The following is a 115,343-nucleotide window of genomic DNA, read 5'->3' on the forward strand; positions in this document are numbered from 1 at the left end:
AAAAGCAACGAGCCATAGACAAATAAGCACAGGTGCAAAAAAAGCAGTACACAAAACCATCCATATCTGAAGTGCCAATCTCTTTCCCAACTCAACCATCCCGTAGTTGCTTCCACCCAACTCCAGATAGGTCTCGTTCATCGCCGAAAAATTACGCCGCGACACCTGTGCCTGTCCGGTGTACACCGGCAACGGCGCCAGGAACAAAGTTTCATTCAGGCCCCTGACCCGCAGCTCCCCGGCACGGGGCCGTTGGCTTTGAATATCAACGGCCGGCTCCGGGGCAGTGGCTGTGCTTTTGCGTTTGAACAGTTGGCTAATCATCGATCGCCGCCATTTCCTCTCGGGTGAACAACCAGTAAGGGGCCTTGCTCAAGCCGCTGGGCAAGGTGTCCACGGCGTCGAGGACAAACCGGCCCTGGGCCGGCAGCCGTACGCCCCGAACGGTGGCGATGTGCAGGTCGCGCAGGACAAAACAGGTGCGGTGAATCAAGTCGCGCTCGGCTTCCAGTTGGTAACCGATGTTGAGCGCCAGGGCGAAATCCGTGGTTTGCAGGGCTTCGCTGATGGGCAGGTGCAGGGTCAGCGCCTCTTCTGCCTGGCTGGCGACCACGGTGACCGCGGCCCAAGCCGCGCTGTTTTCCTGCCAGAGCAGGGGCGGCAAACGGGGATTGTAGGGGCCGGGTAGATAGCGGTTGCGGGTTCGATGATAGGCCAGCAGCTGCAGTTGTCGGCTGTCCATTTCCCGGGTGCGGACACCGGGCAGGCGCAGTTGCAGGTAGGTGCGCGGGCCTTCGCGGACCAGCTCACAGGTCGGTTGTTGCACCACCCCGGCCAGGGCGCTCCAGTCTTCGGGCAGGCTGCGTTGCCGATCGGCCTTGCCCCAGGCACTGGCTTGCAGCCATTTTTGAAACGCGTCCAGGTTGAAGTAGTTGTACAAACCTTCGCCCATCAGTTGCAGGGCCGTACCGATCAGCCCCACCAGATTGGTTTTGAGGCCGATGCTCAGCAACCTTGGGCTGGCTTCGGCCCAAGCCAGGGCTCGCAATTCGGCGGGTTTATTGAGAATCTGGTTGATGATCGAGAGGGTGTGTTTGGCACCCCAGATGTTGGTGCCTACCAGGATGCCGTCGCCAGCGATTTGCAGGGTCGTGGCCGCCAACCCCTGATGATTGCCTTCGGCGAGTGCTTTGCCCCATTGCCAGGAATGCTTGCCTGAATCAATTGCGGCGGCCAGAGCACCAAATCCAAAGGCACCAACCCCTGCAACACCCGCCCAACGTCCCAAACGGCTCATGGTGGTGAGCTTTCCGGCGGCACTGTCCATCTGTTCGATGTGCGCCTGCAATATGGTTACTGACAAGCCCTGAACCGCAGCAAAACCAGCAGCTGACATTAAGGTGAATGTCTCAACGAGAGTCGCTAAGTCTGATAACGAACGATCTGTCTTTTTACCAAGCGCACTCAACACCTCAACAAACTTCTGCCCCTGATAAACAAACAGCAACAACGCAATCCCGTCCCCTCCAGACTTCAAGGCGCTACTCAGGGGCTTGCCAAACGTCCCCGTTGCACGGAAGTCGCGCACTGTTCGCTGCATTTCTTCACGCAACACCGGGGCCATGCCATCGACCACCGTGCCGATCTGCCCCGGCCCGCCGCCGCCGACGGTCAAAGCACGGCTGAGGCTGTCTTCCAACGGAACCAGCGCAGCCCTGAGCTGATTGATCCGCTGGTTATAAACCTGCTCGCTGCCCGGTGTTGTCGAGCCGAAGGTCTGCTGCGTCATCTCGCGATGGCGCAGTTTGTAGGTGTCCTTGAGCTGGCGGCGCAGATCGAGAGCGGCATCGCGGGTCTGGTTGAACGCCTGGATTTCGTAGGCCGACGCCGCCCGCAGGGTCAAGCCGCTGCGGGAGAACTCGCGCAACAGCTGCAGGCGTGCGGGCGCGCCGAGATTCCGGAGGAAGCTGTTGGGGTCGATAGGTTGTTGTCGCTTGAAATCACTGTGTGCTCGATCCAGCTGGTCTGCAGCATGGAGCTGATGCGCTGGAACATATGCCCCATCCAGCAAACTCTGCAGCCCCCTGAACCGCGTATTCATATCGGCATAGTTGGGCAGCCGCTCGCTCATCAGGCTGTTGAATTGATTGGCCAGCACATTGACGCTGGCCAGGCTGTCCTGGGCCGTGGCGACATTGATCGAGAAGTTGCTCAGGTCCAGGAGCTTCTTGCGCACATCCAGCTGTTCGGCGAGGGTCAGGGTTTCCAGCCCCGGTACCACGGTGAGCGGGTTTTGCTCGAGAAAGGTGGCGAGCTTTTCAGTCGGGTCACGCTGGCCGCACAGGGCCGCCACGCAGACGAATTCGGTTTCCAGGCGATGCTGGATGAGCGCGCTTTGTTCGAAATCGTAGTACCAGGCAGCACGGTGGAAATGGCCGCCGACAATCATGTTCAAGCGGTCTTCGCGAATGGCCTGAAGACGCTTTTGCCAATGGCTGAGCAACGCTTGCTGCTGGCGGACGAACGCTTGCATGTCCGCCCGATTGACCAGGTGATCAATGCCACGCTGGCCGATGGCCTCGCCGTGCAACGCCTCCCAGGTTCGCACGTGGAGGCCGGCGATGGTGCTTTGATGTTTTTGCCAAAGCACTTCGCCCAGGCAATCGTGCAGGCTGACGAAGGCGCGCGCATAAGGATCGCGTGTCGCCGCCCTTCGCCAGTACTGCTCGTCGCCATAGATCGCCCCCCCGGCATGCTCGCGTCGGACTCGTAAGTAATCAAGCACAGCTGCCCGCTGTTGCGGGTCAAGCTCCTCGTTCAAGGCTTTGACATCGGGATCTGTGGTGGCCAGGTCATCCAGGCGCGCCGCACTCATCTCGTACAAGGACTGGATGAAGGCGCCGGTGAGGTATTTGCGCTGGGCGTCATCGTCGGCGCTCCAGTGCTCGATCCAGTCGGCCACCTGCAGTTGGGCGCTGGCCAGGTCGCGCATCACGCCAAAATCGTCGCGCAAGACCAGAAACAGATAATCGTTCTGGTAGAGGCCCAACACCTGACTGGTCAGCGCTTCAATCGCCGTGGCCTTGAACACCGGCGTGGCTTCCCAGCTATAGGGTTGGCGTTCTTGCGGATGGGCGCCCTCGGGCAATGACTCGAGCCCACGGACGCCGGATGCCAGGTTGTTCTGCGCGACCTCCGCCAGCCAGCGTTCGGCCTGCGGCGTGCTCAACAAGTGAGTCCCCCCGGCGGCCGGGCAAGCACTCGCCAGATCGATGCGTTGCATCAGACGTTCGCGCTCGGCCTTGACCTTGAGCACTTGTGCGCACTTGTACGCCGTCCACTGGATTTCCGAGTAGCTGGCATACAAGGTGTGCTGCCGGTTAAAGATCAAATGAGGTTCGCCCACCGCCGCGGTGCGTTTGTCGGCCGATACCTCCTGACTGTTCCAGAGCAGCTTGCTGATTTGCCCTTGTTCAATACTGTATTCGTGCAGATGCCCGGTCGTGTCGTCGATGATGTACAGGTAGCCATCGCGCAATAGTCGAATGCCCAGCGGCTGGCTGTTCAACGTCAGCGGCATGGGCAGTTCCGACGAGGGATCGAGGTGCTCGACCAGGCCGTAGCGCAGCGGCAACAGCTGCACTTGCCGGCCCATCAAGGGGCAGAGCCCTATCGGTGAACGGGCATCCTTGGCGCTCTTGGCCAGGGCGGCGATATTGGCGCTTGTTTTGGGTGCTGATTGTGTCGTCACAGCAGGCCTCCTTGGCGATGTGCAGCACGGTTTGCCGCCAGATCGGCAGCGCGTTCCACGCGCGCCAATGGGGCGCCCGCTGTCGCCTGCGCCAGCAGTTGAGCAATGTCAGGATGTTCAGTCACAGGCTGGCCGGCCAGATAAGCAAAAACGTTCGCGTAAAGGGTCAGTTCCTGCTCTGAGGAAAAGCCTTGCCGGTAGGCTTCGCTGGCCAGTTTTTGTGCGTATGGCCGACGCTCAGGCAGCGTAAATCTCGCCATGAAGGCAGGAAAATATGTTTGCAGGTGCTCACTCAAACTGCAGACGATGTTGCGAAACTCAACCTCTCCCAGCGCCGCAAGCTCCCGGTCGGTCAATCGATAAGTCTGCGGTTCAGCGCAGGGCTGTTCGGGGCGAATGTGCTGGCGCCAGACCCCTTCGACCCCATCAGGCAGACAGAAGTGTGCGCAAAGCCCGAACCAGCGTGCGCTGCCGTCTTGCTCTGCCAGACGCAACAGCTGATGCATGACGGCAGGATCAGCAATACGTGGCATAACCTCCACGCCATCCGCCTGTTCGACACTGAGCAGGTGGCGCCAATGCTCGAGCTGCGACTGCACATCAGCCTCACTGAACAGCAGGTAGCCCCATTCGAGGGCGGCGTGCTCGCAAAAATAAGTCAGAAGCGGATCAGCACTGCCTTCGAGCGCGATCAAGCAAGGCGAAATGTCTGCCAGCTCATGCCAGCGTGTATCCCGATACAAACAGTAGAGGGGTCTATTCCAGCGAGACAGGCGTTGCATCAGATCCGCTACGCTGACACCGTCCAATAGCAGGTAGGCGGGAGCCGCCCAGGGCAAATCATCCGGCAATGGCGGTAACTCAAGCATGGGATTGCCCCTCCTGTTGTGCAGCGGCTTCGCAGATGGCACAGATCGGTTTTCTGGCCAGCAAGGCGCTGCGCTGCGTCTGTGGTATCAAGGGCGCATGCAGAGCCGTCGGTTCAACAGGCCGAGCTTGCAAGGCGTTGACGCCGACTAAAGGCGCACCGCCGACTTGAATCTCTGTGCTGCTGAAAATGCCACCCGGCCCGATCACGATGTGCTGGCCGCCGGCTTTCAAGGTGATGCTGACCCCGGCATCGAGGATCAGGTTGGCCCCGGCCTTGAGGTGCACCTGCTGGCCGGCTTCGGCCACCAGCGTCTGGCCGACACGGGTGTGGCTGCTGTGGGCCACCTGCAAATAATCGTTGGCCTTGAGCTCGACCTTGCGGTCGGCAGTCACGGTGCGCTGCTCTTGCCCTTCCAGCACCGTGATGCTGTCGCCCTTGATGATTTCATGCCGCTGGTTACCCACCTCCAGCCGGCTGTCGTTGAGGACTTGCTGTTGTAGGTCACGCTGGGCGCGCAGGTAGATCAGCTCCTGGCCGGCGCGGTCTTCGATCGACAGCTCGTTGTAGCCACCATTGGCCGGTGAGCTGTGGCTGCGCAGCACGGTTCGGGTCTTGTGCTCCGGCAACGGATACGGCACGGCGGTGACGGTGTTTGGCACGCAGCCGGTGATCAAAGGCTGGTCGGGGTTGCCCTCCAGAAAGGTCACCAGCACTTCCATGCCGATGCGCGGGATAGTCACCGCGCCAAATTGTTCACCCGCCCACGCGGATGACACCCGCAGCCAGCAGCTGCTCTTGTCACTGTTGCGTTCGGCGCGGTCCCAATGAAACTCGACCTTGACCCGCCCATGTTCATCGCAAAAGATCTCCTCCCCCGCAGGACCGGTGACACGGGCGGTCTGGCTGACCAGCACCGATTGTCGCGTGACCAGCGGCGGACGATAAAACACGTCCCAGGGAATTGCGCCAAAGCTGTTGCGATAGCCCTGGGTAAAGCCGTCTTCAGGCTGGACGTCGCTGCTGACCGACTCTTCAAGCACCTGGGGTTGTTTGCCCCGGTGATGGACACTGAGCAGCAACCACAAGTCGTTGTAGGCTTGCCGCGGGTGCTCGCTCAGGCCAAAGAAATGACCGCTGCGCAGGCTCGGCTGGTCGCTTTGGCCTTCGGCCAGTTGGTAGTCGACACGGTGCCGCTCCAGCGCCTGACGGGCCAGTTGTCGGCCGAGTTTTTCATTCTCGATCAGCGCCGGGTAACGGTAGTCTTCGAGTGCCGGGGTAAACCCGGCGGTGATCTGGCTTTCCAGCAAGCGGCTGGGGCGCTTCAAGTCATAGCCGCGGCGCGTGGCCGTGCTGGTTCGGGTGCTCAAGCGCAGGGAGAATTGGCTGACCACCGGATGCTCGGCGACCAGGCCAGAACCTGGCTGACAAGGCGTTTCGCCGAGTTTGGGGAACCAGGTCTGATCGTCGCTGAAGACCAGGTGATGCCCTTCCGGGCTGTGTTGATGGTGCCAGGCAATCCCGTCTTCGCTGCACAGCCGCTGGATGAAGTCGAAGTCGCTTTCCCCGTATTGCGTGCAGTATTCACGCACGGGACTGGTGCTGACGTTGAAGGTCACGGCATCGCCGAGAATACCGTGCCCCTTGAGGACCTCGGCAATGATCTGCGGCACGCTCTGGTGCTGGAAAATCCGCTGGTTGTGGCTGAACTGCAAGTAGTGCAGCGCCGGCACCAGGGTCAAATGGTAGCGCGTCAGGCGCTTGCCGGACGCACCGACCGACACCTCTTCGATACGCCCATGAAGGCCTTCGCCGTTGTGACCGAACCGGAGAAAGGCCGGCTGGCTGAGCAGGCTCTCCAGGTCCAGATCCGGGTACTCGCTGACCAACTCCACCCGGATCGCATACAAGGTGCTGATGCTTTCGACACCGTCAAACGCCAGGACCTTGAAATCGTTGCGCACAGAAGGGATCAGCAGTTCGAAATGCGCGGTATTGGCCGGCGCGAACATAGGCTTGTCCTCAGGATCGGAGTAAAGAAACGCGCGTAAGAGCGGGCAAACGCATGGACAGTCCAAGACTGTCCATGCGGTCAGTCTTAGCTGGCGGCCGGCGTACGCCAGTCATCGAAACCTGTGGTGCCGCTCACCACATGGGTCCAGGTGATCTGGCGATAGGAGAAGTGCACGTCCTGCAAATGAGTGAAATGTGAGGTTGAGGGGTCCTGGCAGTTGTGCATGTAGTCCTTGATTTCGACGATGATCGCGTCTACCAGTTTGGTGGTGTAGTAGTGCTCCTGAGTACCGGCGGCTGAAGTGCGGTACCACTTGATTTCAATCTCCGTCAGTCGCTCACCGGAACTCAAGGCTTCCAGCAACAGGGGCGAAGCCTTGTCAAAAACCTTGGTGATGACCACGGGTTTATGCACGCGCTGGCCGGTTGGCTGACCAGATTGCGGGTCGCGCGGGATGATCATTTCGTGTTGGAATCCCTGAACCATGACCTGGTCTTCATGACCCTCCTGGTAGGTATTGCCCACCGAATCCGCGGTGAAGGCACCGGCGGTGATCAGACCTTGTTTGGTGCCCTTGATGGACATGTAGGCGGGTGTAGCCATTGATGCTCTCCTTGTTGAAAAATCAGGACTTGAAGGCCGAATTGCCAGCCAAGCCTGGAGGAGAGATCAACAAGGTTCGTGCCATTTAAAAAATATCTTTAAATAACAACATGTTAGATCAGCACATGTAACAGGATATGATTTTTTGCCTAAAAACCGCGTCCAAAGTGCGCAAGAAGTTGCGCAGTGCTGCGCAACTTCTTGCGCACTTGACTGCTGCCCTTTAACGACGGGGCCTGGAGCAGATCACGGGGGGCTTTTCAAGGAAATGAGTGCGCAACTTTTTGCGCACACTGGCTATAAGCCTTCACTTCCCTGAGGGGTAATCAGTTACCACAGGGACGGAACATCCACCGAACCTTTCAACTGATTACCGCTATCCGAGCAGCCTCGCTTCCACAGTGAAGATGAGGTGTTTTCAGAGCTGGATATCTTTCGCCGCCTGCACGTCAATCCGCGCCACGGAACCTGTCAGGTGCGCCAGATCCTTGTTGTGCTCGGCGATGATGTCTTCGGCTGTGAGATTGCCGTTGTCGACGGTGGAATGCGCGTCGGCGGCGAGCACCACGTCGTAGCCCAGTTTCAGCGCCTGACGCACGGTGGCATTGACGCAATAATCGGTTTGCAGGCCGCACATGATCAGGCGTTCGAAGTCCTGTGCCGGCAACAGCTTTTGCAGGTTGGTCTGGTAGAACGAATCCCCGGTGGTCTTGCGTACGCGATGATCCGTGGAGGCGGTTTGCAGCCCTTCGGCCAGCTGCCAGCCAGGGGCGTCATGGGCCAGAGGACTGCCCGTTTCCTCGTGTTGAATGAGCACCACCGCAACCCCGGCATCGCGGGCCCTGGCGCTGAGTGCGTTGATCGTATTGATGACCCGCCCGATCTCGAAGCATTCATATTCGCCTGAGCATAGCGCTTGCTGGACGTCGATGATTAACAATGCAGTGGTCATGATTCCTTCCTTGAAATGTCGATGGATCAGGGGACGAACATAGGCTCGCCCCCTTTGAAAAACAACCCTCAATAACCCAGCGACAAGCCCGTGTTACGCCGCGGATCGTTGGCCCCGTAGAAACGGTTGTTGCCCACCGGCTTGCCACCCAGAGATGGCGCACCCACGAGGATCGCGGCCAGGTGGTTGGCATCCTGGGGACCGGCGAACTTGTGACCCCAGCTTTCGAGGATTTTCACCGTGTCGGGGCTGGTGGTGAAGGCTTCCAGATTGGTCTCTTCCGGCAGCCACTGCTGGTGGAAACGCGGCGCGTCGACCGCTTCCTGAATGTTCATGCCGTAGTCGATCACGTTGAGCATGGTCAGCAAGGTTGCCGTAATGATGCGGCTACCGCCCGGCGTACCGACCACCATCACCACCTTGCCGTCCTTGGTGACGATGGTCGGGCTCATGGACGACAGCGGCGCCTTGCCGGGCGCGATGGCGTTGGCCTCGCCCTGCACCAGACCGTACATGTTCGGCACGCCGATTTTCGAGGTAAAGTCGTCCATTTCATCGTTGAGGATGACCCCGGTCTTGCTCGCCATGACACCGGCACCGAACCAGTCGTTAAGGGTGTAGGTCACCGACACCGCGTTACCCCATTTATCGACGATGGAGTAATGGGTGGTGTTGCTGCCTTCATGGGGCGCCACGCCCGGTTTCAACTCGCTGGAGACCGCTGCTTTTTGTGGGTTGATCGCTTCGCGCAGTTTGGTTGCGTAGTTCTTGTCCAGCAGGTGGGCAATCGGGTTTTTAACGAAATCCGGGTCGCCCAGGTAACTGTTGCGGTCTACATACGCGTGGCGCATCGCTTCGATCTGGTAATGCATGCCCTGAGCCGAGTGATAGCCCAGATCCTTCATCGGATAACCTTCGAGGATGTTCATGATCTGGCAGATCACCACACCACCGGAGCTCGGTGGCGGTGCCGAGACCACGTGGTAACCCCGGTAGTCGCACTCGATGGGGGCCAGTTCGCGGGTCTTGTACTTGTCGAGGTCGGCCTGGGTGATGATGCCCTTGTTGGCCTGGCTGGACGTGACAATGGCGTCGGCCACCCAACCTTTATAGAAACCGTCGCTACCCTTCTCGGATATTTCCCGCAGGGTTTTGCTCAGGTCCTTTTGCACCAGTTTCTGTCCGACCTTCATCGGTTCGCCGTTGCTGAGGAAAATCGCGCCGGAGTCCTTGATGTCTTTCTTGAACACGTCGGTGGCGTAGTCCAGCAGATCGACGTCGCCCTGTTCCAGGACGAAACCGTCTTCAGCGAGCTTGATGGCCGGGGCGATGATTTCCTTGCGCGGCTTGGTGCCGTACTTCGACAACGCCAGCTCCATACCGGATACCGTACCCGGTACGCCGACGGCCAGGTGCCCTCGCGTACTCAGGTCAGGAACGACGTTGCCATCCTTGTCGAGGTACATGTTGGCGGTCGCGGCCAGCGGGGCTTTTTCGCGGAAGTCGAGGAAGGTCTTGCGCCCGTCCGCCAACTGAATGGTCATGAAACCACCGCCGCCGAGGTTGCCCGCCGCCGGGTACACCACCGCCAGCGCATAGCCCACCGCGACGGCGGCATCGACGGCGTTGCCACCGTTCTTGAGCACATCCACACCGACATGGCTGGCCAGGTGCTGCGCGGTGACCACCATGCCGTTTTCCCCGGTAGCCGGGGCCACAGAGGCAGCGTGGGCAGTCAGGCAGCTGAGCGCTAACGAGGTCGCAATCAGCGTTTTGGCAAAAGGTTCGTACTTCATGAGTCAGTCTCTTCTTCTTATGTAAGTAGGAAAACTCGTCAAAAGCAGTAGCCAAGTATGGTCGGGAATACGTATTGCGCCTCCCCGTCGAGGCAGTATCCTTAACGCTTGTTCAGCAATTTCGCGCGGACCTCGGCATGACCTATACCTACATGACATTCGCCTCCCCGGTCGGCGAATTGAAGCTGGTCGCGAAAGGTTTACGACTGGCAGCCATCCTCTGGGAAAATGACAAACCCGGCCGGGTAAGGCTCGGGCCGATGAGTGAAGCGCCGGACAATCCGGTCTTGCTGAAAACCGCTCGGCAGTTACGCGAATATTTTTCCGGCAGCCGCAATCGCTTCGAGCTGGATCTGGATTTTGTCGGGACGGTGTTTCAGAAGAAGGTCTGGGCGGCGTTGCTGACCATTCCGTTCGGCGAGACCCGCAGCTACAGCCAGATCGCTGAACAAATCGGCAATCCGACGGCGGTCCGGGCAGTGGGCGCGGCGAATGGCAAGAACCCGATATCGATTGTCGCGCCTTGTCATCGAGTGATTGGCGCGTCGGGAAAATTGACCGGGTTTGCCGGCGGGCTGGAGGCGAAGGAGTTATTGCTGACGCTGGAAGGCGGACACTGGACCGGAACACCCCGCCTCCCCGGCTTTTAATCGTGTAGGAGCTGCCGCAGGCTGCGATCTTTTAACTCTTTTTTTGAATCACGATCAAAAGATCGCAGCCTTCGGCAGCTCCTACGGGTATGGCTTAAGCCAGCTGCGCCTTGTATTCCTTCTCGTACTGCCCTGCCAATGACTCTTTTTGTTTGTCGTCGAGCAACTTGCCGGCCATCTGGAAGAACTTCTGCTCTTCCTCCTTGAGGTGATGATGAACCTTCTCCGAGAGTTTCTTCGCCGTCGCCAGCCAGGCCGGGCTGGACATCTCGGTCTCATCCAGCTCCTCCATCATTTCGTCCATTTCATGATGTTCGGCAATCGCATGCCGGCTGAGGTCGACGCCGTTGTCGAATTCCATCAGCGGGATATAGAAATGCCGCTCTTCCGCGGTTTCATGGGCCTGGAGTTCAGCCTTGAGCTGCTTGTATGCCTCGACCCGCTCAGGGGTGTCGCCGCTGGTATGGATCAGCGCCTTGGCATAGGTCCGTTGGCGTTCGTGGCTTTCACGCAAGGCTTCGAAAATATTCACGGAGTGTCCTCATCGGCCGCGCTCTGGAATGACGCGTCTTAATCAATGACATCTGCGCGCTGGCGAGGGTTCCACCGTCGTCAGGGTGATGGAACATTGGTGGTGACCACGATAGGCTGAGGTTTCACCGCCATAAGGATATAGCCATGAACCTGCGAATCGAACGCAAGCAAAACCCCACCCCGGAGGAACGCGAGGCGATCCTCGTGCCGTTACGTGCCTACAACGGCTCGCAGTCGGCAAGCCCTCCACCGGAACATATCGCATTGCTGATACGCGACGACAACGACGACATCGTCGGTGGCGTTTACGCCCGATTGTTCTATCAATGGCTGTTTATTGATTTGCTGGCGGTGCCGGAACAGGCTCGGGGACAGGGCATGGGCACGAAGCTGATGCAGATGGCAGAAGACCTGGCGCGCGAAAAGGAATGCGTCGGCCTGTGGCTGGAAACCTTCGAGTTCCAGGCGCCGGAATTCTACAAGAAGTGCGGCTACAGCGAGATCGGCCACATCGCCGACTACCCGCCTGGGCACAAGCACTTCTTCTTCCAGAAGCGCCTGATTTACTGACGTCAACACTCCCTGTAGGAGCGAGCCTGCTCGCGATGGTCGTCAACGATAGCGCGCTGAATCTGATATCCCGCGACGTATTCGAATTCATCGCGAGCAGGCTCGCTCCTACAGGGGTATACGTCAACTTACAGGCAGGTCGCCAACGCCGCCAACCGGCGCTTGGCCACAAAGTCATCCTGCTGGGCGTAGTAGCTCAGCACGGTGCCCGAGGCATCGGTGGTCACATCGACAAACGACTGCGCCGAACGCGTGTAAACAGTGGTGCTGCCCTTCTCGCCAGGATCCAGGTACGCCGCCGCATCGACACCGAACACCGCTTCGTCCTGCCAGGAAAACTGCACACACTGGGCGACGTCTTTTGCCGGCTTGTTCGAGTTCAGGGTCTTGTACGGGGCCTTGGTGCGAGCATCGTTCATCGCCGAGCTCGCGCATCCCGCCAACAAGGTAGCGGCCAGCGCCACCATCAGAATTCGCATTGCATTCACTCATCAGGAAAAAGCGGACTGTATCACCGTGGCAGGGCGTTTCGTTCTGCTTTACTGCATTTATAACGCGACATCGCGCAACGATTCGCGCACCCTGTCGCGCCTTTATCGCTGTATCGCTCCCTGACTGGAAACCCCATGACACCCAATGCCGAATTTTACAAACCGACCACCGAATATGCCGACAAGCTGATCAGTCAGATCGGCCAGACGCCTTCCTGGATTGCCAAACGCATCGGCGTCACCGACAAGCGCATTCGCTACATCCTTGACGGCGAAAGAACCGTCAAGGGCGAAACCACGCCGATCCAGATGACCTACACCGAACAATTCGCCCTCGAATGCCTGGCGGCAGCAGCCAAGGCCAACAAGAAACAGTCTTCGTAATCCGATCTCAAGGAGCGACCATGGCGGCATCCGAACAGCAACATGAGCACGCACTGAAGAAGTTCCTCGACGAACGCCCCGAGTTGCGCCATCAACTCGATAATCTAAACCCGCTGCTGGCGCAGGCCAAGGGCGAGACCCAGGCGCAGTATCGAGAGGAGCGCTTGCATGAAGCCTTTGAGGAAGAAGCCGAGCGGCTGGGATTGTTCGCCTGGGAGCTGACCTTGCAACTGACGGCCGCCACGCCGCAGGACTACGAAGCTCAACGCCTTGAAGTGCATCGGGAAGTGGCGGAGATGGCCGGGATGGACTGGTTGGAGTATTGCGACTTGTATGGGATAACACCCTAACCACTGCTCAAGGACGCCATCGCCCATGCTGCCATCCGCCACCAAGACCCACGCCAGCCCCGGGCACCTGCACACGCAAAAATGGCGCGGTCGCATCGGCCTGAGCCTGGTGGCCATGCTCTCGGTATTGGCGGGCATGACCGATGCCATCGGCTTCATGGCCAGCGGCGACTTCGTTTCATTCATGAGCGGCAATACCACCCGCATGGCCGTTGCCATCAGCGCCGGTGACCTGGGCTTGACCCTGCGCCTGGTGATCCTCGTCGCCACCTTCATCCTCGGCAATGCGCTGGGCATTATCGTCAGTCGGCTCGGCGGGCGCCGGGCGCTGCCGTTGCTGTTGTGCATCTCCACTCTGCTGTGCGCCGCCGCAGCCTGGCCCTATGACGAGCAACTGCCGGCCCTGCTGGCGGCGATCATCGCAATGGGCATGCTCAACGCCGCGGTAGAGCAGGTGAATGGCCTGCCGGTCGGCCTGACGTACGTCACTGGCGCCCTGTCGCGATTCGGTCGCGGGCTGGGTCGCTGGATGCTCGGTGAGCGCCGTGATGGCTGGCGCGTGCAACTGATCCCATGGACCGGCATGTTTGCCGGCGCGGTAATCGGCGCTGTGCTGGAGCATCATTTGGGGCTCAAGGCACTGTTTGCCAGCGGCCTGCTGGCCGCTGCGCTCGGGGTGCTGTCGTTGAGGATCCCGCGACGCTGGCAATTGGGGTATATGCCACGCTAATGCATCGGTCTTTGTAGGAGCTGCCGAAGGCTGCGATCTTTTGATCTGGTTTCTAAATAAGCATTGTAAAAAGATCGCAGCCTTCGGCAGCTCCTACGATTGGATCGGAAAACGCCCTTCGCCGCCCCGACCAGAAAGCTTTATCATGGCCGCAGTTTTGCTGATCGAGTCCGCCATGAAGTTCGCCATCGCCGTGTTTTCCGCCGCCCATGCGCCCTCCTCGCGCCGCGCCCTGCTGTTCGCCCAGGCGGCGCTGGCCGGCGGGCATGAAATTGTCCGGCTGTTTTTCTATCAGGATGGCGTCAACAACGCGTCCGGCAGTGTGGTAACGCCCCAGGACGAGGTGGACGTGCCCAAGCAATGGCGTACCTTTGTCAGCGATCATCAACTCGATGGTGTGGTCTGCATCGCTGCAGCCCTGCGTCGCGGGGTGTTGAACAAGGAAGAGGCCAAACGCTATCAACGCGAGGCTGTTGCGGTTAGCGCGCCATGGGAACTGTCCGGCCTCGGTCAGTTACATGACGCGGTGCAGGATGCCGACCGTCTGATCTGTTTCGGAGGCGCTTAACATGGCCACATCGCTGCTGATAATCAGTCGCCAGGCGCCGTGGTCCGGGCCTGGCGCGCGAGAAACGCTGGACATCGTACTGGCCGGCGGCGCTTTCGATCTGCCGATTGGCTTGCTGTTTCTCGACGATGGCGTGTTCCAGCTCGCCGCAAACCAGAACGCCAAAGCCCTGCAACAGAAGGACCTGAGTGCCAACCTTCAAGCCTTGCCAATGTTTGGCGTCGAAGAACTGTTTGCCTGCGCCGACAGCGTAGCTCAACGCGGTCTGGACCCGAACGGCCTGTCACTGGAGGAGGCGCAAGTGTTGGCCGCCCACGAAATCACCGCCCTTATTGACCGCTACGACCAGGTGATCACCCTCTGATGTCGACTTTGCATGTGTTGTCTCATTCCCCGTTCGGCGACGAACGCCTGACCAGTTGCCTGCGCGTGATCGGCGCCAACGATGCGTTGCTGCTGTCCGGCGACGCCACCTATGCCTTGCAGCCAGGCACTGAACCTTTCAATACATTGGCCGCTCGCGGCTTGAAACTCTACGTCCTGGCCGAAGATGCCCAAGCCCGCGCCATCAGCGTGCCGGCTTGGGTCGAGGCTATCGATTACCCGGCCTTCGTCGAACTGTCGATTCACCACGACAAGGTCAACAGCTGGCTATGAATGCATTGACGGTCGGCGCCCGCGCCATCGAGCTGGACAAGGACGGTTTTCTGGTCGATCTGAGCGACTGGTCGGCCGACGTGGCCAGCGCCCTGGCCGCCGCCGAAGACATCGAGCTGACAGCGCAACACTGGGAAATCCTCGAACTGCTGCGCAGTTTCTACGCCGAGTTCCAGTTGTCGCCGGCCACTCGCCCGCTGATCAAATACACCGCATTGAAGCTCGGCCCGGAAAAAGGCAACAGCCTGCACCTGAACCGACTGTTCAAAGGCACCCCCGCCAAACTCGCCGCGAAACTGGCGGGCCTGCCCAAACCGACGAATTGCCTATGACCAACTATCCAGCACTGACCCTCGAAACGCCCGCCGAACATCCGTTCGCCCAATTCGTGCGCATTCTCGGCAAAGGCAAACGCGGCGCCCGCGACCTGACCCGGGTCGAGGCTCGCGAGGCCATGGGCATGGTGCTCGATGAAAAGGTCGAGGACACCCAGCTCGGCGCGTTCCTGATGTTGCTGCGGCACAAGGAAGAAAGCGCAGAGGAAATGGCCGGTTTCACCGAAGCCTTGCGCGAGCGTTTGAATCCGCCAGCGTTGGCGGTGGACCTGGACTGGCCGACCTATGCCGGCAAGAAGCGTCATCTGCCGTGGTATCTGTTGGCCGCCAAGTGCCTGGCGCAAAATGGCGTACGGATCTTCATGCATGGCGGCGGCGCGCACACGGCCGGTCGGCTGTACAGCGAACAACTGCTCGGCGAGCTGAATATCCCGCTGTGCCGCAACTGGCAACAGGTTGGCAATGCGCTGGACAACGGCGGCCTGGCCTTCATGCCGCTGATGGACTGGGCGCCACAGCTGCAACGGATGATCGACCTGCGCAACACCCTGGGCCTGCGTTCGCCGATTCACTCGCTGGCGCGAATTCTCAATCCGCTGGGCGCACGTTGCGGCCTGCAAAGCATTTTCCATCCCGGTTATCAGGCCGTGCATCGCGATGCCAGCGGCTTGCTGGGCGACACTGCCATCGTGGTCAAGGGAGATGGCGGCGAAATCGAGATCAACCCCGACGCCAATAGCCACCTCTATGGCACGACTGCTGGCGAGAGTTGGGACGAGGAATGGCCTCAGCTCTCCGCGCAGCGTCACGTCAAACCCGCCTCGCTCGACCCTGAGTATTTGAAAGCCGTGTGGCGTGGCGATGTGGTCGACAGTTATCCGCAAATGGCCCTGATTTCCACCATGGCCCTGGCTCTGCGCGGCCTCGGACAAACCCGCGAACAGGCGTTCGAAACCGCCGAGCAATACTGGGCTGCACGGGACAAATCGATTTAACCGATCATTCACGCCCGATCTTTGCGCTTTTTGTTCGAACCCATGGGCATAGACTCGACTCCAACGATCAATGGTTTCGGGAGTCTTGAACATGGGTTTACTAGTCGATGGCCGCTGGCAGGACAAATGGTACGAGAGCAGCAAGGACGGCGCGTTTAATCGCGAACAGGCGCAACGCCGCAACTGGGTTACCGTTGACGGCCAACCCGGCCCGAGCGGCGTCGGTGGCTTTGCGGCCGAGCCAGGTCGCTACCACCTCTATGTTTCCCTCGCCTGTCCGTGGGCGCATCGCACACTGATCTTGCGCAAGCTCAAGGGCCTCGAAAGCCTGATCGACGTCTCGATAGTCAGCTGGCTGATGCTGGAAAACGGTTGGACCTTCGACCAGACGCTGGGCTCGACCGGCGACAAACTCGATCACTTTGACTTCATGCACCAGCGCTACACCGCCGATACCGCGGACTACACTGGCCGCGTGACCGTGCCGGTACTGTGGGACAAAAAACTGCAGCGCATCGTCAATAATGAATCATCGGAAATCATCCGTATGTTCAACAGCGCCTTCGATGACCTGGCCGGCAATGACCTGGATTTCTATCCGGCGCCGCTGCGCAGTGAGATCGATGCCCTGAACGATCGGATCTACCCGACCGTGAACAACGGCGTGTACCGCGCAGGCTTTGCCACGTCGCAGCAGGCGTATGAAGAAGCCTTTGATGACGTGTTTGCCGAGCTGGATCATCTGGAACAGTTACTGAGCGCCAACCGCTATCTGGCGGGCGAATACCTGACCGAAGCGGACGTCCGACTGTTCACCACGCTGATTCGCTTCGATGCGGTGTACTACGGGCACTTCAAGTGCAACCTGCGGCGGATTGCGGACTATCCGAACCTGTCGAACTGGTTGCGGGAAATTTACCAGTGGCCAGGGGTTGCCGAGACGGTGGATTTTACCCACATCAAGAATCACTACTACGGTAGCCACAAGACCATCAACCCGACCGGGGTCGTGCCGAAAGGTCCTGCGCAGGATTTCACCGCCGCCCATGATCGGGAGCGGTTGAGTGGGAAAGGGGTTTGGAAGCGAGGTTAAAAGCTTCAGATCAAAAGATCGCAGCCTTCGGCAGCTACTACAGGATCTGACACCTGTAGGAGCTGCCGAAGGCTGCGATCTGTTTCAACAAACAACAAAGAACTCAGAGTTGCCCCTGAGCCCCTTCAAACCACGCCAGTTTCTCGCGCAGTTGCACCACTTCCCCGACGATCACCAGCGTTGGCGCATGCACTTCATGCTCCGCCACCAGTTGAGGCAGGTTGGCCAATGTACCGGTGAACACCCGTTGATTGACCGTGGTGCCTTGCTGGATCAACGCCGCCGGGGTATCGGCAGCGCGACCATGCTTGATCAACTGCTCGCAGATGCTCGGCAGGCCCACCAGCCCCATGTAGAACACCAGGGTTTGCGCGGGCGCGACCAGGTCGGCCCACGGCAAATCGGTGGAACCGTCCTTCAAGTGACCGGTGACAAAGCGAACCGACTGCGCGTAGTCGCGGTGGGTCAGCGGAATCCCGGCATACGCCGCGCAACCGCTGGCCGCGGTGATACCCGGCACCACCTGGAACGGGATGCCATGGGCCGCCAGCTCTTCGATTTCTTCACCGCCACGGCCGAAGATGAACGGATCACCGCCCTTCAACCGCACCACACGCTTGCCTTGCTTGGCCAGGTCAACCAATTGCTGGTTGATCTGATCCTGCGGCACCGCATGATCGGCGCGGCGCTTGCCGACGTAAACCCGCTCGGCATCGCGACGGCACAACTCCAGAATCGCCGGTGCCACCAGACGATCGTATAGCACCACGTCGGCTTGTTGCATCAGGCGCAAGGCACGGAACGTCAGCAGATCGGGATCGCCCGGACCGGCACCGACGAGGTAAACCTCACCGGTTGCCACTGGGGCTTCGCCTTCGATTTTCGCCTGGAGCAAACGCTCGGCCTCAGCGCCCTGACCGGCCAGTTGGCGGTCGGCAATCGGTCCCTGGAAAACATCTTCCCAGAACGCACGGCGCTGCTGCACATCCGGAAACAGCTTTTTCACCTGATTGCGGAAACCCGCCGCCAGACCGGCCAACTGGCCGTAAGTGGACGGAATCCAGGTTTCGATCTTGGCGCGAATCAAACGTGCCAGCACCGGCGCATCGCCGCCACTGGACACCGCAATGATCAGCGGCGAACGGTCGACGATGGCCGGGAAGATCACGCTGCACAGGGCTGGCGCGTCCACCACATTGACCGGCACGCAACGCCGATGGGCATCGACAGAGACTTGTGCGTTCAGGGCTTCGTCATCGGTGGCGGCAATGATCAGCCCGCAACCATCCAGGTCCGCTTCAGCGTAGCCACGCAACAGGCACTCGCCACCGCTGCCGGTAACCAGTTCACGCAGTTGTGGTTCGATTTCAGGTGCAACCACCCGCAGCAGCGCACCGGCATCGGCCAGCAGGCGGGATTTGCGCAAGGCAATTTCCCCCCCACCGACGACCAACACACGACTGCCGCGAAGGTTGTGAAACAGCGGCAGATAGTTCATTTAGCCGATGACCTCAAGGCCACCCATGTACGGCTTGAGGACCTCAGGCACACGGATCGAACCGTCGGCCTGCTGATAGTTCTCCAGCACCGCCACCAGGGTACGGCCAACGGCCAGGCCGGAACCGTTCAGGGTATGCACCAGCTCAGGCTTGCCGGTTTCCGGATTGCGGAAACGCGCCTGCATGCGGCGGGCCTGAAAGTCGCCGCAGTTGGAGCACGACGAGATTTCGCGGTACTTGTCCTGGCTCGGAATCCACACTTCCAGGTCGTAGGTCTTGACCGCGCTGAAGCCCATGTCGCCAGTGCACAGCGCCAGGGTGCGGTAAGGCAACTCCAGCAGTTGCAGGACTTTCTCGGCGTTGGCGGTCAGGCCTTCCAGCGCTTGCATCGACGTCGACGGCTCGACGATCTGCACCATTTCAACCTTGTCGAACTGGTGCTGGCGAATCATGCCGCGAGTGTCACGGCCCGACGCGCCGGCTTCACTGCGAAAGCACGGCGTGTGGGCAACAAATTTGATCGGCAGTTGCTTGGCGTCGACGATTTCGCCGGCAACGATGTTGGTCAATGACACTTCGGCCGTCGGGATCAGGTACAGATCGGCTTCGCCTTCGCGTGCAATCTTGAACAGGTCCTCTTCGAATTTCGGCAGTTGACCGGTGCCTTGCAGCGCCGGTGCCTGGACCAGATAAGGCGTGTACGCCTCTTCATAGCCGTGCTCGGTGACGTGCAGGTTGATCATGAATTGCGCCAGGGCGCGATGCAAGCGTGCAATCGGCCCGCGCAGCAAGGCGAAACGGGCGCCGGACAGCCTGGCGGCGGTTTCGAAATCCAGCCAGCCAAACTTCTCACCCAGGGCCACGTGGTCCTGAACCGGGAAGTCGAACGCCGTCGGCGTGCCCCAGCGGCGCACTTCGACGTTGCCGTCCTCGTCTGCTCCGACCGGTACGGATTCGTGCGGCAGGTTGGGGATACCCAGCAGGATCGCGTCCAGGTCGGTCTGAATCGCGTCCAGTTCGACTTTACCGGCGCTCAATTCGCCCGCCATGCGCTCGACGTCCGCCATCAGCGGCGCGATGTCTTCACCGCGCTGCTTGGCCTGACCGATGGATTTGGAGCGCGCATTACGTTCAGCCTGCAGTGCTTCGGTGCGGGTCTGGACGGTCTTGCGCTGTTCTTCCAGCGCTTCGATGCGCGCAACATCCAGGGTATAGCCACGGGATGCCAGGCGGTCCGCTACGTCCTGAAGGTTGCTACGTAACAGTTTGGAATCGAGCATGTCGGTCTCTCGTTATTAAAGTTTGGTCAAGGACAGGCCGGCCCAGGTGGCGAGCAGCCCGCCGAATACGCTGATGGCAGCATAGCCCAGGGCCAGCGGCACCTGCCCGCTTTCCAGCAGGCGCACCGTATCCAGTGAAAAGGATGAAAAAGTCGTCAGCCCTCCGAGGAAGCCGACGATCAGCCCGGCGCGCACCTCGATGGGCACCTCCGGGCGTATCAAAAACAGACCGTATAGAACGCCGATCAGCAAACAGCCCACGATATTAACGGCGAGCGTCGCCGTATAGAAGTGCCGCGGCCAATTAGCGTTGATCCAGTTACCCGTGGCAAAGCGCAACAATGTTCCGGCCACTCCGCCAATGGACACCGCGATGATCAAGGGGACCACTATTTTCTCCGCTGCCGTGGGCTTAATCGGTCGAGTTTCGCCAGGTGATTGAGCTTCTCGCCGATTTTCAATTCCAGGCCTCGCGGCACCGGCTGATAGAACGGGATCGGGTCCAGTTCCTCCGGAAAATAGTCTTCCCCGGCGGCGTAGGCATCCGGCTCGTCGTGGGCGTAACGGTATTCGTCGCCGTAACCCAATTGCTTCATCAGCTTGGTCGGGGCGTTGCGCAGGTGCAGCGGCACTTCCAGCGAACCGTGTTCGGCGGCGGCGCGCAGGGCGGTCTTGAAACCCATGTACACCGCGTTGCTTTTCGGCGCGCACGCCAGATACGTAATGGCCTGAGCCACCGCCAGCTCGCCTTCGGGACTGCCGAGGCGCTCCTGCACTTCCCACGCGGCCAGGCACAGGCTCAGCGCACGAGGGTCGGCATTGCCGATGTCTTCGCTGGCCATGCGCACTACGCGCCGGGCGAGGTACAGCGGATCGCAACCGCCGTCGATCATCCGCGCGAACCAGTACAACGCGCCATCGGGATTGGAGCCGCGCACCGATTTATGCAGCGCCGAAATCTGGTCATAAAACGCTTCGCCACCCTTGTCGAAACGCCGACGGGTATCACCCAGCAGGCTTTGCAGAAGGTCGACACCCATCTCGCTGTTGTCTTCGGCAAGATCCGAGGCGTTTTCCAGCAGGTTGAGCAAACGCCGGCCATCGCCATCGGCGGCCGACAACAACATCTGGAAGCCTTCATCGCTGAGGGTCAGGTTACGTTTACCCAGGCCGCGCTCTTCGGTCAGCGCACGCTGCACCAGCTTGCGCAGAGCCGCTTCGTCGAGGCTTTTGAGCACGTACACACGGGCTCGGGACAGCAAGGCGTTGTTGAGTTCGAACGAGGGGTTTTCGGTGGTTGCACCGATGAAAATCAGCGTGCCGTCTTCCACATAGGGCAGAAAGGCGTCCTGCTGCGACTTGTTGAAACGATGCACTTCATCAACGAACAGGATAGTTCGCTTGCCGTATTGCCCGGCCTGCTGCTTGGCGATTTCCACTGCCTGACGGATCTCCTTGACCCCGGCCAGTACCGCAGAAACGGTTTCGAAGTGTGCATCCGAGACTTCCGCGAGCAATCGCGCCAACGTGGTTTTGCCCACGCCCGGCGGCCCCCAGAAAATCATCGAGTGCAGGGCACCCTGCTCCAGCGCTTCGCGCAAAGGCTTGCCGCGAGCGAGCACGTGCTCCTGACCGACGTACTCGTCCAGGTTGGCAGCGCGCAGACGGGCGGCCAAGGGCTGGGCGATGGGGGCGCTGCGAAACAGGTCCATGACTATCTCTGAAACCTCAATTAAACACCGTCTCCACTGTAGGAGCGAGCTTGCTCGCGATGAACTCAAGGACAACGCTGAGTGTCAGGCTGCCAGCGTTATCGTTAACGTCCATCGCGAGCAGGCTCGCTCCTACAGGGATTTGCGTCTTACTCTTGGATCACGTCGGCACCCTTGGGGATGTCAAACTTGAATTTCGACGCCGGGATCGGCTCGTTGGCCTTGACCCCGGTGAACAAAATATTAGTACGCTGGCCGACGCTGTCGATCAGTTGCATGTCGTTGACCAGGCCGTTGCGGAACGACAAGCGCAGGCTGTCGAACAGGGTGTCCTTGGTTTTCGGCTTCAAAGTGAAGTCGATCACGCCGCCGGCTTCCTTGGCGCTGATGTCGAAGCTCTGGCTGATCTTGGACACGTCACCGGACAGCAGCAGAGCCGGGGTCTGGGTCAGGCGCTGATCGAGGTTCTTGATGGTCGCCTGCTCAAGATCCGGGTCCCACAGGGTGACCTTCTTGCCGTCGGAGACCATGGTCTGTTCCGCCGGCGCATTGGTGTGCCAATAGAACAGGCCTGGACGCTGCAACGACATCTCGCCAGCGGTTTCCTGCAACTGGGTGCCGGTGCCATCAAGGGTCAGTTGAGAGAAACGTGCCGTCAGGGTCTGGGATTTTTCCAGTAATTGAGTCAGGCGTGCCACATCCTTGTCATCAGCGTGGGCCGAGAGTGTGGTCAAAGCCAGTACCGGCAGCAACAGCATGCGGATCAGACGCATGGGAGTCCTCATAACATTCGTGGGAGTGCGGGCGGCGCCAGGGACGCCACCCCTTTCAAAACCGGATCAGTCGCGTACCGGGCCCGGGGCCAGGACTTCACGCGAACCATTGGTGTTCATGGACGTCACGACCCCGGCCATTTCCATGGCTTCGATCATGCGCGCGGCGCGGTTGTAACCGATTTTCAGCTTGCGCTGAACCGCGGAAATGGAGGCTCTACGGCTTTCCAGCACGAACTGCACGGCTTCGTCATATAGCGCGTCAGCCTCTGGATCATCGCCGTCGCCGCCACCGCTGCTGCCTTCAAAGCCGCTGCCCGCCTCTTCAACGCCGTTGAGGATGTCGTCGTTGTATTCCGGCGCGCCCCGCAGTTTCCAGGCTTCTACCACGCGGTGAACTTCATCGTCGGAAACGAAAGCACCGTGGACACGAATCGGCAGGCTGGTGCCCGGCGGCATGTACAACATGTCACCGTGACCCAGCAGTTGCTCGGCGCCACCCTGGTCGATGATGGTCCGCGAGTCGATCTTGCTCGACACCTGGAACGCCATGCGGGTCGGAATGTTGGCCTTGATCAGACCGGTGATCACGTCAACCGACGGACGCTGGGTCGCGAGGATCAAGTGGATACCGGCCGCACGGGCCTTCTGGGCGATACGGGCAATCAGTTCTTCAACCTTCTTGCCGACGATCATCATCATGTCGGCGAATTCGTCGACCACGACTACGATGGTCGGCAGCTTTTGCAACAAAGGCGCTTCGTCGTGGATGCTTTCGCGCTTGTACAGCGGATCGCTCAACGGCTCGCCGGCGTCCTGGGCTTCCTTGACCTTGGCGTTGAAGCCCGACAGGTTTCGCACCCCCATCTTGGCCATCAGCTTGTAGCGGCGTTCCATTTCGGCAACGCTCCAACGCAGGGCGTTGGCGGCGTCCTTCATGTCGGTGACCACCGGGCACAACAAGTGCGGAATGCCTTCGTAGATCGACAGCTCAAGCATTTTCGGGTCAATCATGATCAGCTTGGCGTCTTCCGGGCCGGACTTGAACAGAATCGACAGGATCATCGCGTTCACACCCACCGACTTACCGGAACCGGTGGTACCGGCCACCAGCAAGTGCGGCATTTTCGCAAGATCGGTGATGACTGGCTTGCCGCCGATGTCATGACCCAGGGCCAGGGTGACCGGGGATTTGAAGTTGTCGTACTCGGGGGTCGACAGAACTTCGGAGAAACGCACGATCTGCCGGTCTTCGTTGGGAATCTCGATACCGACCGTGGTCTTGCCCGGAATCACTTCCACTACACGCACGCTGGTGACGGCCAGGGAGCGCGCAAGGTCTTTGGCCAGGTTGGAAATACGGCTGACCTTGACCCCGGCCGCCGGCTGGATCTCGTAACGGGTGATCACCGGACCCGGGTGAATCGAATCCACGGTAACTTCGACACCGAATTCCTTGAGCTTGATTTCCAGCAGGTGACCGACCGCGGCCAGGGATTCAGGCGAATAGTTGAGTTGTTTCTTTTCCGCGGGATCGAGAATCGAGATCGGTGGCAAGGTGCCTTCCACGGCACTGTCGACGAACAATGGCGCCTGCTTCTCTTTTTCGACCCGCTTGCTCGGCGCTGCGGGCTTTGGCGGCGCTGGCGCAATGACCGGTGGCACCTGCTTCTCGCGCTCGGACATGTGCTTGCTCAGGGCCTGCTCGCGCTCGATCAGGCGTTCCTTGACCTTGGCCTGCTCGCGTTTGTCGGTGACGCTCGGGGCGACCACTTCATCCACGCGCTCGTCGACTTCACGCAATTGCGCGACCAGTTGCTTGCGTTCGGTACGGGCAGCCCACCAGCGATTGGCCGCGCTCTGGAACAGCTCGAACAGGTCAAGGGTGATCTTGCCGGTGACGTCCATCACCTTGAACCACGACAGATCGGTGAACACGGTCAGGCCGAACAGGAACAGAGCAATGAACAGCAAGGTGCTGCCCTGGATATTCAACGCATTCCTGGCCAGGTCGCCGAGGCTTTCACCCAGCGCACCGCCCGCACCGGCCGGCAGACCGGTGGCGGCATGGAAGTGGATATGGGCCAGAGCGGCACCAGACAGGACAAGGAAGACCAGCCCGATCAGACGCCACGAGAACAGCCAGCCGCTCCACTGCCACGGTTCGTGGCGCTGGCGGAAGATCTGATAGGCCTTGATCGCCAGCAACAGCGGGAAGATGTAAGCGAAGTAACCGAGCACCATGAACAGAATGTCGGCGCTGTAGGAGCCCGCGGGACCACCGAAGTTCTGAACATCGTCGATCTTGCTGTTATGGCTCCAGCCCGGATCGTCCTTGCCGTAGGTCAGCAAGGCCATCATCAGGAACAGGCACAGGGCGCCGATGGCGATCAGCGCACCTTCCTTGAGTCGGTAGTGCAAGTGCTGGCGCCAGAGCGGAACGACGGCTGGTTTAGGTGCTGCGGTGGATTTCTTCAAAACGCTTCTTTTCCTGCGCCAAGGGCGCGTCCATCTGTTGAATGACTATAAACGGCCAAAAAACTGCCCAATCCAGGCAGGTAAAAAAGTTAACGCGCGCAACCGGGACTACTTTTAACACTACGCTGCGGTTTTTATAAACACGGTACGCACTGAATATATCCAGCACGCTGGGCATTGTACGGGTTTGTACGCACGACGCCATGCTTGAGACCCTTGGGTGTAGCATAGTCAACAGCCTATGACATGCCCTTCAATTTGAGCATGCATTCTCTTTTGTGACAAAGGCTTATGAGGTGTTTTTATGATCGAAGCACAGCATCACCGCCTGATTATCCTGGGTTCCGGCCCCGCCGGTTACAGCGCAGCCGTATATGCCGCCCGCGCCAACCTCAAACCCGTTGTCATCACCGGGATACAGGCAGGTGGCCAGCTCACCACCACCGTCGAGGTCGACAACTGGCCAGGTGATGTCGAAGGACTCACCGGCCCGGCCCTGATGGAACGCATGCAAAAACACGCCGAGCGCTTTGCCACAGAGATCGTTTACGACCACATCCATACCGCCAAGTTGCAACAGCGGCCGTTCGAATTGATCGGCGATGGCGGTACTTACACCTGCGACGCCTTGATCATTGCTACCGGTGCTTCGGCGCAATACCTGGGCTTGCCGTCCGAAGAAGCATTTGCCGGCAAGGGCGTATCGGCCTGCGCAACCTGTGATGGCTTCTTTTATCGCAATCAGGTGGTCGCGGTGGTAGGCGGTGGCAACACGGCCGTAGAAGAAGCCCTGTACCTGTCGAACATCGCCAAGGAAGTGCATTTGATTCACCGCCGCGACAAGCTGCGTTCGGAGAAAATCCTCCAGGACAAACTCTTCGAAAAAGCCACCAACGGCAATGTCCGCCTGCACTGGAACCAGAATCTTGACGAAGTACTCGGCGATGCCAGTGGCGTCACCGGCGCGCGTCTGCGGGACAGCCACACAGGTGAAACCCAGGAACTGCCGCTGGCCGGGGTGTTTATCGCCATCGGCCATAAACCCAACACCGATCTGTTCACTGGGCAACTGGAAATGCGTGACGGCTATCTGCTGGTCAAGGGCGGCAGCGAAGGCGACGCCACCGCCACGGCCATCGCCGGGGTATTTGCCGCCGGCGATGTGGCTGACCATGTCTACCGCCAAGCCGTCACCTCGGCCGGGGCGGGTTGCATGGCGGCACTGGACGCTGAAAAATACCTCGACGACATTCCAACCGTTTGAAGGCAAACTTAATGGCGGGCCAACACCCGCCACTGCCCTCCCCTTCTGCAAGCCCGGACGCCATGCTGACTTGGTTACAACGCAACACCTTGCACTTCCCACCGCTGGAAAAAGCCATGCGCGACCCCAACGGGCTGCTGGCTGCCGGTGGCGATCTGTCTGCCGATCGGTTGATCTCGGCTTATCGCCACGGCTGCTTCCCTTGGTTTTCCGAAGGCCAGCCGATTCTCTGGTGGTCGCCGGATCCGCGCACCGTTCTATTTCCCGACGAATTGCACGTTTCGCGCAGCCTCAGCAAGCTATTGCGCCAACAACGTTATCAAGTGACCTTTGACGAAGATTTTGCTGCCGTCATTCGCGCTTGCGCTGCGCCCCGGGATTACGCGGATGGCACCTGGATCACTGAGGCCATGCAAGACGCCTACATCGAACTGCACCGGCGCGGGCACGCGCATTCGGTGGAAGTCTGGGATGGCGATGAACTCGTCGGCGGACTGTACGGGCTTGCGATGGGCCAATTGTTTTTCGGCGAGTCCATGTTCAGCCGCGCCGATAACGCCTCGAAATTCGGCTTTGCCACACTGGTCCGACATCTGAAAGACTCGGGTTTTGTGTTGATCGATTGCCAGATGCCGACCGATCATCTGCATAGCCTGGGCGCCCGGGCGATACCCCGCCGAGAGTTTGCCGATTTTCTGGCCAGGCACCTTGACCAACCCAACCATGCCAACTGGGTTTGCTGAGCGTCTTTTGCGCAGGTGGCTTACACTTATTCAAAAGCATTATCCCGAGGGTTGATCATGACCGAGTTGGCGCGTTTGAAGTTCTATGCCACTCAGCCGCACTCTTGCAGTTATCTGCCCGAGGAGCAGGCCACTACCTTGTTCCTCGACCCTAGCCAGCCCATGGATGTGCATGTCTATGCAGATCTGTCGGAGATGGGTTTCCGTCGCAGCGGCGATCACCTCTATCGGCCGCATTGCCAGAATTGCAACGCGTGCGTGCCGGCACGCATTCCCGTGGCGCAATTCACACCCAATCGGCAACAGAAACGCATCTTCAAGCGCAACGCCGATTTGCAGGTACGGCCGGCCAAGCCAGGATTCAGCGAAGAATACTTCGACCTCTACCAGCGCTACATCGAACAGCGTCACGCCGATGGCGACATGTACCCGCCAAGTCGCGACCAGTTTTCGACATTCCTGGTGCGCGACCTGCCGTTTTCCCGGTTCTACGAATTCCGCCTCGACGGCCGGTTGCTGGCCATCGCCGTCACCGATTTGCTGCCGAACGGAATGTCCGCGGTCTACACCTTCTACGAACCCGCGGAAGAACGCCGCAGCCTGGGACGCTACGCGATCCTCTGGCAAATCGCCGAGGCCCATCGACTGGGACTGGAAGCGGTTTATCTCGGTTACTGGATCAAAAACTGCAAAAAAATGAATTACAAGACGCAATATCGACCCATCGAACTGCTGATTAATCAGCGTTGGGTGGTTCTAAATTAGGGCAGCCCCTAAACCCCTTGGCTTAAACCCCATTTTTCGGGCACAATGCACGCCGCTTTTGCCTGGCGCAGTTGCACCGGGCCATTCATTGGACACCGAGGGCTTTACTGCATGTCGAAAGAAGACAGCTTCGAAATGGAAGGCACTGTCGTCGACACCCTGCCCAACACCATGTTTCGTGTGGAGTTGGAAAATGGGCACGTCGTAACCGCGCACATCTCCGGCAAGATGCGCAAGAACTACATCCGTATTCTTACCGGCGACAAAGTGCGCGTCGAGCTGACGCCCTATGACTTGAGCAAAGGGCGCATCACTTACCGCGCTCGCTAATCAAGTCAATACAAAACGCCCGGCTTATGCCGGGCGTTTTTGTTTGCAGATTGTTTACACGACAATCCTGTAGGCGCGAGCATGCTCGCGATGGTGGTTAACGATGACGCGGACTGCCTGGATGCCCGAGTTGTTCTGATGTTCTTCGCGAGCAAGCTCGCTCCTACAGGGGGAGCGGCAGACAACAAAAAGGCGCCTCTCGGCGCCTTTTGTTTTTCCTCTAAACGTCAGGCCATCTCGGCTGTCGTCTCGAACTCGAACGTCAGTTCGCCGTCCTTGATGTCGATGTGCACCACACCGCCATGTTCGGCGAGTTCGCCAAAGAGAATCTCTTCGGCCAGCGGACGCTTGATCTTGTCCTGGATCAGGCGAGCCATAGGTCGAGCCCCCATCGCCGAGTCGTAACCGCCAGCCGCCAGCCAGCCGCGAGCGGCATCGGTGACTTCCAGCAGCACACGCTTGTCTTCCAGTTGCGCCTGGAGCTCGGTAAGGAACTTGTCCACCACGCTCTTGATAACCTCATGACTGAGGCGACCAAACTGGATAATGGTGTCCAGACGGTTGCGGAATTCCGGCGTGAAGCTCTTCTTGATCACTTCCATAGCATCGGAGGAGTGATCCTGATAGGTGAAACCAATCGAAGCACGAGCTGCGGTCTCGGCACCGGCGTTGGTCGTCATGATGACGATCACGTTACGGAAATCCGCCTTGCGCCCGTTGTTGTCGGTCAGCGTACCGTGATCCATGACCTGCAACAGCAGGTTGAAGACTTCCGGATGCGCCTTCTCGATTTCATCGAGCAGCAGCACGCAATGAGGTTGCTTGGTGATGGCCTCGGTCAGTAGACCGCCCTGATCGAACCCGACATAGCCAGGAGGCGCGCCGATCAAACGCGAAACGGTGTGCCGCTCCATGTACTCGGACATGTCAAAACGAACCAGCTCGACACCCAACGCCTTGGCCAGTTGACGCGCCGCTTCGGTTTTACCGACACCGGTAGGCCCGGCGAACAGGAACGAACCGACGGGCTTGTCAGGTGACTTGAGACCGGCACGGGACAGCTTGATCGCGGTCGCCAAGGAGTCGATCGCGGCGTCCTGACCAAACACGGTCAACTTCAAGTCACGCTCAAGGTTACGCAACAGCTCTTTATCGGAGCTGGTGACGTGTTTTGGCGGAATTCGAGCGATCTTCGCAACGATATCCTCGACCTGAGGCACTTCAATGCGTTTAACGCGCTTTTCCACCGGCTGCAGACGCTGATAGGCACCCGCCTCATCGATGACATCAATGGCCTTGTCGGGCATATGACGATCATTGATGTAACGCGACGCCAGTTCGGCCGCTGCGCGCAGGGCTTCATCACTGTATTCGATGTTGTGATGACTCTCGAAACGCCCTTTCAGGCCTCGCAGAATGCCAATGGTGTCCTCCACCGAAGGCTCCGACACATCGACCTTCTGGAAGCGCCGGGCCAAGGCACGGTCCTTCTCGAAGATCCCGCGAAACTCCTGAAAGGTGGTAGAACCAATGCAGCGAATATCACCCGACGAGAGCAACGGCTTGAGCAGGTTCGAAGCGTCCATGACGCCGCCGGATGCAGCGCCCGCACCAATAATGGTGTGAATCTCGTCGATAAAGAGAATCGCCTGTGGGCGTTTTTTCAGCTCATTGAGCAATGCCTTGAAGCGCTTCTCGAAATCGCCACGATATTTGGTACCGGCCAGTAACGCCCCCAGATCGAGGGAATACACCACGCTGTTGGCCAGCAAATCCGGCACCTGGTTATCGACAATGCGTTTGGCCAGACCTTCGGCAATCGCGGTTTTACCCACGCCCGCCTCGCCCACCAGCAGCGGGTTGTTTTTGCGGCGACGCGCCAGGATCTGCGCGACGCGCTCGACTTCCAGCTCACGCCCCACCAGCGGATCAATACGACCCTGGCGCGCAAGTTCGTTCAAGTTGCTGGCATAAGCATCCAGAGGATTGCCTGAAGAAGAAGACTCACCGCCCTCGTCGTCCTGCATATCTTGTTCACCTTCAGAGTGATCGCCATGCCCCGGCACTTTGGAAATACCGTGGGCGATGTAGTTGACGACATCAATGCGCGCAACGCTCTGCTGTTTCAGCAGGAACACCGCCTGACTCTCTTGCTCACTGAAGATTGCGACCAGCACATTGGCGCCAGTCACTTCACGCTTGCCCGAGCTCTGTACGTGAAACACAGCACGTTGCAGTACACGCTGGAAGCCCAGGGTTGGCTGGGTTTCACGATCCTCGTCGTGTACGGGGATCAATGGCGTGGTGGAGTCGATGAACTCCTGCAGGTCATGCTTGAGTTTGTCGAGGTTTGCGCCGCACGCACGTAAAACGGTGGCGGCAGCCTCATTATCCAATAGGGCCAGCAGGAGGTGCTCGACGGTCATGAACTCATGACGCTTCGAACGGGCTTCCTTGAAGGCAAGATTGAGGGTGACTTCGAGCTCGCGGTTTAACATAGCTTCACCTCATACCCAAGTGGTCGGCGATTAACCGTCCTTCTCGATTTCACAGAGTAGCGGATGCTGGCTTTCCCTGGCGTACTGGTTGACCTGCATGGCCTTGGTCTCGGCGATGTCGCGGGTAAACACTCCACATACTGCCCGTCCTTCGGTATGGACGGCCAGCATGACCTTGGTCGCCAGCTCGCGATTCAGGTTAAAAAACACCTCGAGCACTTCGACGACGAAATCCATCGGTGTGTAGTCATCATTAAACAAAACCACCTTGTACATGGGCGGCGCCTGGAGTGCAGGCTTGGCCTCCTGAACAGCAATGCCTGCGGAATCGTCGTCGTGTTCCTCCGGGCGATCTTTCTGGAGAGTCGGGCGATCCTGATTGAATGTTAGTCGAATCTGGCTGATTGCATGCATGGAAAGAAAGGTTCGTCAGTTGTGCAAATACAGTGGTGGGGGCGGCCCTGGACGATTTCAACTCCGACTGCCTGGTCACCTTGACTATCGGCAAAACGGTGTTACAACCAATAGAGCCCACAGTGGGTAAAAAAGGTCCGCGGAGTCAACTTTTTTCTAAGAAGTGACTGCGGATAAACTGGATGATACTCCAGTGATGGAGTCTGTTGCAGAGGGAGTTGGGTATGTCAGGCGTCAAGGTCAGCGGCAAGGTCAAATGGTTCAACAACGCCAAGGGTTACGGTTTCATTAACGAGGACGGCAAGACAGAAGACCTGTTTGCCCACTATTCAGCCATTCAAATGGATGGTTATAGAACACTGAAAGCCGGCCAGGTTGTCACCTTCGAAATCATCCAGGGGCCAAAAGGCTTGCATGCCGTCAACATCGGCAACCCTGTAGAGGCTTCGACAATCACGACACCTGCCGAGCAACAGACCGTGACGGCCTAAGACCGCACCGTCATCCAGTCAAAAAAAACCGCCCGAATCCATCAACTGAATCGGGCGGTTTTTGTGCGCCTGTTGCTTGCTTACATGTGCGAGATCAACGCATCGCCGAAGCCGGAAGAGGAAACCAGCTTCGCGCCTTCCATCAGACGTTCGAAGTCATAGGTCACGGTCCTGGCGGAAATTGCGCCGTTGGTGCCCTTGATGATCAGGTCGGCTGCTTCGGTCCAGCCCATGTGACGCAGCATCATTTCAGCGGACAGGATCAGCGACCCCGGATTGACCTGGTCCTTGCCGGCGTACTTCGGCGCAGTACCGTGGGTGGCCTCGAACATCGCCACGGTGTCGGACAGGTTGGCCCCCGGCGCGATACCGATACCGCCCACTTCCGCCGCCAGGGCGTCAGAAAGGTAGTCGCCGTTCAGGTTCAGGGTCGCGATCACATCGTACTCGGCCGGGCGCAGCAGGATCTGCTGGAGCATGGCGTCGGCGATGGCATCCTTGACGATGACGTTCTTGCCGGTTTTCGGGTTCTTGAATTGCATCCACGGACCACCGTCGAGCAGGGTCGCACCGAACTCTTCAGCCGCCACTTCGTAGGCCCACTCCTTGAAGGCACCTTCGGTGAACTTCATGATGTTGCCTTTGTGCACGATAGTCAGCGAGTCGCGATCATTGTCGACCACATATTGCAGGGCCTTGCGCGCCAGACGCTTGGTGCCTTGCAGCGAAACCGGCTTGACGCCGATGCCGCAGTTTTCGTCGAAACGGATCTTGGTGACCCCCATTTCCTCTTTGAGGAACTTGATGACCTTGGTCGCTTCCGGCGAACCGGCTTTCCACTCGATACCGGCGTAGATATCTTCGGAGTTCTCGCGAAAGATCGTCATGTCGACGTCACCTGGCTTCTTCACCGGGCTTGGCACGCCTTCGAACCAGCGAACCGGGCGCAGGCAAACGTACAGGTCGAGTTGCTGGCGCAGGGCCACGTTAAGGGATCGAATACCGCCACCGACCGGGGTGGTCAGCGGGCCCTTGATGGAAACCACGTAATCCTTGACTGCGTCCAGGGTTTCCTGAGGCAGCCAGGTGTCCTGATCGTAAACCTGAGTCGCTTTCTCCCCGGCGTACACTTCCATCCAGGAAATCTTGCGCTCGCCACCGTAAGCCTTCTTAACAGCAGCATCGACAACCTTGATCATGACCGGGCTGATGTCGACACCAATGCCGTCGCCTTCGATGAAGGGGATGATCGGGTTATTAGGAACATTGAGAGAATGGTCTGCATTGACGGTGATTTTGTCGCCGACGGCTGGAACCTGAATCTTCTTGTAACCCATGCTGAACTCCATTGATTGGATTGAACATCTGGCTTGGTTCGAGCGTAACCCAGTTAAATCGGCGCGCAAACCCTATGTTCCGCCCATCTGCTGCCAACCCGCACAACTGGCGCGCTACAAGCCTGAAAGCAAAGGGAAAAATGCCAAAAGCGAGCACGACGAGTGACATTGCGCCTGGTTCGCCCCTGCGACCTTTAGACCAATGGACGATATTTGTCGTGTATGAACCATCGGCAGATTGCCAGCAACCTATGTATAATGCCGCCGCTGACTAAAGGGTCACGATGGACTGAACAGCTCTATGACGAGTGTTTCAGCCAGATGAGCCGGTCTGTTATCGCAGTCCGGCTACTTGACGCCCTACTGATGCACCCAACATCACAGCAACGAAATCTCGATATTCGGCTCATGGATGACTTTGAACGAACGCGCTTACCCGGCGCACCTCGAGTTTCTGCGCACGCTTTAGCAAAGAAGAGAGAGTTAATCCGAATATGCCCACCCGCTCGAAGATCATCTATACCTTCACCGACGAAGCTCCTGCCCTCGCCACCTATTCACTGTTGCCTATCGTAGAGGCTTTCACCGCCTCGGCTGATATCGCCGTGGAAACCCGCGATATCTCTCTTGCAGGGCGCATCCTGGCCAGCTTCCCCGAGCAACTGGGTGACAAAGCCGTAGCCGACCACCTCGCCGAACTGGGCGCTCTGGCCGTTACGCCTGAAGCCAACATCATCAAATTGCCAAACATCAGCGCCTCGGTTCCGCAACTGCAAGCCGCGATCAAAGAGCTGCAAGCTCAAGGCTTCGCACTGCCGGACTACCCTGAAACCGTCACCAGCGACGCCGACAAAGAAGCCAAGGCCCGCTACGACAAAATCAAGGGCAGCGCCGTGAACCCGGTTCTGCGCGAAGGCAACTCCGATCGCCGCGCTCCGCTGTCGGTCAAAAACTACGCTCGCAAGCACCCGCACAAAATGGGCGCCTGGGCCAAGGACTCCAAGTCCCACATCGCGCACATGAGCACCGGTGATTTCTACGGCAGCGAAAAAGCTGCCCTGATCGAAGCCGCTGACGCTGTGAAAATCGAGCTGATCGCTCAAGACGGCACCACCACCGTCCTGAAAGCAAAAACCACCGTACAAGCCGGTGAGATCCTCGATTGCGCGGTACTGAGCAAAAACGCCCTGCGCAGCTTCATCGCGGCCGAAATCGAAGACGCCAAGGCACAAGGCGTGCTGCTGTCGGTTCACCTGAAAGCCACCATGATGAAGGTCTCCGACCCGATCATGTTCGGCCAGATCGTTGCCGAGTTCTATAAAGACGCACTGACCAAGCACGCTGACGTGCTGGCACAGATCGGCTTCAACCTGAACAACGGCATCGGCGACCTGTACGCTCGCATCAAGGCCCTTCCGGCCGAGCAGCAAGCGCAGATCGAAGCTGACATTCAAGCGGTCTACGCTGTTCGTCCATCGCTGGCGATGGTCAACTCCGACAAAGGCATCACCAACCTGCACGTGCCGAGCGACGTCATCGTCGACGCCTCGATGCCAGCCATGATCCGTGACTCCGGCAAGATGTGGGGCACCGACGGCCAGCTGCACGACACCAAGGCTGTGATCCCGGATCGCTGCTACGCCACCATCTACCAGGCCGTGATCGAAGATTGCAAAGCCAACGGCGCGTTCGATCCGACCACCATGGGCAGCGTGCCGAACGTTGGCCTGATGGCGAAGAAAGCCGAAGAGTACGGTTCCCACGACAAGACTTTCCAGATCAAGGCTGACGGCGTTGTTCGCGTCACCGACAGCAAGGGCAACCTGCTGATGGAACAGTCGGTTGAAGCCGGCGACATCTTCCGCATGTGCCAGACCAAAGACGCGCCGATCCAGGACTGGGTCAAGCTGGCCGTCAACCGTGCTCGCGCAAGCAGCACTCCAGCGATTTTCTGGCTGGACCCGATGCGCGCCCACGACGGCGTAGTGATCGAGAAAGTTCAGGCTTACCTGAAGGATCACGACACTGCCGGTCTGGACATCCAGATCATGGCGCCGGTCGACGCAATGAAATTCACCCTGCAACGCACCCGCGACGGCAAGGACACCATCTCGGTGACCGGCAACGTTTTGCGCGACTACCTGACTGACCTGTTCCCGATCATGGAACTGGGCACCAGCGCCAAGATGCTGTCGATCGTGCCGCTGATGAACGGCGGTGGCCTGTTCGAAACCGGCGCTGGCGGTTCGGCACCGAAGCACGTTCAGCAGCTGCTGGAAGAAAACTTCCTGCGCTGGGATTCCCTGGGTGAGTTCCTGGCCCTGGCCGCCTCACTCGAGCACCTGGGCGTGAACTACAACAACCCCAAGGCGCTGGTTCTGGCCAAGACCCTGGATCAGGCCACTGGCCAGTTCCTGGACAACAACAAGTCGCCATCGCGCAAAGTCGGCAACATCGACAACCGCGGCAGCCACTTCTACCTGGCGCTGTACTGGGCTCAAGCCCTGGCTGCCCAGACCGAAGACGCGGCACTGCAAGCGCAGTTCGCGACCCTGGCCAAAACCCTGACCGAGAACGAGGCGACTATCGTTGCCGAACTCAACGCCGTTCAGGGCAAGCCAGTCGACATCGGCGGTTACTACCACGCCGACGCCGAGCTGATCAGCAAGGCCATGCGCCCGAGCGCGACCTTCAACGCGGCAGTTGCTGCGCTGGTGTAAGGTTGTAAGGGAACATCACAAACCCCGGCCCCGTGCCGGGGTTTGTGTTTGTGGGGATCTACGCCCCCCCCTTGTAGGAGCCGGCTTGCTGGCGATAGCGGTTTATCATTCATATCTTCGTTGACTGATACGCCGCTATCGCCAGCAAGCCGGCTCCTACAGGTTTGTATTTCAACATCAGAATTGAGGACATCTCATGGACTGGAAACCCCACATCACCGTCGCCACCATCGTCGAAGACAACGGCCGCTTCCTGATGGTCGAGGAGCTTAAGCACGGGCGAGTGGTACTCAACCAGCCCGCTGGCCACCTGGACCCGAACGAAACCCTCACCGAGGCCGCTGTGCGCGAAACCCTCGAAGAAACCGGCTGGGATGTCGAAGCAACCGGCGTCGTAGGTATTTACCTCTACACCGCCCCGAGCAACGGCGTGACCTACCAGCGGGTCTGCTTCATTGCCAAACCACTGAAACACCACCCCGATTACCAACTGGACGACGGCATCGTCGGGGCCAAGTGGTTGACCCGTGAGGAATTAATCGAGCAGCGCGACACCTGGCGCAGCGAGCTGATCATCCGTTGCATCGACGACTATCTGGCAGGCCCACACTTTGGCCTCGAATTGATCCGCCCTTCTCTTTAGCCATGCAGGCTCCAGCCTGATAGAATCGCGTCCTTTTTCAAGACACTCATTAAATCCCTATGCGTGATCCAGCCCCTTCTGACACACAAAAGAAGCGCGTCATTGTCGGCATGTCCGGCGGCGTGGACTCTTCCGTTTCTGCCCTCCTGCTGATCGAGCAGGGTTATGAGGTGGAAGGCCTGTTCATGAAGAACTGGGAAGAAGACGATGGAACGGAATACTGCACCGCCATGGACGACCTGGCGGACGCCCAGGCCGTGTGCGACAAGATTGGCATCAAGCTGCACACCGCCAATTTCGCCGCCGAGTACTGGGACAACGTATTCGAGCACTTCCTGGCCGAATACAAGGCCGGACGCACGCCGAACCCGGACATCCTGTGCAACCGCGAGATCAAGTTCAAGGCGTTCCTCGACTACGCCATGGTGCTTGGCGCCGACCTGATCGCCACCGGCCACTACGTGCGTCGCCGCGACATCGACGGCCGTACCGAACTGCTCAAGGGCCTGGACCCGAACAAGGACCAGAGCTACTTCCTGCACGCCGTGGGCGGAGAGCAGATCGCCAAGACCCTGTTCCCGGTCGGTGAGCTGGAAAAACCGCAGGTTCGTGCGATTGCCGAGAAATACGAGCTGGCGACCGCCAAGAAAAAGGATTCCACCGGAATCTGCTTTATCGGTGAACGCCGCTTCAGCGACTTCCTCAAGCAGTACCTGCCAGCGCAACCGGGCGAAATCAAGACCACCGAAGGCGAAATCATCGGTCGTCACCACGGCTTGATGTACCACACCATCGGCCAGCGACAGGGCCTGGGCATTGGCGGCTTGAAAGACGCCAGCGACGAGCCGTGGTACGTGCTGATCAAGGACCTGGAACACAACGAACTGATCGTTGGCCAGGGCAATGATCACCCATGGCTGTTCTCTCGCGCCCTGCTCGCCTCAGACATCTACTGGGTCAACCCGATCGACCTGAGCCAGCCGCGCAAGCTGACCGCCAAGGTTCGTTATCGCCAGAGTGACCAGCCGTGCACCCTGGAAAAAACCGCCAGCGGATATCGCGCGGTTTTTGATGATCCACAACGCGCGGTCACACCAGGCCAGTCCGTGGTGTTCTACGACGGTGAAATCTGCCTCGGTGGCGGCGTGATCGAAGTTGCAGAGCCGTGGACGAGCAAGGGCCAGGCCATATGAACCCCATTCAGGAGCAATTGACAGCATTGGGCGGCGTGTTTCTCGCCGCCGTGCTGGTGGACAGGATCGCCAAGACCGGCCAGACCAACGAGGCGGGCCTGACCTGCATGCTCGGCAGCCTGCTGATTCGCGACCCCAAGGACACGCTGGAAGTCTATGGTGGCGACGACATCAACCTGCGCGAAGGCTATCGCGCCCTGATCGGCGCTCTCGAACGCGACCCGAGCGCCCTGCAGCGCGAACCACTGCGCTATGCCTTGGCGATGCTCGGTCTTGAGCGTCAGCTGGCCAAGCGCGACGACATGCTCGAAGTGATCGGCAAACGCCTGCCGCAGATTCAGTCCCAGGTCGAACATTTCGGCCCGGCCCACGAAAACGTGATCGCCGCGTGCGGCGCGCTGTATCAGGACACCTTGAGCACCCTGCGCCAACGCATCCAGGTCCACGGCGACATGCGCAATCTGCAACAACCGAGCAACGCCTCGAAAATTCGCGCCCTGCTGCTCGCCGGCATTCGTTCTGCCCGCCTTTGGCGGCAATTGGGGGGGCATCGCTGGCAGCTGGTGATCAGTCGCCGCAAATTGCTCAAAGAGCTTTACCCGTTGATGCGTAACGAATAACTCGCATCGAAAGACCCGAACCAAGCAATACGCGTAATACGCCGGTCAGTTGGCGACGGACCGGCGGATTTTTTCATGTATGATACGCGCCCCATTTCGTTGCCCGACTGTCCGAGAACACCCCATGCAGCTTTCTTCGCTCACTGCGGTTTCCCCTGTTGACGGCCGCTACGCCGGCAAAACCCAGGCCCTGCGCCCAATTTTCAGCGAGTACGGCCTGATCCGTGCCCGCGTTCTGGTTGAAGTGCGCTGGCTCCAGCGCCTGGCCGCTCACCCTGCCATCAGCGAAGTGCCGGCGTTCTCCGCCGAAGCCAACGCTGTGCTCAATACCCTGGCGGAAAACTTCTCTCTGGAGCACGCCGAGCGTGTCAAGGAGATCGAGCGCACCACCAACCACGACGTCAAAGCCATCGAATACCTGCTCAAAGAGCAAGCGGCCAAGCTGCCGGAACTGGCCAAGGTCAGCGAGTTCATCCACTTTGCCTGCACCAGCGAGGACATCAACAACCTGTCCCACGCCCTGATGCTGCGCGAAGGCCGCGATGATGTGATGCTGCCGCTGATGCGCCAGACCGCCAACGCCATCCGCGAACTGGCCATCCGCTTCGCCGACGTGCCAATGCTGTCGCGCACCCACGGTCAACCGGCCTCGCCGACCACCCTGGGCAAAGAACTGGCGAACGTGGTTTACCGTCTGGAGCGCCAGATCGCTCAAGTCGCTGCCGTGCCGCTGCTGGGCAAGATCAACGGCGCTGTCGGCAACTACAACGCGCACCTGTCGGCCTACCCCGAGATCGACTGGGAAGCCAACGCCCGCGCCTTCATCGAAGACGAGCTGGGCCTGGGCTTCAACCCGTACACCACGCAGATCGAACCGCACGACTACATTGCCGAGCTGTTCGACGCGATTGCACGCTTCAACACCATCCTGATCGACTTCGACCGCGACATCTGGGGCTACATCTCCCTGGGTTATTTCAAGCAGCGCACCATCGCTGGCGAAATCGGCTCGTCGACCATGCCACACAAGGTCAACCCGATCGACTTCGAAAACTCCGAAGGCAACCTGGGTATCGCCAACGCACTGTTCCAGCACCTGGCGAGCAAACTGCCAATCTCCCGCTGGCAGCGCGACCTGACCGACTCCACCGTGCTGCGCAACCTCGGCGTCGGCTTTGCCCACAGCGTGATCGCGTACGAAGCCAGCCTCAAAGGCATCAGCAAACTGGAGCTCAACGAGCAAAAGATTGCCGCTGACCTGGACGCTTGCTGGGAAGTATTGGCCGAGCCGATCCAGACCGTGATGCGTCGCTACAACATCGAAAACCCGTACGAAAAGCTGAAAGAACTGACCCGCGGCAAGGGCATCAGCCCCGAAGCGTTGCAAACTTTCATCGACGGCCTGGACATGCCGGCCGCCGCCAAGGCTGAGCTGAAATTGCTCACCCCGGCGAACTACATCGGTAACGCTGTAGAGCAAGCCAAACGCATCTGATCGACCGCTAGACCCCTTTAAGACGCCCGGCCGCGCCGGGCGTTTTTATTCCCGTATGGAAAGTGCTTTTTTTCAATAGGTTACACATGAATCCTGACATTCCTCTGCAACTTCTGGGCGGTATCACGGCACGCGAGTTCCTGCGCGACTACTGGCAGAAAAAACCCCTGCTGATCCGCCAGGCGATTCCTGATTTCGAGAGCCCGATCGACGCCGACGAACTGGCCGGCCTGGCACTGGAAGAAGAAGTCGAATCGCGACTGATCATCGAAAATGGCGAGCGCCCATGGGAATTGCGTCGCGGCCCATTTGCCGAAGATGAATTCAGCAAGCTGCCGGAACGTGACTGGACCCTGCTGGTTCAAGCCGTTGACCAGTTCGTACCGGAAGTCAGCGAGCTGCTGGAAAATTTCCGCTTTCTGCCAAGCTGGCGCATCGACGACGTCATGATCAGTTTCGCCGCCCCAGGTGGCAGTGTCGGTCCACACTTTGACAACTACGACGTGTTCCTGTTGCAAGGCCATGGCAAGCGCAACTGGAAGATCGGCCAGATGTGCGACTCCGAAAGCCCGCTGCTGCAACACGCGGACCTGCGAATCCTCGCTGAATTCGAAGCCACCGATGAGTGGGTTCTGGAACCGGGCGACATGCTGTACCTGCCACCACGCCTGGCTCACTGCGGCGTGGCCGTCGACGACTGCCTGACCTACTCGGTCGGTTTCCGCGCTCCAAGCGCTGCTGAAGTGTTGACCCACTTCACCGACTTCCTCAGCCAGTTTCTGCCGGACGAAGAGCGCTACACGGACGCCGACGCGCAGCCTGCGACCGATCCACACCAGATCCAGCATGACGCACTCGACCGCTTGAAAAGCCTGCTGGCCGAGCACATGAGCGACGAGCGCCTGCTGCTGACCTGGTTCGGCCAATTCATGACCGAGCCGCGTTACCCTGAGCTGGTAGTTGGCCCGGAAGACATCGCAGAAGACGACGTCCTGAGCGCACTGGAAGAAGGCGCGGTACTGATCCGCAATCCGAGCGCACGCCTGGCCTGGTCTGAAGTCGATGACGACCTGCTGCTGTTCGCCAGCGGCCAGAGCCGTTATCTGCCGGGCAAACTGCGCGAACTGCTGAAGATGATCTGCGCCGCCGACGCGCTGCACGTCGACAACCTGGGTGCATGGCTGAGCGACGAAGACGGCCGCGGCCTGCTGTGTGAACTGGTCAAGCAGGGAAGCCTGGGGTTCGCCGATGAATAAGATTCACGTACGTGTCGCAAACTGGCAGAAGGACAACACCGAGATCCGGCGCATTCGTGAGACGGTGTTCGTTGCCGAGCAATCCGTTCCGCCAGAATTGGAATGGGACGCTGATGACATTGATGCAGTGCATTTTCTCGCCTACGAAGGCGACTTTCCGATTGGCACCGCCCGCCTGCTGCCCGACGGTCATGTCGGCCGGGTATCGGTGCTCAAGGACTGGCGCGGCTTGAAGGTCGGCGATGCACTGATGCAAGCGGTCATCGGTGAAGCCGAAGAGCGTGGACTGAAGCAGCAGATGCTGAGCGCCCAGGTGCAGGCTACGGCGTTCTATGAGCGCCTGGGCTTTCATATGGTCAGCGAAGAGTTCCTGGAAGCAGGGATTCCGCACGTAGACATGGTTCGCCATTCTGCTTAAGACCTTGTGGCGAGGGAGCTTGCTCCCTCGCCACAAAAGCTGCATGCAAACATCACAAAACGCCCCGCCATCTTCGGATGCCGGGGCGTTTTGCTGTCTACCATTCAACTTGCCCCATCCAAGGCCGACAAACTGGCACTATCAACACCTGTAGGAGTGAGCTTGCTCGCGATGAACTTGAGGGCGCCGCATTCTTTCCAGACAACGCGCGATATCGTTCACGCCCATCGCGAGCAAGCTCGCTCCTACACACACCACAAAGTCGGAGATAACGGATATGTCCCTACGCACCCTGCTCACCACCCTACTGGTGACCTGCAGTTTTTCGGTCATGGCAGCCACCGAAATCGTGCCCCTGAACTACCAGACCAGTGCAAATCTGCTGCCGGTGGCGCAGGATTTCATCGGCAAGGACGGCCAAGTCAGCGCTTACGGCAATCAACTCATCGTCAATGCCGATCAACGCAAGATCGACGAACTTAAAGCCCTTATTTCGCAACTCGATACCGCACCCAAGCGCCTGCTGATCACGGTCGACACCAGCGACAGCAACGCTCAGGGTGATCAGGGTTACTCAGTGAACGGCACCAAGCCAAGCCAGACCCGCATCATCAGTTACAGCACCGACAGTCGTGACGGTGGCACCCAGCAAGTGCAGGCCAGTGAAGGCACACCCGCACTGATCCAGGTCGGCCAAAGCGTGCCGCTGACCAGTTCGCAGACCGACTCCTACGGCGACCTGCGCAGTCAGACCGAATACCGCAACGTCACACAAGGTTTCTACGTCACCGCAAACGTCACCGGCGATATCGTCCACCTGTCCATCAGCACCAACCGTGACCGCATGAGCCAGGAACGCCCCGATGTAGTGAACGTGCAAAGCACCGACACAACCGTCACCGGTCGCCTTGGTGAGTGGATCCTGCTGGCCGGGGTAAATGGCCAGACACAAGCCGACAAACAGGGCATGAGCCGCAGCTACGCGACCCAAAGCCGCGACGACATGACCTTGCGGGTAAAAGTCGACACCCTGGACTAAAGCACCAAAAACTGACTGAGGAGTCGTATTAGACCAAAGATGTAGTGCTTGAAAAAAAGCACTACAAAACGTTTGACGAGGCAAAAAAGCGAAGGCATGATGGCCTCGCTCCCGCTAATCAGAGGCCCTGGCAAGGGCCTTCGAGGCGATGTTCGCAACTACCCCGCGAACCGCTTCGTGTCTGTACCGCCTACAAGGTGTGTTTGACGAGGTTGTCGACTGGAACGAAGTTGTCCCGAGGGACGGAAGCGTAATAGGTAACCCGGCACCACACTGATGTTCGTACCAAGGCCCACGACGCCCGAATGCGCCCGCAGTCAGCCTTTACCTGCTCACTTCCCCTCGAGCCCATCGTTCATCCCGTCGCCCTCCCCGCCGGACCCGACCTGACCCCCAAGCTTCTGGTCAGCGAGCGCAGGAATTTTCCACCGCACTACAACTTTTCATAAAAGACGCGACGAGGTTTATCTCCATGGCACTGACACGCGAACAGCAAATTGCAGCCCTCGAAAAAGACTGGGCTGAAAACCCGCGCTGGAAAGGCGTGACACGCACTTACTCCGCTGCTGACGTCGTCCGTCTGCGTGGCTCGGTTCAACCTGAGCACACCTTTGCAAAAATGGGCGCCGAGAAGCTGTGGAACCTGGTCACCCAGGGTGCCAAGCCTGCCTTCCGCCCTGAGAAAGATTTCGTCAACTGCATGGGCGCCCTGACCGGCGGCCAGGCTGTACAACAAGTCAAAGCCGGTATCCAGGCCATCTACCTGTCGGGCTGGCAAGTGGCTGCGGACAACAACTCCGCCGAATCGATGTACCCGGACCAGTCGCTGTACCCGGTGGACTCGGTTCCAACCGTGGTCAAGCGCATCAACAACTCGTTCCGTCGTGCCGACCAGATCCAGTGGAAAGCCGGCAAGAACCCGGGCGACGACGGCTACATCGACTACTTCGCGCCAATCGTTGCTGACGCTGAAGCCGGTTTCGGCGGCGTACTGAACGCTTACGAGCTGATGAAGAGCATGATCGAAGCAGGCGCCGCTGGCGTTCACTTCGAAGACCAACTGGCCTCCGTGAAAAAATGCGGCCACATGGGCGGCAAGGTACTGGTTCCTACCCAGGAAGCCGTACAGAAGCTGACCGCTGCCCGTCTGGCAGCTGACGTTGCCGGTACTCCGACCATCATCCTGGCCCGTACCGACGCCAACGCTGCTGACCTGCTGACTTCGGACTGCGACCCGTACGACCAGCCATTCGTGACCGGCGAACGTACCCAGGAAGGCTTCTACAAAGTACGCGCTGGCCTGGACCAGGCAATCGCCCGCGGCCTGGCTTACGCTCCGTACGCCGACCTGATCTGGTGCGAAACTGCCAAGCCAGACCTGGACGAGGCTCGTCGCTTCGCTGAAGCGATCAAGAAGGAATACCCGGACCAACTGCTGTCGTACAACTGCTCGCCTTCCTTCAACTGGAAGAAAAACCTGGACGACGCGACCATCGCCAAGTTCCAGCGCGAACTGTCAGCCATGGGTTACAAGCACCAGTTCATCACCCTGGCCGGCATTCACAACATGTGGCACAGCATGTTCAACCTGGCGCACGACTACGCCCGCAACGACATGACTGCCTACGTGAAGCTGCAAGAGCAGGAATTCGCTGACGCTTCCAAGGGTTACACCTTCGTGGCGCACCAGCAGGAAGTGGGCACCGGCTACTTCGACGACATGACCACCGTGATCCAGGGTGGCTCGTCCTCGGTAACCGCACTGACCGGTTCGACTGAAGAAGAACAGTTCCACTGATCTGCTTCGCTTGAGTAAACGGCCGCTGCGGACCGAGTAGAAACCGCAGCGCCGCACATCTGACGCCCCGACTGGTTCGGGGCGTTTTTTTTGCCTGCAATTCCACAAGCTCATACAGGAACTGCATCACCGCGGACCGAGTACCGATGACGCAAGCATTACTTCAACTCCTGTCCGGCGAAGGGACACTGGGCACTGCCGCCTTTCTGGCAGCAACCAGAAGACATCCGCCTCCGAACAGAACGCCCACCAGTCCATAGAGGCTCCAGCTGAGCTGAAAGCCGACCTCGGCGATCAAAGAGGCGCCCAGCCCAACGGAAACCATCCTGGCACCCGCCAGCACTGTCGGAATAAGGGAAAAGAGACTGGCCTGGGTTTGCAATGTGGTTTTCTGTGAAATTAACGCCGTGATGTAGGTAATGCCGAGAATCTCACCCAACGTCCAGAAGAACACAAATGACAGGATCAGGACTGTCTGCTCGAAAAAGGCATAGGCACCAAATCCGACACCATAAAAAACCGCCGCCAGAGACAGATTGGCGAACGCCCCAAAACGCGACGTCAACGCAATCAGCGGTTGCGTCAACACGATCACCAGTAGCGCATTGACGATACCTACAGCACCGAACAGGCTGGCGGCCCTCCCCGCCGTTACCACGTCAAGCCATAGAGGCAACTGATACTCACGCTGCGCATCCAGCACCGACAACGCAAAGAACATGGCGCCCGCAACGACCACCATCCTTGGCACGGCGATCATCGCGCCGAGAGAAAATCCTCTGCTATCGAGCACAGCGCTATTACGTTCCGGCAGCGTCAGCATGGCACTGGCTAAAAAGCACAACAGACTCACTGCCATCGCAAAGAGCATCAGGTAGCGACTGTCGAGGCCGAGCAAATACCCACCGACCACAAACAGCAGCGCACCTCCCAGATTACTGGCCAGGTGCAAATAGCCAAATGAGGCGATACGGTTGCCTTCATCCGCCACCAAGGACGTAAGCACACTGAACACGGGAGTGATCAGGCCCGCACACAGCATGAACATCAACACCATCGCAATGGAAGCGATTGACGTGCCGGACACGGCAGCGAACAACAAAAAAACGACGAACAGGACGAGGTACCCATCAAAAGCACTCGGAATGAACAACGCCCGACCAGCGCCCCACCCAACAGATTGCCCACCAGATAGAACGCCGACATCAGCGTGATCACCAAGGCCACCGCCGAACCGCTGAGCTGATAATGACGCTGGAAAAACAAGGCCGCGAAAGGCCCCAAGGCATTGGACATGACGAACAGCAGCCGGAGCAAAACGATATTGCGCATCCCTTCGGCCAGACCGATCAATTTCAGTGGGTGACGTCCTTTCATCCATTGCGCCCCGAGTTTGAACCTTTACCTGTGAGAAAGCGCTGGCAAGGGGACCGTCGTGCGGCCCCTGCAGTCAGACCGAATGCGACTTCGATGCCAGCTATCCAGCTTTTGAATCTACGTGACAACCGCCCGCTGCCAACCTTGAAACATCAAGCGTTAACCCATGTTTAAGAAAGGTCGCTCGTTTGAAAATGAATGATCCGTAGGAAATTTCCGAAAAACTCCGGCCCCGTAGGAGCTGCCGAGTGAAACGAGGCTGCGATCTTTTGCCTTGTTTCTAAAAAGCAGATCACAAAATCGCAGCCTCGCTTCACTCGGCAGCTCCTACAGGATGAATGGGCCGGGAGGGGGCAGCAGGTCGGCGACAAAGGAGTAAAATCAAATCAGGCGCCCCCGATCGCCCGAAATCCACCAAACCCCACCCCACCACTACTTGCAAATCCCCCCCTATAAGACAACTTCCCAACTCCCCACCAAACAAACACTTTAAAATCCACGACAAACAATACTGATTATCATTTAGATATAACTTTATTCGTTACATTCCCAACAAAACATATTTTCAAAAAAACCCGGATAATGCCCACGAGGCAAGGGCTACGGCGCTTTCACCCCTGGCTATGTCCTTATTCCTATAATTAATTTCGCTATAGGAATTTTACTTGTCGGGTGTTTAGCCATAAAATCAGCGGGATTGATTGCTGCGACATATCGTCACTGCGTTGTTACTTTTTCAAGCTCAGAGACCTTTGCTCTCTGTTAAGGATTACCAGCATGCCCGAAGCGACAGGACTCATGGCCCACAACTGGGGCTTTGCCATTTTCCTTCTAGGCGTCGTCGGCCTCTGCGCCTTCATGCTGGGCGTCTCCAGCCTCCTTGGGTCAAAAGCCTGGGGCCGCAGCAAAAACGAACCGTTCGAGTCCGGCATGCTACCTACAGGTGGCGCCCGCTTGCGGCTCTCAGCCAAATTCTATCTGGTCGCGATGCTCTTCGTGATCTTCGATATCGAAGCCCTCTTTCTCTTTGCATGGTCTGTGTCCGTCCGCGAAAGCGGCTGGACCGGATTCGTCGAAGCTCTCGTTTTCATAGCAATTCTGTTGGCAGGCCTTGTCTACCTATTCCGAGTGGGCGCCCTTGACTGGGCTCCGGAAGCTCGGCGCAAGCGGCAAGCGAAGCTGAAACAATGAGGCTTTGGCAATGCAATACAATCTCACCAGGATCGACCCCGATGCTCCTAACGAGCAGTATCCGATTGGCGAACGGGAAACCGTTTCCGATCCGTTAGAAGATCAAGTCCACAAAAACATTTTCATGGGCAAGCTCGAAGACGTGCTTAACGGCACGATCAACTGGGGACGCAAGAACTCCCTGTGGCCGTATAACTTCGGTCTTTCGTGCTGCTACGTGGAAATGACCACCGCCTTCACGGCGCCCCACGACATCGCGCGCTTTGGCGCCGAGGTTATCCGGGCATCGCCGCGTCAGGCGGATTTCATGGTTATCGCCGGTACCTGCTTCATCAAGATGGCGCCGATCATTCAGCGTCTCTACGAGCAAATGCTCGAGCCTAAATGGGTCATCTCCATGGGTTCGTGCGCCAACTCCGGTGGCATGTACGACATCTACTCGGTCGTTCAAGGGGTGGACAAGTTCCTGCCCGTGGACGTCTACGTGCCTGGCTGCCCGCCCCGCCCTGAAGCTTTCCTGCAAGGCTTGATGCTGTTGCAGGAGTCGATTGGCCAGGAGCGTCGTCCACTTTCCTGGGTCGTTGGCGATCAAGGCGTTTATCGCGCCGAGATGCCTTCCGAAAAGGAAAAGCGCCGCGAACAGCGTATCGCAGTCACCAACCTGCGCAGCCCCGACGAAGTCTGATCCAGATCTGCTTCTTTAATAGAACGAGAAACTGGCTTCATTCTTTACGTTGACCGAAAGCGATAAATAACCATGACTACAGGCAGTGCTCTGTACATCCCGCCTTACAAGGCAGACGACCAGGATGTGGTCGTCGAACTGAACAACCGTTTTGGCCCGGAGGCGTTCACCGCCCAGCCTACCCGCACCGGCATGCCGGTGCTTTGGGTTGCCCGTGCCAAACTCGTCGAAGTCCTGACCTTCCTGCGCAACCTGCCCAAGCCGTACGTCATGCTCTATGACCTGCACGGCGTGGACGAGCGTCTGCGCACCAAGCGTCAAGGGCTGCCAAGCGGCGCCGACTTCTCCGTGTTCTACCACTTGATGTCGATCGAGCGTAACAGCGACGTCATGATCAAGGTCGCGCTGTCCGAAAGCGATCTCAGTCTGCCGACCGTCACCAGCATCTGGCCGAACGCCAACTGGTACGAGCGCGAAGTCTGGGACATGTACGGCATCGACTTCAAAGGCCACCCGCACCTGACGCGCATCATGATGCCGCCGACCTGGGAAGGTCACCCGCTGCGCAAGGACTTCCCGGCCCGTGCCACCGAGTTCGATCCGTTCAGCCTGACGCTGGCCAAGCAACAGCTCGAGGAAGAAGCCGCGCGCTTCAAGCCTGAAGACTGGGGCATGAAGCGTTCCGGCCCGAACGAGGACTACATGTTCCTCAACCTCGGCCCGAACCACCCTTCGGCGCACGGTGCATTCCGCATCATCCTGCAGCTGGACGGTGAAGAGATCGTCGATTGCGTTCCGGACATCGGTTACCACCACCGTGGTGCCGAGAAGATGGCCGAGCGTCAGTCCTGGCACAGCTTCATCCCGTACACCGACCGTATCGACTACCTCGGCGGCGTGATGAACAACCTGCCGTACGTGCTCTCGGTCGAGAAGCTGGCCGGCATCAAGGTGCCGGAGAAGGTCGACGTCATCCGCATCATGATGGCCGAATTCTTCCGGATCACCAGCCACCTGTTGTTCCTGGGTACCTACATCCAGGACGTCGGCGCCATGACCCCGGTGTTCTTCACCTTCACCGACCGCCAGAAGGCGTACACGGTGATCGAAGCCATTACCGGTTTCCGTCTGCACCCGGCCTGGTACCGCATCGGTGGTGTCGCCCACGACCTGCCTCGTGGCTGGGAAAAACTGGTTAAAGACTTCGTCGAGTGGATGCCAAAGCGTCTGGACGAATACCAGAAAGCCGCACTGGACAACAGCATCCTGCGTGGCCGGACCATCGGCGTCGCCGCCTACAACACCAAAGAGGCCCTGGAATGGGGCGTCACCGGTGCCGGCCTGCGTTCGACCGGTTGCGATTTCGACCTGCGTAAAGCGCGTCCGTACTCGGGCTACGAGAACTTCGAATTCGAAGTGCCGCTGGCCGCCAATGGCGATGCCTATGACCGTTGCATCGTGCGCGTCGAAGAAATGCGCCAGAGCATCAAGATCATCGACCAGTGCATGCGCAACATGCCGGAAGGCCCGTACAAGGCGGATCACCCGCTGACCACGCCGCCGCCGAAAGAGCGCACCCTGCAGCACATCGAAACCTTGATCACGCACTTCCTGCAAGTTTCGTGGGGCCCGGTCATGCCGGCCAACGAATCCTTCCAGATGATCGAAGCGACCAAGGGCATCAACAGTTATTACCTGACGAGCGATGGCGGCACCATGAGCTACCGCACCCGGATTCGTACCCCAAGCTTCCCGCACTTGCAGCAGATCCCTTCGGTGATCAAAGGCAGCATGGTCGCGGATTTGATTGCGTACCTGGGTAGTATCGATTTCGTTATGGCCGACGTGGACCGCTAAGCATGAACAGCACGCTTATCCAGACAGACCGTTTCACCTTGAGTGAAACCGAGCGCTCGGCCATCGAGCACGAGTTGCATCACTACGAAGACCCGCGCGCGGCGTCGATCGAAGCCCTGAAGATCGTCCAGAAGGAACGTGGCTGGGTGCCGGACGGCGCTCTGTACGCCATCGGCGAGATCCTCGGCATCCCGGCGAGCGACGTTGAAGGCGTGGCGACGTTCTACAGCCAGATCTTCCGTCAGCCAGTGGGCCGTCACATCATTCGCGTCTGCGACAGCATGGTCTGCTACATCGGCGGCCACGAGTCCGTGGTCAGCGAAATCCAGAGCAAGCTCGGCATCGGCCTGGGTCAAACCACCGCCGACGGTCGTTTCACCCTGCTGCCGGTCTGCTGCCTCGGCAACTGCGACAAGGCGCCGGCGTTGATGATCGACGACGACACGTTCGGTGATGTGCAGCCAGCAGGCGTTGCCAAATTGCTCGAGGGCTACGTATGACCCTGACTTCTTTCGGTCCGGCCAACCGCATCAAGCGTTCGGCCGAGACTCATCCGCTGACCTGGCGTCTGCGTGACGACGGCGAAGCCGTGTGGCTCGACGAGTACCAGGCCAAGAACGGTTATGCCGCTGCACGCAAGGCTTTCGCCGACATGGCTCAGGACGACATCGTCCAGACCGTGAAAGACGCAGGCCTCAAGGGCCGTGGCGGTGCAGGCTTCCCCACTGGCGTTAAGTGGGGCCTGATGCCCAAGGACGAATCCATCAACATCCGCTACCTGCTGTGCAACGCGGATGAAATGGAGCCGAACACCTGGAAAGACCGCATGCTGATGGAGCAACTGCCCCATCTGCTGATCGAAGGCATGCTGATCAGTGCTCGCGCGCTGAAAACCTACCGTGGCTACATCTTCCTGCGTGGCGAATACACCACCGCCGCCAAGCACCTGAACCGTGCCGTGGAAGAAGCCAAGGCGGCGGGCCTGCTGGGCAAGAACATTCTGGGCAGCGGCTTCGATTTCGAGCTGTTCGTCCACACCGGTGCCGGGCGTTACATCTGCGGTGAAGAAACCGCACTGATCAACTCCCTCGAAGGCCGCCGCGCCAACCCGCGCTCCAAGCCGCCCTTCCCTGCCGCCGTAGGCGTGTGGGGCAAGCCGACTTGCGTGAACAACGTTGAAACCCTGTGCAACGTGCCGGCGATCATTGCCGACGGCGTGGACTGGTACAAATCGTTGGCTCGTGAAGGCAGCGAAGACATGGGCACCAAGCTCATGGGCTTTTCCGGCAAGGTCAAGAACCCGGGCCTGTGGGAACTGCCGTTCGGCGTCACCGGTCGCGAGCTGTTCGAAGACTACGCCGGCGGCATGCGCGACGGTTACACGCTCAAGTGCTGGCAGCCTGGCGGCGCCGGTACCGGTTTCCTGTTGCCGGAACACCTGGACGCACAAATGTACGCCGGCGGCATCGCCAAAGTAGGCACCCGTATGGGTACCGGCCTGGCCATGGCGGTGGACGACAGCGTCAACATGGTGTCCCTGCTGCGCAACATGGAGCAGTTCTTCGCCCGCGAATCCTGTGGTTTCTGCACCCCGTGCCGCGATGGCTTGCCATGGAGCGTCAAGCTCCTGATGGCCATCGAGAACGGTGAAGGCCAGCCCGGCGACATCGAGACCCTGCTGGGTCTGGTCGGTTTCCTCGGCCCAGGCAAGACCTTCTGTGCTCACGCACCGGGCGCCGTGGAGCCGTTGGGCAGCGCAATCAAATACTTCCGTCCTGAGTTCGAAGCCGGTATCGCGCCTGTCAGCGCCGCCGTCCCGCCTCTGGCAAGGCCGATCGTAGTCGGCGCGTAAACGCTTAAAAAAGGCGAAGGGTCCGTGCCCTTCGCTTTTCGTGTGATGACGCCTTTAACGGCTGTGTTGATTCACGCGGATAACAAGATTCCATTAGCCACGCCCGCTGACACCGGGCCAACGAAGAACTTTGAACCATGGCCACTATCCACGTAGACGGCAAAGAGCTCGAAGTCGATGGGGCAGACAACCTGTTACAGGCATGTCTGTCGCTAGGCCTCGATATTCCTTATTTCTGCTGGCACCCTGCCCTAGGCAGCGTTGGCGCTTGCCGCCAGTGCGCGGTCAAGCAGTACACCGACGAGAACGACACCCGTGGTCGTATCGTGATGTCCTGCATGACGCCTGCCACCGACGGCACCTGGATCTCCATCGAAGATGAAGAATCCAAGGCCTTTCGCGCCAGTGTTGTTGAATGGTTGATGACCAACCACCCTCACGACTGCCCGGTCTGTGAAGAAGGCGGTCACTGCCACCTGCAAGACATGACGGTAATGACCGGCCACAACGAGCGCCGTTACCGCTTCACCAAGCGTACCCACCAGAACCAGCAACTGGGCCCGTTCATTTCCCACGAAATGAACCGCTGCATCGCTTGCTACCGCTGCGTGCGCTTCTATAAAGACTACGCTGGCGGCACCGACCTCGGTGTATTCGGCGCCCACGACAACGTGTACTTCGGTCGCGTTGAAGACGGCACCCTGGAAAGCGAGTTCTCCGGCAACCTCACCGAGGTCTGCCCGACCGGTGTGTTCACCGACAAGACTCACTCCGAGCGCTACAACCGCAAGTGGGACATGCAGTTCTCGCCGAGCATCTGCCATGGCTGCTCCAGCGGTTGCAACATCTCCCCGGGCGAACGTTACGGCGAACTGCGTCGCATCGAAAACCGTTTCAACGGTTCGGTGAACCAGTACTTCCTGTGCGACCGTGGCCGTTTCGGCTATGGCTACGTCAACCGCGAAGACCGCCCGCGTCAGCCATTGCTGGCCAACGGCGCCAAGCTGAGCCTCGACGAAGCGCTGGATAAAGCTGCCGACCTGCTGCGCGGTCGCAACATCGTCGGTATCGGTTCGCCTCGCGCCAGCCTCGAAAGCAACTACGCGTTGCGCGAGCTGGTCGGTGCCGAGCACTTCTACTCGGGTATCGAAGCGTCCGAACTGGAACGCATCCGTCTGGTCCTGCAGGTGCTCAAAGACAGCCCGCTGCCGGTACCGAACATGCGTGACATCGAAGACCACGACGCCGTGTTCGTCCTCGGTGAAGACCTGACTCAAACTGCTGCGCGCATGGCCCTGTCCCTGCGTCAATCGGTCAAAGGCAAAGCTGAAGACATGGCCGACGCCATGCGCGTTCAGCCTTGGCTCGACGCCGCGGTGAAGAACATCGGTCAGCACGCGCTGAACCCGCTGTTCATCGCCAGCCTGGCTGAAACCAAACTCGACGACATCGCCGAAGAGTGCGTTCACGCCGCTCCAGACGACCTGGCCCGCATCGGTTTCGCCGTGGCTCACGCCCTCGACGCCAGCGCACCGGCCGTTGAAGGCCTGGACGCCGAAGCCCTCGAACTGGCCAAGCGCATCGCCGACGCCCTGCTCGCGGCCAAGCGCCCACTGATCATCGCCGGCACTTCCCTGGGCTCCAAAGCCCTGATCGAAGCCGCCGCGAACATCGCCAAAGCGTTGAAGCTGCGCGAGAAGAACGGTTCCATCAGCCTGATCGTGCCGGAGGCCAACAGCCTCGGCCTGGCCATGCTCGGTGGTGAATCGGTCGACGCCGCGCTGCAAGCCGTGATCGACGGTAAAGCCGACGCCATCGTCGTGCTGGAAAACGATCTGTACACCCGTACCGACAAAACCAAGGTTGATGCCGCCCTGACCGCCGCGAAAGTGGTGATCGTTGCCGACCATCAGAAGACTGCCACCAGCGACCGCGCGCACCTGGTTCTGCCGGCCGCCAGCTTCGCCGAGGGCGACGGTACGCTGGTCAGCCAGGAAGGCCGCGCCCAGCGCTTCTTCCAGGTTTTCGATCCGAAGTACATGGATGCCAGCATCCTGGTTCACGAAGGCTGGCGCTGGCTGCATGCCCTGCGCGCCACCCTGCTGAACCAGCCGATTGACTGGACCCAGCTGGACCACGCCACCGCCGCCGTTGCTTCGAGCACGTCGATCCTCAATCGCATCGTCGATGCCGCACCGTCCGCCGCGTTCCGCATCAAGGGCATGAAACTGGCCCGCGAACCGCTGCGTTACTCCGGTCGTACCGCCATGCGCGCCGACATCAGCGTGCACGAACCGCGTACCCCGCAAGACAAGGACACCGCGTTTGCCTTCTCGATGGAAGGTTACTCGGGCTCGGCCGAACCGCGTCAGCAAGTGCCATTCGCCTGGTCTCCGGGCTGGAACTCGCCGCAAGCCTGGAACAAGTTCCAGGACGAAGTCGGTGGTCACATCCGCGCTGGCGACCCGGGCACCCGCCTGATCGAAAGCGCTGGTGATTCGCTGAACTGGTTCGCCAGTGTTCCGCGCGCGTTCAACCCTGCTCCAGGTACCTGGCAGGTTGTGCCGTTCTTCCACCTGTTCGGCAGCGAAGAGAACTCTTCCAAAGCCGCTCCGGTTCAGGAACGCATTCCGGCGGCTTATGTTGCACTGGCCAAGTCCGAAGCCGACCGTCTGGGCGTCAACGACGGTGCCATGCTGAGCCTGAACGTGGCCGGCCAGACCCTGCGTCTGCCGCTGCGCATCAACGAAGAGCTGGGCGCCGGTCTGGTCGCACTGCCTGCGGGCATCGCCGGCATTCCGCCAGCGATCTTTGGCAAATCCGTTGACGGTCTGCAGGAGGCAGCTCAATGACCTGGTTCACTCCTGAAGTGATCGACGTGATCATCGCGGTCCTCAAGGCCGTGGTGATTCTGCTCGCCGTGGTGGTGTGCGGTGCCCTGCTCAGCTGGGTCGAGCGTCGTCTGCTCGCCCTCTGGCAGGACCGTTACGGTCCGAACCGCGTGGGTCCGTTCGGCGCGTTCCAGATCGCCGCCGACATGATCAAGATGTTCTTCAAGGAAGACTGGACGCCTCCATTCGCCGACAAGATGATCTTCACCCTGGCACCGGTAGTCGCCATGAGCGCCCTGCTGATTGCCTTCGCGATCATCCCGATCACCCCGACCTGGGGCGTGGCGGACATCAACATCGGCATCCTGTTCTTCTTCGCCATGGCTGGCCTGTCGGTCTACGCGGTGCTGTTCGCCGGTTGGTCGAGCAACAACAAGTTTGCCCTGCTGGGCAGCTTGCGGGCCTCGGCACAAACCGTGTCGTACGAAGTGTTCATGGGCCTGTCGCTGATGGGCATCGTGATCCAGGTCGGCTCGTTCAACATGCGCGACATCGTTGAATACCAAGCGCAGAACCTGTGGTTCATCATTCCGCAGATCTTCGGTTTCCTGACCTTCTTCATCGCTGGCGTCGCCGTGACTCACCGTCACCCGTTCGACCAGCCGGAAGCGGAACAGGAACTGGCCGACGGTTACCACATTGAATACGCCGGCATGAAATGGGGCATGTTCTTCGTCGGCGAGTACATCGGTATCGTGCTGATTTCGGCGCTGCTGGTGACCTTGTTCTTCGGTGGCTGGCACGGTCCGTTCGGCATCCTGCCGCAGATCCCGTTCATCTGGTTCGCACTGAAAACCGCGTTCTTCATCATGATCTTCATTCTGTTGCGCGCCTCGATTCCGCGCCCACGGTATGACCAAGTGATGGATTTCAGCTGGAAGTTCTGCTTGCCGCTGACCCTCGTCAACATGCTGGTGACCGCTGCGATCGTGTTGCTCAACACGCCCGCCGTCGCGGCTCAGTGAGGATAGAGAATCATGAAGTACATATTTGACATCGTGCATGGCTTCTACACCCAGCTTCGCAGCCTGGTGATGATTTTCGGCCACGCCTTCCGCAAGCGCGACACGCTGCAGTACCCGGAAGAGGCGGTCTACCTGCCGCCGCGCTACCGTGGGCGTATCGTCCTGACCCGCGACCCTGACGGTGAAGAGCGTTGTGTAGCGTGCAACCTGTGCGCCGTGGCGTGCCCGGTCGGTTGCATCTCGCTGCAGAAAGCTGAAACCGAAGACGGTCGCTGGTACCCGGACTTCTTCCGCATCAACTTCTCGCGCTGCATCTTTTGCGGCCTCTGCGAGGAAGCCTGCCCGACCACCGCGATCCAGCTCACGCCGGATTTCGAAATGGCCGAGTTCAAACGTCAGGACCTGGTTTACGAGAAAGAAGATCTGCTGATCTCCGGCCCCGGCAAAAACCCTGATTACAACTTCTATCGTGTTGCAGGTATGGCGATTGCCGGGAAGCCCAAAGGCTCCGCGCAAAATGAAGCCGAACCGATCAACGTGAAGAGCTTGCTGCCTTAAGGAAGAAAGATGGAATTCGCTTTCTATTTCGCATCGGGTATCGCTGTGGTGTCCACGCTTCGCGTGATCACCAACACCAACCCTGTGCACGCCCTGCTCTACCTGATCATTTCGCTGATCGCCGTGGCCATGACGTTCTTTGCCCTCGGCGCACCGTTTGCCGGTGTCCTGGAAGTGATCGCCTACGCTGGCGCCATCATGGTGCTGTTCGTGTTCGTGGTGATGATGCTGAACCTTGGCCCGGCCTCGGTTCAGCAAGAGCGCGTCTGGCTCAAGCCCGGCATCTGGGGCGGGCCCGTCCTGCTCGCCGCGCTGCTGCTGGTAGAACTGCTGTATGTGCTGTTCTCCCACCAGACCGGTGAAGCCATCGGCCACACCACCGTAGACGCCAAGGCCGTGGGCATCAGCCTGTTCGGTCCTTACCTGCTGGTGGTCGAACTCGCCTCGATGCTGCTGCTCGCTGCAGCCGTCACGGCGTTCCACTTGGGCCGCAACGAAGCCAAGGAGCAATGACGATGCCTGCTATCCCTATGGAGCATGGTCTGGCGGTCGCCGGCATCCTGTTCTGCCTCGGTCTGGTCGGCCTGATGGTCCGCCGCAACATTTTGTTTGTGTTGATGAGTCTTGAAGTGATGATGAACGCCTCTGCACTCGCGTTCATCGTTGCCGGTAGCCGCTGGGCGCAGCCGGATGGACAGATCATGTTCATTCTGGTGATCAGCCTGGCAGCCGCCGAGGCCAGTATTGGCCTGGCGATCCTGCTGCAACTGTATCGCCGCTTCCACACGCTCGATATCGACGCTGCCAGTGAGATGCGCGGATGAACCTACTCTTTCTGACTTTCGTATTCCCTCTCATTGGTTTCCTGCTGCTGTCGTTCTCCCGTGGACGCATCTCGGAAAACCTGGCCGCACTGATCGGCGTGGGTTCCATCGGTCTGTCGGCGATCGTTACCGCCTACGTGATCTGGCAATTCAACGTCGCCCCGCCAGAAGGCGGTCACTACACCCAGGTGTTGTGGCAGTGGATGGCGGTGGAAGGCTTCACGCCGAACTTCGCGCTGTATCTGGACGGACTGTCCGTGACCATGCTCGGCGTGGTTGTCGGCGTCGGCTTCCTGATCCACCTGTTCGCGTCCTGGTACATGCGCGGTGAAGACGGTTACTCGCGCTTCTTCGCGTACACCAACCTGTTTATCGCCAGCATGCTGTTCCTGGTGCTGGGCGATAACCTGTTGTTCCTGTACTTCGGCTGGGAAGGCGTGGGCCTGTGCTCGTACCTGTTGATCGGTTTCTACTACAGCAACCGCAACAACGGTAACGCCGCACTCAAGGCCTTCATCGTGACCCGTATCGGTGACGTGTTCATGGCCATCGGCCTGTTCATTCTGTTTGCCCAACTGGGCACGCTGAACGTCCAGGAACTGCTGGTGCTGGCACCGCAGAAATTCCAGGCCGGCGACTTCTGGATGGTCATGGCCACCCTGATGCTGCTCGGTGGTGCTGTCGGTAAATCCGCGCAACTGCCGCTGCAAACCTGGCTGGCGGACGCGATGGCAGGTCCTACCCCGGTTTCGGCACTGATCCACGCGGCAACCATGGTGACCGCCGGTGTCTACCTGATCGCCCGTACCCACGGCCTGTTCACCCTGGCGCCGGAAATCCTGCACCTGGTGGGCATCGTTGGCGGCGTGACCCTGGTTCTGGCGGGCTTCGCAGCCCTGGTTCAGACCGACATCAAGCGTATCCTCGCCTACTCGACCATGAGCCAGATCGGCTACATGTTCCTGGCCCTGGGCGTTGGTGCCTGGGACGGCGCGATCTTTCACCTGATGACCCACGCCTTCTTCAAGGCCCTGCTGTTCCTTGCTTCCGGTGCGGTGATCGTTGCCTGCCACCACGAGCAGAACATCTTCAAGATGGGCGGTCTGTGGAAGAAACTGCCACTGGCCTACGCCAGCTTCATCGTCGGCGGCGCGGCCCTGGCGGCCCTGCCTCTGGTCACCGCGGGCTTCTACTCCAAGGACGAAATCCTCTGGGAAGCGTTCGCCAGCGGCAACAACGGTCTGCTCTACGCAGGTCTGGTCGGCGCGTTCATGACCTCGCTGTACACCTTCCGCCTGATCTTCATCGCGTTCCACGGTGAAGCGAAGACCGAAGCCCACGCCGGTCACGGCATTGCCCACTGGCTGCCGCTGTCGGTGCTGATCGTATTGTCGACCTTCATCGGCGCGATGATCGTTCCACCGCTGCACGGCGTGCTGCCACAAAGCGTCGGTCATGCCGGCGGCGAAGCCAAGCACAGCCTGGAAATCGCTTCGGGCGCCATCGCCCTGGCCGGTATCCTGCTGGCTGCGCTGCTGTTCCTCGGCAAGCGTCGCTTCGTCACCGCCATCGCCAACAGCGGCATCGGCCGTTTCCTCTCGGCCTGGTGGTTCGCTGCCTGGGGCTTCGACTGGATCTACGACAAACTGTTCGTCAAGCCTTACCTGGCGATCAGCCACATCCTGCGCAAAGACCCGCTCGACCAGACCATCGGTCTGATCCCGCGCATGGCCAAAGGCGGTCACACCGCCCTGAGCCGTACCGAGACCGGTCAACTGCGTTGGTATGCCGCCTCGATGGCTGCGGGTGCCGTGCTGGTCATTGGCGCTGTCGTGCTGGTAGCGGTCTGACATGAACCTTGCGAATTTGCGAAAGGAAACGAACCCGTCATGATTCTGCCTTGGCTAATCCTGATTCCCTTCATCGGCGGCCTGCTGTGCTGGATGGGTGAGCGCTTCGGCTCTACCCTCCCACGCTGGATTGCGCTGTTGACCATGTCCCTGGAACTCGCACTCGGCCTCTGGCTGTGGTCCCAGGGCGACTATTCATTTGCTCCGGCGCCTGGCGCCGATCCGACCTGGGTGCTTGAGTTCAAGCATGTCTGGATCCAGCGTTTCGGCATCAGCGTGCACCTGGCCCTCGACGGCCTGTCGCTGCTGATGATCCTGCTGACCGGTCTGCTGGGTGTGCTCTCGGTACTCTGCTCGTGGAAAGAAATTCAACGTCACGTTGGCTTCTTCCACCTGAACCTGATGTGGATCCTGGGCGGTGTCGTCGGCGTGTTCCTCGCCCTCGACCTGTTCATGTTCTTCTTCTTCTGGGAAATGATGCTGGTGCCGATGTACTTCCTCATCGCGCTCTGGGGTCACAGTTCTTCGGACGGCAAGAAAACCCGGATCTACGCGGCAACCAAGTTCTTCATCTTCACTCAGGCTTCCGGCCTGATCATGCTGGTGGCGATCCTGGGTCTGGTACTGGTCAACTTCAACGAAACCGGCGTGATTACGTTCAACTACGCCGACCTGTTGAAAACCAAGATGTCGATGACCACCGAGTACATCCTGATGCTCGGCTTCTTCATTGCCTTCGCAGTCAAGCTGCCGGTCGTACCGTTCCACTCCTGGTTGCCTGACGCTCACGCCCAGGCGCCGACCGCAGGTTCCGTCGACCTCGCCGGTATCTTGCTGAAGACCGCGGCCTACGGCCTGCTGCGTTTCGCCCTGCCGCTGTTCCCGAATGCCTCGGCAGAGTTCGCGCCGATCGCCATGACCCTGGGTCTGATCGGGATCTTCTACGGTGCGTTCCTGGCGTTCGCGCAAACCGACATCAAGCGTCTGATTGCCTTCTCGTCCGTTTCCCACATGGGCTTCGTACTGATCGGCATTTACTCCGGCAGCCAACTGGCACTGCAAGGTGCAGTGATGCAGATGCTGGCGCACGGTCTGTCGGCAGCCGCACTCTTTATCCTGAGTGGCCAGCTGTACGAACGCACCCACACCCGCGACATGCGTGAAATGGGTGGCCTGTGGTCGAAGATCGCTTACCTGCCGGCCCTGAGCCTGTTCTTCGCCGCCGCGTCGCTGGGCTTGCCGGGTACCGGTAACTTCGTCGGTGAGTTCCTGATCCTGATCGGCACGTTCCCTGCTGCGCCGTTGGTCACCATCATCGCGACGTCCGGCCTGGTGTTCGGTTCGGTCTACTCGCTGATCATGATTCACCGTGCGTACTTCGGCCCGTCCAAATCGGACGCGGTGCTGCATGGCATGGACGGTCGCGAACTGATCATGGTGGTCGGACTGGCTGCATTGCTGATCTACATCGGCGTGTACCCACAACCGTTCCTCGATACCTCTGCCGCGACGATGCATGGCGTGCAGCAGTGGCTCGGCACCGCCTTCACTCAACTCGCTTCGGCCCGGTAAGAGCGCTATGGAATTCACGACTCAACACTTTATCGCGCTTGCGCCGTTGTTGATCACCAGCGCCACGATCATCGTGGTGATGCTGGCGATCGCCTGGCGCCGCAACCACTCGCAGACCTTCCTGATTTCCGTGGCGGGTCTGAACCTGGCACTGTTGTCGATCCTGCCTGCCTTGAAAGTCGCGCCCCTGGCCGTGACGCCATTGCTGCAAATCGACACCTTCGCTTGCCTGTACATGGCGCTGATCCTGGTCGCCACCCTCGCCTGTGTGACCCTCGCCCACGCCTACCTCGGTGATGGTGGTTCGGGTTACCCGGGCAACCGTGAAGAACTGTACCTGCTGATCCTGATGGCCGCCGCCGGTGGCCTGGTGCTGGTCAGCGCGCAGCACCTGGCCGGGTTGTTCATCGGTCTGGAACTGCTGTCGGTGCCGGTCTACGGTCTGGTGGCTTACGCCTTCTTCAACAAGCGTTCGCTGGAAGCCGGTATCAAGTACATGGTGCTGTCGGCTGCCGGTTCCGCGTTCCTGTTGTTCGGTATGGCGCTGCTGTACGCAGACTCTGGCTCCCTGAGCTTCGTCGGCATCGGTCAGGCGCTGGCGGCTACCGGCCTGCCTAGCTCGCTGGCACAACTGGGCCTTGGCATGATGCTGATCGGTCTGGCGTTCAAGCTGTCGCTGGTGCCGTTCCACCTCTGGACGCCGGACGTGTACGAAGGTGCTCCGGCGCCGGTCGCAGCGTTCCTGGCAACTGCGTCCAAAGTGGCCGTGTTCGCTGTAATGGTGCGTCTGTTCCAGATCTCCCCAGCGGCAAGCAGCGGCGTGCTGAGCGACGTGCTGACCATCATCGCCATCGCGTCGATCCTGTTCGGTAACCTGCTGGCGCTGACCCAGAGCAACCTCAAGCGTCTGCTGGGTTACTCGTCCATCGCTCACTTCGGTTACCTGCTGATCGCCCTCGTGGCGAGCAAGGGTCTGGCCGTGGAAGCCATCGGCGTGTACCTGGTCACCTACGTGATCACCAGCCTCGGCGCCTTCGGCGTGATCACCCTGATGTCCTCGCCGTACAACGGTCGTGACGCGGACGCCCTGTACGAATACCGCGGCCTGTTTTGGCGCCGTCCGTACCTGACCGCCGTGCTGACCGTGATGATGCTGTCCCTGGCCGGTATCCCGCTGACCGCGGGCTTCATCGGCAAGTTCTACATCATCGCCACCGGTGTCGAATCCCATCAATGGTGGCTGGTCGGTTCCCTGGTACTGGGCAGCGCCATCGGCGTGTTCTACTACCTGCGCGTCATGGTCACCCTGTTCCTGATCGAACCGAACCTGCGTCGCCACGATGCGCAACTGCACTGGGAACAAAAAGCAGGCGGCGTGATGCTGCTGGCTATCGCCCTGGTCGCGTTCTTCCTCGGCGTCTATCCACAACCGCTGCTGAGCCTGGTTCAGCAATCGGGTCTGGCGGGTTGATCGCTTAAGCGACATTCGGCAGTAAACAAAAACGGCACCTTCGGGTGCCGTTTTTGTTTTTGTGGGATTCAACGTCCAAAGATCGCAGCCTTCGGCAGCTCCTACATTGGGATGGCGTGCGCCCTGTAGGAACTGCCGAAGGCTGTGATCTTTTGATCCTCTACCCCTCGCCTTTTTTATGTGCCGGCTTGTTCGAAAGACACGGTCCATCAGGCAAAAATGCAAACGGCACCTTACGGTGCCGTTCGCATCCTACAGCTCGACCTTATTTACGCGCCGCCTCCCACGATTTCAGCAGTTCGGCATAGCTCACGGTTTCGCCCTTAGGCTTTTCGTTTTCCAGTTTCGGCTTCGGTGCGCCCGGCTGGTCGAACCAATATTGCGCATCGCGCTCCGGGTTCATTTTCGGGGCGCAGGTGGCTTGTGCCTTGGAGCGTTCCAGACGGGTCATGATCGCGTCCTGATCCTTGGCCAGGCCGTCCAGCGCCTCTTGTGGGGTTTTCTCGCCGCTGGCCGCTTCCGCGATGTGGCTCCACCACAATTGCGCGAGGCGAGGATAATCCGGCACATTGGTCCCGGTCGGGGTCCATTGCACACGGGCCGGGCTGCGGTAGAACTCGACCAGGCCACCGAGTTTCGGCGCCAGATCGGTCATCGCTTGGGAGTTGATGTCCGATTCGCGGATCGGCGTCAGACCGACGATGGTCTTCTTCAGCGACACGGTTTTCGAGGTCACGAATTGCGCGTACAGCCAGGCCGCGAGTTTTTGCTTCTCGGGCGTGGATTTCATGAAGGTCCAGGAACCCACATCCTGATAGCCCAGCTTCATGCCCTCCTCCCAGTAAGGTCCGCGCGGCGACGGTGCCATGCGCCATTTCGGCGTGCCGTCGGCATTCATCACCGCCAGACCCGGTTTGGTCATGTCGGCGGTGAATGCGGTGTACCAGAAGATCTGCTGGGCGATGTTGCCTTGGGATGGCACCGGACCGGATTCCGAGAAGGTCATGCCCGCCGCTTCCGGTGGCGCATACTTCTTCAGCCAATCGACGTACTTGGTGGTGGCGAAGACCGCCGCCGGGCCGTTGGTGTCGCCGCCGCGAGTCACACTGGATCCCACCGGATGGCAGTCCTCGACACGGATGCCCCACTCGTCCACCGGCAGACCATTGGGGATGCCCTTGTCGCCGCCACCGGCCATGGAGAACCAGGCATCGGTGAACCGCCAGCCGAGCGACGGGTCTTTCTTGCCGTAGTCCATGTGCCCGTACACGCGTTTGCCGTCGATTTCCTTGACGTCTTCGCTGAAGAACTGGGCGATGTCTTCATAGGCCGACCAGTTCACCGGCACGCCCAATTCGTAGCCGTACTTTTCCTTGAACCTGGCTTTGAGGTCCGCACGTTCGAACCAGTCGGCGCGGAACCAGTACAGGTTGGCAAACTGCTGGTCGGGCAATTGATAAATCTTGCCGTCTGGTGCAGTGGTGAAGGAGATGCCGATGAAGTCCTTGATGTCGAGGGTCGGCGAGGTGAAGTTCTTGCCCTCGTTGGCCATCAGGTCGGTGATCGATTCGGTCTTGCCGTAGCGAAAGTGCGTGCCGATCAGGTCCGAGTCGTTGACCCAGCCGTCATAGATGTTCTTGTCCGACTGCATCTGGGTTTGCAGCTTTTCCACCACGTCGCCTTCCTGCAACAGGTCGTGGGTCAATTTGATCCCGGTGATCTCGCTGAAGGCCTTGGCCAGCACCTTGGATTCATACTCGTGAGTGGCGATGGTTTCCGACACCACTTTGATGCTCATCCCTCGAAACGGCTCTGCGGCCTTGATGAACCATTTCAACTCTTCAAGTTGCTGATCCACCGTCAGGGTGGATGGCTTGAACTCACTGCCAATCCATTTCTTCGCTGCGTCTTCATAGGCGTCGGCCCAGGCCGATGCGCTCAAACCGCTGAGTGCCAGCATGGCTGCCAATGAAATGCTATGTCGCAGCTTGTTGTTTTTGTCGAACATAGAGACCTCCTGTTTAAGTTTCGGAGCAACATTGCCGAGCGATTCGACTAGCCCCAACGCATCACAGCCAACAGCCACACCAGGGACAACGCAAAGGCGACCCAGATGCTCCAGTCGGTGACGCCGATTACCAGCAAATGCAGGTAGGCGCTGCCGAGAAGACCGATAAACAACCGATCGCCACGGGTGGTGGCAATCGGCAACAAACCACGTCGAAGCACACTCGGCGAACGCAATTCCCAAGCGGTCATGCCCGCCAGGATCAAGGCAATGACGCTGAAGAACACCGCCGTCGGGACCGTCCAGCTCATCCATTCCATCATCAACTCCTCATACCCGGCCCAGGGCAAAGCCCTTGGCCACGTGGTTGCGCACAAACCAGATCACCAACATGCCCGGCAGGATGGTCAACACCCCCGCTGCTGCGAGCACGCCCCAGTCGATGCCGGAGGCCGAGACCGTACGGGTCATCACCGCTGCAATGGGTTTGGCGTTCACCGACGTCAACGTGCGCGCCAGCAGCAGTTCGACCCAGGAAAACATGAAGCAGAAAAATGCAGTGACGCCGATGCCGGAGCCGATCAGCGGGATGAAAATCTTCACGAAGAACTTGGGAAAACTGTAGCCATCGATGTAGGCGGTTTCGTCAATTTCCTTGGGCACCCCAGACATGAAGCCTTCAAGAATCCACACCGCCAACGGCACGTTGAACAGGCAATGGGCCAAGGCCACGGCGATGTGCGTGTCGAACAGCCCGATCGACGAGTACAGCTGGAAGAATGGCAGCAGGAACACCGCTGGCGGCGCCATGCGGTTGGTCAGCAACCAGAAGAACAAGTGCTTGTCGCCGAGGAAGCGGTAACGCGAAAACGCATAGGCCGCCGGCAGCGCCACACTCAGGGAAATCACCGTGTTCAGGCTTACGTAGTACAGCGAGTTGAGGTAACCGGTATACCAGGCCGGATCGGTGAAGATCACCTTGTAGTTGTGGAAGGTGAAATCCTGGGGAAACAGCGTCAGGCCGCCGAGGATTTCGTTGTTGCTCTTGAAGGACATGTTCAACAGCCAATAGATCGGCACCAGCAGGAACAGGATGTAGATCAGCAAAGGAATCAGCTTTCGCTTGCTCATGATGGCCTCAGCGGTTGGCGTCGGAGTGAGTCATGGCGGTGTAGAACAGCCAGGACACCAACAGAATGATCAAGAAGTACACCAGCGAAAACGCAGCGGCCGGCCCCAGGTCGAACTGCCCGATCGCCATTTGCGTCAAGGTCTGGCTGAGGAAGGTAGTCGCGTTGCCCGGCCCGCCACCGGTGAGCACGAAAGGCTCGGTGTAGATCATGAAACTGTCCATGAAACGCAGCATCACCGCGATCAGCAGCACACTCTTGAGCTTGGGTAACTGGATGTGGCGGAACACCGCCCAGGCCGACGCCCGGTCAATCCGCGCCGCCTGGTAGTACACGTCCGGAATCGCCCGCAGGCCGGAGAAACACAGCAGCGCCACCAGCGACGTCCAGTGCCAGACGTCCATCACCAGCACGGTGACCCAGGCATCCATGGTGTTCGCCGCATAGTTGTAGTTGATGCCCATGGCCTTGAGACTCGCCCCCAGCAGACCGATGTCGGCCCGGCCAAAAATCTGCCAGATGGTGCCGACCACGTTCCACGGGATCAGCAAGGGAATCGCCAGAATGATCAACACCACCGACGACCAGCGGCCCTTGGTCGGCATGGTCAGGGCAATCGCGATGCCCAAGGGGATTTCGATCAGCAGCACGCAGGCCGAATAGATGAACTGGCGCAGCAGAGAGTCGTGCAGGCGCGGGTCGAGCAGCACTTGTCTGTACCAGTCGGCGCCGACGAAGTAGCGGCTGGACTGGTCGAAGATGTCCTGCACCGAGTAGTTGACTACCGTCATCATCGGGATCACGGCACTGAACGCCACCAGCAGAAACACCGGCAGCACCAGCCACCAGGCCTTGTTGTTCTGCACCTTGTTCATCGCTGCACCTCCGTGGCTTGCGCCTCCAGCAGGAACTCGTCGGCGTAGACCATCAGCCACTGCGCCGGAAAACTGATGTACGCCGTGCCTTGGGGCACCGGTTTGTCTTCGGCCAGACGCACTTTCAGCGGAGCCCCATCAAGGTTCAGGGTCATGATCTTGTAGGTGCCGAGGTCTTCCACGTGTACGACATTTGCCCGCAACGCGTCATCAAAGGCTTCGTCCCACACATGGATGAACTCCGGACGAATGCCGACCTTCAGGGTTTTCCACTCCGATTCAGCAATGCGCTGCTGCATGACCTCGGACAACGGCAGATGGGTCGACGCGAAACCGACACCACCCGGTTGTGGCTGCACCTCGATCAGGTTCATGCCCGGGCTGCCAATGAAGTAGCCGACGAAGGTATGGCTCGGCCGCTCGAACAATTCCCGTGGGGTGCCAAATTGCACGATCTGCCCGCCGTACATCACCGCAATCTTGTCGGCGAAGGTCGACGCCTCCAGTTGATCGTGGGTGACATAGACCATGGTGATGTTGAACTGCTCATGAATCTGCTTGAGCTTGCGTCGCAGCTTCCACTTCAGGTGCGGATCAATCACCGTCAGCGGCTCGTCAAAGAGAATCGCCGACACGTCATCGCGCACCAGTCCGCGGCCCATGGAGACTTTTTGCTTTTCGTCGGCGGTGAGGTTGCGGGCTTTTTTACTCAGCAGGTTCTGAAGGTCCAGGACTTCGGCAATTTCCTGCACCTTGCTGTGAACTTTCGCCTCGGCCATGCCCTGATTGCGCAGCGGGAAGGCCAGGTTATCGAACACCGTCATGGTGTCGTAGACCACCGGAAACTGGAAAACCTGAGCGATGTTGCGTTTCTCCGGGGTCAGGTTGTTGACCGCTTTGCCATCGAACAGTACATGACCCTGGGATGGACTGAGCAGACCGGAAATGATGTTGAGCAAGGTCGATTTGCCACAGCCAGAAGGGCCGAGCAATGCATAGGCGCCGCCCTGCTCCCAGATGTGGTCCATCTCGCGGATTGCGTAATCCTCCGGTCCCGCCGGGGATTTACTGTAACTGTGTGCGAGGTTCTGCAAACGGATTTCGGCCATCAGGCAACCCTCGCGATACGCCGGCCGGGCGCCTGGACCAGCCGTCCCTGCGCATCGAACACAAACAGTTTGTGGGTGGGGATGTAGATGCGGATCGGCGCATCGACGTCGTATTCATGAACGCCGGGCAGGTGCAGCACCAGCAGGAAATGCTCGTTGCGCACGTGCAGAAAGGTTTCCGAGCCGCTGATCTCCGCGACTTCAACCGTCACCGCCAGTTCGAGATCGTCGTCATTGCTCGGCACCAGCGAGATATGGCTGGGCCGCACGCCGAAACGGAACTCGCCCTCGCCCACCGGGCGCAGATCGACGTTCAGCGGAAAGTGCACGAAGTTGGCGAAACTCACTTCGTTGCCGGCAATGCGACCCGGCATCAGGTTGATCGGCGGCTCGGAAAACAACTCGGCCGCCAGCACTGTCTGTGGCTGGTGATAGACCTCGGACGACTGCCCGCTCTGGATCACACGACCTTCATGAAGAATGGTCGTGGTGCCGCCCAGGGCCAGGGCTTCGTTGGGTTCGGTGGTGGCGTAAATGGCAATGGTGTGGCGCGCCTTGAACAGCTCACGCATTTCCTGGCGCAGTTCTTCGCGCAATTTATAGTCGAGGTTGACCAGCGGTTCATCGAACAGGATCAGCTCGGCATCCTTGACCAGTGCCCGAGCCATGGCCGTGCGTTGCTGTTGACCACCGGAAAGTTCGAGAGGATGGCGCTGGAGAAACTTCTCGATGCGCAGCATTTTCGCGGTTTCCAGCACTTTACTCAGGATCTGTTCGTTGGAAATCCCGGCCTGCCGCAATGGCGAGGCGATGTTCTCGAACACCGTCATGGTCGGGTAGTTGATGAACTGCTGATACACCATCGATACATTGCGCAACCGCACGGGCCGTTGGGTGACATCGACGCCATTCATCAGGATGCGGCCGCTGTCGGGCTTGTCCAGACCGGCCATCAGGCGCATGAGACTGGTTTTGCCGGACAGCGTGCGGCCGAGCAAAACATTGAAGGAACCGGGTTCGAAACTCAGGTTGGCATCGTCGATCCAGGTCTGGCCCTCGACGGTGCGGCTGACGTGCTCCAGGGTGAGTGACATGGCTCGGCCTTTTTATTTTTTTGAGTCAAGCGACCAGAGCACTAAAGCGACATTTGTGCCAAAAATCTCAAGCTATTGATTCAGTTTGGAAATCCTTGAAATCGAGGGAAGCCTGCGTTCGTTGCTGAACACAAATGAACAACTGGAAATGAACAATTGAACAGTTGATCCATTGACAGTGAACAATAGTGAACAACACTCTATGGACTGTTCACGGCCACCTGTAGGAGCCGGCTCCTACAAAGGCGTGGCGCGTCGGAACCGTCACGTGTGAGATTCAACGTGATGTGCAAAACCCATAACAACAATAAAAGCTTGCCCAGAGATCGACTGCCATGGCCGCCCCCGCTTCGCCGTTGTCCCACGACGTCATCATCCAGGACTCCTGGTCACGCTGCCGCGCGTTCGGCCTCAGTCATCAAACCCCACCGGCATTCGATCAGCTACCGGCCTCGGACATTGCACAATTGCTGGAGAGCCAGCATTCGCTGGTGCAGACCACCCATCAGGAAGTGCTGCCGTACTACGAGAACATTCTCAGCAACTCCAACTGCCTGATCATGCTCGCCGACAATCAAGGCCAGGTGCTGACGTCCTGGGGCACCCAGCGCTTTATCGAACCGAAACTGACCCGAGGATTCAGCGCCGGTGCCAGCTGGATGGAACGGTGCAGCGGCACCAATGCCATCGGCACCGCGCTGGCCTGCGAACAAGCGGTGCACATCGAGCATGACGAACACTTCCTCAAGGCCAACCGTTTCATGACCGGTTCCGCCGCGCCGATTTTCGATGCCGAGCGCAAGGTCATCGCCGTGCTGGATGTGTCCAGCGACAGCTATCTGCCACCCTCTCATACCTTGGGCATGGTCAAGATGATGAGCCAGACCGTGGAAAACCGGCTGATCCTCAACCTGTTCCACGGCCAGCATTTTCAGTTGACGTTCAACACCGGGCTGAACAACCTCGACAGCCAGTGGGCCGGGTTGTTGATTATCGATGACAGTGGACAGGTGTTGTCCGCCAATCGCCGCGCCGATAATTTGCTCGGCGTTCGGTTGTCTCGGGTCAGCGTCGAAAGCCTGTTCAAGGTTTCACTGCTGGAGCTGTTGAATCAACCCGAAGGCCTGCCCTTCTCGCTTCAGGCTTGCGGACGCAATCGCTTCCAGTGCCTGTTGAAAAGACCAAAGCAGGTGCCGATTCAACCAAGAGTCTTCACCGAACCTGCGGTGGCAAACCCGGCACCGATCAGCCTCAACACTCTGCATTACGGCGACAGTCGCGTGGAAAAAGCCGTGCGCCAGGCCGAACGCTTGCTGGAAAAAGACATTCCGTTGCTGATCCACGGCGAGACCGGCGTCGGCAAGGAAGTTTTCGTCAAGGCCTTGCATCAGGCCAGCTCTCGGAGCAAACAGGCGTTCATTGCAGTGAACTGTGCGGCGATCCCCGCTGAACTGGTTGAATCAGAACTGTTCGGCTACGAGAAAGGCGCGTTCACCGGTGCAAATCAGAAAGGCAGCATCGGCCTGATCCGAAAGGCTGACAAAGGCACACTGTTTCTCGACGAAATCGGCGATATGCCGCTGCCAACCCAGGCACGTTTGCTGCGGGTATTGCAGGAGCGTTGCGTGCAACCGGTGGGCAGTAGTGAGCTGTTCCCAGTGGACATCCGCATCATCTCTGCGACAAACCGTTCGTTACGCGAACAGGTGCAGTTGGGGCGCTTCCGCGAGGATTTGTACTACCGCATTGGCGGACTGACCCTGGAGCTGCCGCCCTTGAGGGAACGCAGTGATAAAGAGGCGCTGTTCAAGCGCCTGTGGGAACAGCACCGCGAACCGAGCCAGTGGGCCGGTCTGAGCCGCGAGGTGCTGGAACTGTTCAGCCGTCACCCGTGGCCGGGCAATTTGCGCCAGGTCAGCAGCGTGATGCAGGTGGCACTGGCCATGGCCGAAGAGCAGCCTGTCCGGCCGGAGCATTTGCCGGATGATTTCTTTGTTGATCTGGAGATGGAGCCGGTGGAGACGGCGGAACCGATTGCCGTGGACTTGAATGACGTCGAGGATTTGAATCGGCAGTTGCAGGCGGCTGGGGGGAATATTTCGTACTTGGCCAGGCGGCTTGGGGTGAGCCGTAACACCCTTTACAAGCGATTGCGTCAGACGGAATGATGGGTTGCCCGGACGGGCCCTATCGCTGGCAAGCCAGCTCCTACAGTGCCAGAGGTGTACGTAAATTTGGCGAACGGCGCGACCTTGTAGGAGCTGGCTTGCCAGCGATGGGGCCCGCCCTGTCAGAGCAGAATTAGCGAGCAGCCCCTAAAAACAAAAACCCGCACGAGGCGGGTTTTGTTTGTAACGACTACAGCAATCAGTCAGCCAGACGCCAGGTCGTGCCGCCCTTGCCGTCTTCCAGCACCACGTCCATGGCGGTGAGCTGGTCGCGGATGCGGTCGGATTCGGCCCAGTCTTTACCGGCACGTGCCGCCAGACGCGCAGCGATCAATGCCTCAACTTCGGCTGCATCGACGCGCCCTTCGGCACCGGCTTGCAGGAAATCATCGGCTTCACGCTGCAACACACCCAGCACGCTGGCCAGTTCTTTCAAACGGGCTGCCAGACCGGCCGCGGCATTGAGATCGCTCTCGCGCAGACGGTTGATCTCACGGACCATCTCGAACAGCACCGCGCAGGCTTCCGGCGTACCGAAGTCGTCGTTCATCACTGTAGTGAAACGCTCGACGAACGCTTCGCCACCAGCAGGCGCGACTGTAGGCAAGCCTTTCAACGCATGGTAGAAACGCTCCAGAGCGCCCTTGGCGTCCTTGAGGTTGTCTTCCGAGTAGTTGATGGCGCTGCGGTAGTGGCTCGACACCAGCAGGTAACGCACGACCTCCGGGTGGTACTTGTCGAGCACGTCGCGAATGGTGAAGAAGTTGTTCAAGGACTTGGACATCTTCTCGCCATTGATGCGAATCATGCCGCAATGCATCCACGCGTTGGCGTAGGTCTTGCCGGTGGCCGCTTCGCTCTGGGCGATTTCGTTTTCGTGGTGCGGGAACTCAAGATCGCTGCCGCCGCCATGAATGTCGAAAGTCTCACCGAGGCAGCAGGTCGACATCACCGAGCATTCGATGTGCCAGCCTGGACGCCCGGCGCCCCACGGCGATTCCCAGCTCGGCTCGCCCGGCTTGGCGGCTTTCCACAGCACGAAGTCCAGCGGATCCTGCTTGGACTCGTCGACTTCGATGCGCGCACCGATGCGCAGGTCTTCGATCTTCTTGCGCGACAGTTTGCCGTAGCCCATGAACTTGCCGACGCGGTAGTACACGTCGCCATTGCCCGGGGCGTAGGCGTAACCCTTGTCGATCAAGGTCTGGATCATCGCGTGCATGCCAGGGATGTGATCCGTGGCACGCGGTTCCATGTCCGGCTTCTTGATGTTCAGGCGCGCTTCGTCTTCGTGCATCGCCGCGATCATGCGCTCGGTCAACGCTTCGAACGATTCGCCGTTCTCGTTGGCCCGGTTGATGATCTTGTCGTCAATGTCGGTGATGTTGCGCACATAAGTCAGGTCGTAACCGCTGAAGCGCAACCAGCGTGTCACCAGGTCAAACGCAACCATGCTGCGGCCGTGGCCCAGGTGGCAGTAGTCGTACACGGTCATCCCGCAGACATACATGCGCACGTTGTTGCCATCCAAAGGCTTGAAAACTTCTTTGCTCTTGGTGAGCGTGTTGTAAATGGTTAGCACGTTAACTTCCTTGAATCACTGGCCCCACGAATCACGCAGGGTCACGGTACGGTTGAATACCGGCTGACCTGGTTTCGAGTCCTTGATATCCGCGACGAAGTAACCTTCGCGCTCGAACTGGAAACGGTCTTCCGGCTGTGCATTGCCCAGCGAAGGCTCGGCACGACAACCGGTGAGTACCTGCAGTGAATCAGGGTTGATGTTGTCCAGGAAACTGGCGCTGTCTTCGGCTTTCTCTGGGTTGGCCGAACGGAACAGACGGTCGTACAGACGCACTTCGCACTCGACGCTGGCCGCAGCCGGCACCCAGTGCACCACGCCTTTGACCTTGCGGCCTTCAGGGTTCTTGCCCAGGGTGTCCGGATCGTACGAACAGCGCAGTTCGACGATGTTGCCATCGGCGTCTTTGATCGCTTCGTCGGCACGGATCACGTAGCTGCCACGCAGACGCACTTCACCGGCCGGCTCCAGGCGCTTGTAGCCCTTCGGCGGCTCTTCCATGAAGTCTTCACGGTCGATGTAGATTTCCCGGGCGAACGGCAGGACGCGCACGCCCATGTCTTCTTTCGGGTGGCACGGCAGTTCGAGGTTCTCGACCTGGCCTTGCGGGTAGTTGGTGATCACGACTTTCAGCGGACGCAGCACGCACATGGCGCGCGGGGCGCTGTGGTCGAGGTCGTCACGGATGCTGAATTCGAGCATGCCGAAGTCGACCACGCCGTCGGAACGGTTGGTGCCGATCATTTCGCAGAAATTGCGGATCGATTTCGGCGTGTAGCCACGGCGACGGAAGCCCGACAGTGTGGACATGCGCGGGTCGTCCCAACCATGCACGTGCTTCTCATCGACCAGCTGCTTGAGCTTGCGCTTGCTGGTGATGGTGTAGTTCAGGTTCAGGCGGCTGAACTCGTACTGGCGCGGATTGGCCGGCACTGGCAAGTGCTCGAGGAACCACTCGTACAGCGGGCGGTGGCTTTCGAACTCCAGGGTGCAGATCGAATGGGTGATCCCTTCGATGGCGTCCGACTGACCGTGGGTGAAGTCGTAGTTCGGGTAGATGCACCACTTGTCGCCGGTCTGGTGGTGATGAGCATGGCGAATGCGATACATGATCGGGTCGCGCAGGTTCATGTTCGGCGAAGCCATGTCGATCTTGGCCCGCAGTACGCGTGCGCCGTCCTTGAACTCGCCGGCCTTCATGCGGGCGAACAGGTCCAGGTTCTCTTCGACGCTGCGGTCGCGGAACGGGCTGTTCTTGCCTGGCTCGGTCAGGCTGCCACGGTACTCCTTGGCTTGTTCCGGGGTCAGGTCGTCGACGTAGGCATTGCCGGACTTGATCAGCTCAACCGCCCAGTCGTGCAACTGGTCGAAATACTGCGAGGCGTAGCGCACTTCGCCGGACCATTCGAAGCCCAGCCATTTGACGTCGCTTTCGATCGCGTCGATGTATTCCTGGTCTTCCTTGGCCGGGTTGGTGTCGTCGAAACGCAGGTGCGTGACGCCGCCGAACTCCTGGGCCAGGCCGAAGTTCACGCAGATCGACTTGGCGTGGCCGATGTGCAGGTAGCCGTTGGGTTCAGGCGGGAAACGGGTGACGATCTGCGTGTGCTTGCCCGAGTCCAGGTCTGCCTGGATGATCGGCCGCAGGAAGTTGACCGGCACGGCAGGGCCGGTCTTGGCATTCGAGGTAGGGTCGACAGTGGGCTTGCTCATAGGATCCTTGAACGTACAAGTGCGTGGCCGTAATGAAGGCCGGACAAAACAAAGCCGCTATCATAGCCGATGCCGTCAAGTACCTGACAGAGCGCGCTCTGTAAACCGTCGCATTTAATAGGCTGTAAATGAAAAAACAGCCTCGAAATTCGCGCCTGTCACGCTAAACTGCGCACCTTGGCCGAGACAGGCTGAACCGGTGGCGGGACGTGAGGTTCCAACACCACGAATTCCTTAAGTATGCTTCTCCTTAAAAGAGTGCTGATCATGACCCAAGTCAAACTGACTACCAACTTCGGCGACATCGTCCTCGAACTGAACGCCGACAAAGCCCCGATCACCGTGGCCAACTTCGTCGAGTACGTTAAAGCCGGTCACTACGAAAACACCGTTTTCCACCGTGTCATCGGTAACTTCATGGTCCAGGGCGGCGGCTTCGAGCCAGGCATGAAAGAAAAGAAAGACAAGCGCCCAAGCATCCAGAACGAAGCTGACAACGGTCTTTCCAACGACAAGTACACCGTTGCGATGGCCCGCACCATGGAGCCGCACTCGGCTTCCGCGCAGTTCTTCATCAACGTGGCCGACAACAGCTTCCTCAACCACAGCGGCAAGAACGTGCAGGGCTGGGGCTACGCGGTATTCGGCAAAGTGACTGCAGGCCAGGACGTTGTCGACAAGATCAAAGGCGTGGCCACCACCTCCAAGTCCGGCCACCAGGACGTACCAGCAGACGACGTGATCATCGAGAAAGCCGAGATCATTGAGTGATATTGCTGATTTCAGATTTACATCTGGAAGAGGAGCGCCCGGACATAACCCGGGCGTTTCTGGATTTGCTCGCCGGACGCGCCCGCTCGGCGAGTGCGCTGTACATTCTGGGCGACTTTTTCGAGGCGTGGATTGGCGACGACGCCATGACCCCTTTCCAGCGTTCCATCTGCCTGGCCCTGCGCGATTTGAGCGACAGCGGTACGGCCATTTTTCTGATGCACGGCAATCGTGACTTCATGCTCGGCAAGGCATTCTGCAAAGCGGCCGGCTGCACCCTGCTGAAGGACCCGAGTGTCGTGCAGTTCAACGGCGAACCTGTGCTGTTGATGCACGGTGACAGCCTTTGCACCCGCGACATCGGCTATATGAAGCTACGGCGTTACCTGCGTAACCCGATCACGCTGTTCATCCTGCGGCACTTGCCTTTGAGCACCCGCCATAAACTGGGCCGCAAGCTGCGCAGTGAAAGCCGTGCACAAGTACGGATGAAGGCCAATGACATCGTCGATGTCACGCCCGAAGAGATTCCGCGGATCATGCAGCAATACGGCGTGAAAACCCTGATCCACGGCCACACCCACCGCCCCGCCATTCACAAGTTGCAACTGGGCGAAGAGGCGGCACGGCGCATTGTGCTGGGAGATTGGGACAAGCAAGGTTGGGCGTTGCAGGTGGATGAGAGCGGATTTGCGTTGGCGCCGTTTGATTTCACTCCACCGCCGCAACTCACCGCACCGACAAACTAAAGCCACTAAAGCCAAACGCCCCCCCTGTAGGAGCCGGCTTGCTGGCGATTGCGCTGTGTCAGCTGCATCAATGGCATCTGACACATCGCAATCGCCTGATCGCGTTCGGCTCAATGTGCCGCGGAAGCCGCAGGCCCGGCCTTGGCGGTAAACGGCGGCTTGGCCAGCCACACAATCAGAATCAAGCCCATGAAGCCCCACCCGAGTAACGTGAAGTAATCCACGGTGGAGAGCATGTACGCCTGGCTGGTCAGCACATGGTCGAGTTGCGCATAGGCCTGATTGCCGGCCCCACCCAGTAAATTAAGGGCTTCGCGGGTCGCCGGCTCATAGGTGCTGATGCTTTCACTCATGTAAGCATGATGCTGGTCGGCCCGACGAATCCAGATCCACGTGGTCAACGACGCCGCGAAGCTGCCGCCCAAAGTTCGCAGGAAAGTCGCCAGGCCGGCGCCATCCGCGATCTGGTGCGGCGGCAAGTCGGACATCAGGATGCTCAGGGTTGGCATGAAGAACAACGCCACACCAATGCCCATGAACAACTGCACCAGGGCGATGTGCTGGTAGTCCACTTCATTGGTGAACTCGGCACGCATGAAGCAGCTCAGGCCAATCGCCAGAAACGCCACCCCGGCCAGCAGGCGCAGGTCGAACTTGTGCGCATACTTGCCGACGAATGGGGAAAGCAGTACCGGCAGAATCCCGATCGGCGCTACGGCCAGTCCGGCCCAGGTCGCGGTGTAACCCATCTGTGTTTGCAACCACTGCGGCAGAATCAGGTTGATACCGAAGAACCCCGCGTAACCCAGGACCAACACCAGCGTGCCGATGCGAAAGTTGCGATAGGCAAACAACCGCAAATTGACCACCGGATGGCGGTCGGTCATTTCCCAGATCACGAACACCGCCAGGGCGATCACCGAAATGGCCGCGCCGATGAGGATGAAGTTCGATTCGAACCAGTCCAGGTCGTTACCCTTGTCGAGGATCACCTGCAACGCCCCGACGCCGATGATCAGCGCGATCAAACCGACGTAGTCCATCGGCTGATAACGGGTCTCCACCGGCCGCGCCTTGAGCTGCGAGCGCACGACCAGGACCGCGAAAACGCCGATCGGCACGTTGATGAAGAAAATCCATGGCCAGCTGTAACTGTCGGTGATCCAGCCCCCGAGAATCGGACCGGCAATCGGCGCCACCACCGTGACCATCGCCAGCAACGCCAGGGCCATGCCACGCCTTGCCGGCGGATACACGGCAATCAGCAAGGTTTGGGTCATTGGATACATCGGCCCGGCGACCAGGCCCTGCAGCACGCGAAAGCCGATCAGCTCCGGCATCGAAGTGGAAATACCACACAGGAACGAGGCCAGTACAAACAGCACCGTGGCCCACAGAAACAGCTTCACCTCGCCGAAACGCCGGCTCAGCCAACCGGTCAGCGGCAGTGCGATGGCGTTGCTCACCGCGAACGAAGTAATGACCCAGGTGCCCTGCTCCGAACTCACGCCCAGGTTGCCGGAAATCGTCGGCAAAGCCACGTTGGCGATGGTGGTGTCGAGCACTTGCATGAAAGTGGCCAGCGACAGGCCAATGGTGGCGAGCACCAGGCTGGGCGGCGTGAAAGAGGCGTTATTGCTCATCGCGAATCCTTTGAAACAGGTCTGGCGCTGCCCCGATTGCCGGTGCAGCTGATCCTGTGGGAGCGAGCCTGCTCCGGGCGGCGTTCCGACGATTGCGTCGGTTCAGTCGACTTTGATGTTGAATGTCAGTCCGATATCGCGAGCAGGCTCGCTCCTACAGAGGTCGGGTTGATGGCGGATTGGCGAATCAGCGTTGCGCGGTCTTGCTGACGGCGGCGCTGTTGTCGTGGATCAGTTGCGCGATCATTGCGTCGGCCTCGACCAACTGACGGTCATAGATGCTGGTACTGAATGACGCCTTTTGCGGCGGCTGTTGTGCCAGCACCGGGCCGCTCTGATCGCGAAGGTTCACGTCAACCGTGGTCGACAGACCGACACGCAATGGATGTTTGGCCAGTTCCTCGGCATTCACATGAATTCGCACCGGTACACGCTGGACGATCTTGATCCAGTTCCCGGTAGCGTTCTGCGCCGGCAGCAAGGCGAACGCACTGCCGGTCCCGGCGCCGAGGCTGTCGATGGTGCCGCTGAATGTCACTTCGCTGCCGTACAGATCGGTTTCGATGTCCACGGGCTGGCCGATGCGCATGTCGCGCAGCTGAGTTTCCTTGAAGTTGGCGTCGATCCATAGCTGATCCAGCGGAATCACCGCCATCAGCGCCGTCCCCGGCTGCACGCGCTGACCGAGCTGCACCTTGCGTTTGGCCACGTAACCGGTGACCGGTGCGATCAAGGTGCTGCGGGCATTGTTCAGGTAGGCCTGACGCAATTGCGCCGCGGCGGCCATCACGTCAGGGTGCGAGGACACCACGGTATCGTCGACCAAAGCGCTGCTGGTCTTGAGCTTCTGCTGGGCATTGGTCAGTGCGTTTTGCGCCGAGGCCAGGTCATCGCGGGCGTGGGACAGCTCTTCCTGGGAAATCGCCCCGCCAGCCGCCAGGTTCTTCCGGCGACTGAAGTTGTCCTGCGCCTTCTGCACTTCGGCTTTCTGCGCGTTGACCTGGGCTTTCATGCCGTCGACATCGCTGTACAAACCGCGAACCTGACGCACCGTGCGGGCCAGATTGGCCTGGGCACTTTGCAAACCGACTTCAGCGTCGTTCGGGTCGAAATTCACAAGCACCTGGCCTTCATGCACCAGGTCGCCATCGTCAGCGCCGATGCTCACCACGGTACCGGTGACCAGCGGGGTGATCTCTACGACATTGCCGTTCACATAGGCGTCGTCGGTACTTTCGCTCCAGCGCCCGTAAAATTCGTGATAAGCCCAGACGCCCGCGCCGCCTAGCGCGACAACCACGGCAAGCGCCAGCAACATGAGCTTGCGCTTGCCCGAGTCGGGATTGGTCGGGGTGTTTTCCGGGGGTTGAGTTGTATCGGCGATGTCCATGAAAAATACCTTGAATTAGTGGCTCAGCGAGGCTGGCGAAGTGTTGGCAGAGGCAATGGTGTCGGGCGTAAAGCCGCCGCCCAAGGCCTGCATCAGTTGAATCGACAGATCGATCTGCTCGGCATTCAGGCTCGCCAGCTGACGCTGGGCCTGGAGCAATTGCTGTTCGATGCTGAGCACGTCCAGATAATTGCCGACGCCGGAACCGTAGCGCTGGACCACGGTGTTGTAGGAGTCCTGGGCGATGTTGGTGGCGTGCTGCTGGGCCGCGATTTGCCGACCGATATCACGCAACTGATTGATGCTGTCGCTGACATCGCCCAGCGCTCTCACCAGGCTTTTGTTGTACTGCGCGACCGCGAGGTCATAATCGGCATCCCGGGAATCGAGGTCGGCGCGCAAGCGTCCGCCATCGAAAATCGGCACGGAAATCGTCGGCGCGACATTAAAAAAGCGACTCGCCGAACCGAACATTGCATCGCCCAATAACGATTCGGCACCGGCGGCGGCGCTGAGGTTCAGGTTGGGATAGAACTGCGTTTTCCCGGCGTCGATGCTTTTGCTCGCCGCCTCGACTCGCCAACGTGCTGCCACCAGGTCCGGACGGCGACCGAGCAACTCGGCCGGGAGCACTGAAGGTAGCGCTACCGCACCTGGCTGAAGAATGTTTGGACGGGCTATTTCATTACCGCGATCCGGGCCTTTGCCGAGCAGCACAGCCAAGGCGATCTTCGCGCTGTTGAGGCGTTTTTCGGCGTCGATCAGATTGGCCTGAGAAGTGGCTTCCAGACTTTCGGTTTGTTGATATTGGTATTGGCTGTCGATCCCGGCGCGCAGGCGGCGCTGGCTCAAATCGAGCATTTGCCGGGTGCGTTTGAGGTCTTCGTTGGACAAGTCATAAACAATGTGTGCCTGGCCCAGATCGCTGTAGGCACGGGCGACATCGGCTGCCAGGGTCAATTGCGCGGCCTGTTGGTCGACTTCGGCGGCGCGCGCCTCGCCCAACGCAGCCTCCCACGCGTCACGCTGACCACCCCACAGGTCGAAGGTGTAGTTGAAGCCGGCGGAGATGTTGCGCACGGTGGCATAGGCATCGCCCTGGCCTCGTGGATCCTGATCCTTGGCGAACCGCGAACGGCTGACACCGGCGCTGGCATCCAGGGTCGGCATCCGTGCGGCATCGGCGGCATACGCGGCGGCACTGGCTTGATGGGCGCGGGCCTCGGCGATCTGCATATCAGGGCTGTCGCGCAGGGCCTCGCGGATCAGGCCGTCAAGTTGCGGATCACCCAGGCTTTTCCACCAGTCGCTTCTCGGCCATGCGGCGGGCGACAAGGTCACGCCGCTGAGGGATTGCCCGGCCTGGAGATTTTTCGCGTCGAGCCTCACCCCTTCGGTTTTCAGACCACTGTAACTGGCGCAACCGGCCAGGCTCATGGCCAACAACACCTGGCTCAGTCCGGTACGCAAGGTTTTACTACTCATTTGTTGCCTACCCGCTGCAGGGTGAGCGAGTCACCGGCGGCTACCAGAATTTTTTTCAGAATCGACTCCAGCGCTTCCAGTTCTTCGGCTGTGATGGCGACGGCCAGTTGATTCATGGCTTCGGCGCCGATGTGCGGCAGACGGTCGGCCAGCTTCAGCCCTTCCTTCGTGAGGACAAGCTGAACCTGACGGCGGTCCGCCTCGGAGCGTTGACGGACAAGGAAATTTTTCTGCTCCAGACGATCGAGCATGCGGGTCATCGAGCCGCTGTCCAGGGACAGATGACGGCACAGGTCGCCCGGTGAGTCGACGCCGTACTGGGCGATGATGATCAACACCTTGAACTGCGCGGCGGTGATGCCGTGGGGTTCCATGTGACTGTCGAGGATCCGGTCTTTCAACAGGGCAGCTCGGCCGAGCAACATGCCCAAATGGCAGTTCTTGAAGTCGTCGGGAGAGAAGTGATTCATTTGCTCACCTAATAACTGCCTAGGCAGTGAATGTATGAGCAGATGTTACTGCCTAGGCAGCTAATGTCAACGCAATAGTTAGCCTGCTTGGTAAATAGTTGACCAATGGAGTAGGAAATGCAAAAAGTCGCAGTCTTCGGCAGCTCCTACGGGGTTTTGTGTACCCCGTAGGAGCTGCCGAAGGCTGCGATTTTGATGTGAAGGCGGCTAGAAGTCCCGCTTGTAGAAAATGTCCAGCGAGCTGGCAATGCCACTGGCAGCTTCGAGATAAACCTTTTTGCTCAGTTTGTAACGCAGAGCAATGGTGTTGGCGGGTTCAAACACCCCGACGCCATAACGCAGGCTGAGCTTCTCGGAAATGTTGCCGCTGGCCACCACGCTGGTGGTATTGCCGCTCCCCTCGGTATCGAGCTGAAAGTCCTCGATCCCCAGATTCTTGGCTAGTCCTCCGGTCACCCCGGCACTGCCCATCAAGCCCAACCCGAGTGCCGCCTGCGCCAGCATGTTGTTGTCTTCACCGTTAGTGCTCAACGGACGGCCGAGCACCAGGTAGGACAACGCCTGCTCCTGGCTCATGGCCGGTTCGGAGAAAATCTGCGTGGTCGGTTGCTCGGCACTGCCGCTCAGGCGAATGCCGGCGATCACGTCGTCGGTCTGGCGTATCGCTTCGATGTCCAGGTACGGCTGATCAATCGGCCCGGCGAACAGCAGCCGCGCCCGACGTACCGAAAGCCGCTGCCCGTAGGCGCGATAACGACCGTCGTTGAGCCACAGTTCGCCACGGGTGTCCATGTTGTCGCCGATGTGGACATGCCCTTGGACATTGGCGGTCAGGCCGAACCCGGCGAAGCTCAGCTTCTCTTCGCCGACCACCACTTCAATGTCCATTTTCATCGCCAGCGGCGGCTTGCCCTCTTCGGTCTGCTGACCGACGATCACCGTGTCATCGGAGACTTTGACCGTCGAAGGCGGCAACTCGCGAATGGTGATGTCGCCCTTGGGTACCATCACTTTGCCGGCGATGGCCAACTCGTCACCCTTCATCGAAACTTTCAGGTCCGGTGCCACCTCCAGCTTGGCGTAAGGTTCCACCGTCACCGGCAACTGCGAGCCCTTGAGCGCCAGGTCCACCACCAGCGCCTGCCCCCAGGCGATGTTGCCGTTCAAGGTCCCCTGCCCGCTCTTACCGCTTTTCCAACCGCCGTTCAGTTGCACGTTTTCGCCGGCAATGAGCGCTTGCAGGTTGAGGTTTTTGAGCTCCATCGGCAACTCGGGGCCGGACACTTCGCCGTCGCTGAGTTGCAGGCTGCCATTGACCTGCGGCGCCAACAGACCACCGGAGATCGTACCGCTGCCATTCAAACGGCCCGTCAGTTTCTCGACCATGGGTACAAACGGCCGCGCCACCGACAGGTCCAGCCCATTCAAGCGGAATGAGCCCGACACCGGTTTGTTCTTGGGCAACGGATTGATCTGCGCCTGGACCATCAGTTCGCCGAGCTTGGCACCGGCGAAATTGAGGTCGGTGTCGATGCGTTTAGGCGTGAGCTTGCTGGTGAGCTTCAGGGTCTGGTACGGGAAATCGATCCACTGGTCTTTTTCCTTGATGCGCAACGTACCGCCACTGGCGTCGACGCTGATCAGGCCATTCGGGCCACCGGCCGGCAGGTCCAGTTGCAGGTCGGCATTGAGCCGACCCTGCCAGGTGAAATCCTTGGGCAGCCATTGCGCGAGGCTTTCGATAGGAAATTGCTTGAGGTGATAACGCAGCTTCGGCTCCGGCATCAGGCGCGAGTCTTCACCGCACAGGCTGGCCTGGCCGGATGCCCAGCAATGGGCGCCAAAGTTGATTTTACCGTCCGCCAGACGTTCGAGTTTCGCCGGGCCTTGCAGTTTCCAGTCCTGCCCGCCGGCCTGAATATCACCGCTGGCCAGGCGTCCGCGCCAGTTGCCTTTGTCCAGCGCGCCGTCGAGTCCCAAGGCCAGCTTCAGCTTCGGCCCTTGCAGGTCGAGGGCGAGTTTCTGGTTCTTGATGTCGCCCTGACCGCTGGCGGTCAACGTCCCCAGTGAAGTGTCCCCAGCCTGGATGCCGCTGCCCTTGAGGTCGATTTTCGCCCGTTGCGCACTGTCGAGGGTGGCGTCGAGGTTCAGGCTTTGCAGGCGATTGTCCTGAAAAACCAATTGAGTGCCCTGCAGCCCGAGCTTGCCTTGCGGTGCCTTGAGGCTCCCGGCGAGATCTACGCGGCCATTGATTTGGCCGCGAAGCTCGGGCCAGAGTTGCGCCAAACGCGTCAGCTTGATGTCGATCTGTCCGGCGAGTTTCTGTTGCAGGCTGCCCTTGCCGGTGATGCTGTTGTCACCGAGGCGAATTTGCAGTGCATTGAGGTTCCATTGCTCACCGGCCCCGTCCGCCTTGGCCTCGATCACTGCCGGTTGGCCGCGCAATTTGCCCTTCAGGTCCAGGTCGGCGTTAAGGCTGAGCTTCTCGTTTTTCATCTCGCCTTTACTGCGCAACGGCCCCGCCAGCGTGCCCGGAAGCTCCGCGACCCAGTACGCCGGGTTGATGGCCGACAGGTCCAGCGCGGCGTCCCAGGCAATGCCATCGGCGAATTGCAGGTTCAGGTGGCCTTCGGCTTTGCCCTGTCCGGCCTGGAGTTGAATCTGTTGCAGGTAGACCTTGGTCAGGTCTCCGGCAAACGGGCTCGCCAGGGTGAAGGCACCCGCCGGGCCATCCGCCACCGCGTCAAAATGACCAAGGTACTTGCCGTCGGTGTAGGAGACTTCACCGTTAAAGCGGCGCAACGCCACTTCCGGTTCATCGATCAGCGGATACAACCGGTGCCACGGGAAGTCCAGCCAGTCGATCTTCGCTTCGGCGCTCAGGCCTTTGCTCCAGTCCAGTTGCCCCGTGAGCTTGAGGCTTTGCTTGTCGTTGGCGGTCAGGTCCAGCGCGGCGATTTGTGCGCCGTTGGCGTCGACCTTGCCTTGCAGCACCAGCGCGACCGGGCCTTCCTCGGCGGGCAAACTCGCCTTGCCTTGCAGCGCGTAACCTTTTTTCAGGTCGCCGGCACCGGTCAGCTCCAGCTGATTGAGTTGCAGGGTGTCGGGCAGGTCGACGCTGGGCTTGAAGCCATCAGCGGTGATGCGTACCTTGGCCGGCAGGTTTTCAACCAGCGGTTGCAGCTCACCCGTCAGTTGCCCATTGAGGTAACCGCTGCTGTCGGCTTTCAGCTTCAGGGTTTTCAGCAAGTCGCCATCAACCTTGAGTGACAGTGCCCACGGTTCGGTGCCCGGTGCAGGCAGGGTCAGTTTGCCTTCAGCTTTGAGCGGCCAGTGGCCCGTCGGTTGCAACAGACCGGACAGGTTCAGGCTCAGTTCATCGCGCTGCAATTTCACTGAGTCGATCTGCAAGCCGTTGACCGTCCAATGCGCCGCCAGTTGCAAGCCCTTGAGCTGCTCGGTGCCATTGAACAACAGGCTGGCGACCTGGATGTCTCCCAGTTCGAGCGATACCGGCAAATTCAGATCCGGCAGCGTGATCGGCCCGCTACTGTCGTCTGCGGCACTCGGTGGAAATTGCAGGCTGACCTGATCGACCTTCAGCTGCTCGATGCACAGCGTCATGCGTGTCAGGCACAGCGGTGACCAGGCGAAAATGACCTTGTTCAGTTCAACCCGGCTGCTGTCCTGCTGCCACAGCACGCGGTCGGCGCTCCACTGTCCGCCCAATCGTCCCTGAAAGTTGTCCAGGCTCAAACCCGGCACGAAACCCAACGCCCAGCGGCTGCCCGTCGCCGTGCCCAGCACTGTGGCCAGGGTCAAAATGACCAGCGTCAGCAGCGCAAGAATCGCCAACAGCGTTACTTTCAAGCCACGATTCACAGCTCAGGCCCCATGGAAAAGTGCAATCGAATACCGCCATCGTCGTCCAGTGCATGGGCCAGGTCGAGGCGAATCGGCCCCACCGGTGACACCCAGCGCACGCCGATACCGACCCCGGTCTTGAGGTTCGGCAATTCAAGCGTATTAAAGGAGTTGCCTTGGTCGACGAACGTCGCGACCCGCCACTTTTCGGCGACGGAGTATTGATATTCCGCACTGGCGGCAACCATGTAACGGCCACCAATGCGGTCGCCTTCATTGTTTTCCGGCGACAGGCTTTGATAGTCGTAACCACGCACGCTCTGATCACCACCGGCGAAAAAGCGCAGTGAAGGTGGTATGGACTTGTAGCCATTGGTGGCGCTGCCGCCGATCTGGACGCGCCCGAGGAATCGGTGTTTATCGAACACTGTGGTCAACCCTTTGACTAGCGCCGTGCCGTAGAGCAGGTTGTTATCGGAGCCCAGTCCTTCCTTGGCCACTTTCGATTCGAACTGCAGGCGGTAGCCATTGTGCGGGTCGATGCGGTTGTCGCTTTTAAGGTACGAATAGCTCACACCCGGCATCAGCAAGGTACTGAGCCCCGAATCGTCGCCCAGTTTGTATTCTTCGCGCTGCCATTTGAGCGACACCACGCGCTGCCAACCGCTGGGCAACTTGCTGTGCCATTCAGGGCCGATCGTCAGCAGCTTGCTGAGGGTGTCAGTACCGGCGATTTCTTCATTCTGATAGCCACCGGCAAACCGCAGTTTGTCGGTCAGCGGCGGATCCAGCGGGATGTCATAGAACAGGCCGACGTTTTGCCGTGGCGCCGAGACTTCTGTTTCCCAGCCATAACTGTGCCCTTGCGGATTGACCCAGTGCCGGGTCCAGTTAGCCTTGACCCGCGGCCCGACGTCGGTGGAATAACCCAGCCCCAGGCCCATGGTCCGGGGTTTGCGGGTATCCAGTTCGACGTCCACCGGGATGACATTGTCTTTGGAGGCCGCAGGCGCCGCGTCCACACGCACACTTTCGAAGTAGCCGCTCGATTGCAGGTTCTGATTGAGCTCGGCGATCATTTCCGAGTCGTACGGCTCGCCGGCCTTGAACGGCACCATGCGTTGCAGCAGGTCTTCGTCGAACGGCGTGTCGCCCTTGAACCCGACTTTGCCGAAGGCATAGCGCGGGCCGCTGTCGTAGATCAGCTCGATATCGGCCACACCGGCTCGTGGATCGACCGATAATTTTGAACGGGTGAAATGGCCGCTGAAGAAGCCGTAGCGCGAAGCCTGGTTCTGGATCAGCCGCTTGGCATCTTCGTAATGCCCGTGATTGAGCACCGCTCCCGGTTTGAGCGCCTCGCTCTTGGGCACGCGGAAGGTTTTGAGGGAGGCCGCAGGACCATCGATGCGTATTGTGACGTTGCGCAAATGCACCGGTTCGCCCGGGTCGATGGTCAGTATCAGGCGCGGCTTCTCGCCGCCCTTCACATTACTGTCAATGTGCGGCTGGTAGTAGCCCAAGGCCTGGGCGGCCTTGCGCGCCTGTTCCTCGGCGCCGCGACTGAAGCGCTGCAAGGCTTCTTCGTCACGATCGCCGAGGCTGCCGATATAGCCCTCTATATTGGCCTTCAGTTCATCGTTGGACGGTTTGATCCGCACATCCAATTCACTTTGCGCCAGTGCCGTGCAGCTGGAAATCAGCATCAGCACGCCACTGGTAATTCTTCCTGGAAACTTCATAGGCGCGGATGCTATCACGAGCATGATTGATGAACACGGGAGCGTGATAGAGCCTGCTTTGCGCGGAAAGTTCGGTGCTAAGCCGTTGCGCTATGTAACACCTGCGGATTGGGGTGAAAAAACACGTGCTCGCGGATCGGCCCTATCGCCACTTCGCCAATTTCCTCGTAACCCTGACGCTTGTAGAATTCCAGGTAGCGAGGGTTGCCGGTGTCGAGGATCACGCCTTGCGAGTTTTCATCCACGGCGCACCAGTTGTGCACGGCTTGTAACAATTGCTCTCCGAAATGCTTGCCCTGAAATTGTGGATGCACGCCCAGCAACGGCAGAACGTGTACCGAGTCGTTCGGTACGCACGCCGCCACATCATCGTGATATTCAAGGTAGCGTCGCGTGCATCGAAAACCGGTACTGAGCACCATGCGCAGACGCCAGGCCCAACTTTCAGTGATACCCAGGCGGCGTTGCGGCGGTGCAATCAGAGCGATGCCGATCAAGCGATCATTGACCAACAGGCCGATGGCCGGCAGATCCTGGAGAAAATGCTGCGTGACCAGTTCGCGCACAGTCGCGCGAACCCGCTGTTCATAACCGGGGCGTTCGGCTTCGAACAGATAGGCGAACGTCGGCTCGTGTCGGTAGGCCTGATACAACAGGGAGCGTGCTTCGCGGGCGTAGCCGCTGTCGAGCATATGTATATCGGCAATGGTGGTAGAGGTTTCGGGCATGACGGTCGTTCTCCCCGGCACAGCTCGGGTGGCTGCGCTCTTGTTGTTACGAGCTCATTTGGGCGCACACAGTTCCTTGCGGATCGGGATTGAGTGTAGGCAATGAAATCGCCTACGCGAGCAAGCTCGCTGCCAATACATCGCTGACAGACATAGTCCAATCCCCTCACCCCAACACTGGCCCGATTCCTACATGTCAGCTAGCATCGCCCTTTTTGCCAGGACTGCCGACCATGAAGATCGTCTCCTTCAACATCAACGGGCTGCGCGCCCGTCCCCATCAGTTGGCGGCGCTGATCGAAAAACATCAGCCCGACGTGATCGGGTTGCAGGAAACCAAAGTCCACGACGAACAGTTCCCGCTGGCCGAGGTTCAGGCGCTGGGCTATCACGTGTATTTCCACGGGCAAAAAGGCCATTACGGCGTCGCTCTGCTCTCGCGCCAGGAACCGCTGGCCCTGCACAAAGGTTTCGCCACCGATGAAGAAGACGCCCAACGGCGTTTCATCTGGGGCACTTTCGCCGACGCCAATGGCGTGCCGGTGACGATCATGAACGGTTATTTCCCACAGGGAGAAAGCCGCGACCATCCGACCAAATTTCCGGCCAAGCAACGCTTTTACAGCGACTTGCAGCAATTGCTGGAGAGCCAGTTCAAAAACGAGCAACCACTGGTGGTCATGGGCGACGTGAATATCTCCCCGGAAGACTGCGACATCGGAATCGGCCCGGACAACATGAAGCGCTGGCTGAAAACCGGCAAGTGCAGCTTTCTGCCGGAAGAGCGCGAGTGGATGGCGCGCCTGAAGAATTGGGGCCTGACTGACAGCTTCCGGCATTTGAACCCGCAAGTGGCTGATGTCTTCAGCTGGTTCGACTACCGCAGCCGTGGTTTTGAGGACGAACCCAAGCGCGGGCTGCGTATCGACGTGATCCTCGCGTCCCACGGCCTGTTACCGCGGGTCAAGGCGGCCGGTGTCGACTACGAACTGCGCGGCATGGAAAAACCTTCGGATCATGCACCGATCTGGCTTGAATTGAGCTGAAAAGCAAAAGATCGCAGCCTGTGGCAGCTCCGAGATATTCCTGTAGGAGCGGCCACAAGCTGCGATCTTTTGACTGTCATCTTTTAGCAACCTCACTGACTTAATCTCCCGGCACCTCCTTTGGCTATTAAGGTGCCGGCATGATGCTGCGCGTGTTGTTCCTGTTGACCCTCAGCCTTGGCCTGTTGCCAGTGGTCTCGGCTGACAATTTGCCGATCCCCGAACACGGTCCGGTGCTGCGCATTCAGGGTTCCAACACCATCGGCGCGGCGCTGGGTCCGGCGCTGGTCGAGGGAATGATGCGTGAGCAGGGTCTGCGCAATATTCATCGCAACCTCACGGACACGACCAACGAACTGCATGTCGTGGGTGAAACCGGACAAGGCCGCCAAGTCATCGTGGAAGTGGCGGCCCACGGTTCCAGCACCGGCTTCACCGCACTGAAAACCGGCACGGCCGATCTCGCCACCTCATCGCGCTCAATCAAGGACAGCGAACTGGCCAGCCTCGAACCCCTGGGCGATCTGAAGAACTCCACGGCCGAACAGGTCATCGCCATCGACGGCCTGGCGATCATCCTTCATCCGGACAATCCGCTGAATCAACTCGACACCCTGCAATTGGCGCGTATCTTCAGTGGCGACGCCAAGACCTGGGAAGAAGTCGGCGGACACGGTGGGATGATTCATCTGTATGCACGGGATGATCAGTCCGGCACCTACGACACGTTCAAGGATCTGGTCCTCAACAGCCGTGGAAAAACGCTGAGCAGCACCGCCAAGCGCTTCGAATCCAGCGAACAACTGTCCGACTCTGTCAGCGCTGACCCGCAAGGCATCGGTTTTATCGGCCTGCCCTACGTGCGCCAAGCCAAAGCCGTGGCCATCGTCGACGGTCAATCGCAAGCCATGCTGCCACTCGACAGCCTGATCGCCACAGAAGACTACCCGCTGTCCCGACGCTTGTTCTTTTACCTGCCACCGACGGGGAAAAATCCCTGGGCCCAAGCACTGGTGGCCTACGCCCAAAGCAGCCAGGGGCAAGCGATCGTCGCCGCCAACGGGTTTGTTGCCCAGACCGTCCAGGCCATGGCCGTCACGCCAAATGCGTTGATGCCAGAGGGGTATCAGGCTCTGAGTCGCCATGCCCAGCGTTTGTCGGTAAATTTTCGCTTCGAAGAAGGCAGCGCCAGTCTGGACAACAAGGCCCGGCAAGACCTGTCGCGCGTACTCGACTATATAAAGCAGCACGGCAAAACGGCTGGGCAAGTGACGCTGGTAGGGTTCGGCGATGCCAAGAGCGACCCCGCACGTGCCGATCTGCTGTCAAAACTGCGGGCCATGGCGGTACGGCGGGAACTGGTGAAAGACGGCGTGGTGTTTCGTGAGATTCGTGGATTCGGCGCCGAAATGCCGGTGGCTGCCAATAGCGAAGATGAGGGGCGGATCAAGAATCGGCGGGTTGAGGTTTGGGTGTATTGAAAAGATCGCAACCTTCGGCAATTCCTACAGTTGCATGCGTATCCTGTAGGAGCTGCCGAAGGCTGCGATCTTTTAGCTTTTCTTAATGCCCGCTGCGCATCATCTCTTTGGGCACATATTTGCCGATTTCAAATTTGCCGATGGCAGCACGGTGCACTTCGTCCGGGCCGTCGGCCAGGCGCAGGGTGCGCTGCATCGCATACATGTAGGCCAGCGGAAAATCGTTGGAAACCCCTGCCCCGCCATGCATCTGGATCGCCCGGTCGATAACCCGCAAGGCCACGTTCGGCGCCACGACCTTGATCTGTGCGATTTCGCTCTTGGCCACTTTGTTGCCCACGGTGTCCATCATGTACGCCGCTTTCAATGTCAGCAGGCGCGCCATGTCGATCTCCATCCGCGAGTCGGCGATCTTGTCGATGTTACCGCCCAGGCGTGCCAGAGGCTTGCCGAACGCTGTGCGGTTCACCGAGCGTTTGCACATCAGTTCCAGTGCGCGTTCGGCCATGCCGATCGAACGCATGCAGTGGTGAATCCGGCCCGGGCCAAGGCGACCTTGAGCGATTTCGAAACCACGTCCTTCACCCAACAGGACGTTTTCGTACGGCACCCGGACATTTTCAAAGTGCACTTCGGCGTGACCGTGAGGTGCATCGTCATAACCGAACACTGGAAGCGGGCGCACGATCTTCACGCCGGGGGCATCCACCGGCACCAGAATCATCGAGTGCTGGGCGTGGCGCGGCGCATCCGGGTTGCTCAGGCCCATGAAGATCAGGATTTTGCAGCGCGGGTCGCACGCACCTGAGGTCCACCATTTCTTGCCGTTGATCACCCACTCATCGCCATCGCGCACGGCACGGGCGGCCATGTTGGTGGCGTCGGAGGACGCAACGTCCGGTTCGGTCATGGCGAAGGCCGAGCGGATCTCGCCCCGCAGCAAGGGTTCGAGCCAGCGTTGTTTCTGCTCTTCATTGGCATAACGCACCAGCACTTCCATGTTGCCGGTGTCCGGCGCCGAGCAGTTGAACGGCTCAGGCCCCAACAGCGAGCGGCCCATGATTTCCGCCAACGGCGCATATTCAAGGTTGGTCAGGCCAGCACCGAGCTCGGACTCAGGCAGAAACAAATTCCACAGGCCTTCAGCCTTGGCCTTGAGTTTGAGTTCTTCCATGATCGCGGTCGGCTGCCAGCGATCGCCTTCAGCGACCTGACGCTCGAACACGGCTTCAGCGGGATAAACGTAGTTGTCCATGAACGCTGTCACGCGCTCACGCAGTTCCTGAACCTTGGGCGAATAAGCGAAATCCATGAGCGAGATACCTTCTTGGGGGAGGTTGTTTAGGTCATGTATCGATGCTAGAACAGCGTTGATAATTTACCTAGCCTATTCTCGGCGTGTATAAACATTCATCACCGATATATGATCGGCTGATCTACAAGAGCAGCCCGCCCACACAATAAGAGTGCCGCGTAATGAATCTGAGCAAGGTCGACCTCAACCTTTTCATCGTCTTCGACGCGATCTACACCGAAGCGAATCTGACCCGTGCCGGGCAGATCGTGGGCATCACCCAGCCAGCGGTCTCGAACGCTCTGGCCCGCCTGCGCGAGACCTTCAACGACCCGCTGTTCGTGCGCACAGCCCAGGGCATGGTGCCTACACCGATGGCACAGAACATCATCGGCCCGGTGCGAAACGCCCTTTCGCTGCTTCGAATCTCCGTGCAGGAAAGCCGCATATTCAACCCGCAACAGGCGAACAAGACCTACCGCATCAGCATGACCGACCTTACCGAAGCGGTGATCCTGCCGCCGCTGTTCCAGCGACTGCGCCGCCTCGCACCAACGGTGATCATCGAAAGCTTCCTGTCCAAGCGTCGCGAGACGACCAAGGAACTGGCAGCCGGCCGCCTCGATTTCGCCGTGGATGCCCCCCTCAATACCGACCCGCAAGTGCGCCACGTCAAGTTGATGGAAGACCGCTACGTGTGCGCCATGCGCAAGGGGCACCCGCTGGCGGCCAAGGAAAAGCTTACCCTCGACGACTACCTGGGGCTGACGCACATCCATATTTCCAGCCGTCGCAGCGGCCTCGGCTATGTTGACCTGGCGCTGGGCAAAATGGGCATCCAGCGCAAGATCGCCCTGCGCTCCCAGCATTACTTGATGGCCTCCCAGGTGATGCAGCAGACAGACATGGTCATGACCGTGCCGGAACGTTTTGCCCGTCGTAACGATTTGCACGCCTTCAATCTGCCGGTCAACGATGTGCCGCCGGTGGAAACCCACCTCTACTGGCACGAAAGCACCGACCAGGATCCAGCCAACCGCTGGATGCGCGAGCAGATGATCGAGTTGTGCCAGCAGGTGACGGCGCATGAGAAGAAGTTCGACGCTAAAATGGTGTAAAGCCATTCAAAAGATCGCAGCCTGCGGCAGCTCCTACACGGATACGCATTTTCCTGTAGGAGCTGCCGCAGGCTGCGATCCTTTTCGCCCCTTGACGTAAACGTCAACCTGCCATTAGCTTAGCGCCATGACCTTCAGTGAGCGCTTCCATGAGCAGTCAGACCTACAGCATTTCCGACCTCGCCCGCGAGCTCGACATCACCACTCGCGCCATTCGCTTTTATGAAGAGCAAGGCCTGCTCAGTCCTGAGCGCCGTGGTCAGGAACGCATCTACTCGCCCCGTGACAAGGTCAGCCTGAAACTGATCCTGCGGGGCAAGCGCATCGGCTTCTCGTTGGCCGAATGCCGCGAATTGATCGAGCTTTACGACCCGTCCAGCGGTAACACCAAGCAGTTGCACAGCATGCTGGGAAAAATCAGCGAGCGCCGGGAACAGCTGGAACAGCAGTTGCTGGACATCGAGCAGATGAAGCTGGAACTGGATACGGCGGAAGAGCGCTGCGTGCAGGCGTTGGAACAGACGCTCAAAAGCCAGGAAGTCATTCAGTAAAATCCGCCCCCTGTAGGAGCGAGCCTGCTCGCGATGGTCGTTAACGATAACGCGTGTTTGCTGGATAAACGCGGTGGCTGGGAAACCATCGCGAGCAGGCTCGCTCCTACAGGGTTCTCCGAACAATCAGCACAGGTCGAATCCCCATGTCCCTCCCCTCGCACGTACGCATTGTCGAAGTCGGCCCTCGCGACGGCCTGCAAAACGAAGCCCAGCCCATCAGTGTTACCGACAAGGTGCAACTGGTTGATGCACTGACCGCCGCCGGGCTCGGCTATATAGAAGTCGGCAGCTTCGTGTCGCCCAAGTGGGTGCCGCAGATGGCCGGTTCGGCCGAGGTCTTCGCGCAGATCCAGCGTAAACCCGGTGTGGTCTATGGCGCTCTCGCCCCCAACCTGCGGGGCTTTGAAGATGCCCTCGCTGCCGGGGTCAAGGAAATTGCCGTGTTCGCGGCGGCGTCCGAAGCGTTTTCCCAGCGCAACATCAACTGTTCGATCAGCGAGAGCCTGGAGCGTTTCGTACCGATCATGGACGCCGCCAGACAACATGGCGTGAGTGTGCGCGGTTATGTGTCGTGCGTGCTCGGCTGCCCATACGAGGGTAACGTCGCGCCGGAACAGGTCGCGGTTGTCGCTCGCGAGCTCTACGCCATGGGCTGCTATGAAGTTTCGCTGGGTGACACCATCGGTACGGGCACTGCTGGCGCGACCCGCCGAATGTTCGAAGTGGTTTCGGCGGATGTGCCGAGGGAAAAACTGGCCGGACACTTCCACGATACCTATGGCCAGGCCGTGGCCAACATTTATGCCAGCCTGCTGGAAGGGATCGCGGTGTTCGACAGCTCTATTGCCGGGCTCGGCGGCTGCCCTTACGCCAAGGGCGCCAGCGGTAACGTTGCCACCGAGGACGTGGTGTACCTGCTTAACGGCCTCGGCATTCAGAGCGCAATCGACCTGGAGGCCCTGATCCTGGCCGGTCAGCAGATTTGCAACGTCTTGGGCCGGCCAACCGGTTCTCGTGTGGCCAAGGCACGTAGCACGCACTGAGTGGGGGGAATGTGTCCGGGTGTTACCGCTGTTTCTGAAATGTGGGCGCAAGCGAGTAACACGGAAACAAAAACTAGGGGATTCCCTGAGGGACAAAAACCTAAAAAATCGCAAATCATTGATTTTAAAGGGTTTTAAAAAGTTGGCACGGCTCCTGCTATATCTATCGCACAACAAGAATAAAAAATTTGCAGTAACCCTAATAAAAACAAGACGTAACGACTCTGACATAACAAAAACAACACGGCAGAGACGCAGCTAACAGATTTTTTTGGAGAAGATGTGCTTTTCAGGGTGCTTTTCGAAGTAACCCGCAACCGGGCAGAGAATAATAAAACTACCCTCAGGTAGCTCCCGAACTGGTTGGATCGCTCAGCGAAAAAGCAGATCAGCGCTCAAAAAAATACGTTTGCTCTTGATCCCGAATGGGGATCGCCAAAAACAGCGGTAAAGGGCAACGGTTGCCAAAAACAAAAACAGACCGACCCTCAATAATAAAAAAAGAGCACGCGCAACGACAAATTAAAGGGGAGCTTCGGCTCCCCTTTGTGCTGTCTGGCGTTCATGAAATATTCGCAACAACTCATCTCTCTGTAGGAGCTGGCGCAGCCTGCGATCTTTTGATCCGGATCTTCTGTTCCTCCAAAAGATCGCAGCCTGCGCCAGCTCCTACAGCTTCGCTTTGAGCTCCGCGACGCTGATCTCACGCATGCGGAATTTCTGGATCTTGCCGGTCACCGTCATCGGAAACTCCTCGACGAACTTGAAGTAGCGCGGCGTCTTGAAGTGCGCAATGCGCTCCTTGCACCAGGCTTGCAGTTCTTGCTCGGTAGCGCTGTGGCCGGGATGAAACTTGATCCAGGCAACGATTTCTTCACCATAACGAGAGCAAGGAATACCGATTACCTGCACGTCTGCGACAGCCGGATGCGTGAAGAAAAACTCTTCCAGCTCCCGGGGGTAAACGTTCTCACCGCCACGGATGATCATGTCCTTGTTGCGCCCGGCAATACACACGTAACCCTCGCCGTTCATGCTCGCCAGGTCACCGGTGTGCATCCAGCCTGCCTGATCGATGGCCTCTGCCGTGCCTTCGGGGTTGTTCCAGTAACCCAGCATCACGCTGTAGCCCCGGGTGCACAACTCGCCGATGGTGCCACGGGGCACGAGGTTGCCCGCTTCATCGATGATCTTGCTTTCCAGCTGCGGCTGAGTGCGACCGACGGTAGTCACACGCAGCTCCAGCTCGTCTGAAGGGCCGGTCTGCAATGACACCGGACTGGTTTCCGTCATGCCGTAGGCAATCTGCACTTCGCTCATGTGCATTTCGCTGATGACCCGACGCATCACCTCGATCGGGCATGTCGCTCCAGCCATGATCCCGGTGCGCAGGCTCGACAGGTCGCATTCTGCGCGCTGCGGTTGATCGAGCATGGCGATGAACATGGTTGGCACACCGTAAAGCGCGGTGGCTTTTTCTTCGGCGACAGTGCTCAACGTCAACAACGGATCAAACGCGTCGTTCGGGTAAATCATGGTGCTGCCATGGGTAATGCAGCCAAGGTTGCCCATGACCATGCCGAAACAGTGATAAAGCGGCACTGGAATTACCAGGCGATCATCGGCAGTCAACCCGAGACTTTCGCCGACCATGTAACCGTTGTTGAGAATGTTGTAGTGACTGAGGGTCGCGCCCTTGGGGAAACCGGTGGTGCCGGAGGTGTACTGAATGTTTACGGGTTGATCGAAATGCAGGCTGTCCTGGCGCTCGCGCAACTGGTCGACTGACACACTGCAGGCGAGATCGGCAAGTTGCGACCAGGGCAGGAAACCGCTCGGAGGTTGTGCATCCAGGCTGATCACCCCGCGCAGATCCGGTAGTCGCTCACACTGCAATTGGCCGATGGATTGCTCTGCCAACTCCGGCGCCAGACCTTGCAGCATCGCGTGATAATTGGTCGTCTTGAACGCCCCGGCGCAGACCAGCCATTGGCAACCGGACTGCTTCAATACGTATTCGAGTTCGGAGCTGCGGTAAGCCGGGTTGATGTTGACCAGGATCACGCCGATTTTTGCGGTGGCAATCTGGGTAATGCACCACTGCGCGCAATTGGGCGCCCAGATGCCGAGACGGTCCCCGGTTTGCAGCCCCAGCGCCAGCAGTGACCTGGCATGCAGGTCCGCCGCATCTGCCAGTTGTTGCCAGGTATAGCGCAGCTGTTGATGGCGCACGACCAAGGCTTCTGCGGTCGAATACTTTGCCACAGTGTTATCAAACGCCTGGCCGATGGTCATCGCCAGCAAGGCTTTGTCCTGGGAACCGCGGGTGTAACTGCGTTGCTGATTTGCACTGGGTTGATCCATGACGACCCCTATTGTCTTTATTAATGGGCTACCGGCGGACCTGTACCTGGTGGGTCCGCGTTCTATCTTGAACTGGCTCTACTCTCGCTCAAGTTGACGTTAACGTAAAGGGTGATTGACAGCCATTCGTCACAGGCTTACGTTAACGTAAAGGTGAGAGCCGAATCACTGCCCTCCCCACCCTACAAAAACGCCAAAAGGTGACCCATGAGCTACCCATCCCTGAATTTTGCCCTCGGTGAAACCATCGACATGTTGCGCGATCAGGTTCAGTCCTTCGTCGCCAAGGAGATCGCCCCGCGCGCCGCTCAGATCGACATCGACAACCTGTTCCCCGCCGACCTGTGGCGCAAATTCGGCGACATGGGCCTGCTCGGCATTACCGTACCGGAAGAGTACGGTGGTGCCGGTCTGGGTTACCTGGCCCATGTCGTAGCGATGGAAGAAATCAGCCGTGGTTCGGCCTCGGTGGCGCTGTCCTACGGCGCCCACTCCAACCTGTGCGTCAACCAGATCAACCGCAACGGCACTCACGAACAGAAATCCAAATACCTGCCCAAGCTGATCAGCGGCGAGCACATCGGCGCCCTCGCCATGAGCGAGCCAAATGCCGGTTCCGACGTGGTGTCGATGAAATTGCGCGCTGATAAGCGTGGCGACAAGTACGTGCTCAACGGCAGCAAGACCTGGATCACCAACGGTCCGGACGCCAACACGTACGTGATCTACGCCAAGACCGACCTGGAAAAAGGCCCCCACGGCATCACCGCGTTCATCGTCGAGCGCGACTGGAAAGGCTTCAGCCGCAGCAACAAGTTCGACAAGCTCGGCATGCGCGGTTCGAACACCTGTGAGCTGTTCTTTGATGACGTCGAAGTGCCGGAAGAGAGCATCCTCGGCGTGCTCAACGGTGGTGTGAAAGTGCTGATGAGCGGCCTCGACTACGAACGCGTCGTGCTGTCCGGAGGACCGACCGGGATCATGCAGGCGTGCATGGACCTGATCGTGCCGTACATTCACGACCGCAAGCAGTTCGGCCAGAGCATCGGCGAATTCCAGCTGATCCAGGGCAAGGTCGCCGACATGTACACCCAACTCAACGCCAGCCGTGCCTACCTGTATGCCGTGGCCCAGGCTTGCGAGCGCGGCGAAACCACGCGCAAGGACGCTGCCGGCGTGATCCTCTACAGCGCCGAACGCGCGACGCAAATGGCCCTTGATGCGATCCAGATCCTCGGCGGCAACGGCTACATCAACGAATTCCCGGCCGGCCGGCTGTTGCGTGACGCCAAGCTGTACGAAATCGGTGCCGGCACCAGCGAGATCCGTCGCATGCTGATCGGTCGCGAACTGTTCAACGAAACCCGCTAAACGGAGCTGTCCATGGCTACCTTGCATACCCAGCTCAACCCCCGTTCAGCGGAGTTCGCCACCAACAGCGCGGCGATGCTCAAGCAGGTCGACGCGTTGCACACCCTGTTCGCCCAGGTGGCACAAGGTGGTGGCCCGAAGGCTCAGGAACGCCACACCTCACGGGGCAAACTGCTGCCCCGTGAGCGCATCAACCGCCTGCTAGATCCGGGCTCGCCGTTTCTGGAGATCAGCCAACTGGCGGCGTACGAGGTGTATGGCGAAGACGTCCCCGCCGCTGGCGTGATTGCCGGTATCGGTCGTGTGGAAGGCATCGAATGCATGATCGTCGCCAACGACGCCACAGTTAAGGGTGGCTCTTATTACCCGCTGACCGTGAAGAAACACCTTCGCGCCCAGACCATCGCGCAACAGAATCGACTGCCATGCATCTATCTGGTGGACTCCGGCGGCGCCAACCTGCCGCGTCAGGATGAAGTGTTCCCGGACCGTGAGCACTTCGGCCGAATCTTCTTCAATCAGGCCAACATGAGCGCCATGGGCATCCCGCAGATTGCCGTGGTCATGGGTTCTTGCACCGCCGGTGGTGCGTATGTGCCGGCAATGGCCGACGAAGCGATCATGGTCCGCGAACAAGCGACCATCTTCCTCGCCGGTCCACCGCTGGTGAAAGCCGCAACCGGTGAAGTGGTCAGTGCCGAAGACCTTGGCGGGGCCGATGTGCACTGCAAGATTTCCGGTGTAGCCGACCATTATGCCGAGAGCGATGAACACGCCCTCGCGCTGGCCCGCCGCAGCATCGCCAACCTCAACTGGCGCAAGCAAGGTGAGGTTCAGCAACGCACGCCAATCGCCCCGCTCTACAGCAGCGACGAGTTGTACGGCGTGGTCCCGGCCGATGCCAAGCAACCGTTCGACGTCCGCGAAGTGATTGCACGGCTGGTGGACGGTTCGGTATTCGACGAATTCAAAGCCTTGTTCGGGACCACGCTGGTCTGCGGTTTTGCCTACCTGCACGGTTACCCGATCGCGATCCTCGCCAACAACGGCATCCTGTTCGCTGAAGCGGCGCAGAAAGGCGCGCACTTCATCGAACTGGCGTGCCAGCGCGGCATCCCGCTGCTGTTCCTGCAAAACATTACCGGCTTCATGGTCGGCCAGAAATACGAAGCCGGCGGCATCGCCAAGCACGGCGCAAAACTGGTGACGGCTGTGGCCTGCGCCAAGGTGCCGAAGTTCACCGTGATCATCGGCGGCAGTTTCGGCGCCGGTAACTACGGCATGTGCGGCCGCGCCTACGATCCGCGCTTCTTGTGGATGTGGCCGAATGCGCGCATCGGCGTGATGGGTGCCGAACAGGCGGCCGGCGTGCTGGTACAGGTCAAGCGTGAGCAGGCTGAACGCAGCGGCCAGGGTTTCAGCGCCGAGCAGGAGGCCGAGATCAAACAACCGATCCTCGATCAGTACGAAGAACAGGGCCACCCCTACTATTCCAGCGCGCGCCTGTGGGACGACGGTGTCATCGACCCGGCCCAGACCCGCGACGTACTGGCCCTGGCCTTGTCCGCGTCGTTGAACGCGCCAATCGAACCGAGCCGCTTCGGCGTGTTCCGGATGTGATCTAGATCTCTGTAGGAGCGAGCACGCTCGCGAAGGTCGTCAACGATAACGTTGCGAACCTGACACCCAGCGGCGTCTCCAGGACTATCGTCGGAACGCCGCCCGGAGCATGTTCGCTCCTACAGGACAAAGTTGTGGAGACGGACGAATATGAGCGACTTCAACACCCTCGAACTGCTGAACGACCCCCGTGGTTTTGCCACGCTGTGGCTCAGCCGTGAAGAAAAGAACAACGCCTTCAACGCCGAAATGATCCGCGAGCTGATCCTTGCCCTCGACAAAGTGGCGAGCGATGCCAGCCTGCGATTCCTGATCGTGCGCGGTCGCGGCAAGCACTTCAGCGCCGGCGCCGACCTGGCCTGGATGCAACAATCGGCCGAACTCGATTACGCCACCAACCTCGACGACGCGCGAGAGTTGGCGGAGTTGATGTACAACCTGGCCAAGCTGAAAGTACCGACCCTGGCCGTGGTGCAAGGCGCAGCCTTTGGTGGCGCGCTGGGTCTGATCAGTTGCTGCGACATGGCCATCGGCACCGATGACGCGCAGTTCTGCCTGTCGGAAGTGCGCATCGGCCTGGCGCCGGCGGTGATCAGCCCGTTCGTGGTGCAAGCCATCGGCGAGCGAGCGACCCGACGCTATGCCTTGACCGCTGAGCGCTTCGGCGGGCAACGGGCTCGGGAAATCGGTTTGTTGTCGGAGAGTTATGCAAGTGCCGAACTGGAACAGAAAGTCGGGCAGTGGATCGACAACCTGCTGCTCAACAGTCCGGCCGCGATGCGCGCCAGCAAGGACCTGTTGCGCGAAGTCGGTGACGGCTCATTGACCCCGGCATTGCGCCGCTACACCGAAAACGCCATCGCCCGCATCCGCGTGAGTCCCGAAGGCCAGGAAGGCCTGCGTGCCTTCCTGCAAAAACGTCCGCCGACCTGGCAAGCCGAATCCACCAAGGAGCCCCGCTGATGAGCACACCTGTTCTCACTACCCTGTTGGTGGCCAACCGCGGCGAAATCGCTTGCCGGGTGATGCGCACCGCCAAGGCCCTGGGCCTGACCACTGTCGCCGTGCACAGCGCCACCGATCGAGACGCCCGCCATAGTCGCGAAGCCGATATCCGCGTCGACCTCGGTGGCAGCAAAGCGGCCGACAGTTATCTGCAAATCGACAAACTGATTGCAGCGGCCAAGGCCAGCGGCGCCCAGGCGATTCACCCCGGTTACGGATTTTTGTCGGAAAACGCCGGGTTCGCCCGCGCTATCGAAAACGCCGGCCTGATTTTCCTCGGCCCACCCGCTTCGGCCATCGATGCGATGGGCAGCAAGTCCGCCGCCAAAGCCTTGATGGAAACCGCCGGCGTACCATTGGTGCCGGGCTATCACGGTGAAGCCCAGGACCTCGACACCTTCCGCGATGCCTGCGAACGCATTGGCTACCCGGTGCTGCTCAAGGCCACGGCCGGTGGCGGCGGCAAAGGCATGAAAGTGGTCGAAGACGTCAGCCAATTGGCCGAAGCCCTGGCCTCGGCCCAGCGCGAAGCGCAATCGTCATTCGGCGACTCACGGATGCTGGTGGAAAAGTACCTGCTCAAACCGCGCCACGTGGAAATCCAGGTGTTCGCTGATCAGCACGGCAACTGCCTGTACCTCAACGAGCGTGACTGCTCGATTCAGCGCCGCCACCAGAAAGTCGTCGAAGAAGCCCCGGCGCCGGGTTTGAGCCCAGAGCTACGTCGAGCCATGGGCGAAGCTGCCGTGCGTTCAGCGCAGGCCATCGGTTATGTCGGCGCCGGTACCGTGGAGTTCTTGCTGGACGCGCGCGGCGAGTTCTTCTTTATGGAGATGAACACACGCCTGCAAGTAGAACACCCGGTCACCGAAGCCATCACCGGTCTAGACCTGGTGGCCTGGCAGATTCGCGTGGCCCGTGGCGAAGCATTGCCGATGACCCAGGATCAGGTTCCATTGATCGGCCATGCGATTGAAGTACGGCTGTATGCCGAGGATCCAGGCAATGACTTTCTGCCGGCCACCGGTCGCCTGGCGTTGTACCGCGAATCGGCGCCGGGTGCGGGTCGCCGGGTGGACAGCGGCGTTGAAGAAGGTGACGAAATTTCGCCGTTCTACGACCCGATGCTGGGCAAGCTGATTGCCTGGGGCGAGGACCGCGAGCAAGCCCGTTTGCGCCTGCTGAGCATGCTGGATGAGTTCGCCATCGGCGGATTGAAGACCAACATCAACTTCCTGCGCCGCATCGTTGCGCATCCTGCGTTTGCCGCCGCTGAACTGGATACCGGTTTCATTACGCGCTACCAGGAACAACTGCTGCCCGCGCCTGCGCAACTTGACGACGAATTCTGGCAAGCCGCCGCCCAGGCTTTTGCCCAAAGCCAGCCAAGTGCGAACCGCGCCGATGACCCGAGTTCACCTTGGTCGAACGCCAATGGTTTGCGGTTCGGTCTGCCTCGTGAAATCACCTTGCACCTGAGTTGCGAGGACCAGGATCGTGCGCTGACCCTGGGTAATGTCTGCTCCGAGACCGCACAACTCAACGGTGAGCAATTGCTGACCGAACATAACGGGGTACGTCGCCAGCACCGAACCATTCGCCGTGGCGACTGCGTGTATTTGCAATGGGAAGGTGAACTGCGCCGCATCGAGACCTACGACCCGATCAGCGCCGTCGAAGCCAGTCACAGCCATCAGGGTGGCCTGACCGCCCCCATGAACGGCAGCATCGTCCGCGTGCTGGTAGAGGCCGGCCAATCGGTGGAAGCCGGGGCGCAATTGGTGGTGCTGGAAGCGATGAAGATGGAACACAGTATTCGCGCACCCCATGCCGGTGTGATCAAGGCACTGTATTGCCAGGAAGGCGAGATGGTCAGCGAAGGCAGTGCGTTGGTTGAACTGGAAGAAGCCTGAAATGAAGATCGGTCCTTCGCTTGACCGGGACCGATCTGACTAGAACTTGATCGTTGCCTGAACGACTACGCCGAGGATTCTGCATTCCTCTGAGTACAAGGCTTTCGGATACGTCGGATTGAGCGGGACCAGGTAACGCTGCCCGCCCTCTTCGATCAGCTTGCGGAAGGTCGCTTCGCTACTGTCGGGCCACTGGGCAATCACCAGTTTGCCGGGAGCGGCATGGATATCCGGGTCCACCAGGATCAACATGCCTTCCGGGATGCTGACGCCACTGGGAGCGGTCATCGCATCACCTGCCACCTTCAACCAGAAGGCTGCGCCCTGGGCGTGGTAGTCAGTCAGTTCGAACTGCTCTTTGCCATACACGGTCCGCTCACCATCACGTACCTCCACAGGTTCGCGCCAGTCACTGACCGGGTAACGGAAGTACGGGTTGTACTTTTGCGTCAGCGAAAGTTCGTCGCCCTGTGACGCCTGCGGCTCTCTGATGACCAGGGCCACTTCGAGAAACCCCAGGCCGAGCGCGTGCAACACCCGGTTCATGTCATCGATGCCCGGCTCGCGACGCTTGTTGAGCCAGTGACCTATGCCCCCCTGGGACATCCCGAGACGTTCGGCGAGTATTTCCTGAGTGATTTTGAGTTCACTCATCTTGGCTTTGACCAATTCAATCCATTTATCCATGTGCGGCACGATACGTGGACGACTCCAGCCATCAAAACACACATTGTAGTATTTAATTTGTCGTCACAAATACAAACCGTACTAGGATGAGTTCTCGGATCTGAATCAATCACGGAGCTTTGCCATCGTCATGAACGAACACGCCAACGACTTGCCCGACATCCAGATAGACACCTCCCTCACCTCGCCCCAAGGCTCGGCAGCGGCCCAGCGTGCGTTGGACTACTACTTGAAACCAGCTGTGTCAGAGGATGTAAGCGAACCGCGTTTTTTTGATGTGAACCGCAGCGTCAGCTGTGAGGAGGCATTGCTTCACGCCTCGGACCTGTTGCGGTGCGCTGCGGCGACAGCGTTCGAGTCGGCCAGTCACCTGTTCGGAGCCAATCGGGACCTGGCGTTCTCGACGGTACACATGATCGACATGGCCAAGGCGATGGTTGACCGATCGCTGGAAGGGCATCAGAAGGGCTGAATTTGAAACGTAAAAAAAGGACGGGAAAGAATTTTCCAATCGTGCAGATAAAAAAGTTTGACTTGCAAACGAGAATGATTATTATTGCATCAACTGGTCGCGAGATCAGTGATGGACCAGGTGACCTTAGGTCGGTCTCCTGGACTATCTCCTCATCAGGCTAATCACGGTTTTTGACCCGGCTTTTTGCCGGGTCTTTTTTTGCCAGTTTTTCTGGCTTTGGCTTCAGGCTAATGAAGTCTTTTGGGTGCTGCCAATTCGATGGCGCGGATAATATCAAAAGAATATCTGTTGGCAAGAGAAGCCAGTCATTATTGACCCAAACTAAAATAGAAATAGCACTTGAGAATCAATCGCACAGCCTCTAAGCTGCGTCCGCGTCAAGGAGGACGCCCCCCTTGCACCCCGCAATTTCACTCGGTTTCACCCCAGCCTTGCGTGTAAAGTAGCCGCCATAAAATCATATTCAGGAAACGACTATGACCGTGGCTAAATCCTCTTTCGATATCAGTGCCAACTTCGACAGCGGCAATATTGAAGTGCTGGATATCAGCAACCCATTGCAAGCGTTGCTGGCCATCAAGCCTGATACACGCAGCCCGCATTTCCAGTGGTTTCACTTCAAGGCCAGCGGCCTGCATGTCGGCCAGGAACACTGGTTTCGCCTGAGCAACGCCAGCAAATCCTCATACAACAAAGCCTGGGATGGTTATCAAGCCGTAGCCTCCTACGACCACGTCAACTGGTTCCGTGTGCCCACCATTTTCGAAGGCGACTGCCTGCGTTTCAGCCTCGAAGCCACTGCTACCCACGCCTGGTTTGCCTACTTCGAGCCCTACAGCCGTGGCCGCCACGACTGGCTGATCGAGCAAGCGCTGAGCAAGGCCGGCACCGAACTGCTGGCGACCGGCAAGAGCGTCGAAGGGCGTGATATCCAGTTACTGCGCAAAGGCACCGGTGCTGAAGGCCGGCGTAAGGTATGGATCATCGCCCAGCAGCATCCGGGCGAACACATGGCCGAGTGGTTCATGGAAGGGGTGATTGAGCGCCTTGAAAAGCACGATGACCCGGTAATGAACAAACTGCTGGCCAGCGCCGACCTGTATCTGGTGCCGAACATGAACCCGGACGGTGCCTTCCACGGTCACCTGCGTACCAACGCCATGGGCCAGGACCTGAACCGCGCCTGGCAAAACGCCAGCCAGGAAATCAGCCCGGAGGTCTTTTTCGTACAGCAGCAGATGGAACAGTACGGCGTCGATCTGTTTCTCGACATCCATGGCGACGAAGAAATCCCTTACGTGTTCACCGCCGGTTGCGAAGGCAACCCGGGTTACACGCCACGCATCGCCAAACTCGAAGAACACTTTCGCAGTCATCTGAAGCACCTGACCAAGGACTTCCAGACCACTCATGGCTACGTCCTCGACAAGCCGGGCCAAGCCAATATGACCCTGGCCTGCAACAGCGTTGGTCAGAAGTACGACTGCCTGTCGCTGACCCTGGAAATGCCGTTCAAGGACAACAACGATGCGCCGAATCCACTGACCGGGTGGTCGGGCAAGCGTTCGAAGCAATTGGGCAAGGATGTGTTGACGACTGTGGCGCAGATGGTCGACTCCCTGCGCTGATTACCCTGAGCGTCACAAGATCGCAGCCTGCGGCAACTCCTACGAAAAACGCATCGATCCGTAGGAATTGCCGCAGGCTGCGATCTTTTTTTCGTGACAACTACCCGCGATCCCTACCCCGCAACATGCTGTCCAGTACATCATCGCGACGCACCCAGCCGTGAAACAACGCCGCCGCAAGATGCAGCAACACCGTCAAGAACAGCAGATACGCCAGATACCCGTGAGCCTTACGCAAAAATGCGAACACCTGCGCATTCGCCGGAACAATGGACGGTAACTGTAGCGAAGTGCCGAGCATCACAGGCTCACCTGAAGCCGAGATCATCGCCCAACCCAGAATTGGCAAAATCAGCATCAGTGCATACAGCAACACATGCGATCCCTTGGCCGCCAATACCTGCCAACCCGGCAGGTCCACGGGCAACGGTGGCTGTGTGGTGGAGAAACGCACCACCAGCCGCACAATCACCAGTAGCAAAATGGCGATGCCCAAGGGTTTGTGCAGATGAATCAGCCATTCATGCCGTTCGGACACCGAGGCAACCATGCCCGCGCCGATAAACAGCATGGCAATGATCATCAGTGCCATCAGCCAGTGCAGCAGGCGCGCCAACGGTGCGAAGTGTTTGGGTTGAGTGCTCATTGCTGGGCCTCCTGTTTGGCGGCGGGCAATTGGCTGACTTCGCTGGTGCGACGCAGGTAGGAATTGGCGTATCCGGCGGAACGAGCGGCGAGCAATGGGTCGTCGGAACCTTCGATACCGGCAGGCAATACCAGCGGGTCGTAGTTGATGTCACGGCACTCACCCTTCAGTTGCGCCTGGGTGCTTTCAAGCACCAAAGTACCCGCGTTCAATACCTTGCGCCCAGTTGGCCAGGCCTTGCTGGCGTCGTCGACAGGATCGCCTGGGTCGGCAAGCGTGATGTTCAACTGCCAACGCAACGGACCTGCGGCGATGCGCTGCACCAGGTCTTTTTCCAGGAAATCGCCGCCCTCCGGTGCGGTCGCGCCCGGCGCATCCTGCGCGACGGGCACCATGCTCCAGCGCACGGCCTGGCGCTGTCCGGTGGCGTTGACCAGGTAAAACGCGTTGACGCTGTTATAGGTTTCGGTGACGTAACTGGCCGAAGGTTTGGCCGTCTTGACCCACGCCAGGAACGGCGCGGATTCGGGGTGCGAGCCAAAGAACGCCGGCACCGCTTTAGGGTCCGGTTTACCGGTGGCCGGATCGGGTGACTGGGCTTTTTGAAACTGATAAAACGCCTCAGGCGTGCCCACCGGGAAGACCGGCATGCTGTTCATCCCGGTACGCCATTGCTGACCGTTGGCCTGGTTGAAACGCAGCGCCAGGCTGCGGATCGGCACGGCGTTGTCCGGCGCGTAAGGATTGCCCGCAGGCAACGCAAAACGCCCCACCACCGGCGTCCGTGCCTCATTGAACACCTGGGCGGTGGAGTAACTCCGAGCTTCGCCGCTGCTCTCGAAGTGGCCGATCACGCACACGCCTTTGGAATGATTGCGACGAAAACCGGGGTGCACTCCGTTGTTGGTTTCCAGCACATTGATCAGTTTTTTTGGCGTCAGACGCTCTGGGTCCAAGGTGCCATTGACGTAGGCAAACGCCCCGGCCAGCGCCGCGACGACGACCGCGATGCCCGTCAGTCGCAGTGTCAGGCTCGCGGCACTCAGCGGTGGCCGATCCGGCCCCGTTGGCGGTGATGATCGATCTACCATGAAAAACTCCAGGGCCATCGGCCGCAAGTGAGAAGAATCAAGCAGACGAACCGCACACCGGTTTATTCCCACGTGCGGTGTTTATTTTTCCAAGCGTGGAATAACCTCCCGTATCGGGCGTCTTCCTAGTCCAGAGCGTAGTGACTAGCCAGAACTTCATGAACGATATCGACGAAAAACTGCGAGAAATCATTCCCCGACTGCGGCGATTTGCTGTGTCGTTGACGCGCAACCCGAGCAGCGCCGACGACCTGGTCCAGGCCAGCCTCGAGCGTGCGCTGTCGAGTTGGGGAGATAAACGTGTCGATGGTGATTTGCGCGCCTGGCTGTTTTCAATTCTCTATCGGCAGTTTCTCGACGCACACCGACGCTCGCGAAGGTATGCGCGCATGCTCGAATTTTTTACCGGACGCGACGATACGCAGCCGTCGGTGGAGCGCACGGTCATTGCCCAATCGACCCTCAGCGCCTTCGACCAATTACCCACCGAACAACGTGCGTTGCTGTTGTGGGTGTCGGTCGAAGGCCTGAGCTACAAAGAGGTCGCCGAGATTCTTGACGTCCCCATCGGCACCGTGATGTCCCGCCTGTCCCGGGCTCGCCAGGCCCTGCGCCAGCTCAGCGATGGCGAAATCAACCGCCCTTCCCTGCGGAGACTCAAATGATCAGCATGCCCCCTGACGAACGTGACCTTCATGCTTTTGTCGACCATCAGCTCAGCGACAGCGACCGACACCTGGTGGAAACTTTTCTCGCCAGCAACCCGCAATCAGCCGCGCAGGTCCGCGCCTGGCAGCACGATGCCCAGGCACTGCGCGCAGCGTTGGGTGGTGCCTTGCAGCAACCGGCCAACCCGGACCTGGATCCGGTCGCGATTCGCCAACGCCTGAAACACCAGTCCCGTCGTCACCTGGCCAGCGCGGCGGTGTTGTTGATCGCCGTCAGCGTCGGCGGACTCAGCGGCTGGCAGGCACGCGAGATGACGCTTGCCGCGGCCCCGCTACCGATGACCGATGCCCTTCAGGCCTACCGCCTGATTGCCCAGCAAGGCATCCTGCCCGCGGACTACAAAGCCGCTGAGGGTGGCAACATGCAAGAGTGGCTCGACCGTTATTTCAATCAAGCCAATCGCCTGCCTGACCTTTCGGGTGCGGGTTTCAAACCGGCGAGCGGGCGCTTGCTCAGCACCGAGCAAGGACCGGCGGCGATGGTGATTTATGAGAATCATGGCGGGCAAAAAATCAGTTTCTACGTCCGGCCACCGGGGCCGAAAAACTTCCTGCTGCCAAGGGGCAGTCGTCGCGATAACGGGTTGCAGGCCGAGTATTGGTCTGGAGGTGGCTACAACTACGCAATGGTCAGCCCGGTGGATACGCCTGCTGCGCAGATGCTCAGGCAGACCGTGCAATTCTAGGGATCAGCATATCGCAGCGCAAAGCCGCTCTGGTTACACTACACCGCTGCAGCTCGGGGGAGCTCGCCAGTCAATGAAGGTGATATCACGTGGCCGTTCGACCACCCAAGCGTTCGCGACTCACACCACGCTGGTCCTTGTTGCGCCGTCTTTTCGGCAAGGCTTCGGCGGCAGGTTGCGCTGCCAGCGGTCAAGCCATCCACGACTTCTTTCGCCACAAGGCACATTCCCAGGGTTACACCCTCAGCCACAGCCAACAGCGCGTGATCGACTGCATGGCGCGGTACGCCACAGCGTTGCCGTGCTCCTCGACCAAACCCCTTCCCGGCCTTTACCTGCATGGCGCCGTGGGACGCGGCAAGAGCTGGTTGCTCGAGGGTTTTTTCCAGGCCGTCCCCCTCACGAAAAAACAACGCCTGCACTTTCATGATTTTTTCGCCAGGCTGCACCACGGCATGTTCACCCATCGCGAGCAGCCTGACGCACTGGCGACCACCCTTGATGAATTGCTTAGCGATTGTCGGGTGCTGTGTTTCGATGAGTTCCATGTGCACGACATCGGCGATGCCATGCTCATCACGCGGCTGTTCAAGGCCCTGTTCCAGCGCGGCATCCTGCTGCTGGTCACCTCCAATTACCCGCCCGAGGGCCTGTTGCCCAACCCGCTGTATCACGCGCGCTTCAAACCGGTGATCGATCTGATCAACGCCCGCATGCAAGTCATGGAAGTCGGTGGCCCCCACGACTACCGTAGCCAGGCCCGCACCCACGCGCAACAGCTGTTCACCCAGGGCCACTACGTCTGGCCGGCCAGCGTCGCGCAACGGTTGTCGCTGAACCTGCCTCAGCGCGACGCGCCGCCCGTGTCATTGGCCGTCGGCACCCGGCAGTTCCAGGCACGGTTCTGCGAAGGACGGCGCATCGGCTTCACCTTTGCCGACCTGTGCGACCGCCCCACGGCGGTGATGGATTACCTGGAACTGTGCCGTCACTTCGACAGCTGGATCATCGATGACCTGCCGCCACTGGTTGAATGCACGATGGCCGCGCAACAGCGTTTCATCAACCTGATTGACGTGTTGTACGACCAGGACAAGCACCTGGTTTTGCTTGGCCAGCACTCGTTGCGAGAAAGCCTGGGCGGTGATGCCATTGACCTGGCGCGCACTCGCAGTCGATTGGGACAATTGGCGCAAGTCAGGGAACCGGACTGACAGGCAACACACCATAACCGCTATCATGTCCCCCATTTCCGGGCCCAGTGCCTGCTCCTTGATCAATAGTGAACCCGTTCATGCACACCCTTGCACAATTGCGCGCCGGCCAACTGTCGGGCATTACGCGGCTGGATCTGGCCGAAGGCCTGAGCGAGTTCCCCCGGGAAATCTTCGATCTGGCGGACTCGCTCGAAGTGCTCAACCTCAGCGGCAATGCCTTGAGCGCACTGCCGCAAGACCTGCATCGGCTGACCCGTTTACGCATACTGTTCTGCTCCGATAACCGCTTCACCGATTTGCCGGCCTGCCTCGGCCAATGCGCCGAACTGACGATGATCGGCTTCAAGGCCAACCGCATTGCTCATGTCCCCGGCGCTGCGTTGCCGCCGCTGCTGCGCTGGCTGATCCTCACCGACAATTGCATCGAGACGCTGCCCGTTGAATTGGGTGAGCGCCCACATCTGCAAAAACTCATGCTCGCCGGAAACCGTTTGCAAGCGTTGCCGCCGACATTAAGCAATTGCCATCAACTGGAACTGATCCGCATCGCCGCCAATCAGCTGACCGAGTTGCCACAATGGCTGCTGACGCTACCGAGGCTGACGTGGCTGGCTTACGCCGGCAATCCGCTGGAAACCGAGGCCGATACCGCCGCCCTCGACGCCACCGCGCGCATTGACTGGTCGACGTTGCGCCTGGAGCAACAATTGGGCGAAGGCGCGTCCGGGGTCATCCACCAAGCCGTTTGGCAACCGGCCCATCAGCCGGCGGTGCCGGTTGCGGTTGCGGTGAAACTCTACAAAGGCGAGATGACCAGCGACGGCTCACCCTTGCACGAGATGAATGCCTGCATCACCGCTGGCCTGCACCCGAACCTGATCCGCGTCGAAGGCCGCATCGTCGGTCATCCACAAGACGCGGCCGGGCTGGTCATGCAACTGATCACACCGAATTACCGCAACCTCGCCGGACTGCCAAGCCTGGCGTCCTGCAGCCGTGATGTGTATGCCGACGACCTGCGCCTCAACGCGGCAGTAGCGCTACGTATCGCCTGCGGCATCGCTTCGGTGGCCGAACACCTGCACCGGCATGGCATCACCCACGGCGATCTCTACGGGCACAACATTTTGTGCAATGAACAGGGCGACTGTTTGCTGGGAGACTTTGGCGCAGCGTCATTCCATGCCACGGATGACAGCCTTGAGAGTCGGGCGTTGCAGCGGATCGAGGTACGGGCGTTCGGGGTGTTGCTGGGGGAATTGCTGGAGCGGATCGACTCAGGGTTGAGCGATGAGCAGCGAGAGGCTCTGGAAGACTTGCTAGAGCGTTGTTGTCAGCCGCAAGTGCTGACTCGACCTGGATTCAATGAAATTATCCAGGCGTTGAATGCCACCTGACCGCTTCGCGGTCAATCGCGAGCAGGCTCGCTCCTACAGGGATTTTTGTGGATGACACAAAACCTGTGGGAGCGAGCCTGCTCTGGCGGCGATCCGACGATGACGGTCTGCCAGACAACAGAACCGTCACTGACACAAAGACTTAACCCGCCAACCCGACAAACATGTCCTGCACATCATCGTGGTTATCGAGGCCTTCCAGGAAGGCTTCGACTTCGGCCATCTGCTCATCGCTCAGGCCGCTGACCGGGTTTTTCGGCTGGTAGCCCAGCTTGGCCGAGAGCACGGTGAAACCTTGCTCCGGCAGGGCTTTCTGTACCGCGTCCAGGTCCGTAGGTTCGGTCAGGAACAGGGTCGCACCGTCTTCACCCGGTTCGAAATCCTGGGCGCCGGCTTCAATGGCGGCCATTTCAGGATCCGCGTCCGGGGTGTCCGGCGAGGCTTCGATCATGCCAACGTGGTTGAAGTCCCACGCCACCGAGCCGGAAGCACCCAGCTGACCCTTGCGGAACGCCACGCGAATTTCAGCCACGGTGCGGTTGATGTTGTCGGTCACACACTCAACGATCAACGGCACCTGATGCGGCGCGAATCCTTCATAGGTCACACGATGGTATTGCACGGTTTCGCCCAACAGGCCCGCGCCTTTCTTGATGGCGCGATCCAGTGTTTCTTTGGGCATTGAAGCTTTCTTGGCCTGTTCGACCACCAGACGCAGGTGTGCGTTGGTGGTGGTATCGGCACCGTTGCGTGCAGCGATGGTGATTTCTTTCACCAGTTTGCCGAAGATCTTGCCCTTGGCATTGGCTGCCGCTTCTTTGTGTTTAACCTTCCACTGTGCGCCCATTACTCACTCTCTTGTCGATGGCGCCGAGACATCTATTGGCCGACGCTTTGCGCAAGTTTATACGGCCTAAAGTCGGCAATCGACCAAAAAATCCGCCTTGCATCGACATCTTCACCAGCGTTTGTAGGGCGATTCTGAAAAGTCAATTTGCGGTGACAACAAAGGGCTGCGGTTTCGTACCCTCTTCGTCCGTATTCCACGACAGCAGCGAGTTCGATGCACAACGACACGCAAAGTCCATTCACCCTGACCCTGCTCGACGATGATTTGCACTTTCAGGTGGTGCAGTTCAGCGGTCATGAAGGGCTCAACCAACCTTACCGTTTCGACATCGATGTAATCGGCCTGGCACCGGCCATCAAGCTCGAACACTTTTTGCACCAGCCGGCCTACCTCGAGCTAGGCCTGGGTCAGGGCATCCATGGCGTCCTGCGTAGCGCCGGTTTCGAATATCGTTGTGCATTGCGGGTCGTCTACAAGCTGGTGCTGGTGCCAAGCCTTGAAAGACTGGGCGAGCATCGCCGGCGGTGCATTTTCCAGCACATGAATACGCCCATGATCCTGCGCCGGGTGCTGGAGCAACATGAATTGCCTGCCGACAGCTACCGCTTCGAATTGACGACCGGCCATTACCCGGTGCGACCGTTTTGCATTCAATACGAAGAAACAGACCTGGACCTGCTGCAACGGCTCTGCGAGGAAGAAGGCATCCACTATCACTTCGAGCATCAGCGCCAAGGGCATGTTCTGGTTCTGGCCGATGATTGCCTGAGCTTCCCCCAGGAACCACTTGCGGGAAGGTTCCAAAGCAACACGTACGGTGAGCACCAGGGGCCGGCAATCAGTGAGCTGTTCCAGCGCCATGATTGGCCACCCCTGCCCCCCTCCTCGACACCGCTGCGCAATCCTGCCCACGAGCAACAGTATCGCGATCAACTCAGTCGTCGACAGTTGGAGGGCCTGCGTTGCCGACAGCTGCAAATACACGGGCACAGTAATCTGATTGCATTGCGTTGTGCCCGGATCGTGCAGGTATCAGACCACCCCTTGACCCGTTTCAATGATCAATGGCTGGTCACCGAGGTACGGCATCAAGGGCAACAAACATCGAGCCTTGCCGAAGGCACGCCAGACAAGGTCACGAATTACCGCAACCGGTTTACCGTCATCCCTTGGTCAACTCCGTTCCGACCGGCACTCAAGCAACCCAGGCCAAGTATCCCGGGATATCAGCCAGGTCGAGTGAGTGGCCCGTCAGGACAACCGGCAGACAGGGATGAACAAGGTCGAATCCGGGTAGACATCTGGCCCAGCCCGGAAACGGATACAAATGACGCTGCAGGGCTTTGGCTGCCGGTGGCGATGAACTGCGCGCAGGACCCCATCAACCTGAGCCGGCTGCCACTGGCCGGCAGCGATGTGATGGTCAACTTTCTCGCCAGCGATCCGGATCGCCCAGTGGTCTGCGCGGTCATGGTCACACCCGAACCGCCTCCCCCCGCTCGCCCCCCCAGGCCTGCCGGGGATAGTCGCCTGCTACTCGACTGGCTGGTCAATCGTTCGGACTTCGAACGCTGACATCAGCCCTTGTCGGCCTTGCCTGCCGCCGCCGCGAACTTCGCCAGGCGTACATCCAGGTGACGAGGGCGGTGTCCATGGTCTTCGGCCCGTTCCTTGCGGCGGATGGCATTGCGCACCATCAAAGACCCCAGGTAGCGAATCGGCTCCGGCGGAAAAAAGCCAAGCGGTCCGTTCACCAACGGCGAACGGGTCCAGGCGTTGTCCAGGCCCATGACCATCGAAGCAATAATCTGCCCGCCCATATGACAGGGTCCGACACCGCTGCCGGAGTAACCGAAACCATAGAACACGTTGCCACTGGCGCTCATCTGCCCGAAGAACGGCAAGCCGGTCACCGAGCGATCCGACGGGCCGTTCCAGGTGGCCTCGACCTTGACGTCGGCAAACCTGGGAAAGAAATCCGCGAGACTGCTTTGCAACAGGCCGGCATAAGGAGATGGCTGGTCGAACACCGGCAGCATGCGCCCGCCATAGGCGAAGGTGTTGCCGCCCTTGCCGAGCATGATCCGGCCGTCCGGAGTGTTGTGGTAGTAGTGCACGAAAATCCGCGAATCGAGAACCGTGACGCCGCTGGTCAAGCCGATCTCGTTGAGCAGATCCGGCCGTGGTTCGGTGATCAACATGTCGCTGGAAACGATCGCCACGCTGCGCTCGAACTGCGCAAAAGCGCGGGCCATCCAGGCATTCATGGCCAGCACCACCCGGTCGGCGCGAATCGTGCCGTTCGGCGTTTGAATCCCCGCTGGCTTGCCTTCTTCCAGGCCGGTCATCGCGGTGTTTTCGTGAATCCTCACGCCCAGTTGCAGGGCGACCCGGCGCAACCCGCGTACCAGCTTGCCCGGCTGCACACTGGCCGCTGCCGGGGAAAACCAGCCTTCCAGGTGCTTGCTGGAACCGGCCATGCGCTGCACGTCAGCCACCGGCCGCTGGGTGAACGAGTTGATGCCGTGGCGTTCCAGCGCCGCGATGACCGCGTCAGTCGAACCCACTTGTGCACGGTTGGTGGCGGTATAGAGCGTGCCATCAAGGCGGTAATCGGCATCCACCGCATACTGCTCACAGAATGCTCCAATGGCATGGATGCTGCGCTCGGACTCCTTGACCAGCCGCACCGCCTCCTCGACGCCGAACAGTCTTTCAAGGGTGAAGTATTTCGCCGACCACGACAGCGCACAGCCGCCATTGCGACCACTGGCGCCAGCGCCGCAGATGTCCGCCTCGATCAGCACCACGTCCAGTTCGGGGTTCTGCTCCTTGAGCATGATGGCGGTCCACAACCCGGTGTATCCGCCCCCGACAATGCAGACATCGGCACGGCTATCGCCTTGCAGTGGCGGGCAGGTTTGGGATGCATCGGCCTTCAAGGCCTGGTCCAGCCAAAAGGGTCTCATGGGTCAATCTCCAGTCAGACGTCCACACGCAGACCCGCCGCCAGTGCAGCAGGCCGCGCGGGACAGGATTCAGGTTCGCAGGGGTTTGATGGCCATTGCCCGGTTGGGCACGTAGGCGTAGTGGGTGCCCTGGCCACCGGGACGGCTGTTCCAGTGGGGGATCAGCACCAGGGCGGAGAACATTGCGCAGCCGGCGAAGACGATGAAGACGGTTACGGTATCGAAATAGCCTGGCAACAATCCGCCGAGAATCGCCCCGACCGAACCGCAGCCGTTGACGAAACCCGCCGCCGTGGCGCCGGCCTTGGCGGTACCGAAGTCAATGGCCGCCGCACCGCTGATCATCGAATCCGGCCCGTAGAGGGTCAAGCCCATGACGAACAACAGCGCTACCACCAGTAGCACGCTGCCGGTATGCAGGGCCCCCATAAAGAACGCCAGGGACACGGTCAGCGCCAGCAGGCTGATGACACAGGCCGGCATGCGCCGGGCGCCGAACAGTTTGTCCGAGGCCAGGCCAATCAGGATCGGCCCGAGCAACCCGGCCAGTTCAAACGCGGTCGGTATGATCGCCGCGCCCACCTTGCCGACCGAAGGCATCTGCTCGAAGACGATCACCGGCCCCCACAGCAGAATCGCATAGCGCGCCGGTTTCAGCATGAAATACGCCAGGCCCAGGACCAGCACCGTGCGATTGCGCAGGATTTCCTTCAATGGCTCCCACATGCTGATTTTGCTTTGCGCGTCGGCTTGTTCAGCCGTCAGCTCGGGTTCCGGCTCCACTGCCGGCAAGCCAACGTCTTGCGGTTTGTTGCGTTGAAAAATGAAAAACAGCACGGCGACCAGCCCAACCACCACCGCACTGGAAATGAACGCCGCATGCCAGCTGCCGATGTACGTGTACGCCCACCAGCCGGCAAACGGCGAGGCCACCAGACCACCAAAGGCGTAGCAGGAGCTCCACAGCCCCAACACCCGCCCGCGCTGCTCCGAGGGGAAGAAACTGCCAAGGTTCTTGCACAACCCCGACCACCCGGTGGACTGCGCCAGGCCTTGTATCAGCATGCAGGTGGCGAAGATCGGTAATGTCGCGAAACTGCCCATCACCAGAGCTGCACCGGCGGAAATCAGCAAGCCGCCCAGCACCACGACCCGTGGACCGAAACGGTCGGCCAGGATGCCCCAACCGAACTGGCCCACAGCGTAAGCGGCCAGGTAAATGGCATCAAGGTTGGCCATGGTCATCTTGTCGAGCATGAACATCGGGTCTTCGCCAATGCCCAACTTGGCGACCGAGAAAGCTTTGCGGGTGAAGTAGAAAGCGGCGTAGGCGAGCCAGGTGATCGCGAAGATCTGCACGCGCCAACGCTTGATGGTGCCGATGTGCTTGTTCATTGTGGTTCTGACCTCAGGGTGTGAGTGTGCCGGCAGAATTGGAAGAAAACGCCTGTTTTTTTATTGTTGAGCACTGCGATATCGCCCTGTCCCTACGGCGGATACCGGTCAGATGAGTCCTGTTGTTGCACGCACAGGCTCATGGCACCCGCTGCTGTTCGACTGACCAGTCAGCGGGGCTGAGGTGGATAAAAACAATTACTGATTAATAAGTGAAATCGATTTATCGTATTTCAAATATAAGCTCAGCTTGTTACTGGAGTTTCCCATGTCGGTGTCCCACGCCCAGCTCAAAGCTTTCCACGCCGTGGCGGTGCATGGAAGCTTCACCAAGGCCGCCGAGCGACTGTTTCTGACCCAACCGGCGATTTCCGATCAGGTGCGCAAACTCGAAGAGCGCTATGGCGTGTTGTTGTTTCACCGCAACAAACGCTCGGTGCGCCTGACGGATCTGGGCGAGCGCCTGCTGAGCGTCACGCAAAAACTGTTCGTCATCGAAGCCGAGGCCCAGGAGTTACTGCAGGACTCCCAGGCCTTGCAGACGGGCAGCCTGATTCTCGCGGTCGACGCGCCGGTGCATGTGCTGCCGCAGATTGCCCGGTTCTGCGAGCGTTACCCCGGCATCAGTGTGAAAATCGAAACCGGTAACACCGATGAGTCGTTGTTTCGACTTTTCAACTACCAGGCTGATCTGGCGTTGCTGGGTCGAGATGTCAGCGATGAACGCTTGCTTTCATTGCCGCTGCGCAATGACCCGATGGTGGCGTTTGTGTCGCGCAACCATCCGTGGGCCGATCGGGAATCCATCTGCCTGGCCGACCTTGATGACACGCCACTGGTGTTGCGGGAGATCGGGTCGGTGACCCGGCAGACGCTGGAAGAGGAAATGGCCGGCGCCGGCTTTCGCATCCGTCCGGCCATTCAGGTCGAGGGACGGGAGGCAGCACGTGAGGCCGTGGTGGTGGGGATTGGCGTTGGCGTTGTTTCGGCTGCCGAGTTTGGTGCGGATTCGCGGGTTTGTGCCTTGCCGATTGTTGATTGCAA

At 59.4% G+C, this 115,343-nt stretch carries 101 protein-coding genes and 1 pseudogene (1 of these 102 running past the window's edge); 60 read left to right on the forward strand and 42 right to left on the reverse strand.

The window, feature by feature from the left end:
- The 7 genes and pseudogenes from AD668_RS19410 to ggt form a co-directional block, all read right to left on the reverse strand.
- Positions 1 to 324 (reverse strand): annotated as a pseudogene (locus tag AD668_RS19410) (hypothetical protein); the annotation flags it as partial.
- Positions 317 to 3,751 (reverse strand): toxin VasX, encoded by a 3,435-nt coding sequence (locus tag AD668_RS19415; RefSeq protein ID WP_053161389.1) that lies wholly within the window; start codon positions 3,749 to 3,751, stop codon positions 317 to 319. The gene AD668_RS19415 and the pseudogene AD668_RS19410, both read right to left, overlap by 8 nt.
- The gene (locus AD668_RS19420; RefSeq protein WP_172681843.1) at positions 3,748 to 4,602 is read right to left on the reverse strand and encodes a DUF4123 domain-containing protein; all 855 of its coding nucleotides are present in this window, start codon (positions 4,600 to 4,602) and stop codon (positions 3,748 to 3,750) included. The genes AD668_RS19415 and AD668_RS19420 overlap by 4 nt, the downstream gene beginning before the upstream one ends.
- A gap of 10 nt (positions 4,603 to 4,612) precedes the next feature.
- On the reverse strand, positions 4,613 to 6,631 hold the full coding sequence (locus AD668_RS19425; protein WP_053161392.1) for a type VI secretion system tip protein VgrG: 2,019 nt from the start codon (positions 6,629 to 6,631) through the stop codon (positions 4,613 to 4,615).
- An 86-nt stretch (positions 6,632 to 6,717) separates the two neighbouring features.
- Entirely contained in the window at positions 6,718 to 7,236 is a 519-nt protein-coding gene (locus AD668_RS19430; protein WP_053161394.1) for an Hcp family type VI secretion system effector, read from the reverse strand.
- A 418-nt stretch (positions 7,237 to 7,654) separates the two neighbouring features.
- Positions 7,655 to 8,188 carry a cysteine hydrolase family protein gene (locus AD668_RS19435; RefSeq protein ID WP_053161397.1) on the reverse strand — a complete coding sequence of 178 codons (534 nt, stop codon included), beginning with the start codon at positions 8,186 to 8,188 and terminating at the stop codon, positions 7,655 to 7,657.
- Positions 8,189 to 8,256: 68 nt separating this feature from the next.
- Positions 8,257 to 9,984 (reverse strand): gamma-glutamyltransferase, encoded by a 1,728-nt coding sequence (ggt, locus tag AD668_RS19440; RefSeq protein WP_053161399.1) that lies wholly within the window; start codon positions 9,982 to 9,984, stop codon positions 8,257 to 8,259.
- Between the two features lie 137 nt (positions 9,985 to 10,121).
- Here ggt and AD668_RS19445 point away from each other — a divergent pair, with 137 nt between their 5' ends.
- Positions 10,122 to 10,634, forward strand: a complete 513-nt coding sequence (locus tag AD668_RS19445) for a methylated-DNA--[protein]-cysteine S-methyltransferase (RefSeq protein ID WP_053161401.1) — start codon at positions 10,122 to 10,124, stop codon at positions 10,632 to 10,634.
- A 94-nt stretch (positions 10,635 to 10,728) separates the two neighbouring features.
- Here the strand turns inward: AD668_RS19445 and AD668_RS19450 are convergent, their stop codons facing one another.
- Complete coding sequence (locus AD668_RS19450) at positions 10,729 to 11,166, reverse strand: hemerythrin domain-containing protein (RefSeq protein WP_053161403.1); 438 nt, start codon at positions 11,164 to 11,166, stop codon at positions 10,729 to 10,731.
- A gap of 146 nt (positions 11,167 to 11,312) precedes the next feature.
- Between AD668_RS19450 and AD668_RS19455 the strand changes: the two genes are divergently transcribed.
- Positions 11,313 to 11,738, forward strand: coding sequence for an N-acetyltransferase (locus AD668_RS19455; protein WP_053161405.1), 426 nt, complete (start codon positions 11,313 to 11,315; stop codon positions 11,736 to 11,738).
- Between the two features lie 128 nt (positions 11,739 to 11,866).
- Here AD668_RS19455 and AD668_RS19460 read toward each other — a convergent pair whose 3' ends face one another.
- Positions 11,867 to 12,217 carry a hypothetical protein gene (locus AD668_RS19460; RefSeq protein ID WP_053161407.1) on the reverse strand — a complete coding sequence of 117 codons (351 nt, stop codon included), beginning with the start codon at positions 12,215 to 12,217 and terminating at the stop codon, positions 11,867 to 11,869.
- A 147-nt stretch (positions 12,218 to 12,364) separates the two neighbouring features.
- Here AD668_RS19460 and AD668_RS19465 point away from each other — a divergent pair, with 147 nt between their 5' ends.
- From AD668_RS19465 to AD668_RS19505, 9 genes are all read left to right on the forward strand, one after another.
- Positions 12,365 to 12,613 carry a hypothetical protein gene (locus AD668_RS19465; RefSeq protein WP_053161409.1) on the forward strand — a complete coding sequence of 83 codons (249 nt, stop codon included), beginning with the start codon at positions 12,365 to 12,367 and terminating at the stop codon, positions 12,611 to 12,613.
- 20 nt (positions 12,614 to 12,633) lie between these two features.
- Positions 12,634 to 12,963, forward strand: coding sequence for a DUF6388 family protein (locus tag AD668_RS19470; protein ID WP_053161412.1), 330 nt, complete (start codon positions 12,634 to 12,636; stop codon positions 12,961 to 12,963).
- A 25-nt stretch (positions 12,964 to 12,988) separates the two neighbouring features.
- Positions 12,989 to 13,693, forward strand: a complete 705-nt coding sequence (locus AD668_RS19475) for a YoaK family protein (protein WP_053161414.1) — start codon at positions 12,989 to 12,991, stop codon at positions 13,691 to 13,693.
- Positions 13,694 to 13,868: 175 nt separating this feature from the next.
- Positions 13,869 to 14,261 (forward strand): sulfurtransferase complex subunit TusD, encoded by a 393-nt coding sequence (tusD, locus tag AD668_RS19480; protein ID WP_053161504.1) that lies wholly within the window; start codon positions 13,869 to 13,871, stop codon positions 14,259 to 14,261.
- Position 14,262: 1 nt separating this feature from the next.
- Complete coding sequence (tusC, locus tag AD668_RS19485) at positions 14,263 to 14,625, forward strand: sulfurtransferase complex subunit TusC (protein ID WP_053161416.1); 363 nt, start codon at positions 14,263 to 14,265, stop codon at positions 14,623 to 14,625.
- The gene (gene tusB / locus AD668_RS19490; protein WP_053161418.1) at positions 14,625 to 14,918 is read left to right on the forward strand and encodes a sulfurtransferase complex subunit TusB; all 294 of its coding nucleotides are present in this window, start codon (positions 14,625 to 14,627) and stop codon (positions 14,916 to 14,918) included. The genes tusC and tusB overlap by 1 nt, the downstream gene beginning before the upstream one ends.
- Complete coding sequence (locus AD668_RS19495) at positions 14,915 to 15,250, forward strand: TusE/DsrC/DsvC family sulfur relay protein (protein ID WP_053161420.1); 336 nt, start codon at positions 14,915 to 14,917, stop codon at positions 15,248 to 15,250. The genes tusB and AD668_RS19495 overlap by 4 nt, the downstream gene beginning before the upstream one ends.
- The gene (locus AD668_RS19500) at positions 15,247 to 16,248 is read left to right on the forward strand and encodes a glycosyl transferase family protein (RefSeq protein ID WP_053161422.1); all 1,002 of its coding nucleotides are present in this window, start codon (positions 15,247 to 15,249) and stop codon (positions 16,246 to 16,248) included. The genes AD668_RS19495 and AD668_RS19500 overlap by 4 nt, the downstream gene beginning before the upstream one ends.
- A 91-nt stretch (positions 16,249 to 16,339) precedes the next feature.
- Positions 16,340 to 17,341, forward strand: coding sequence for a glutathione S-transferase family protein (locus AD668_RS19505; RefSeq protein WP_053161424.1), 1,002 nt, complete (start codon positions 16,340 to 16,342; stop codon positions 17,339 to 17,341).
- A 103-nt stretch (positions 17,342 to 17,444) separates the two neighbouring features.
- Here the strand turns inward: AD668_RS19505 and cysG are convergent, their stop codons facing one another.
- The 6 genes from cysG to AD668_RS19535 form a co-directional block, all read right to left on the reverse strand.
- The gene (gene cysG, locus AD668_RS19510) at positions 17,445 to 18,839 is read right to left on the reverse strand and encodes a siroheme synthase CysG (RefSeq protein WP_053161425.1); all 1,395 of its coding nucleotides are present in this window, start codon (positions 18,837 to 18,839) and stop codon (positions 17,445 to 17,447) included.
- The gene (gene serS, locus AD668_RS19515) at positions 18,840 to 20,120 is read right to left on the reverse strand and encodes a serine--tRNA ligase (protein ID WP_053161427.1); all 1,281 of its coding nucleotides are present in this window, start codon (positions 20,118 to 20,120) and stop codon (positions 18,840 to 18,842) included. It abuts the gene before it with no gap.
- A 15-nt stretch (positions 20,121 to 20,135) separates the two neighbouring features.
- Positions 20,136 to 20,510, reverse strand: coding sequence for a fluoride efflux transporter CrcB (crcB, locus tag AD668_RS19520; protein WP_053161429.1), 375 nt, complete (start codon positions 20,508 to 20,510; stop codon positions 20,136 to 20,138).
- Positions 20,510 to 21,832, reverse strand: coding sequence for a replication-associated recombination protein A (locus AD668_RS19525; RefSeq protein ID WP_053161431.1), 1,323 nt, complete (start codon positions 21,830 to 21,832; stop codon positions 20,510 to 20,512). Before AD668_RS19525 ends, crcB begins: the two co-directional genes overlap by 1 nt.
- Positions 21,833 to 21,981: 149 nt before the next feature.
- Complete coding sequence (gene lolA, locus AD668_RS19530) at positions 21,982 to 22,605, reverse strand: outer membrane lipoprotein chaperone LolA (protein ID WP_053161433.1); 624 nt, start codon at positions 22,603 to 22,605, stop codon at positions 21,982 to 21,984.
- 66 nt (positions 22,606 to 22,671) lie between these two features.
- Positions 22,672 to 25,083, reverse strand: a complete 2,412-nt coding sequence (locus AD668_RS19535; protein ID WP_053161435.1) for a DNA translocase FtsK — start codon at positions 25,081 to 25,083, stop codon at positions 22,672 to 22,674.
- A 304-nt stretch (positions 25,084 to 25,387) separates the two neighbouring features.
- On the opposite strand from AD668_RS19535, the gene trxB reads away from it, so the two are divergent.
- The 4 genes from trxB (at position 25,388) to infA (ending at position 28,185) form a co-directional block, all read left to right on the forward strand.
- A complete protein-coding gene (gene trxB / locus AD668_RS19540; RefSeq protein ID WP_053161436.1) occupies positions 25,388 to 26,347 on the forward strand; it encodes a thioredoxin-disulfide reductase in 960 nt (319 codons plus the stop codon).
- A 62-nt stretch (positions 26,348 to 26,409) separates the two neighbouring features.
- Positions 26,410 to 27,090 carry a leucyl/phenylalanyl-tRNA--protein transferase gene (gene aat, locus AD668_RS19545; protein ID WP_053161505.1) on the forward strand — a complete coding sequence of 227 codons (681 nt, stop codon included), beginning with the start codon at positions 26,410 to 26,412 and terminating at the stop codon, positions 27,088 to 27,090.
- 57 nt (positions 27,091 to 27,147) lie between these two features.
- Entirely contained in the window at positions 27,148 to 27,855 is a 708-nt protein-coding gene (locus AD668_RS19550; RefSeq protein WP_053161437.1) for an arginyltransferase, read from the forward strand.
- 111 nt (positions 27,856 to 27,966) lie between these two features.
- Positions 27,967 to 28,185 (forward strand): translation initiation factor IF-1, encoded by a 219-nt coding sequence (gene infA / locus AD668_RS19555; RefSeq protein WP_002553999.1) that lies wholly within the window; start codon positions 27,967 to 27,969, stop codon positions 28,183 to 28,185.
- 227 nt (positions 28,186 to 28,412) lie between these two features.
- On the opposite strand, the gene clpA is transcribed toward infA, so the two are convergent.
- Together clpA and clpS are read right to left on the reverse strand one after the other, a co-directional pair.
- Positions 28,413 to 30,683, reverse strand: coding sequence for an ATP-dependent Clp protease ATP-binding subunit ClpA (clpA, locus tag AD668_RS19560; protein WP_053161438.1), 2,271 nt, complete (start codon positions 30,681 to 30,683; stop codon positions 28,413 to 28,415).
- 30 nt (positions 30,684 to 30,713) lie between these two features.
- On the reverse strand, positions 30,714 to 31,097 hold the full coding sequence (gene clpS / locus AD668_RS19565; protein WP_020799529.1) for an ATP-dependent Clp protease adapter ClpS: 384 nt from the start codon (positions 31,095 to 31,097) through the stop codon (positions 30,714 to 30,716).
- Between the two features lie 224 nt (positions 31,098 to 31,321).
- Here clpS and cspD point away from each other — a divergent pair, with 224 nt between their 5' ends.
- Complete coding sequence (cspD, locus tag AD668_RS19570; RefSeq protein ID WP_053161439.1) at positions 31,322 to 31,588, forward strand: cold shock domain-containing protein CspD; 267 nt, start codon at positions 31,322 to 31,324, stop codon at positions 31,586 to 31,588.
- Between the two features lie 80 nt (positions 31,589 to 31,668).
- Here cspD and icd read toward each other — a convergent pair whose 3' ends face one another.
- Complete coding sequence (gene icd / locus AD668_RS19575; protein ID WP_053161440.1) at positions 31,669 to 32,925, reverse strand: NADP-dependent isocitrate dehydrogenase; 1,257 nt, start codon at positions 32,923 to 32,925, stop codon at positions 31,669 to 31,671.
- Here icd and AD668_RS29685 point away from each other — a divergent pair.
- The 10 genes from AD668_RS29685 to aceA all read left to right on the forward strand — a co-directional run bounded on the left by AD668_RS29685 (position 32,924) and on the right by aceA (position 44,107).
- Positions 32,924 to 33,091, forward strand: coding sequence for a hypothetical protein (locus tag AD668_RS29685; protein ID WP_172681844.1), 168 nt, complete (start codon positions 32,924 to 32,926; stop codon positions 33,089 to 33,091). The genes icd and AD668_RS29685 overlap by 2 nt on opposite strands.
- Positions 33,092 to 33,419: 328 nt before the next feature.
- Entirely contained in the window at positions 33,420 to 35,645 is a 2,226-nt protein-coding gene (locus AD668_RS19580) for an NADP-dependent isocitrate dehydrogenase (RefSeq protein ID WP_053161441.1), read from the forward strand.
- A gap of 196 nt (positions 35,646 to 35,841) precedes the next feature.
- Entirely contained in the window at positions 35,842 to 36,288 is a 447-nt protein-coding gene (locus AD668_RS19585; protein ID WP_053161442.1) for an NUDIX hydrolase, read from the forward strand.
- 59 nt (positions 36,289 to 36,347) lie between these two features.
- A complete protein-coding gene (gene mnmA, locus AD668_RS19590) occupies positions 36,348 to 37,481 on the forward strand; it encodes a tRNA 2-thiouridine(34) synthase MnmA (protein ID WP_053161443.1) in 1,134 nt (377 codons plus the stop codon).
- On the forward strand, positions 37,478 to 38,101 hold the full coding sequence (hflD, locus tag AD668_RS19595; RefSeq protein WP_053161444.1) for a high frequency lysogenization protein HflD: 624 nt from the start codon (positions 37,478 to 37,480) through the stop codon (positions 38,099 to 38,101). The genes mnmA and hflD overlap by 4 nt, the downstream gene beginning before the upstream one ends.
- A 124-nt stretch (positions 38,102 to 38,225) precedes the next feature.
- A complete protein-coding gene (gene purB, locus AD668_RS19600) occupies positions 38,226 to 39,596 on the forward strand; it encodes an adenylosuccinate lyase (RefSeq protein WP_007972090.1) in 1,371 nt (456 codons plus the stop codon).
- 86 nt (positions 39,597 to 39,682) lie between these two features.
- Positions 39,683 to 40,852 carry a cupin domain-containing protein gene (locus AD668_RS19605; protein ID WP_053161445.1) on the forward strand — a complete coding sequence of 390 codons (1,170 nt, stop codon included), beginning with the start codon at positions 39,683 to 39,685 and terminating at the stop codon, positions 40,850 to 40,852.
- Positions 40,845 to 41,270 carry a GNAT family N-acetyltransferase gene (locus AD668_RS19610; RefSeq protein WP_053161446.1) on the forward strand — a complete coding sequence of 142 codons (426 nt, stop codon included), beginning with the start codon at positions 40,845 to 40,847 and terminating at the stop codon, positions 41,268 to 41,270. The genes AD668_RS19605 and AD668_RS19610 overlap by 8 nt, the downstream gene beginning before the upstream one ends.
- Before the next feature lie 277 nt (positions 41,271 to 41,547).
- A complete protein-coding gene (locus AD668_RS19615; protein WP_053161447.1) occupies positions 41,548 to 42,309 on the forward strand; it encodes a secretin N-terminal domain-containing protein in 762 nt (253 codons plus the stop codon).
- A gap of 472 nt (positions 42,310 to 42,781) precedes the next feature.
- Complete coding sequence (aceA, locus tag AD668_RS19620; RefSeq protein ID WP_034146910.1) at positions 42,782 to 44,107, forward strand: isocitrate lyase; 1,326 nt, start codon at positions 42,782 to 42,784, stop codon at positions 44,105 to 44,107.
- A 163-nt stretch (positions 44,108 to 44,270) separates the two neighbouring features.
- Here aceA and AD668_RS19625 read toward each other — a convergent pair whose 3' ends face one another.
- Positions 44,271 to 45,260: an MFS transporter gene (locus AD668_RS19625; protein ID WP_256220729.1), complete on the reverse strand. Its 990-nt coding sequence runs from the start codon at positions 45,258 to 45,260 to the stop codon at positions 44,271 to 44,273.
- 95 nt (positions 45,261 to 45,355) lie between these two features.
- On the opposite strand from AD668_RS19625, the gene AD668_RS30065 reads away from it, so the two are divergent.
- The 14 genes from AD668_RS30065 to nuoN all read left to right on the forward strand — a co-directional run bounded on the left by AD668_RS30065 (position 45,356) and on the right by nuoN (position 61,200).
- Positions 45,356 to 45,658: a hypothetical protein gene (locus AD668_RS30065; RefSeq protein WP_256220730.1), complete on the forward strand. Its 303-nt coding sequence runs from the start codon at positions 45,356 to 45,358 to the stop codon at positions 45,656 to 45,658.
- A gap of 603 nt (positions 45,659 to 46,261) precedes the next feature.
- A complete protein-coding gene (locus tag AD668_RS19630) occupies positions 46,262 to 46,675 on the forward strand; it encodes an NADH-quinone oxidoreductase subunit A (RefSeq protein WP_003223812.1) in 414 nt (137 codons plus the stop codon).
- A 10-nt stretch (positions 46,676 to 46,685) separates the two neighbouring features.
- Positions 46,686 to 47,360, forward strand: a complete 675-nt coding sequence (locus AD668_RS19635) for an NADH-quinone oxidoreductase subunit B family protein (protein ID WP_007946424.1) — start codon at positions 46,686 to 46,688, stop codon at positions 47,358 to 47,360.
- A 72-nt stretch (positions 47,361 to 47,432) separates the two neighbouring features.
- On the forward strand, positions 47,433 to 49,217 hold the full coding sequence (nuoC, locus tag AD668_RS19640; protein ID WP_053161448.1) for an NADH-quinone oxidoreductase subunit C/D: 1,785 nt from the start codon (positions 47,433 to 47,435) through the stop codon (positions 49,215 to 49,217).
- Between the two features lie 2 nt (positions 49,218 to 49,219).
- Positions 49,220 to 49,717 carry an NADH-quinone oxidoreductase subunit NuoE gene (gene nuoE / locus AD668_RS19645; protein ID WP_008020715.1) on the forward strand — a complete coding sequence of 166 codons (498 nt, stop codon included), beginning with the start codon at positions 49,220 to 49,222 and terminating at the stop codon, positions 49,715 to 49,717.
- Positions 49,714 to 51,069, forward strand: coding sequence for an NADH-quinone oxidoreductase subunit NuoF (gene nuoF, locus AD668_RS19650; RefSeq protein ID WP_053161449.1), 1,356 nt, complete (start codon positions 49,714 to 49,716; stop codon positions 51,067 to 51,069). Before nuoE ends, nuoF begins: the two co-directional genes overlap by 4 nt.
- A gap of 137 nt (positions 51,070 to 51,206) precedes the next feature.
- Positions 51,207 to 53,921: an NADH-quinone oxidoreductase subunit NuoG gene (gene nuoG / locus AD668_RS19655; protein ID WP_053161450.1), complete on the forward strand. Its 2,715-nt coding sequence runs from the start codon at positions 51,207 to 51,209 to the stop codon at positions 53,919 to 53,921.
- Positions 53,918 to 54,925 carry an NADH-quinone oxidoreductase subunit NuoH gene (gene nuoH / locus AD668_RS19660; protein ID WP_053161451.1) on the forward strand — a complete coding sequence of 336 codons (1,008 nt, stop codon included), beginning with the start codon at positions 53,918 to 53,920 and terminating at the stop codon, positions 54,923 to 54,925. Before nuoG ends, nuoH begins: the two co-directional genes overlap by 4 nt.
- Positions 54,926 to 54,937: 12 nt before the next feature.
- Positions 54,938 to 55,483, forward strand: coding sequence for an NADH-quinone oxidoreductase subunit NuoI (gene nuoI / locus AD668_RS19665; RefSeq protein ID WP_177330210.1), 546 nt, complete (start codon positions 54,938 to 54,940; stop codon positions 55,481 to 55,483).
- Positions 55,484 to 55,492: 9 nt separating this feature from the next.
- Positions 55,493 to 55,996 carry an NADH-quinone oxidoreductase subunit J gene (gene nuoJ / locus AD668_RS19670; RefSeq protein WP_053161453.1) on the forward strand — a complete coding sequence of 168 codons (504 nt, stop codon included), beginning with the start codon at positions 55,493 to 55,495 and terminating at the stop codon, positions 55,994 to 55,996.
- 2 nt (positions 55,997 to 55,998) lie between these two features.
- Positions 55,999 to 56,307: an NADH-quinone oxidoreductase subunit NuoK gene (gene nuoK / locus AD668_RS19675; protein WP_007946416.1), complete on the forward strand. Its 309-nt coding sequence runs from the start codon at positions 55,999 to 56,001 to the stop codon at positions 56,305 to 56,307.
- The gene (gene nuoL / locus AD668_RS19680; protein ID WP_053161454.1) at positions 56,304 to 58,157 is read left to right on the forward strand and encodes an NADH-quinone oxidoreductase subunit L; all 1,854 of its coding nucleotides are present in this window, start codon (positions 56,304 to 56,306) and stop codon (positions 58,155 to 58,157) included. The genes nuoK and nuoL overlap by 4 nt, the downstream gene beginning before the upstream one ends.
- A gap of 39 nt (positions 58,158 to 58,196) precedes the next feature.
- Positions 58,197 to 59,729 (forward strand): NADH-quinone oxidoreductase subunit M, encoded by a 1,533-nt coding sequence (gene nuoM / locus AD668_RS19685; protein ID WP_053161455.1) that lies wholly within the window; start codon positions 58,197 to 58,199, stop codon positions 59,727 to 59,729.
- A 7-nt stretch (positions 59,730 to 59,736) separates the two neighbouring features.
- Positions 59,737 to 61,200, forward strand: coding sequence for an NADH-quinone oxidoreductase subunit NuoN (nuoN, locus tag AD668_RS19690; RefSeq protein ID WP_053161456.1), 1,464 nt, complete (start codon positions 59,737 to 59,739; stop codon positions 61,198 to 61,200).
- Between the two features lie 265 nt (positions 61,201 to 61,465).
- Here the strand turns inward: nuoN and AD668_RS19695 are convergent, their stop codons facing one another.
- The 6 genes from AD668_RS19695 to AD668_RS19720 are packed head-to-tail and all read right to left on the reverse strand — an operon-like array spanning position 61,466 to position 67,416.
- The gene (locus AD668_RS19695) at positions 61,466 to 63,208 is read right to left on the reverse strand and encodes an ABC transporter substrate-binding protein (RefSeq protein ID WP_053161457.1); all 1,743 of its coding nucleotides are present in this window, start codon (positions 63,206 to 63,208) and stop codon (positions 61,466 to 61,468) included.
- 47 nt (positions 63,209 to 63,255) lie between these two features.
- Complete coding sequence (locus AD668_RS19700) at positions 63,256 to 63,528, reverse strand: DUF2160 domain-containing protein (RefSeq protein ID WP_053161458.1); 273 nt, start codon at positions 63,526 to 63,528, stop codon at positions 63,256 to 63,258.
- A gap of 10 nt (positions 63,529 to 63,538) precedes the next feature.
- Positions 63,539 to 64,339 (reverse strand): carbohydrate ABC transporter permease, encoded by an 801-nt coding sequence (locus AD668_RS19705; RefSeq protein WP_053161459.1) that lies wholly within the window; start codon positions 64,337 to 64,339, stop codon positions 63,539 to 63,541.
- Positions 64,340 to 64,346: 7 nt separating this feature from the next.
- Positions 64,347 to 65,213 (reverse strand): carbohydrate ABC transporter permease, encoded by an 867-nt coding sequence (locus tag AD668_RS19710; protein WP_053161460.1) that lies wholly within the window; start codon positions 65,211 to 65,213, stop codon positions 64,347 to 64,349.
- Entirely contained in the window at positions 65,210 to 66,322 is a 1,113-nt protein-coding gene (locus AD668_RS19715; protein ID WP_053161461.1) for an ABC transporter ATP-binding protein, read from the reverse strand. Before AD668_RS19715 ends, AD668_RS19710 begins: the two co-directional genes overlap by 4 nt.
- Positions 66,322 to 67,416 (reverse strand): ABC transporter ATP-binding protein, encoded by a 1,095-nt coding sequence (locus tag AD668_RS19720; RefSeq protein ID WP_053161462.1) that lies wholly within the window; start codon positions 67,414 to 67,416, stop codon positions 66,322 to 66,324. Before AD668_RS19720 ends, AD668_RS19715 begins: the two co-directional genes overlap by 1 nt.
- 335 nt (positions 67,417 to 67,751) lie before the next feature.
- Between AD668_RS19720 and AD668_RS19725 the strand changes: the two genes are divergently transcribed.
- The gene (locus tag AD668_RS19725; protein WP_053161463.1) at positions 67,752 to 69,584 is read left to right on the forward strand and encodes a sigma-54-dependent Fis family transcriptional regulator; all 1,833 of its coding nucleotides are present in this window, start codon (positions 67,752 to 67,754) and stop codon (positions 69,582 to 69,584) included.
- A gap of 199 nt (positions 69,585 to 69,783) precedes the next feature.
- On the opposite strand, the gene cysS is transcribed toward AD668_RS19725, so the two are convergent.
- Together cysS and AD668_RS19735 are read right to left on the reverse strand one after the other, a co-directional pair.
- Entirely contained in the window at positions 69,784 to 71,166 is a 1,383-nt protein-coding gene (gene cysS, locus AD668_RS19730) for a cysteine--tRNA ligase (protein ID WP_053161464.1), read from the reverse strand.
- A 15-nt stretch (positions 71,167 to 71,181) separates the two neighbouring features.
- Positions 71,182 to 72,879: a glutamine--tRNA ligase/YqeY domain fusion protein gene (locus AD668_RS19735; RefSeq protein ID WP_053161465.1), complete on the reverse strand. Its 1,698-nt coding sequence runs from the start codon at positions 72,877 to 72,879 to the stop codon at positions 71,182 to 71,184.
- 267 nt (positions 72,880 to 73,146) lie between these two features.
- Here AD668_RS19735 and AD668_RS19740 point away from each other — a divergent pair, with 267 nt between their 5' ends.
- On the forward strand, positions 73,147 to 73,650 hold the full coding sequence (locus AD668_RS19740) for a peptidylprolyl isomerase (RefSeq protein ID WP_053161466.1): 504 nt from the start codon (positions 73,147 to 73,149) through the stop codon (positions 73,648 to 73,650).
- Entirely contained in the window at positions 73,647 to 74,399 is a 753-nt protein-coding gene (locus AD668_RS19745) for a UDP-2,3-diacylglucosamine diphosphatase (protein ID WP_053161467.1), read from the forward strand. Before AD668_RS19740 ends, AD668_RS19745 begins: the two co-directional genes overlap by 4 nt.
- A gap of 110 nt (positions 74,400 to 74,509) precedes the next feature.
- Here the strand turns inward: AD668_RS19745 and AD668_RS19750 are convergent, their stop codons facing one another.
- The 7 genes from AD668_RS19750 to AD668_RS19780 all read right to left on the reverse strand — a co-directional run bounded on the left by AD668_RS19750 (position 74,510) and on the right by AD668_RS19780 (position 85,721).
- Positions 74,510 to 76,042 carry a DHA2 family efflux MFS transporter permease subunit gene (locus AD668_RS19750; RefSeq protein WP_053161468.1) on the reverse strand — a complete coding sequence of 511 codons (1,533 nt, stop codon included), beginning with the start codon at positions 76,040 to 76,042 and terminating at the stop codon, positions 74,510 to 74,512.
- Between the two features lie 187 nt (positions 76,043 to 76,229).
- The gene (locus AD668_RS19755) at positions 76,230 to 77,432 is read right to left on the reverse strand and encodes an efflux RND transporter periplasmic adaptor subunit (RefSeq protein ID WP_053161469.1); all 1,203 of its coding nucleotides are present in this window, start codon (positions 77,430 to 77,432) and stop codon (positions 76,230 to 76,232) included.
- Between the two features lie 15 nt (positions 77,433 to 77,447).
- Positions 77,448 to 78,917 carry an efflux transporter outer membrane subunit gene (locus tag AD668_RS19760; RefSeq protein WP_053161470.1) on the reverse strand — a complete coding sequence of 490 codons (1,470 nt, stop codon included), beginning with the start codon at positions 78,915 to 78,917 and terminating at the stop codon, positions 77,448 to 77,450.
- Positions 78,914 to 79,387: a MarR family winged helix-turn-helix transcriptional regulator gene (locus AD668_RS19765; RefSeq protein ID WP_053161471.1), complete on the reverse strand. Its 474-nt coding sequence runs from the start codon at positions 79,385 to 79,387 to the stop codon at positions 78,914 to 78,916. The genes AD668_RS19760 and AD668_RS19765 overlap by 4 nt, the downstream gene beginning before the upstream one ends.
- Before the next feature lie 207 nt (positions 79,388 to 79,594).
- On the reverse strand, positions 79,595 to 83,269 hold the full coding sequence (locus AD668_RS19770) for a translocation/assembly module TamB domain-containing protein (protein WP_053161472.1): 3,675 nt from the start codon (positions 83,267 to 83,269) through the stop codon (positions 79,595 to 79,597).
- Positions 83,266 to 84,993, reverse strand: a complete 1,728-nt coding sequence (locus AD668_RS19775) for an autotransporter assembly complex family protein (RefSeq protein WP_053161473.1) — start codon at positions 84,991 to 84,993, stop codon at positions 83,266 to 83,268. The genes AD668_RS19770 and AD668_RS19775 overlap by 4 nt, the downstream gene beginning before the upstream one ends.
- A 77-nt stretch (positions 84,994 to 85,070) precedes the next feature.
- Positions 85,071 to 85,721 (reverse strand): N-acetyltransferase, encoded by a 651-nt coding sequence (locus AD668_RS19780; RefSeq protein WP_053161474.1) that lies wholly within the window; start codon positions 85,719 to 85,721, stop codon positions 85,071 to 85,073.
- Between the two features lie 233 nt (positions 85,722 to 85,954).
- Between AD668_RS19780 and xthA the strand changes: the two genes are divergently transcribed.
- Together xthA and AD668_RS19790 are read left to right on the forward strand one after the other, a co-directional pair.
- On the forward strand, positions 85,955 to 86,767 hold the full coding sequence (gene xthA, locus AD668_RS19785) for an exodeoxyribonuclease III (protein WP_053161475.1): 813 nt from the start codon (positions 85,955 to 85,957) through the stop codon (positions 86,765 to 86,767).
- Positions 86,768 to 86,907: 140 nt separating this feature from the next.
- The gene (locus AD668_RS19790) at positions 86,908 to 88,248 is read left to right on the forward strand and encodes a substrate-binding domain-containing protein (RefSeq protein WP_053161476.1); all 1,341 of its coding nucleotides are present in this window, start codon (positions 86,908 to 86,910) and stop codon (positions 88,246 to 88,248) included.
- An 82-nt stretch (positions 88,249 to 88,330) separates the two neighbouring features.
- Here AD668_RS19790 and AD668_RS19795 read toward each other — a convergent pair whose 3' ends face one another.
- A complete protein-coding gene (locus AD668_RS19795; protein WP_053161477.1) occupies positions 88,331 to 89,560 on the reverse strand; it encodes an acyl-CoA dehydrogenase in 1,230 nt (409 codons plus the stop codon).
- A 164-nt stretch (positions 89,561 to 89,724) separates the two neighbouring features.
- On the opposite strand from AD668_RS19795, the gene AD668_RS19800 reads away from it, so the two are divergent.
- From AD668_RS19800 to AD668_RS19810, 3 genes are all read left to right on the forward strand, one after another.
- Positions 89,725 to 90,660 carry a LysR family transcriptional regulator gene (locus tag AD668_RS19800; protein WP_053161478.1) on the forward strand — a complete coding sequence of 312 codons (936 nt, stop codon included), beginning with the start codon at positions 89,725 to 89,727 and terminating at the stop codon, positions 90,658 to 90,660.
- Between the two features lie 149 nt (positions 90,661 to 90,809).
- Complete coding sequence (locus tag AD668_RS19805; RefSeq protein ID WP_053161479.1) at positions 90,810 to 91,211, forward strand: MerR family DNA-binding transcriptional regulator; 402 nt, start codon at positions 90,810 to 90,812, stop codon at positions 91,209 to 91,211.
- A 146-nt stretch (positions 91,212 to 91,357) separates the two neighbouring features.
- Positions 91,358 to 92,257 (forward strand): hydroxymethylglutaryl-CoA lyase, encoded by a 900-nt coding sequence (locus tag AD668_RS19810; protein WP_053161480.1) that lies wholly within the window; start codon positions 91,358 to 91,360, stop codon positions 92,255 to 92,257.
- A 669-nt stretch (positions 92,258 to 92,926) separates the two neighbouring features.
- Here the strand turns inward: AD668_RS19810 and AD668_RS19815 are convergent.
- Positions 92,927 to 94,621, reverse strand: coding sequence for an AMP-binding protein (locus tag AD668_RS19815; protein ID WP_053161481.1), 1,695 nt, complete (start codon positions 94,619 to 94,621; stop codon positions 92,927 to 92,929).
- Between the two features lie 207 nt (positions 94,622 to 94,828).
- Between AD668_RS19815 and AD668_RS19820 the strand changes: the two genes are divergently transcribed.
- The 4 genes from AD668_RS19820 to AD668_RS19835 all read left to right on the forward strand — a co-directional run bounded on the left by AD668_RS19820 (position 94,829) and on the right by AD668_RS19835 (position 100,530).
- Entirely contained in the window at positions 94,829 to 95,992 is a 1,164-nt protein-coding gene (locus AD668_RS19820) for an isovaleryl-CoA dehydrogenase (RefSeq protein WP_053161482.1), read from the forward strand.
- Between the two features lie 12 nt (positions 95,993 to 96,004).
- Positions 96,005 to 97,612, forward strand: a complete 1,608-nt coding sequence (locus tag AD668_RS19825) for a carboxyl transferase domain-containing protein (RefSeq protein ID WP_053161483.1) — start codon at positions 96,005 to 96,007, stop codon at positions 97,610 to 97,612.
- A gap of 150 nt (positions 97,613 to 97,762) precedes the next feature.
- A complete protein-coding gene (locus AD668_RS19830) occupies positions 97,763 to 98,575 on the forward strand; it encodes a gamma-carboxygeranoyl-CoA hydratase (RefSeq protein ID WP_053161484.1) in 813 nt (270 codons plus the stop codon).
- Positions 98,575 to 100,530: an acetyl/propionyl/methylcrotonyl-CoA carboxylase subunit alpha gene (locus AD668_RS19835; protein ID WP_053161485.1), complete on the forward strand. Its 1,956-nt coding sequence runs from the start codon at positions 98,575 to 98,577 to the stop codon at positions 100,528 to 100,530. The genes AD668_RS19830 and AD668_RS19835 overlap by 1 nt, the downstream gene beginning before the upstream one ends.
- A gap of 39 nt (positions 100,531 to 100,569) precedes the next feature.
- Here the strand turns inward: AD668_RS19835 and AD668_RS19840 are convergent, their stop codons facing one another.
- A complete protein-coding gene (locus tag AD668_RS19840) occupies positions 100,570 to 101,217 on the reverse strand; it encodes a LexA family transcriptional regulator (RefSeq protein ID WP_053161486.1) in 648 nt (215 codons plus the stop codon).
- A gap of 130 nt (positions 101,218 to 101,347) precedes the next feature.
- Here AD668_RS19840 and AD668_RS19845 point away from each other — a divergent pair, with 130 nt between their 5' ends.
- A complete protein-coding gene (locus AD668_RS19845; protein ID WP_053161487.1) occupies positions 101,348 to 101,689 on the forward strand; it encodes a DUF6124 family protein in 342 nt (113 codons plus the stop codon).
- A 479-nt stretch (positions 101,690 to 102,168) separates the two neighbouring features.
- The gene (locus AD668_RS19850; RefSeq protein ID WP_053161488.1) at positions 102,169 to 103,320 is read left to right on the forward strand and encodes a M14-type cytosolic carboxypeptidase; all 1,152 of its coding nucleotides are present in this window, start codon (positions 102,169 to 102,171) and stop codon (positions 103,318 to 103,320) included.
- Between the two features lie 100 nt (positions 103,321 to 103,420).
- Here the strand turns inward: AD668_RS19850 and AD668_RS19855 are convergent, their stop codons facing one another.
- Both AD668_RS19855 and AD668_RS19860 read right to left on the reverse strand, forming a co-directional pair.
- Positions 103,421 to 103,966, reverse strand: coding sequence for a cytochrome b (locus AD668_RS19855; RefSeq protein WP_053161489.1), 546 nt, complete (start codon positions 103,964 to 103,966; stop codon positions 103,421 to 103,423).
- Positions 103,963 to 105,057 carry a catalase family peroxidase gene (locus AD668_RS19860; RefSeq protein ID WP_053161490.1) on the reverse strand — a complete coding sequence of 365 codons (1,095 nt, stop codon included), beginning with the start codon at positions 105,055 to 105,057 and terminating at the stop codon, positions 103,963 to 103,965. The genes AD668_RS19855 and AD668_RS19860 overlap by 4 nt, the downstream gene beginning before the upstream one ends.
- 158 nt (positions 105,058 to 105,215) lie before the next feature.
- Between AD668_RS19860 and AD668_RS19865 the strand changes: the two genes are divergently transcribed.
- The 4 genes from AD668_RS19865 to AD668_RS19880 all read left to right on the forward strand — a co-directional run bounded on the left by AD668_RS19865 (position 105,216) and on the right by AD668_RS19880 (position 109,085).
- On the forward strand, positions 105,216 to 105,722 hold the full coding sequence (locus AD668_RS19865) for a sigma-70 family RNA polymerase sigma factor (RefSeq protein ID WP_053161491.1): 507 nt from the start codon (positions 105,216 to 105,218) through the stop codon (positions 105,720 to 105,722).
- Entirely contained in the window at positions 105,719 to 106,471 is a 753-nt protein-coding gene (locus tag AD668_RS19870) for an anti-sigma factor (RefSeq protein WP_053161492.1), read from the forward strand. Before AD668_RS19865 ends, AD668_RS19870 begins: the two co-directional genes overlap by 4 nt.
- A gap of 89 nt (positions 106,472 to 106,560) precedes the next feature.
- On the forward strand, positions 106,561 to 107,685 hold the full coding sequence (zapE, locus tag AD668_RS19875; RefSeq protein WP_053161493.1) for a cell division protein ZapE: 1,125 nt from the start codon (positions 106,561 to 106,563) through the stop codon (positions 107,683 to 107,685).
- Positions 107,686 to 107,765: 80 nt separating this feature from the next.
- Positions 107,766 to 109,085: a leucine-rich repeat-containing protein kinase family protein gene (locus AD668_RS19880; RefSeq protein ID WP_053161494.1), complete on the forward strand. Its 1,320-nt coding sequence runs from the start codon at positions 107,766 to 107,768 to the stop codon at positions 109,083 to 109,085.
- Between the two features lie 142 nt (positions 109,086 to 109,227).
- Here AD668_RS19880 and AD668_RS19885 read toward each other — a convergent pair whose 3' ends face one another.
- Positions 109,228 to 109,932, reverse strand: coding sequence for a YebC/PmpR family DNA-binding transcriptional regulator (locus AD668_RS19885; RefSeq protein ID WP_053161495.1), 705 nt, complete (start codon positions 109,930 to 109,932; stop codon positions 109,228 to 109,230).
- A 216-nt stretch (positions 109,933 to 110,148) separates the two neighbouring features.
- Here AD668_RS19885 and AD668_RS19890 point away from each other — a divergent pair, with 216 nt between their 5' ends.
- Positions 110,149 to 111,510: a type VI secretion system Vgr family protein gene (locus AD668_RS19890; protein WP_053161496.1), complete on the forward strand. Its 1,362-nt coding sequence runs from the start codon at positions 110,149 to 110,151 to the stop codon at positions 111,508 to 111,510.
- A gap of 2 nt (positions 111,511 to 111,512) precedes the next feature.
- Here the strand turns inward: AD668_RS19890 and AD668_RS19895 are convergent, their stop codons facing one another.
- Both AD668_RS19895 and AD668_RS19900 read right to left on the reverse strand, forming a co-directional pair.
- A complete protein-coding gene (locus AD668_RS19895) occupies positions 111,513 to 112,904 on the reverse strand; it encodes an FAD-dependent oxidoreductase (protein ID WP_053161497.1) in 1,392 nt (463 codons plus the stop codon).
- A gap of 69 nt (positions 112,905 to 112,973) precedes the next feature.
- On the reverse strand, positions 112,974 to 114,299 hold the full coding sequence (locus AD668_RS19900; protein WP_053161498.1) for an MFS transporter: 1,326 nt from the start codon (positions 114,297 to 114,299) through the stop codon (positions 112,974 to 112,976).
- A 268-nt stretch (positions 114,300 to 114,567) separates the two neighbouring features.
- Here AD668_RS19900 and AD668_RS19905 point away from each other — a divergent pair, with 268 nt between their 5' ends.
- A protein-coding gene (locus AD668_RS19905) for a LysR family transcriptional regulator (RefSeq protein WP_053161499.1) crosses the window boundary here: on the forward strand, positions 114,568 to 115,343 show its 5' portion. The gene runs 97 nt beyond the window's last position; the window shows 776 of its 873 coding nt (coding positions 1-776); its start codon is at positions 114,568 to 114,570; its stop codon lies off the right edge, out of view.

This window comes from Pseudomonas sp. P1.8 (genome assembly GCF_001269805.1).
Lineage (GTDB): Bacteria > Pseudomonadota > Gammaproteobacteria > Pseudomonadales > Pseudomonadaceae > Aquipseudomonas.

Excerpts from the sequence above, each read along its gene's own strand:
- AD668_RS19425 (WP_053161392.1), bottom strand. The coding sequence starts at position 6,631 with ATGTTCGCGCCGGCCAATACCGCGCATTTCGAACTGCTGATCCCTTCT.
- AD668_RS19430 (WP_053161394.1), bottom strand. The coding sequence starts at position 7,236 with ATGGCTACACCCGCCTACATGTCCATCAAGGGCACCAAACAAGGTCTG.
- AD668_RS19435 (WP_053161397.1), bottom strand. The coding sequence starts at position 8,188 with ATGACCACTGCATTGTTAATCATCGACGTCCAGCAAGCGCTATGCTCA.
- ggt (WP_053161399.1), bottom strand. The coding sequence starts at position 9,984 with ATGAAGTACGAACCTTTTGCCAAAACGCTGATTGCGACCTCGTTAGCG.
- AD668_RS19445 (WP_053161401.1), top strand. The coding sequence starts at position 10,122 with ATGACCTATACCTACATGACATTCGCCTCCCCGGTCGGCGAATTGAAG.
- AD668_RS19455 (WP_053161405.1), top strand. The coding sequence starts at position 11,313 with ATGAACCTGCGAATCGAACGCAAGCAAAACCCCACCCCGGAGGAACGC.
- AD668_RS19460 (WP_053161407.1), bottom strand. The coding sequence starts at position 12,217 with ATGCGAATTCTGATGGTGGCGCTGGCCGCTACCTTGTTGGCGGGATGC.
- AD668_RS19465 (WP_053161409.1), top strand. The coding sequence starts at position 12,365 with ATGACACCCAATGCCGAATTTTACAAACCGACCACCGAATATGCCGAC.
- AD668_RS19470 (WP_053161412.1), top strand. The coding sequence starts at position 12,634 with ATGGCGGCATCCGAACAGCAACATGAGCACGCACTGAAGAAGTTCCTC.
- AD668_RS19475 (WP_053161414.1), top strand. The coding sequence starts at position 12,989 with ATGCTGCCATCCGCCACCAAGACCCACGCCAGCCCCGGGCACCTGCAC.
- tusD (WP_053161504.1), top strand. The coding sequence starts at position 13,869 with ATGAAGTTCGCCATCGCCGTGTTTTCCGCCGCCCATGCGCCCTCCTCG.
- tusC (WP_053161416.1), top strand. The coding sequence starts at position 14,263 with ATGGCCACATCGCTGCTGATAATCAGTCGCCAGGCGCCGTGGTCCGGG.
- tusB (WP_053161418.1), top strand. The coding sequence starts at position 14,625 with ATGTCGACTTTGCATGTGTTGTCTCATTCCCCGTTCGGCGACGAACGC.
- AD668_RS19495 (WP_053161420.1), top strand. The coding sequence starts at position 14,915 with ATGAATGCATTGACGGTCGGCGCCCGCGCCATCGAGCTGGACAAGGAC.
- AD668_RS19500 (WP_053161422.1), top strand. The coding sequence starts at position 15,247 with ATGACCAACTATCCAGCACTGACCCTCGAAACGCCCGCCGAACATCCG.
- AD668_RS19505 (WP_053161424.1), top strand. The coding sequence starts at position 16,340 with ATGGGTTTACTAGTCGATGGCCGCTGGCAGGACAAATGGTACGAGAGC.
- cysG (WP_053161425.1), bottom strand. The coding sequence starts at position 18,839 with ATGAACTATCTGCCGCTGTTTCACAACCTTCGCGGCAGTCGTGTGTTG.
- serS (WP_053161427.1), bottom strand. The coding sequence starts at position 20,120 with ATGCTCGATTCCAAACTGTTACGTAGCAACCTTCAGGACGTAGCGGAC.
- AD668_RS19525 (WP_053161431.1), bottom strand. The coding sequence starts at position 21,832 with ATGGACCTGTTTCGCAGCGCCCCCATCGCCCAGCCCTTGGCCGCCCGT.
- lolA (WP_053161433.1), bottom strand. The coding sequence starts at position 22,605 with ATGCGTCTGATCCGCATGCTGTTGCTGCCGGTACTGGCTTTGACCACA.
- trxB (WP_053161436.1), top strand. The coding sequence starts at position 25,388 with ATGATCGAAGCACAGCATCACCGCCTGATTATCCTGGGTTCCGGCCCC.
- aat (WP_053161505.1), top strand. The coding sequence starts at position 26,410 with ATGCTGACTTGGTTACAACGCAACACCTTGCACTTCCCACCGCTGGAA.
- AD668_RS19550 (WP_053161437.1), top strand. The coding sequence starts at position 27,148 with ATGACCGAGTTGGCGCGTTTGAAGTTCTATGCCACTCAGCCGCACTCT.
- infA (WP_002553999.1), top strand. The coding sequence starts at position 27,967 with ATGTCGAAAGAAGACAGCTTCGAAATGGAAGGCACTGTCGTCGACACC.
- clpA (WP_053161438.1), bottom strand. The coding sequence starts at position 30,683 with ATGTTAAACCGCGAGCTCGAAGTCACCCTCAATCTTGCCTTCAAGGAA.
- clpS (WP_020799529.1), bottom strand. The coding sequence starts at position 31,097 with ATGCATGCAATCAGCCAGATTCGACTAACATTCAATCAGGATCGCCCG.
- cspD (WP_053161439.1), top strand. The coding sequence starts at position 31,322 with ATGTCAGGCGTCAAGGTCAGCGGCAAGGTCAAATGGTTCAACAACGCC.
- AD668_RS29685 (WP_172681844.1), top strand. The coding sequence starts at position 32,924 with ATGCTGAACTCCATTGATTGGATTGAACATCTGGCTTGGTTCGAGCGT.
- icd (WP_053161440.1), bottom strand. The coding sequence starts at position 32,925 with ATGGGTTACAAGAAGATTCAGGTTCCAGCCGTCGGCGACAAAATCACC.
- AD668_RS19580 (WP_053161441.1), top strand. The coding sequence starts at position 33,420 with ATGCCCACCCGCTCGAAGATCATCTATACCTTCACCGACGAAGCTCCT.
- AD668_RS19585 (WP_053161442.1), top strand. The coding sequence starts at position 35,842 with ATGGACTGGAAACCCCACATCACCGTCGCCACCATCGTCGAAGACAAC.
- mnmA (WP_053161443.1), top strand. The coding sequence starts at position 36,348 with ATGCGTGATCCAGCCCCTTCTGACACACAAAAGAAGCGCGTCATTGTC.
- hflD (WP_053161444.1), top strand. The coding sequence starts at position 37,478 with ATGAACCCCATTCAGGAGCAATTGACAGCATTGGGCGGCGTGTTTCTC.
- purB (WP_007972090.1), top strand. The coding sequence starts at position 38,226 with ATGCAGCTTTCTTCGCTCACTGCGGTTTCCCCTGTTGACGGCCGCTAC.
- AD668_RS19605 (WP_053161445.1), top strand. The coding sequence starts at position 39,683 with ATGAATCCTGACATTCCTCTGCAACTTCTGGGCGGTATCACGGCACGC.
- AD668_RS19610 (WP_053161446.1), top strand. The coding sequence starts at position 40,845 with ATGAATAAGATTCACGTACGTGTCGCAAACTGGCAGAAGGACAACACC.
- AD668_RS19615 (WP_053161447.1), top strand. The coding sequence starts at position 41,548 with ATGTCCCTACGCACCCTGCTCACCACCCTACTGGTGACCTGCAGTTTT.
- aceA (WP_034146910.1), top strand. The coding sequence starts at position 42,782 with ATGGCACTGACACGCGAACAGCAAATTGCAGCCCTCGAAAAAGACTGG.
- AD668_RS30065 (WP_256220730.1), top strand. The coding sequence starts at position 45,356 with ATGACGCTGGAAAAACAAGGCCGCGAAAGGCCCCAAGGCATTGGACAT.
- AD668_RS19630 (WP_003223812.1), top strand. The coding sequence starts at position 46,262 with ATGCCCGAAGCGACAGGACTCATGGCCCACAACTGGGGCTTTGCCATT.
- AD668_RS19635 (WP_007946424.1), top strand. The coding sequence starts at position 46,686 with ATGCAATACAATCTCACCAGGATCGACCCCGATGCTCCTAACGAGCAG.
- nuoC (WP_053161448.1), top strand. The coding sequence starts at position 47,433 with ATGACTACAGGCAGTGCTCTGTACATCCCGCCTTACAAGGCAGACGAC.
- nuoE (WP_008020715.1), top strand. The coding sequence starts at position 49,220 with ATGAACAGCACGCTTATCCAGACAGACCGTTTCACCTTGAGTGAAACC.
- nuoF (WP_053161449.1), top strand. The coding sequence starts at position 49,714 with ATGACCCTGACTTCTTTCGGTCCGGCCAACCGCATCAAGCGTTCGGCC.
- nuoG (WP_053161450.1), top strand. The coding sequence starts at position 51,207 with ATGGCCACTATCCACGTAGACGGCAAAGAGCTCGAAGTCGATGGGGCA.
- nuoH (WP_053161451.1), top strand. The coding sequence starts at position 53,918 with ATGACCTGGTTCACTCCTGAAGTGATCGACGTGATCATCGCGGTCCTC.
- nuoI (WP_177330210.1), top strand. The coding sequence starts at position 54,938 with ATGAAGTACATATTTGACATCGTGCATGGCTTCTACACCCAGCTTCGC.
- nuoJ (WP_053161453.1), top strand. The coding sequence starts at position 55,493 with ATGGAATTCGCTTTCTATTTCGCATCGGGTATCGCTGTGGTGTCCACG.
- nuoK (WP_007946416.1), top strand. The coding sequence starts at position 55,999 with ATGCCTGCTATCCCTATGGAGCATGGTCTGGCGGTCGCCGGCATCCTG.
- nuoL (WP_053161454.1), top strand. The coding sequence starts at position 56,304 with ATGAACCTACTCTTTCTGACTTTCGTATTCCCTCTCATTGGTTTCCTG.
- nuoM (WP_053161455.1), top strand. The coding sequence starts at position 58,197 with ATGATTCTGCCTTGGCTAATCCTGATTCCCTTCATCGGCGGCCTGCTG.
- nuoN (WP_053161456.1), top strand. The coding sequence starts at position 59,737 with ATGGAATTCACGACTCAACACTTTATCGCGCTTGCGCCGTTGTTGATC.
- AD668_RS19695 (WP_053161457.1), bottom strand. The coding sequence starts at position 63,208 with ATGTTCGACAAAAACAACAAGCTGCGACATAGCATTTCATTGGCAGCC.
- AD668_RS19700 (WP_053161458.1), bottom strand. The coding sequence starts at position 63,528 with ATGGAATGGATGAGCTGGACGGTCCCGACGGCGGTGTTCTTCAGCGTC.
- AD668_RS19705 (WP_053161459.1), bottom strand. The coding sequence starts at position 64,339 with ATGAGCAAGCGAAAGCTGATTCCTTTGCTGATCTACATCCTGTTCCTG.
- AD668_RS19710 (WP_053161460.1), bottom strand. The coding sequence starts at position 65,213 with ATGAACAAGGTGCAGAACAACAAGGCCTGGTGGCTGGTGCTGCCGGTG.
- AD668_RS19715 (WP_053161461.1), bottom strand. The coding sequence starts at position 66,322 with ATGGCCGAAATCCGTTTGCAGAACCTCGCACACAGTTACAGTAAATCC.
- AD668_RS19720 (WP_053161462.1), bottom strand. The coding sequence starts at position 67,416 with ATGTCACTCACCCTGGAGCACGTCAGCCGCACCGTCGAGGGCCAGACC.
- AD668_RS19725 (WP_053161463.1), top strand. The coding sequence starts at position 67,752 with ATGGCCGCCCCCGCTTCGCCGTTGTCCCACGACGTCATCATCCAGGAC.
- AD668_RS19735 (WP_053161465.1), bottom strand. The coding sequence starts at position 72,879 with ATGAGCAAGCCCACTGTCGACCCTACCTCGAATGCCAAGACCGGCCCT.
- AD668_RS19740 (WP_053161466.1), top strand. The coding sequence starts at position 73,147 with ATGACCCAAGTCAAACTGACTACCAACTTCGGCGACATCGTCCTCGAA.
- AD668_RS19750 (WP_053161468.1), bottom strand. The coding sequence starts at position 76,042 with ATGAGCAATAACGCCTCTTTCACGCCGCCCAGCCTGGTGCTCGCCACC.
- AD668_RS19755 (WP_053161469.1), bottom strand. The coding sequence starts at position 77,432 with ATGGACATCGCCGATACAACTCAACCCCCGGAAAACACCCCGACCAAT.
- AD668_RS19760 (WP_053161470.1), bottom strand. The coding sequence starts at position 78,917 with ATGAGTAGTAAAACCTTGCGTACCGGACTGAGCCAGGTGTTGTTGGCC.
- AD668_RS19765 (WP_053161471.1), bottom strand. The coding sequence starts at position 79,387 with ATGAATCACTTCTCTCCCGACGACTTCAAGAACTGCCATTTGGGCATG.
- AD668_RS19775 (WP_053161473.1), bottom strand. The coding sequence starts at position 84,993 with ATGAAGTTTCCAGGAAGAATTACCAGTGGCGTGCTGATGCTGATTTCC.
- AD668_RS19780 (WP_053161474.1), bottom strand. The coding sequence starts at position 85,721 with ATGCCCGAAACCTCTACCACCATTGCCGATATACATATGCTCGACAGC.
- xthA (WP_053161475.1), top strand. The coding sequence starts at position 85,955 with ATGAAGATCGTCTCCTTCAACATCAACGGGCTGCGCGCCCGTCCCCAT.
- AD668_RS19790 (WP_053161476.1), top strand. The coding sequence starts at position 86,908 with ATGATGCTGCGCGTGTTGTTCCTGTTGACCCTCAGCCTTGGCCTGTTG.
- AD668_RS19795 (WP_053161477.1), bottom strand. The coding sequence starts at position 89,560 with ATGGATTTCGCTTATTCGCCCAAGGTTCAGGAACTGCGTGAGCGCGTG.
- AD668_RS19800 (WP_053161478.1), top strand. The coding sequence starts at position 89,725 with ATGAATCTGAGCAAGGTCGACCTCAACCTTTTCATCGTCTTCGACGCG.
- AD668_RS19805 (WP_053161479.1), top strand. The coding sequence starts at position 90,810 with ATGAGCAGTCAGACCTACAGCATTTCCGACCTCGCCCGCGAGCTCGAC.
- AD668_RS19810 (WP_053161480.1), top strand. The coding sequence starts at position 91,358 with ATGTCCCTCCCCTCGCACGTACGCATTGTCGAAGTCGGCCCTCGCGAC.
- AD668_RS19815 (WP_053161481.1), bottom strand. The coding sequence starts at position 94,621 with ATGGATCAACCCAGTGCAAATCAGCAACGCAGTTACACCCGCGGTTCC.
- AD668_RS19820 (WP_053161482.1), top strand. The coding sequence starts at position 94,829 with ATGAGCTACCCATCCCTGAATTTTGCCCTCGGTGAAACCATCGACATG.
- AD668_RS19825 (WP_053161483.1), top strand. The coding sequence starts at position 96,005 with ATGGCTACCTTGCATACCCAGCTCAACCCCCGTTCAGCGGAGTTCGCC.
- AD668_RS19830 (WP_053161484.1), top strand. The coding sequence starts at position 97,763 with ATGAGCGACTTCAACACCCTCGAACTGCTGAACGACCCCCGTGGTTTT.
- AD668_RS19835 (WP_053161485.1), top strand. The coding sequence starts at position 98,575 with ATGAGCACACCTGTTCTCACTACCCTGTTGGTGGCCAACCGCGGCGAA.
- AD668_RS19840 (WP_053161486.1), bottom strand. The coding sequence starts at position 101,217 with ATGGATAAATGGATTGAATTGGTCAAAGCCAAGATGAGTGAACTCAAA.
- AD668_RS19845 (WP_053161487.1), top strand. The coding sequence starts at position 101,348 with ATGAACGAACACGCCAACGACTTGCCCGACATCCAGATAGACACCTCC.
- AD668_RS19850 (WP_053161488.1), top strand. The coding sequence starts at position 102,169 with ATGACCGTGGCTAAATCCTCTTTCGATATCAGTGCCAACTTCGACAGC.
- AD668_RS19855 (WP_053161489.1), bottom strand. The coding sequence starts at position 103,966 with ATGAGCACTCAACCCAAACACTTCGCACCGTTGGCGCGCCTGCTGCAC.
- AD668_RS19860 (WP_053161490.1), bottom strand. The coding sequence starts at position 105,057 with ATGGTAGATCGATCATCACCGCCAACGGGGCCGGATCGGCCACCGCTG.
- AD668_RS19865 (WP_053161491.1), top strand. The coding sequence starts at position 105,216 with ATGAACGATATCGACGAAAAACTGCGAGAAATCATTCCCCGACTGCGG.
- AD668_RS19870 (WP_053161492.1), top strand. The coding sequence starts at position 105,719 with ATGATCAGCATGCCCCCTGACGAACGTGACCTTCATGCTTTTGTCGAC.
- AD668_RS19880 (WP_053161494.1), top strand. The coding sequence starts at position 107,766 with ATGCACACCCTTGCACAATTGCGCGCCGGCCAACTGTCGGGCATTACG.
- AD668_RS19885 (WP_053161495.1), bottom strand. The coding sequence starts at position 109,932 with ATGGGCGCACAGTGGAAGGTTAAACACAAAGAAGCGGCAGCCAATGCC.
- AD668_RS19890 (WP_053161496.1), top strand. The coding sequence starts at position 110,149 with ATGCACAACGACACGCAAAGTCCATTCACCCTGACCCTGCTCGACGAT.
- AD668_RS19895 (WP_053161497.1), bottom strand. The coding sequence starts at position 112,904 with ATGAGACCCTTTTGGCTGGACCAGGCCTTGAAGGCCGATGCATCCCAA.
- AD668_RS19900 (WP_053161498.1), bottom strand. The coding sequence starts at position 114,299 with ATGAACAAGCACATCGGCACCATCAAGCGTTGGCGCGTGCAGATCTTC.